Here is a 114,279-nt window from a genome sequence, read left to right as displayed (position 1 = left end):
GGCGCACAGGGCCTCGGCGGGCGAGCCCAGGCGCATGAGCCGCTGCGGCGGCTGGCCCGGTGGGATGGCGTACAGGGCTTGCGCATCGGCCACGTAGACCGTGCCGTCGCGGGCCGCGGCCAGGCGGTAGCTGGTGGGCGAATTGGCCGGCAGCCCCGGCTCGACCACCACGGCGGCAGGGCGCAGCTGGTCCAGGCCCAGCTCGGTGCCCACCCAGAGGTTGCCCTCGCGGTCCTGGAACAGCGCACGCGTCTGGTCGGAGGTCAGGCCGGCGGTGGTGTCGAGCGCGGCCATGCGTGCCGCGCCCGTCAGCCCGGCCGGCAGCGAGCGCCCCGGCGCACGGATGCGCAACACGCCACCATTGCGCGTGGTGGTCCACAAGTCGCCACGGGCATCGAACAGCAGCCGGGTGCCGCCGACCGGGTTCGGATGTGGGAAGGACGTGAGCGGACCGGCGGTAGCCGTCAGCGCGCGAGTGCCCTGGCTGTCGGAGACCCACAGCTGGCCCTGGTCGTCTTCCGTGAGGCTGGCCAGGGCGCTGATGGCCGGCCCCGTGGTGCTGAAGCGCGAATCTCCCGGCCGGCGCAAGGCCAGCGTGCGTGACAGCACCGCCCACACCGTGCCATCGCGCGCCATGTGCAGGCCCCAGACCGGCTGCGCGGGGAGGCCGCTGTCGATACCGAACTCCTGCCATTGCCCCCGGTGCCAGCGCGCCAGGCCCTGCTCGCTGCGGCCGCCTCGCGCGACCCAGAGGCCCCCTTCGGCGTCTTCGCGGATGTCGTTCACCTCACGCGAGGGATTCGGCATGCCGGCATCCACCAGCTGGCCGCCGCGCAGCACAGCCACGCCGCGCCCGCGCGCCAGGCCCACCCAGAGTTCACCGGAGCGCGCCACGTGCAGGCTCGACACCACCAGCCGCTGCGCCTGCGAGCCCGGCATGCGCACCGGCTCGAAGCTCACGCCATCGAAGCGGAACAACCCCTCGACGCTGCCGATCCACAGGAAACCATCCGGCGTCTGCGTGATCGCGTTGATGCGGCTTGGCGCGCCGCGCGACAGCGGCCAAGCTTCATGCTTGAACTCCGACAGCCCCGGTGGCAGACCCGCGGCCCGCGCCGGACTGCCCGCAACCACCCAGAGCAGCACCAGGCATCGCAGGACCCTGGCGCAAAGGGGGAAGGCCATCGGCAGCCGCGCCGTCAGTCGATGGGCGTGAGCTTGGCCACCGACAGCGCCAGCCACTTGGTGCCGTGGCGGCCGAAGTTGACCTGTGCCCGCGCATCCGCGCCGGCGCCTTCCAGCGTCAGCAGCACGCCTTCGCCGAACTTGGTGTGGAACACGCCCTTGCCCACACGCAGGCCGCCGTGCTCTTCCGACACCTTCTGCTTCATGCTCGCGGGCACCGGCGGCTCGACCCAGGCCGCGCGCTGGTCTCGCTGCGGCACACGGCCGGCACCCACCATGCCCTTGAGGCCGCTGCCGCGTTCCCAGGCCTGCTGGTACTCACGCGCAAAGCCCGAGCCGAAGCCCTGGTTGCGCGGCGTGAGCCACTTCAGGCTCTCCTCAGGCAGCTCATCAAAGAAGCGGCTCTTCACGTTGTAGCGCGTCTGGCCGTGCAGCATGCGGGTCTGGCAGAAGCTCAAGGACAGCTTCTTGCGCGCCCGCGTGATGGCCACATACATCAGCCGCCGCTCTTCCTCCAGCCCGTCGTGATCGGACATCGCGTTCTCGTGCGGGAACAGGCCCTCTTCCAAGCCCGTGATGAACACCGCGTCGAACTCCAGCCCCTTGGCCGAGTGCACCGTCATCAGCTGCACCGCGTCCTGCCCGGCCTGGGCCTGGTTGTCGCCGGCCTCCAGCGACGCATGCGTGAGGAAGGCCACCAGCGGCGACATGATCTCGCCCGTCTCGGCGTCGGGCACCGCACCGGGTGCACCGGCGGCGGTCAGCGGCGGCGCGACCTCGTCGACCGGCAGGCCGACCGCGTTCTTGCCAAAGCCCTCCTGCATCACGAAGGCCTCGGCGGCGTTGACGAGTTCGTCCAGGTTCTCCAGCCGCTCGGCGCCGTCCTTGTCGGTGCGGTAGAAGTCGAGCAGTCCCGAGGTCTCCAGCACCTGCTCGATGATCTCGCGCAGCGTCATGCCCTGCGTGAGGTTGCGGGTGGAGTCAATGAGGTTGGTGAAGGCCAGCAGGTTGGCGCCGCCCTTGCCGGCGATCGCACTCACGCTCTGATAGAGGCTGCGGCCACTGGCCTTGGCAGCGTCCTGCAGGTTTTCCAGTGTCTTGGCGCCGATGCCGCGGGTCGGGAAGTTCACCACGCGCAGGAAGCTGGTGTCGTCGTTCGGGTTCTCCAACAGGCGCAGATAGGCCAGCGCATGCTTGACCTCGGCGCGCTCGAAGAAGCGCAGGCCGCCGTACACGCGGTAAGGGATACCCGAGTTGAACAGCGCCGACTCGATCACCCGCGACTGCGCGTTGCTGCGATAGAGCACCGCGATCTCCTGCCGGTCCAGCCCGCCGCGGTGCAGTTGCTGGATCTCCTCGATCAGCCACTGCGCTTCGGCGAAGTCGCTGGGCGCCTCGTTCACGCGGATGGGCTCGCCCTGGCCGGCATCGGTGCGCAGCGTCTTGCCCAGGCGCTGGGTGTTGCGGCTGATCAGCTCGTTGGCGGCATCCAGGATGTGGCCGAAGCTGCGGTAGTTCTGCTCCAGCTTGATGACGCGCTTGACGCGGTACTCCCGCTCGAAGTCGGCCATGTTCCCCACGCGCGCGCCGCGGAAGGCGTAGATGCTCTGGTCATCATCGCCCACGGCCAGCAGGCTCTGCCCCGTGCCGGCACCGGGGGGCGCGAACATCTTCAGCCAGGCGTACTGCAGCTTGTTGGTGTCCTGGAACTCGTCGACCAGGATGTGGCGAAAGCGATGCTGGTAGTGCTCGCGCACGGCCGGGTGGTCGCGCAGCAGTTCGTAGGAGCGCAGCATCAGCTCGGCGAAGTCCACCACGCCCTCGCGCTGGCACTGGTCTTCGTAGTTGGCGTAGATCTCGACGAGCTTTCGGGTCTGCTCGTCGCGCTGCTCCACGTCGCCGGGGCGCAAGGCCTCTTCCTTGCAACCGGCAATGAACCAGCCCACCTGCTTGGGCACGAAGCGCTCCTCGTCGAGGTTCATCGCCTTGATGACCCGCTTGACGGCCGAGGTGGTGTCACTCGCATCCAGGATCTGGAAGGCCTGCGGCAGGTTCGCGAGCTTCCAGTGCGCCCGCAGGAAGCGGTTGCACAGGCCGTGGAAGGTGCCGATCCACATGCCGCGCACATTGAAGGGCAGCATCGTGGACAGCCGCGTCAGCATCTCCTTGGCGGCCTTGTTGGTGAAGGTCACGGCCATCACGCCGCCCGGGCTGACCTGGCCGGTCTGCAGCAGCCACGCGATGCGGGTGGTCAACACCCGGGTCTTGCCGGAGCCGGCGCCGGCGAGGATGAGGGCCGGCTCGGGCGCCGCCGTCACGGCCGCCAGTTGTTCAGGATTGAGGTTCTTGAGGAGGGGACTGTGCTGGGCAGCGACAGCGTCGACATCGGGGGCCGGATTCATCTGCGCATTTTAAGGAGGCCTACCTGCGCCGCATCTTGCCGGCCCGGCCGGCCTTGGACCACTCGTAGACCTCGCCGTCCGGCGTGCGCCCGCCTTCCACCGCCGCGACGCCGGGCCGCCCGATGTGGTCTTCCGGTTCGGTGGAGATGCTCACATGCCGATGCCCGGCGCGCCGCTGTGCCTCGGCACAGGCCAGCGCCTCGCTCAAGGCCTGGCTGCCAAAACTCTCGCACACCGGCACCTGGGCCTCGCCCTCGCCTTCGAGCCAATACACCACGATGCCCACGTGCCGCCTCCTGTGCTGCCAAGGCGACAGGGTAGCGGCATCGACCGCAGCCCGGCATGCCGGGATGGGCTGCCCCGCAGCCCTGGCACGTCACTTGACCGTGATCGCCGGATCCCAGTAGAAGTAGCCATACAGCTGCTGCGACTCCCCGCCCTCCAGGACATAGAGGGCGAAGTAGACGTAGAAGTTCTCCGTCCCGGACTGCTTCACCTTGGAGTCGTAACTGCTGAAGTTCTGCACCACCTGCAGCGGCGGGAGGCCGTTCTTCGTGTTGGGGTCAGGCTGCACGGCAGCGTTGCGCCTCACGAGGTTCGGCACGAACTGGTTGAACACGTTGTCGCCTTTCCAGTACTCGATGCCGTAGACGATCACGGCGTCGTCCGAATTGGCGTAAACGGAGGTGCCCGTGAAAGACACGATGTCGCCGGGCTGTGCACTGAACTGCAGGTCCGCAGTGCCCTGATTCACGATGCCGCCGCGCGGATCGGTGCAGATCATGAACTGGCTGTTGTGGTCGATGCCGGTCGGCCGGGCCGGGTCCTTGCTGGGGTTGGGATAGTGGTCCTTGACGTAGTCCGTATCGATGACAACCAGCACATTGATCTGAAGGTTCGATGCGAGGATGGTCGAAGTTGCGTTCATGGCGAAATCTCCTTGAGCAAGCGATGGGTGCAGCAGGCGGCGCCGCCTGCTGCGATGTCTGCGCCGCGAATCAGCAGCTACCCCACACGACGGTGCTGAAGAGCACGTTGCCGTTGAGGTAGATCGTCACCTTCAGTCCTGTTGGGATGAAGGATCCGCAGGTCTCGCCGCAAGCCCGTAGCTGGGCCCCGGCCGGGATGGGGATGGGCGAGGTCACGCAGAACCTGCCGAAGACCGGCACCGAGAAGCAGATCTGGTTGCCAGCTGCGGTGGAAGCCTCGACACAGAACGACAGGTCCAGCGCCTGGATGCCTTCCAGCTGCACCGGAGCCGCAGCAGCGCCGCGAAAACCAGTGACCGAGAAATCCGGCACGTGGGCCGACGCGTTGGTTTGACAAGTGCAAGTCATGATGAACCTTTCCATGGATGCCGCGATGAAGAAGCCCTGAGCGTGGCGGCGGCTGGAGCGCCAAGGGCCGGTAGCAACGCAGCGGGGCTGCCGCGTCTGGCATCCACTTTGGTGTTCGGCTGCTGAGAAAGCCTTCCGGTGATCTGCCTGCCCCTGGGTCGCAGGCAGACAGCGTCAGAAGGTTTCGGGAAGGCGCCGCCGAAGGGCGTACGGCGGCTTGCGGAGGTCCGTGAAGTTCACTGGCGCAGGCGCTTCCCAGCGGCTGCGCCCCCCCGAAGGCAGGCGTGGTTCGCGTGAACCGGCTTCAGGCCGAAGTGCTGTTCTTGATCTCCGGGTCCGTGCTCGCGACGAGCCCCACCACCTGACCATCGACGATGCGCTCGTAGACCAGGATGACGCCGCGCCGGGTGCCGGGCAGCACCGGGAGCACCACGCGCTGATGGCTGTCGGCAGGAATCACGTTGGGCAAGCTGGTGTTTTCGTACAAGGTCTTGACCACAGCCGCCAGCAGCCGAATGCCATCGAGGGGTCTGCCGTCTGGCGGCTCCACCGCGGGTACAACACCTGCCATGCTCTGCAGGCAGACGAAATCGGTGTTGCAACCCTGCCCCCGGCTGTTCAGGTTGTCTCTGTCGACCGGGTCACCCCTCTGGTTGAGGTAGGTGCATTGCAAGTGATGGCCGGTTTTCAGGTACGGAATGACCTGATAGGTGGAGAGGGCCGGCGGACGGACGTCGGTATCGGACATGGTGTGCCTTTCATGGGCGGTGGGTGGAAATCGAAGAGCTCGCCGGATCACCGCTCGTCGCAAGGCCCCGACCGCCAAAAGCGTCGGACGCGGCCACGCCACCGCAGCGGTGCGCGGCTTGCCAAGCCTCCAGCACGACACCCGCCTGCCCGCTCTCAACGGCGGGGCGCAGCGCAGCGACAGCCTGGGCGCAGGCGAGGGGTGCGCCCAGGTCCGCGCCGCCTGACAGATACAGTCGCAGCAGCACCAGGCGAGCCTGGAACTCATTGAGTTGCCAGTTCTTCGGATGCTCGGCGAGGAGCGCTGACAGCTTTTCCTGCGCCTGGGCCAGGACTGCGACTGCCGCAGACCGGTCCGCACGACGAGCGGCCGCGAACGCCTTCACCGCCAGAAGTCGCGCCTCGGTCTCGCGGCCCAGGGTCTCATCACGTCCCCAGGGCTGCCCGACTGCCTGCCGGGCCAGCGCCGTCCAGAGCGGCAGGTCCAGCGGCCGGCCGGCGTCCAGGTGCATCAGCAATTGCCACGACTGGGCATGCGCCAGCTCCAATCGCCAGCGCTGATTGCCCGGATCGTGGCCCGCAGCCCGTTGAAGCCAGGCGGTAGCGTCGTCCATGGCGTCCGCGGCTGCCACAAGCTTGCCCAGGTCATGCAGCGCCTCGGCACGCCGCACCTGCAGGGCGCCGAGGTCATGCAGGCGAACGAATTCGCCTGGCCGTGAGCGCTGCAGTTCCAGGAGCGTCACGTGTGCCGCATCCAGCAGTTCCAGGGCTCGATGCGGCTCCCCTTGCAAACGGGCGAGCAGACCCAGCCAGGTCTGCGAACTGGCCACTGCATCTTTCAACGACACATCCTGTGGCTGCGCCGCCAGCAGGGCTTGCTTGAGCGCCAGGGCGGCCTGGAAGGACTGCGCCGCCTGCGCCCAATCCGCCCGGCGCAGCGCAATCGAACCCTGGCTGTTCAGCGCGAACCCCAGTTCGGTTCGCGCGTCAGCATCCTGAGGGAGGCGCTGCAGCCATTGCTCACAGGCGAGGCGGTAGCGCGCCATGGCTTCGCCCGCAGCGGCGAGGTCCCCCTGGTCGAACCGGATCTGGCCCTCCCAGAACGCCGCAGCGCCCAGCGTCTTGTAGTAGGCCGCCAGCTCCGGTGCTGCTGCGGCGTCCAGGTTGGCGAGCAACTGCTGAGCCTGCGCCAAGGCTGCTAGCGCGAGTTGTGGCTCGCCCTTCCCTCGGGTGCTCTGGACTTCGCCAATCACGACCAGCGCGCGTGCCCGCTGCAGCACATCAGCCGGCAGCTCGCTGATCAACTGCCCGCTGCCCAGCGCGTCCAGCCCCTGCCGTGCGATGCTCCCCAGCAGATCCAGCCTGCCGATGGGCCGCAGCTGGTCCGCCAGGTCGCCGAGCATGAAGGACGCCAGCCGCTGGCTCTGGCTGGCGCGCTCGGAGGCAATGTGGGCCAGCTGGGCATTGCGAAACGCGGCCAGCACGGTCGCCATCACCAAGGCAGCAGCACCCGCGGCAGCCGCCCAGCGCCAGCGCAGCAGGCGTCGCAGACGCTGTCGCGAACAGGTGATGAAGTCGCAGGCCTGGGGGCCGAACAGACCCGGCTCTGCCGTCACGGAGTCCACCGCCTGCCACAGCAAGGGACTGCGCGGCAACAACAGGGCCGGGGCGCAGCCACCGTCCAGCCAGCGCTGCACCCAGGGTTGCAGTTGCTCCCGCAGCGCCAGGCTGGCTCGGTGCCGTGCCAGCCAGGCCGTGACACGGGGCCAGCTGCGCAGCACGGCCTCGTGAACCACGCGGCAGCCGGGCTGACCATTCATCTGACCCGCCACCAGCAGGCGCGACGCCACGAGCGCCGCCACGACGGCCCGCTCATCCGCGTCGGCCAATGCATCATCGGTCAGCCATCGCGCCACGGGCGGACCGTCCTCGCTGGTCAGGCCGACCAAGCCCGGCAGGAGTCGCGTAAGGGCTGACTGTTGCGCCGGCGGCAAGGCGGCGACCGCGTCTTCCGCACGCTTGCCAATCGCGCCTTCCAGGCCGCCCATCTCCTCATAGGCCGCCCAGCTGAGCTCGTCGCCCGCAGCGCGCTGCAGATAGAGCTCTTGAAGGGTGTACTGCAACAGCGGCAGCGCATCGCGGGTCTGCAGGGCGTCGGCGCAGAGGCGGTCATCCAGGCGATGCAGGCCGGTGGGGTCCGTGCCAAAAACCAGCCCGGCGGCACGCGCGGGCAGGCGAATCATCTGGGCCACCGCACCGAGCGTCGGCGGCTCCAGGTCCATATGCGCGCCGTGGGCCTTGCCCCGCAGCAGCAGTGGATGCTGAGCCAGACGCGCATAGAAGTCATTGCGGCAGATCGCGATCACCATCACCGCGTGCTGGCAGACCCACTGGTCCACGCAGGCCAGGAAACGCGAGACCAGATCGTCGGCGTCCAGCACCAGCAGCGCTTCCAGCCGGTCGAGCACCAGCACCGGTGCAGTGAGCTCACCACATCCCGGCGGCAGTCCGGCCAGCAGCGCAGCCCGGATCTGCCGGCCGACGTCGCCCGGGTCCGCCTGCAGGCGCTCAGCCAGCGCCTCGATGCTCCAGCCTGACAGCAGCGGCGCATCGCCCAGCTCCCAATCGAGCAAGGCGCCCGCCAAGGCCTGCCACAGGCCGAGTTCGTTGTTGGCCCCAAGATCGATGGTGGCCGCGGCCGGGCTGCGCACCCGCCCCGCCGGGCCGGGCGAACCGGCAGGCGCCAGCAGCACCGGCAGCAGGCCCGCCTGCACCAGCGACGTCTTGCCCGAGCCGCTCGGCCCGAGCAGAACGACCTGCGGATGCCCGCGCTGCCATTGGTTGTCCAGCCGCTCGTGCAGGGACTGCACCTGCTCGTCACGCCCGAAGAAGACATCGGCATGCTCGGGCCCGAAGGCCGCCAGGCCCAGGTAGGGTGAGAGTCCGCGGCGGCTGCCTTCCAACCCACGTGCACCATGGTCGGCCAGGGCCCGCACCGGCGCGACCAGCCGGTAGCCCTGCTTGCGCAGTGTCTCGATATAGCGCGGCTGGGTCACGCTGTCGCCAAGCGCGCGACGCAAGCCGGCGATCACCTTGTGCACCGGGTTGTCGCCCAGCACCTCGTTGGGCCAGCAGGCCTGAAGCAGCGACTCGGCGCTCATGACTTCGCCGCAATGACGGCACAGCGCAACCAGCACGGCCATCATGCGCGGCTCCAGGACCACCTCGAGGTCGTCGCGCTCCAGGCGCAGCGTGGCGGGCGTGACCCGCCAGTCGCCGAGCATCCAGCGGCTCGTGCCCGGGATGTCAGCCGTCGGCTGTGGGGCAGGCGGCAGCGCTCGACTGGCCGGCCTCAGTGGCGCGGCTAGGCCTGTGGTCATGGAAACATCTCCCGTGGCATGGACAGCAAACAGCGCCCCGCCCCCATGCAGTCACGGCTCTCTGGCCATCGCCGTGGTTCGTGGATGACCCGGCATTAACTGCTTGTTACAGCGCAGTCTAGGGCGACGCCACCAGGCGGTACAGCCGCACAAGCGCCCGATCGAAGGCTCAGGAAAGTGCGGATTGAACGGCGCCGACTCGGGCATATTCACGGGTATGTCACTCCCTCCCTCTGCGAGCAGGCCGCCCTGCCCCTGCGGCCGCCCTGCCGCCTATGCCGATTGCTGCGGCGCCGTCCACGCCGCATTCGCGCAGGGCCACGGCCTGACCGCGTCAACGCCCGAGGCCCTCATGCGTTCGCGCTACAGCGCCTTCGTGCTCGATCTGCGCGACTACCTGCTGGCCTCGTGGCACCCCAGCACCCGCCCGGTCACCCTGGAGGCACCCGAGCCAGGCCTCAAATGGCTGGGGCTGGAGGTCAAGCGCAGCGCGCAGCAGGACGACGATCACGGCACGGTCGAGTTCGTCGCCCGCAGCAAGCTCGGTGGCCGCGCCTTCCGGCTCCACGAAACCAGCCGCTTCGTGCGCGACCACGGCGCCTGGACCTACCTGGACGGTGACCTGAAAAATTGACTCTGACCCTGATTTACGAGGACGAACACCTCGTCGCCATCGACAAGCCGCCGGGCTTGCTGGTGCACCGCACCCAGTTGGCAGCGGGTGAAGAGCTGGCGGCGCTGCAGTTGCTGCGCGACCAGCTCGGGCGCACGGTGTGGCCGGTGCACCGGCTGGACCGCGGCACGTCGGGCGTGCTGCTGTTCGCGCTGTCGGCCGAGGTCGCCTCTCAACTCGGCGCGCTGTTCGAACAGGGTCAAATGGACAAACGCTACCTCGCGCTGGTCCGAGGCTGGCCGGTGGCCGACGAAGGCCTCATCGACCATCCGCTGGCACGAGACCCGGAACTGCCGTCTGCCGGCCAGACGATGCTCGAAGCGCAGACACGCTACCGCGTCCTGCAGCGCATGACCTGGCCCCTGGTGACCGACGCACGCTTCCCCAGCACCCGCGTCGCGCTGCTGCAAGCCGAGCCCCTGCAAGGCCGCCGACACCAGATCCGCCGCCACCTGAAACACATCGCCCACCCCATCCTGGGCGACGCCACCCACGGCAAGGGGCCGCTGAACCGCGCGGTGGCCGCCCACCTCGGCGTGCAGCGGCTGTGGCTGCATGCGCAGCGGCTGACGCTCACGCATCCGGTCAGCGGTGCATTGCTGCGGCTGGAGGCCGCGCCTGATCCTGGCTGTCCGCTGACTGTCTGATGCATCGCCCGCCGAACAGGCGTGACTTCCTGCGCATGCCCTCCGGGGCGCGACGGGTTGGAGAGCCCTGAGCCCCACCTAGCATCGCGCCCGCAACAACAACCTCATCTCAGGGAGAGATCGCGATGAAGCATCAGCAGGGTCTGATACTGGCCTGCGTGGCGGCGGCCGCCTTGGTGGCCTGTGGCGGCGGCGGAGGGGGCACCACCAGCGCGCCTCCCACCTCGACGCCGGCCAGCACGGGCAGCTTCCTCGATGGCACGGCGGCCTTCGGTGCACCGCTGGCGCAAGCCAAGATCACCATCACCGACGTGAACGGCAAGACGGTCACCGTGACGGCCAATGACGCGGGCAACTACAAGGCCGACGTGACCGGCCTGAAGGCGCCCTTGCTGATCACGGCCACGGCACCGTCGGGCGATGCCCTGCGGGTCTACCACGCGCTGTGGGCCACCGATGTCCCGGCGGGATCGACCAGTCACGCCAACGTCACGCAACTGACCGAGGCCATCGTCGCCCTCGCCTCCAGTGACGGCAGCACGCCGGGCGAGTTCGCCAGTGCCGCCAACCTGAAGGCGCTGGACCCCGCCCGCCTGCAGAAGGCCCAGGACATCGTCAAGGCCCTCGTCAAGGACGTGGCAGCCGCGCTCGGCGCCGCGGGCTACGACCCGCTGACGGTAGGCTTCACCGCCGACAGCATCGGCAGTGCCGACAAGCTGCTGGACCTGCTGAAGGTGAGCCTCGACCAGAACGGCGTCACGCTGCGCCTCGTGGGTGTTTCGGCGCCCGCAAGCGCAGACGGTGCTGCGGCCAACACGGTGGTCACGGTCAAGGACGCCACCGCCGGTGCCCCCACGGCACTGCCCGCGCCCACCATCACCGACAGCCTGACTGCCTTCGACCCCTGGGTGGCCAGCCTGAACAAGTGCCTGGCACTGCCTGCTGCCCAGCGGGTGAACGTCGACGCCAGCGGCGCGCCCACGGCCTTTCTGGGCGACTGCGCCAAGATCAGCGGCTTCACCACCAACTACCTGCGCAACGGCTACACCTTGCTGCAGTACTGGGGCAAGCAACTGCACGACGTCATTCCCGATGCGGCCGTGGTGACCCGGCCGGAAGTGCTGGGCTTCTTCAAGACCGACAGCGGCGATGACACGGCCCTGGTCCGCTTCACCTACAACAGCCCTAAAGGCGGCGGCAGCTACGTCGAGACGGCGCACAAGACGGCGGGCCTGTGGCTGCTTGAAGGCAACCAGCGCAAGTACGACGCCGGCGTCATCATGCGCATGGTGCGGGCCACCGACGCCAGCACCAACCCCTACATCCCGCCCACCGGCCCGGACGCCGGCAAGAGCGTGGGCTGGTTCAACGCCCTCTCCTCGCGCATCCACCTGCAGTTCAACCAGGCCGGCCCGAACGGCGCGTCGGTCTATGCCGTGCGCGTGAAAGGCCCGGGCCTGCCGGCTGCCGGTATCGTGCTGGCGCGTTCTTCGGCCTGTGGCACCAGCGAGTACCTGGCGACCTACTCGAACGACGGCACCGTGCCCACCGCACCGACGGCCGGCACGACCGTGATGCCACTGCCCAGCACGTCCACGAGCAACCGCTACACCTTGGGCGTCGCGCCGATCGGCAACGGCTACACCGGCTCGGACTTCTACAACGAATGGCGCGGCCGCAATTCCGATGGCTCGCCCAGCACGTCCCGCTCCAACATGGTGGCGCCTGCGCCGGGTGTCGATGTGGCGGCCATCCCGCTGCTGGCGCGCTATGTGTTCGAGGTATTCAAGGCCGGCTCCAACGTGCCAGCCGACACCTTCGCGGTACGCGCCGTCACCAAGCCGCTCTCCGCCGCCTTCGCGGCCAAGCTGCCCTGGGCCGACCCCACGGCTGATGCGCTTCAGTACGTCAAGCCGACCAACACCGCACTCGCGGCCTCGCTGGACAGCGCCTCGCTGAGCTGGAGCACGCCCGCCGGCGCGCCCCCGGTCACCTCGGCCTATCTGTATGGCAGCGGCAGCGACGGCAGCACCATGCAGGCCGACGCCAACGTGACCGCACTGGGCGACACCAGCCTCACGGTGAAGGCTGCCGCTGAACGCAATGGCAACGGGCTCACCTGCGCCTCGGCCAAGATTCCCGCGTTCACGGCCACGACCGGCTCACGAGAAATCGGCCTGCGCCAGGCCACGGTGGATGGCTTGGCACTGCAGAGCATCACCCAGCACTTGGCGCGCACCGCAGCGAAGTGATGCGGTGAGTGGGGGGCGCCGCCGTCAGCGCGGCGCCAGCACCTGCAGCTCCAGGGCCGAGGCCTGGCCCGGCGCGCGGTAGAGGCGCTGCGTGGCCGGCTGGAAGTCTTCCGGCCGCGCGCTGCGGATGGGCACGAAGGTCTGCGGGTTGCGGTCGATCAGCGGAAACCAGCTCGCCTGCACCTGCACCATGATGCGGTGGCCGCGCCGGAAGGTGTGGTTCACGTCCTGCAAGGCGACCCGCAGTTCCTCCACCTGGCCAGGCACCATGGCCTCGGGGGCCTCGAAGCTCTTGCGGAACCGCCCGCGCAGCGGGTCGGCACGCACGAGCTGCTGGTAGCCGCCGAGGGGCTCCTCGGGCGCTTCCACATCTTCGGTACGCGGTCGGCGCTTGCGCGGGCCCGGGGGCGCTTCCTCGACATCCGCGGGGTAGACGTCGATCAGCTTGACCACCCAGTCGGCATCCGTGCCGCTGGTGGACCCGAACAGCCGCGCGGTGATCTGGCCGACCACGGTCAGGTCTTCGTCGAGCACCTCGCTGCGGTAGGTCAGCACATCGGGCCGGGAGGCGGCAAAGCGCTGGTCGCTGACCATGTACTCCTGCGGCATGCCCATCGCGGTGTAGCCGATGAAGGGCACGGGCTTGGCGGGGTCGCTGACCCAGCTGTCAAACGCGCTGCTGCCGGCCTGCGGCGGCGTGAAGGTGAGGCGCCCCCCGGCGGCGAAGTACAGCGAACGCGGCTTGGCCTCGCGAGGCGGCCAGGTGTCGTAGCGGCGCCAGACGTTCGTGCCGGTCTCGAAGACCGTGGCCTTGGCGATCGGCGCCTTGGGCGCCACATCGCGCAAGTACTGCTCGAAGAAGGGTAGCAAGACCTCCTTCTGGAACTGCTCGCTGGTGGGCTGGTCGAACTTGACGCGACCCAGGCTGCGCCCCGGGCTGCTCACCCAACCGCCATGCACCCACGGGCCCATGACCAGGCGGTTGTCGGTGGTGGGGCTCTGCTTGCCGATCGCACGGAAGACACCCAGCGGGCCGGCCAGGTCTTCCGCGTCGAACCAGCCCCCCACCGTCAACACCGCGGCGCGGATGTTCTTCAAGTGCGGCAGGATGGCACGCGACTGCCAGAAGCTGTCGTAGCGGTCATGCGTCAGCTGCACGTTGAAGTACTCGTTGGGGCCACCGTCCTGGCCCAGGCGCGCGGCCATGGCGTCGAGGTTGGTGAACTGCAGAAAGAACTCGTAGCCGTCCTTCGTGCCGTAGTCGAACTCCGGCCATTGCCGCGGCGGCAGCACCGGCGTCTGCTGCGGCTTGAAGAAGCTGTAGAAGCCGAAGTTCGCAGCCAGCATGAAGGCGCCACCGTGGTAGCTGTCGTCGCCCATGAAGAGGTCGCCGATGGGCGCCTGGGGCGACGCGGCCTTGATGGCGGGGTGGGAATCGATGATGGACGCCGCCGTGTAGAAGCCCGGGTAGGAAATGCCCCACAGGCCGACCCGGCCGTTGTGGCCGGGCACATGGTCGAGCAGCCATTGCACGCTGTCGTGGGTGTCGCTGCTCTCGTCCACCTCGGCCGGCGTCTTCTTGACCGCGCGGTGCGGCGTCACCTCGATGAAGCTGCCTTCGCTCTGGAAGCGGCCACGCACGTCCTGGCAGACGAAGATGTAGCCGGCCTTGAGGAAGTCCTCGTTGGGCGCCAGCTGCTTCACGCCGTCACGGTCCACGCCGTAGGGGCCGCAGCTGTAGGGCGTGCGCACCATCAGGAAGGGGTAGCGACGGCTCGCATCCTTGGGCACGTACACCGCTGTGAAGAGGCGCTTGCCGTCCCGCATCGGGATGCGGTACTCGTACTTGGTGTAGTGCTCGCGAGGCTGGTAGGCCGGCGGCTTGTCGTCGTCAGGCGCCGCAGTCGCGGGGGCGGCCAGGGCGAAGGACGCCGCCAGGGCGGCCGGGAGGGAGCGCAACAGGAGCATGGGGCGGGCAGCGGAATCGCAAAGAGCCGGAGTCTGACACCGGCCGCGCCCTGCCCCACTCAGGCTTCAACCGAACTTGACGGCGTAGATGGGTGGAAGGTGGGTCGAAACCGTCTGCCAGCTGTCGCCGGCATCACCAGTGGCCCACAGGCCGCCGGTGGTGGACCCCATCATCAACTGCTCGCCACGGTCGTCCACCGCCAGCCCATGCCGGAACACCAGGTCGTAGCAGTGCTGCTGCGGCAGCCCGGTGCGCAGGGCTTCGAAGGTCTGGCCGCCGTCGCGGGTGCGAGTGACGCACAGCGCAGCGTCCACCGGCAGGCGCTGCATGTCCTTGACGGCAGGCACGAACCACGCGGTCTGCGGGTCGTGCGGGTGGGCCGCCACCGCGAAGCCAAAGCTCGACGGCTCGGCCTGCAGCGCCTCCCAATGCGCCCCGTTGTCGGTGGAGCGGAAGATGCCGCAATGGTGCTGGCACCACAGCACGTCCGGCTCGGCCTGGCAGCGCGCGATCAGGTGCGGGTCCTGCGAGTTTTCGTCGCCCGCCAGCTCGGGCGGCATGAAATCGGCGCGCATGCCCTTGGCGCGCAACGCCCAGCTGCGACCGGCATCGGTCGTGCGCCAGGCGCCACCGCACGACACCCCAATCAGCAACTCCTCCGGGCGCTGCGGATGCGGGCAGATGGAATGCAAGGCCGGCGCCGGGTTGCCGCCGCCCATCCACTGCTCGCGGCGCGGGTCGCGCCAGAGCGTCTCGTCGAGCTGCCAGGTTTGGCCCCGGTCCCGGCTCGCGAACAGCCCACCGGGCACGGTGCCGCACCAGATCGTGTCGCCCGAGCGCTCCAGCGCGAACACGTGATCGAGCTTCCAGGGCGGGCCTTCAGCGCCTTCAGGCTGCGGTGGAAAGCTCGGGGCCGCCACCTCGCGCCAGGTCTGGCCGGCGTCGTCGCTGGCGTGCAGCTTCGCGCCGAAGTGGCCGAGGTTCAGGCCGGCGAGCATGTGGCCAGCCGCATCGGGCGGCAGCAGCATGGAGACGGGGTCGGCGGTGAAGCTCAGTCGCTCGATCTGCCACTGCCCGGCGCGGCGGCGAAGTTCGAAGAGCCCTTTGCGGGTCGCGGCCCAGGCACGGTCTTGGTTCATGAATCAGCCTCCGGAAAGGGCTTGCAGGACGTGGACCCGGCTTTGCGGGCCCAGCGGATCGGTCAGCCCGCGCAAGTCGCGCACGCGCCGGCCGTCGATGAAGACCACCACGTTGGCCCGTAGATGGCCTTGGTCGTCCAGGATGTAGCCGCGCAGCCGGGCATTGATGGCGAAGGCGGCCTCCAGACCGTCGCGCAGCACGCGTGCCGGCGTCTCGACGACCGGGGTGTCGACGAAACGGCGCAGTTGCGGGGTGAATTCGATGACGGCCATGATCCCTCGACGATCGATGCAGGTCAGATTCGACGCCGGAGCCCCCACGAATCGCCTCGGGGAAACCCGCAACGACAATGCGGGGGATGAATTCCGGCATCCTCTTCGCCCTCGGCGCCTACCTCAGCTGGGGCCTCTTCCCGCTCTATTTCCGTCAGATCGCCAGCATCCCGGCGCTGCAGATCGTGGCCCACCGGACGCTGTGGTCCCTGGCCTTCGTGGCCGTGGTGCTGATCGTCTCTCGCAATCTCGCCTGGCTGCGCACGGTCAGTGCCGCCACCTGGCGACGGTTCGCACTGTCGGCGCTGCTGATCGCGATCAACTGGCTGACCTATGTCTGGGCCGTGGGCCACGGCCATGTGCTGGATGCGAGCCTGGGCTATTTCATCAACCCGCTGGTCAACGTGGCGCTGGGCTTTGCCGTGCTGCACGAGCGCCCCCGGCGGGTGCAGTGGTTCGCGGTGGGTCTGGCGGCGTTCGGGGTGCTGTGGCTGACCGTGACGGCTGGACGCCTGCCCTGGGTGGCCTTGGTGCTTGCCGTCAGCTTTGGCTTCTACGGCCTGATGCGCAAGACGGCGGCACTCGGCGCCATCGAAGGCCTGACGCTGGAGACGCTCATCCTCGCGCCGTTGGCGGCGGCCGGCCTCATCTGGTGGAGCCAGGACGGCAGCATGGCCGGCCAGACGGCGGTGGACTGGGCCTGGCTGATCGGCACCGGGCCGGTCACGGCGGGCAGCCTGCTGCTGTTCGCGGCCGGCGCACGGCGCATCCCGTTGGCCACGCTGGGCCTGGTGCAGTACGTGTCGCCGTCGCTGCAGTTCCTGCTCGGCGTGTTCCTGTTCAAGGAGCCTATGGACGCCGGGCGGCTGGTGGCCTTCGGCTTCATCTGGAGCGCGCTGGCCGTCTACAGCGCCGAGGGCCTGTGGCAGACGCGCCGCGCGCTGGCGGTGAAGCCGATTTGACGCGCCGTGCCAAGATGAGCGCACCACGTGTCAGCGGATGGACCGGATGTCGCGTTCAAGACCCGCCCCACAAACGGAGTACGCCATGAAGACTTTCGCCCGCACCTTGATCGTCTCGGCCCTCATCACGGCCACGGGGCTGGCCAGCGCCGGGCCGCGCTACTACGGGCCGCCGCCGCACCACCACCATCATCACTACCGTGGGCCGGGGTTGGGTGGTCTCGTGGTTGGCCTGGCCGTGGCCTTGCCCCTGATCGCCCTGGCGCACCAGGCCGAGCGACCGGCCGAGGTGGTCTACGTGCCGCCGCCGGCTCCGCTGCCGCCCCCCGTCGTGGTGGCACCCGCGCCGGTCTATGCCGCGCCCAGCCGCCCGGTGCCGGTCGTCTACCCCCGCAACGGGCAAAGCGCGGCGCAGACGGAGTTCGACCAGCGCGAATGCAACCGCTGGGCCACCAGCCAACCTGCGGCCATGGCCGACAGCGGCGTCTTCAACCGCGCCGTGGACGCCTGCATGGACGGCCGCGGCTACACCTTGCGTTGAGCCGCGCCCGTCCGGGCGCCATCGTCAGCTGCGCATCAGGTGGTCGAAGGCGCCGAGTGCGGCCTTCGCGCCGTCGCCGGCCGCGATGATGATCTGCTTGAACGGCACGGTCGTGACGTCGCCTGCGGCGAACACACCCGGCACCGAGGTCGCACCCTTGGCGTCCACGATGATCTCGCCGTGCTTGGACAGCTCCACGGTGCCACGCAGCCACTCGGTGTTGGGCACCAGGCCGATCTGCACGAAGCAGCCGTCCACCTCGACGCGGCGGGACTCGCCCGACACGCGGTCGGTGTAGTTCAGACCGTCGAGCTTGCCGCCACTGCCGGTGAACTCGGTGGTCTGGGCGTTCTTGAGGATGGTGACGTTGGGCAGGCTTTCCAGCTTCCTCACGAGCACCGCATCCGCGCGCAGCTCCGCGCCGAACTCCAGCAGCGTGACGTGCTTGACGATGCCGGCCAGGTCGATGGCGGCCTCCACGCCCGAGTTGCCGCCGCCGATCACGGCCACCGGCTTGCCCTTGAAGAGCGGGCCGTCACAGTGCGGGCAGTAGGCCACGCCCTTGTTCTTGTACTCGGCTTCGCCAGGCACGCCCACATTGCGCCAGCGCGCGCCGGTGGAGAGGATGACAGTCTTGCCCTTGAGGGTGGCGCCGTTGGCGAGTTGCACCTGGATCAGGCCACCCGGCTCGGTTGCCGGGATGAGCTTCTCGGCACGCTGCAGGTTGTGGATGTCGACCTTGTAGTCCTTCACATGGCCTTCCAGCGCCGCCGCGAACTTCGGGCCGTCGGTCATCGACACCGAGATGTAGTTCTCGATGCCGAGGGTGTCGTTCACCTGGCCACCGAAGCGCTCGGCCGCCACCCCGGTGCGGATGCCCTTGCGGGCCGCGTACACGGCCGCTGCGGCACCGGCGGGGCCGCCGCCGACGATGAGCATGTCGTAGGGCGCTTCGGCGTCGAGCTTCTTGGCGTCACGGGCTGCCGCGCCGGTGTCGAGCTTGGCGACGATCTCTTCCAGGCTCATGCGGCCTGAGGCAAACGGCTGGCCGTTCAGCCACACGGCCGGCACGGCCATGATGTCGCGCGCCTCGACCTCCTGCTGGAACAGGCCGCCGTCGATGACGGTGGTGCGGATGCGCGGATTGACGATGGACATCAGCGACAGCGCCTGGACCACGTCCGGGCAGTTGTGGCAGGTCAGGCTCATGTAGATCTCGAAGTCGAGATCCATGTCCAGGGCCTTCACGGCGTCGATCTGGGCCTGTTCGACCTTGGGCGGGTGGCCGCCGGTCCACAGCAGCGCGAGCACGAGCGACGTGAACTCGTGGCCGAGCGGGATGGCCGCGAAGCGCAGCGATTGCTCGGTGCCGGTGCGGCGCAGCAGGAAGGACGGGGTGCGGGTGTCCACACCGTCGGTGCGCAGCGTGATCTTGTCGTTCATGCTGGCGATCTCATCCAGCAGCTCGCGCATCTCGTCGCTGCTGGCGGACTTGTCCAGCGAAGCAATGATCTCGAAGGGGAGCTTGACGTGGTCCAGGTAGCCCTGGAGTTGTGTCTTGAGTGCGGCGTCCAACATGGTGACTTCCTTTCAGTGAGGCGTGGCGAGGCGGGCCACTGCTGAAAGGGTCCCCGCACCGATGATGGGTTGGAGGCCCTTTCAGCAGAACCTGTGAGGCTCTGCGGAGGGAAGGAGCCCTCCCGGGCTCCTTGCAAAACGCATTTAGATCTTGCCGACGAGGTCCAGGCTCGGGGCGATGGTCTTGGCGCCTTCCTTCCACTTGGCCGGGCAGACCTGGCCGGGGTTGGCGGCGGTGTACTGGGCAGCCTTGAGCTTGCGCAGGGTTTCCGACACGTCGCGGGCGATTTCGTTGGAGTGCACTTCGGCCGTCTTGATGACGCCGTCGGGGTTGATCACGAAGGTGCCGCGCAGCGCCAGGCCTTCTTCGGGGATGTGCACGCCGAAGGCGTTGGTCAGCGTGTGGGTCGGGTCGCCGACCAGCGGGAACTTGGCCTTGCCGACGGCCGGCGAGGTCTCGTGCCACACCTTGTGCGAGAAGTGCGTGTCGGTCGTGACGATGTAGACCTCAGCGCCCAGCTTCTGGAACTCGGCGTAGTTGTCGGCAGCATCTTCGACTTCGGTCGGGCAGTTGAAGGTGAAGGCGGCCGGCATGAAGATCAGCACGGACCACTTGCCCTTCAGGGACTCGTCGGACACGTCGATGAACTTGCCGTTGTGGAAGGCCTGGGTCTTGAACGGCTGGACTTGGGTGTTGATCAGGGACATTCGAACGCTCCGTTGGGGGGCTGGTTGATGGGATAGGCAGAACTATATCGAAAGGCAGTTTTCAGTTGAAAACTTTAATCAAATCGCCGCCATTGAGCAGGCCTATTGGCCCGATTCAGGCTTCGTAGCGCCGGTCGTAGAGCTGGTGCGGGCTCAGCTTGACGCGCAGCACTTGTGCGGGCACCAGGCCGGTGACGGCATGTTCCGGCACCGCGGTGTCGCGCCTGATCGGCGAGCCTAAGGCATCCCCATGACGATTCATCAGCGCGCTGACGATGGGCGTGTTGCCGGATGTACCCCGGCGCACGGCCACCGCCACCTCGCCGCTGGCCAGCTTGACCAGCGTCCCGGGAGGATAGAGCCCGAACTCCTTCACCATCAAGGCCGCGAAGGAATGACCCTGGCTGCCGGTGTAGAGCGATTTGGCCGCCTGGGGCGCGGCCATGCCCGGACGGCCGCCGCGGCTGGCGAGCTTGGCCAGGAAGATGTCCACGAGCCGCAGCAGCTGCGCCGCCTCGCAGGGGTCGGGCAGGTTCTGCGGATAGCCGCCACCGCCGGGTTGCTCGTGATGCTGGGCCACGGCGGCCAGCCATTCGGCGTCGTCCAGGCCGGCGTTGCGCAGCCAGGCCACGGCTTCGTCGGGGTGGCGGTTGATGGCGGCCCGCTGTGGCGGCAGCAGCTTGCCGCCGCGCGAGGCCAGGCGGCCCTGCAGGTCGATGATCGACAGGTTCATCGTCAACGCGGCGCCGACCAGGCTTTTCTGGCGCTCCAGCGGCCAGCCCAGGCGGCGTGACAGCACGGCGCAGATCGCCCCGGTGTGCAGCAGGTGCGCGAGGCCGTAGACCTCGTGGCGGTTGTGGTCGTGCTGGATGACGACGAACAGCAGCTGATCGGCAAAGCGTTCGGCCCAGCCGATCAGCTGCGCGGCGCACTCCTTGACGCGCGGCAGGAACAGCGGCTCCTGGGGCGAGCGCAGCAGCACCGACAGCCGTGTCTGCAGGGCCTCCCATCGGGCGAAGAAGTCCTCGGCCCCCGTCCCGCCGTCGCTGCCACGCGCGGAGGCGTCGCGCAGTTCATCGAGGTCGACGAAGACGCCGCGGTTGAGCAGGGCCTCGCGCATCTGCTCGCTGGGCACCATCTGCCCTTTGGCGAGCAGCAGCTTGCCCTCGGCATCGCGCACGCCGAACGGCAGTGCCGCCCCCGCCTTGATATGACCGCCCACCTGCTGGATCGGGACCAATTTCATGGCCCGGATGATCCCCGCAAATCACGCCCCTGCCCTCAGGAGTGACAGCAGGCTGTCAGACTTCAAGTGCCAACAATTCCTCGACCGTCTGGCGACGGCGGATCAGGCGGCTGCGCTCACCGTCCACCAGCACCTCGGCGGCCAAGGGGCGGCTGTTGTAGTTGCTGGACATGGAGGCGCCATAGGCGCCGGCATCGTGGATGACGAGCAGGTCGCCCACGACCGCGGGCGGCAGTTCGCGGGTCAGCACCTCGCCGCCTGGGCCCTGCGTGAACACATCGCCCGATTCGCACAGCGGGCCGGCGACGACCGTGGCTTGAAGCCCACCCTCTGCGCTGCCGGTGCTGATCAGGCTCATCGCATGGAAGGCGCCATACATCGCCGGGCGCATCAGCTCGTTGAAGCCCGCGTCCACCAGCACGAAACGATTGGCCCCCGCGTTCTTGACCGCACGCACCTCGGCCAGCAGCACCGCACTTTCGGCGACCAGGTAGCGGCCCGGCTCCAGCTCCAGCGTCAGCGCGTGGCCCACCACCGTCTCGGCCTCGCGCCGGGCGGCATCCCACAGGCCGAAGTAGTGGGCCACGTCGATGCGGGCATCCCCCTCACGGTAGGGAATCGACAACCCGCCGCCGGCCGAGATGGCATGCAGGTCATGGCCCGCCGCGACCGTCTCGCGCACCAGCCCCACCATGGCCTGGCCGACCTGCGCGAGGTGCGCGTAGTCCACGCCCGAGCCGATGTGCATGTGCAAGCCCACCAGCTGCAAGCCATGGCGCCGCACGGCCGCCAGCGCCGCACCGAGGTCGGCATGCCAGATGCCATGCTTGCTGTGCTCGCCGCCGGTGTTCGTCTTGTGGCTGTGGCCGTGGCCGAAACCCGGGTTGATGCGCAGCCACACCGCATGGCCGGGCGATGCGGCACCCAGCTGGTCGAGCATGTCGATGGAGCCGGCATTCACCGGGATGCGGTGCTCCACGACCGTGGCGAGCGTGGCGTGGTCCAGCAGGTCGGCCGTGAAGACGATGTCATCCCCGCCGGGCGTGTAGCCCGCGGCCAGCGCCCGCAGGATCTCGCCGCGGGATACCGAGTCGACCTTCACGCCGGCCTCGCGCAGCAGCCGCAGGATGTGGACGTTGGAGCAGGCCTTCTGCGCGAAGCGCACCACGTCGAAACGCTTCAGCGAGGCGGCGCGGTCCCGGATGGTGGCGGCGTCGTACACCCACAGCGGCGTGCCGTACTCGGCAGCGAGTGCCTGCAGGCGGGTGGGGCTCAGGGCGGCGGGAAGGGGCTTGGTCATGCCCGCAGGATGCCTGCATCAGCGCATGCAATCCAATTGCATTTTGTGGCGCGACAATTCAGCACTGATATGGATATCCAGCACCGCCACATTGAAGTCTTCCGGGCCGTCATGACCGCCGGCAGCGTCACGGCTGCGGCCCAGTTGCTGCACACCTCGCAGCCCACGCTGTCGCGCGACCTCGCAAGGCTGGAACAGCTGCTCGGCTATGCCCTGTTCGAGCGCGAGCGCGGACGTCTCAAGGCCACCGCCCGGGCGCGGGCCTTGTTCGAAGAGGTGGAACGTAGCTTCCAGGGCCTGGGCCGCGTCATCGAGCGGGCGCAGGCCCTGGGCCGTGACGAGGACGCCGAGCTGACCGTGCTCAGCCTGCCCGCCCTCAGCCATGCCGTGCTGCCGGACGCGCTGGCGACCCTGTTGGCCAGCCACCCCGGCGCCCGCGTCGACATCACACCGGCCGAGCCGCCCTTGCTGGATGCCTGGATGAGCGAGCAACGCTTTGACCTGGGCTTGGCCGAGCAAGCCACGCCGGTGCCCGGCGTACGCATCGAACCCGTGCTCGAAGCCGACGAGGTGGCGGTGCTGCCCGCCAGCCACCCGCTGGCCGCGCGCGAGCGGTTGGCGCTGGCGGACTTTGCAGGCCAGGACTTCATCAGCCTGGCCACCGAGGACCCCTACCGCCGCGAGATCGACGCGCGCTTTGACGCCGCCCGCGTAGCCCGGCGCCTGCGGGTGCAGACCCACAGCGCGGTCGCGGTGTGCGAGCTGGTGCGGGCTGGCCTGGGGCTGGCCATCGTGAACCCGCTCACGGCGCAGGCCTGCGCGGGCGACGGTCTCGTCGTGCGGCCACTGGGCGTGTCGATCCCCTATCGGGTGTCAGCGCTGATGCCGCTGCACCGCCCGGCGCAGCCCCTGGCGGGCGCTCTGCTTCAAGCCCTGCGCGCACGCGGGTGAGGCGTGCAGGAAACGCTGGCGTCGCGGGCGATCAGCCCGCCGACGCACGCACCACGGCCGGCTTCGCGCCAAAGCGCTTGACGATGCTGGCCTCGATGCCGGCGGCATCCAGGCCGCACAGGCTCATCAGCTTGGCCGGATCGCCGTGCTCGATGAACTCGTCGGGCAGGCCGAGCTGCAACACCGGGATGCTGAGCCCGGCCGCGTTCAGCGCCTCGGTGACGGCGCTGCCGGCACCGCCCATGATGCAGCCGTCCTCGACGGTGACCAGCGCATCGTGGCTGCGCGCCAGCTCCGCCACGAGCTCGGCGTCCAGCGGCTTCACGAAGCGCATGTTGGCCACCGTGGCATTGAGCCGCTCGGCGGCCTCCAGCGCCGGGTAGAGCAGCGTGCCGAAGGCCAGAATGGCCACGCGCTCGCCGCGGCGGCGCACTTCACCCTTGCCCCAGGGTTGAGCCGTCATCTTGGCTTCAGGCACGACGCCAACACCCGCACCGCGCGGGTAGCGCACGGTCACCGGGCCGTCATGCAGGAAGCCGGTGTACAGCGCCTGGCGGCACTCGTTTTCATCGGCCGGTGTCAGCACCGACATGTTGGGGATGCAGCGCGTGTAGGCAATGTCGTAGTTGCCGGCATGCGTGGCACCGTCGGCGCCCACGAGGCCGGCGCGGTCCAGCGCGAACAGAACCGGCAGGTTCTGGATGGCCACGTCGTGCACCAGTTGGTCGTAGGCGCGCTGCAGGAAGGTCGAGTAGATGGCCACCACGGGCTTCACGCCTTCGCAGGCCAGGCCCGCGGCGAAGGTCACCGAATGCTGCTCGGCGATGCCCACGTCGTGATAGCGCTGCGGGAAGCGCTTGTGGAACTCGACCATGCCCGAGCCCTCGCGCATGGCGGGCGTGATGCCCACCAGGCGCGGGTCAGCCTCGGCCATGTCGCACAGCCAGTCGCCGAACACCTGCGTGAACGTGAGCTTGGGCGGCGTGGCCGGCTTGACGAAACCCACTGCCGGGTCGAACTTGCCCGACGCGGCGTGGTACTTGACCGGATCGGCCTCCGCCAGCTTGTAGCCCGCCCCCTTCTTGGTGACGATGTGCAGGAACTGCGGGCCCTTCTTGTCGCGCAGGTTCTCCAGCGTGGGCACGAGGGAGTCCAGGTCGTGGCCGTCGATGGGGCCGACGTAGTTGAAGCCGAACTCTTCGAAGATCGTGCCGGGCACGACCATGCCCTTGGTGTGTTCCTCGAACTTGCGGGCGAACTCGTACAGCGGCGTGTTCTTGAGCACGCTCTTGGCGCCCTCGCGAGCGGCGGCATAGAAGCTGCCGCTCATCAGGCGGGCCAGGTACTTGTTCAGCGCGCCGACCGGCGGGCTGATGGACATGTCGTTGTCGTTCAGGATGACGAGCACGTCGCCCAGCACCCCGCCGTGCGCCACGCCGGCGTTGTTCAGCGCCTCGAAGGCCATGCCCGCCGTCATGGAGCCGTCGCCGATGATGGCCACCGCCTTGCGGTTCTCGCCCTTGAGCTTGGCGGCCATGGCCATGCCGTGGGCCGCCGAGATGCTGGTGGAGGAGTGACCGGTGCCGAAGGTGTCGTACTCGCTCTCGTCGCGCCGCGGGAAGCCGCTGATGCCGCCGAGCTGGCGCAGCCCGCTCATGCGGTCGCGCCGACCGGTCAGGACCTTGTGCGGGTAGGTCTGGTGGCCCACGTCCCACACCAGCCGGTCCTCGGGGGTGTTGAAGACGTAGTGCAGCGCCACCGTCAGCTCGACCGTTCCCAGGTTGGAGCCGAGGTGGCCGCCCGTCTTGGAGACGCTTTCCAGCACATAGGCGCGCAGTTCATCGGCCAGCCGCTTGAGCTCCGTGCGCGGCAGGCGACGGAGGTCGGCGGGGCTGTCGATGGTCTTGAGCAGCGAGTAGTCCATGGCGGCCCTTTGTACTTCGGTTGTTCGGTCGCTGAGCGGCAGGCTCAGTTGTCCCGCTCGACGACGGAGTCTGCCAGCAGGCTGAGGTGGCTCACATCGGCCAGCCCGGTGGCCGCGAGCGCTGCCTTGGCCTCGGCACGCAATTGCTGGGCGAGGGCCCGCGCGGCGCCCAGGCCCAGCACGCTGACGTAGGTGGGCTTGTTGGCGTCCTGGTCCTTGCCGGCGGTCTTGCCCAGCACTTCGGAGGCCTGCGTCACATCCAGGATGTCATCGACCACCTGGAAGGCCAGGCCGAGCGCTGCGCCGTAGTCGGACAACGACTTCGTGGCCTGCGCCGAGGCCGGTCCGCAGGCCGCGCCCATCATCACGCTGGCCTGCAGCAGCACGCCGGTCTTGCGGCGGTGCATGTCACGCAGGGTGCATTCGTCAAGCTGCTTGCCGATGCTGGCCAGGTCGATCGCCTGGCCGCCGGCCATGCCGTCGTGGCCCGCCGAGCGCGCCAGCAAAGAGCACAGCCGCGCCTGCAGAGCCGGCGCAATGCCCGTGTCAGGCGTCAGGACCTCAAAGGCGAGGGCCTGCATCGCGTCACCTGCGAGCATGGCCTGCGCTTCGCCGAAGGCCACATGGGTGGTGGGCTTGCCACGGCGCATGACGTCATCGTCCATGCAGGGCATGTCGTCGTGGACCAGTGAATAGGCATGGATCAACTCCACCGCGCAGGCCGCGCGGATGGCGGCGAAGCGCTCACCGCCCACCGCCGCGCAGCTGGCCAGCACAAGCAACGGGCGCAGCCGCTTGCCACCGCCCAGCACCGCATAGCGCATCGCTTCGCCCAGGCCGGCGGGCGCGTTTGCTGGCACCAGCTCGTCCAGCGCGGCCTCGACGGCCGTCAGGGACTCCGCCGTCCAGCGCTCAAAGTCATGTGCATTCAAGATTCCGGGCCCTCCCAGGCCTTCAGTTCGGCGCCATCCAGCAGCTTGACCTGCTGCTCGACCGCCTCCAGCCGCCCGCGGCACAGCGCGAGCAGCTCGGCGCCGCGCTTGTAGCTCTCCAGCAGCTTGTCCAGCGGCAGTTGCTGGCCTTCCATCGCCGCGACCAGGCGCTCCAGCTCATCGAGCGCCTGCTCGTAGGTGAGGTCTGAGCCGTCGGCAGCGGCCACTTTGGTGCGTGACGAGGTCTTTGTCATTTCAAAACGCGAAACGGCAATTGTAGTCAGCGGGTTTCCCCGGTCTGAGGGGCACAGACGTAACCGTCGGCAGCAGGAGACAGGCATGCGTAGAATCCCGACCCTCTCGCCTGAGCGCGCCCGCGCGCCAGGACTCCCCTTTCCACACCTAGCAACCTGGCCGACTCGGCAACCCCGAGATGCGCCGGAGGGACGCAGCACCCCTACTTCGCCTGAAAGACCCGCCTGGATCATGTCCGACCTGAGCCTTCCCGTCTCGGCGCTGCAGCGCAGCCAGACCCAGCTCCCGGTGAGCGCCTACTTCGATTCCGATCTGTTCCAACGTGAACAGGCGAGCATCTTTCAGCGAGGGCCCCGCTATGTCGGCCATGCACTGGCCGTCCCGGAAATCGGCGACTTCTACGCCCTGCCCCAGGAGGGGGAAGGCCGCGCGCTGGTGCGCTCGCGCCAGGGCGTGGAGCTGATCTCCAATGTCTGCAGGCATCGCCAGGCCATCATGCTGCGCGGGCGCGGCAACACCCAGGCCAACATCGTCTGCCCGCTGCACCGCTGGACGTATTCCCACCAGGGTGAACTCATCGGGGCGCCGCACTTTGCGCAGGACCCCTGCCTCAACCTGAAGCGTTACCCGCTGCGCGAATGGAACGGTCTGCTGTTCGAGGAGAACGGCCACGACGTGGCGGCTGAACTCGCCCACCTCGGCCCGCGCGCGCAGCTGGATTTCTCCGGCTTCGTGCTGGACAAGGTCCAGGTGCATGAGTGCAACTACAACTGGAAGACCTTCATCGAGGTCTACCTCGAGGACTACCACGTCGGCCCCTTCCACCCGGGCCTGAGCGGCTTCGTCACCTGTGACGACCTCGCCTGGGAGTTCGGCCGCCACCACTCCGTGCAGACGGTGGGCGTGCACAAGGGCCTGGAACGGCCGGGCACCCCGGTCTACCAGCGCTGGCACGACCAGCTGATGAAGTACCGCGAGGGCCGCCCCCCGCAGGCCGGCGCCATCTGGCTGACCTACTACCCGCACATCATGGTCGAGTGGTACCCGCACGTGCTGGTGGTGTCGACCCTGCACCCGGTGTCCCCGCACAAGACGGTCAACCTCGTCGAGTTCTACTACCCCGAGGAGATCGCCGCCTTCGAGCGCGAGTTCGTCGAGGCGCACCAGGCGGCCTACATGGAGACCTGCGTCGAGGACGACGAGATCGGCGAGCGCATGGACGCCGGCCGCAAGGCGCTGTTCGACCGGGGCGACAACGAGGTCGGCCCCTACCAGAGCCCGATGGAAGACGGCATGCAGCACTTCCATGAGTGGTATCGCAACGAAATGGGCATGCGCGAAGGCAACGGCGCCTGATGCCCGCGTCGGCGCTCATGATCCTGGCGACCTTCCTGTTCGCCACCATGGGCGTCTGCGTCAAGCTGGCCAGCGAGTTCTACGCGGCCAGCGAGATCGTCATGTACCGGGGCCTGGTGGGCTCGGTCATGATGGCCCTGCTCTCGCATCGCGCCGGCATCAGCCTCAAGACACGTCTGCCGGGCATGCACCTGTGGCGCAGCATCTCCGGCGTCACCTCGCTGTGCCTGTGGTTCTATGCCATCGGCAAGCTGCCCCTGGCCACGGCGATGACGCTGAACTACATGTCCTCCGTCTGGATGGCCCTCTTCCTGCTCGGCGGCGCGGTGCTGATGGGCGCCAAGAAGCTGGACTGGCGGCTGATGGCGGCGGTGCTGCTGGGCTTCGTGGGCGTGGCGCTCATCCTGCGGCCGACGCTGGACCAGCAGCAGCTCTGGCATGGCCTGGCCGGGCTGCTGTCCGGCATGATCGCCGCGATGGCCTACCTGCAGGTGACGGCGCTGGGCCGCGTGGGCGAACCCGAACTGCGGGTGGTCTTCTATTTCTCGGTCGGCGGTTGCGTGGCGGGCGCCGTCATCACCGGCATCACCGAGGGCGGCCTGCACGGCCACACGCTCTGGGGGGCTTGCCTCCTGCTGGCGGTGGGCATCCTGGCCACCACGGCCCAGGTCTGCCTGACGCGCGCCTACGGCACCGGCAAGCCGCTGGTAAACGCCTGCCTGCAGTACCTCGGCATCGTGTTCTCGTTCGGCTACGGCATGCTGCTCTTCAAAGACCCGCTGACATGGCAGGCCACCGTGGGCATGCTGCTGATCATCGGGGCCGGCGTCGGCGCCACACTGCTGCGCAGCAAGGTCGCCCCGCCGCCGAAGGACAGCCAATTCAACCCCGCCGAGTCATGACGCACACCACCCTGATCTCCTGCGCCGAGCTGCGCGCGCTGCACGACCCGCTGATCATCGAGGTCAGCTTCGACCTGGCCGACACCGACGCGGGCGAGCGTGCCTACGGGGCCGGCCACATCCCGGGCGCCTTCTACCTGCACCTGGACCGCGACCTGTGCGGCGACAAGACGGGCCCTGACGGCGCCTTCCGTGGCCGCCATCCCCTGCCCACACGCGACACCTTCGCCGCGCTGCTGCGCCGCCTGGGCCTGACGGCCGGCCGCCAGGTCGTCGCCTACGACCGCCAAGGCGGCCCCTATGCCGCCCACCTGTGGTGGATGTTGCGTTGGATGGGCCATGCCGAGGTCGCCGTGCTGGACGGCGCCTGGGACGGTGAACTCACCCCCGCCCTGCCCACCGCCGCGCCCAGCAACTGGCAGCCGGGCGCGCCCCTGGTCAGCCAGATTGACGCCGCCACTCTCCTGGCCCGCCTCGGCCGGGTGCGCCTCATCGACGCCCGCGCCGCCGAACGTTTTCGCGGCGACGTGGAGCCGCTGGACAAGGCCGCCGGTCACATCCCTGGCGCCAGCAACCGCTTCTTCAAGGACAACCTCGGCCCGGACGGCCGCTTCAAGCCCGCCGAGCAACTGCGGGCCGAGTTCGCCGCCCTGCTCGCCCCCTACGCCGCGGCTGACGTGGTGCACCAATGCGGGTCGGGCGTGACGGCCTGCCACAACCTGCTCGCCATGACCCACGCCGGCCTCGGGGACGGCGTGCTCTACCCCGGCTCCTGGAGCGAATGGTCGTCCGAACCGGCGCGCCCCATTGCAAAGGCTTGATCTCCGACAAACGCCACGGTCGGTGATGGTCCACACTGTGGTCCACCCCAACGACTGGAGGACCGAATGTTCAAGCGCATCCTCGTCCCGACCGACGGCTCCGACATCACCGCCAAGGCGGTGACCACCGCGGTGCAGCTGGCCCAGGTGCACGGCGCCCAGCTGCTCACGCTCAGCGTGATGGAGCCCTTCCCGTACAGCGCGGTGTCGGAGATCCAGCCCGTGCCGCCTCAGGAGTTCATCGACGCGCAGCAGCGCGTGGCCAGTCAGCGGGTCGAGGCCGTCTGCGCCGCCGCGGCTGCGCAAGGCATGGCCTGCAAGGGCCACACCATCGAGGCCTTGCATGCCTGGGAAGCCATCATCGACCACGCCAAGTCCGAGGGCGTCGACCTGATCGTCATGGCCTCCCATGGCCGGCGCGGCGTGGCCGCCCTGTTGCTGGGCAGCGAAACGCAGAAGGTGCTGACCCACACCGAACTGCCGGTGCTCGTGGTGAAGTGATCTTTGGCAGCGCTTGAGGCAGGGCTGGTGACAATCACCGGCCATGCATCTGCTGCTCATCGAAGACGACCTGGACCTCGGCCGCAGCCTGCAGGCCGCTTTGCGCCAGCAGGGCTTCAGCTGTGAATGGCTTCGCCGCGCGCAAGACGCGCCCCGCCAGCTGGCCAGCACACCGGTCGACTGCGTGCTGCTGGATCTCGGCCTCCCGGACGGTTCCGGCTTTGAGCTGCTGGCCCGCTGGCGGCGCGAAGACCAGGCGACGCCCGTCATCATCATCACTGCCCGCACTGCGCTGGAAGACCGCCTGGCGGGGCTGGACGGTGGCGCTGACGACGTGGTGCTCAAACCCTTTGACATCCCGGAGCTGGTGTCGCGCCTGCATGCCGTGGTGCGGCGCAGCGCACGCCAGTCCCATGAAACCTGGCAGTTCGGCGACCTCACGATCGCCCCGCGCGCCCGCACCGCCCACCTGGCCGGCCAACCGCTGCCTCTGACCGCCCGCGAGTTCCAGCTGCTGACCGAGCTCGCGCGCGAGCCGGGTGCGGTCGTGGCCAAGAGCCGGATTGCGCAGCGCCTGTCGCCGCTGGACGAACCCGTGGATGCCGCCACGCTGGAGATGCATGTCAGCAACCTGCGCAAGAAGATCGGCGCGGAGCGCATCCGCACCGTGCGCGGTATCGGCTACCAGCTCCTGACGTGATGCCAGGACTGCGCGCCCTGCTGCGGCCCACCCTGCCGCGCCGGCTGTTCGGCGCGCTGGTGCTGGCCTTCGGCCTCGTGGCCGCCGCCCTGCTGGCGCTGGACTACGCCGAGTTCAAGCACGACATGGCCACCCACCCCGGCGTGCAGACCCTGGCCGACCATCTCGGCGCCACCCTGGCCGATACCGACGAGCCGCGCGACGCCGCACTGGTCACGCAGGCCTCGGCACAGATGCTCAACCGCATGCGGCGCGAGTCGGGACAGTTGCCCGGCACGGTCGAATTCCAGCTGCAGGACGCGAACGGCCAGACCGTCTTCGCCACGCCCGGCGCCACCACCGTCCGCCCGGGCACGCACTGGACGGCCGAAGCCCGCCGAGGCCCCTGGCGGCTCGTCATCGCAGAGCCGCGCGTCAGCGACACGACGGTGCTCGGCTGGTTCGGCCGCGAGCTCGCCGGCTACCTGCTGCTGGCGTTTCCGCTGGTGCTGCTGCCGCTGTGGATCGCCGTGCGGCGGGGCCTGCAGCCCTTGCAACAACTGACCCACACGGTGTCCGTGCGCGAAGCCCATGACCTGTCACCCCTGGGGCTGACACCACGCCATGACGAACTCCGCACCCTGGCCAGTGCCTTTGACGCGCTGCTCGACCGGCTGCGCCAGCAGCGCGACCGCGAGCGCGCCTTCGTGCAGGACGCGGCCCACGAGCTTCGCACACCGATGGCCGTGGTGGCCGCCCAGGCTCACCTGCTCGCCCACGCGGGTAGCGCACCGGAGCGCGAACGCGCCGCAACGGCGCTGAATGCCGCCCTGCAGCGCGCTGCGCACCTGAGCCGCCAGCTGCTGACCCTGGCCACGCTGGACGAGACCCGCAGCGGCGGTACCGACGAGGTGGACCTGACCGACCTCGTCGAACAGACCCTGGCCCAACTCGCCCCCCAGGCCCAGGCGCTCGGGCTCGATCTCTCGCTGGATGCGCCGCCCTCGTTGCGCGTTCGCCTGCCTCGCGCCGCGTTCGAGACCGTGCTGCTCAACCTATTGGACAACGCCCTGCGCTACGTACCCGCCGGCGGACGCGTGGCCGTCACGCTGGAGGCGGGCAGGCACACGCTTTGCCTGCGCGTGGAGGACGATGGGCCGGGTATTCCGCCAGCCGACCGCGAAGCCGCCTTCGAGCGCTTCTGGCGGGGTGCCACCGGCGCCGAGGTGGCCGGCACCGGCCTGGGCCTGGCCATCGTGCGGCGTGCTGCCCTGCGGCTGGGCGGTGGCGTGCGCATCACCGATGGCCTGGACGGGCGCGGCTGCGGGCTGGTGGTGTCGTGGCCGAAAGCGCACTGAGCGGCGTCCCTCAGGCGCCTGCCCCGATGCGGGTCACCGCCACCGGTGTGAACCGTCCCGCGGCTTCGTCCAGATCCCAGCGCTCGACCCGCGCGGGCGCGCCGGTGTGGATGAGGTTCACGGAGTTGCCGATACCGTCCCGCACACGCCGGCTCAGCGCCGTGCCGGCCTGCACGGCCCACATCGGGCGCAGCAACGCCGGCCACCGCGCCTGCAGCGGCAGTACGTAGGGCAGGTGGATGTGCCCCCCCACGACGGCGTCCACACCCGCAGCCGCCCAGGCCTGCACAGCGCGCTCGCAGCCGCGCAGCAGATTGCGCTGGTCTTGCGGCGTGACCGCAGCCACTGGCTGGTGCACCGCCACCAGCTTCAGCTGACCGGGCCTGCCCTGGGCCATGCGGGCCGCGACGCGCTCGATCTGCTCCGGCGACACCTCACCATGCACATGCCGCCAGCGCCGCGTGGTGTTCACGGCGAGCAGCAGCAGGTCGTCACGCTCGACCTCCCCCTCCAGCGGGCGACCGAAGGCCTGCGCATAGCGGCGGTACGGATCGAAGGCGCGCGTGAACACGTCGAACAAGGGGATGTCGTGATTGCCCGGCAGCACCAGGCGCGTCGGCACTGGCAAGGCGTCGAAACAGGCCCTGGCCGCGGCGAACTCACGGGGCCGGGCGCGCTGCGTGATGTCGCCCGTGACCAGCAGCACCTGGGGCCGCTGCGCCTCGCACAAGGCCTGCAACGCCGCGACGGCGACCGGACGCTCGGTGCCGAAGTGCGTGTCCGAGATCTGCAGCACCAGGCTCATGCGCCGGCCTCCGTGGCGGCCTGCGCCTCGCGCCGTTCGGGCGCCAACCCGGGCGGGCGGATGAGCCGCAGCGGGCTGGCGGCCACCTCGAATCGCAAAGGCATGGTCATGGCGGTCAACTCGCCATCGGTGGCGACCTTGATACGGCGCGCGCCGCCGGCACGCACATTCACCGTCAAGCTGCGAAAGGCAAAGTGCACCACCTCGTCCGCCTCGCTCAGCTGACCAAAGGCGCCGCGTGCCAGCAAGGCCAGCAGCGACCACCGCCCCACGGGCTTCAGCATCACGCCGGCCAGGCGCCCGGTGTCGATGGCCTGGGCCTGGGGCAGGCCCACCTGCTCCATCTGCAGCGCGTTGTTGCCGACGAACAGCGTCGGCGTGCGCGCCATCCAGCTGCGATCGGGCAGCTCAGCCGTCAGGCGCAGGCTGCGATGCCCGCGCAGGATGGTCCGCACCCCGGAGGCCAGGGCCACCAGGCGACTCCGGCCGAACTGCTGCTTCCAGCCCTCCCGGTCCTCCAGCGACTGCGCGTACAGGCCCACGCTGGCGTTCACCAGGAAGACGCGGCCGTTGACCTGCCCCACCTGCACCGGCACGGCCTCTTCATGCAGCAGCACCTGCAGCGCGTCGTCCAGTTCCGTCGGGATGCCGTGCGTGCGCGCAAAGTAGTTGAAGGTGCCGCGCGGCAGCACGCCGAAGGCGCAGCCACTGCCCAGGACCGCCTGGGCGACGCCATTGATCGTGCCGTCGCCACCCGCCGCGACGACAACGCCACCCACGTCGACCGCCCGCTGAACCGCCTGACGTGCCACCTCAGGCAACTGCCCGCCCTGCGTCACCGGGAACAACTCGCACGCCCGGCCGACCGCCCGGCACGCCGCCTCGACGGCAGGGCCCACCGCGTCGCGGTCACCTCGGCCCGACGAGCGATTGAAGACGACGAGCAGCGGGGCGTTGCGGCGGGCGGGTTCGGGTGCCATGGCTTGCAAGCGTCGCAGGGTTGGCCGTGCGTGTCTGTCAGACAGCTCCCCGCATACGGGCCACATACGGGCCTCAAGCGCAGGGCCACCGCGCCATCGCCCCTCCGCCGGCAGAATCAGTCACTCGACGGAAAGGACGTGAACGTGAGCCTCACCACCGGCGGCTGCCTCTGCGGACGCATTCGCTTCCAAGTCTCGGGAACACCGCTGCGCGTGGGCATCTGCCACTGCATGGACTGCCGGAAGCACCACGGCGCCGTCTTTCATGCCTCGGCGATCTTCCCGGCCGCAGCGCTCGCCGTCGAAGGCAGTGCCGCGAGCTATGCGGGGCGCAGTTTCTGCCCCACCTGCGGCTCGTCGGTGTTTTCGGCGTCTGGCACCGAGGTCGAGGTTCACCTGGGCTCGCTCGATGCGCCCGACCAGTTCACCCCCACCTACGAACTCTGGACGCTGCGCCGGGAATCCTGGCTGCCGCCGTTCGCAGGCATGAAACGCTTCGAGCAGGACCGCGAGGAGTAGGCTGCCAGCGCATCGCGGGCCAGGCCAAGGTCTGCGCTCAGGCGCATCCGCGAAGGCAGCGAAAATAGGGTGGCCGGCGCCTCCTTGGCCGGCATTGCCCCAGCTCCCACCAGAAGATCATGCCCAAGAACCCTCACAAACCTTTTGTCATCGGCGTTGCGGGGGGCAGCGGCAGCGGCAAGTCCACGGTCACGCGCCAGGTGCTGGCCGCCATCGGGCAGGACAAGGTCGCCGTGGTCATGCAGGACGACTACTACCGCGACCAATCACACATGCCACCGGAAGACCGGCGCAAGCAGAACTACGACCACCCCGACGCCTTCGACTGGCCGCTGATGACCCAGCACCTCGCCGCGCTGCGCAAGGGCGAGGCCATCGAGATGCCGGTGTACGACTTCGCCGCCGACAACCGCTCCACCGAAACCATCACCGTGAAGCCCGCGCCGGTCATCGTGGTGGAGGGCCTGTTCGCGCTCTACGACACCCGGATGCGCAACATGATGTCGCTGAAGATCTATGTCGACACGGCCTCCGACGTGCGCTTCATCCGCCGGCTGCAGCGCGACATCACGGAGCGCGGTCGCAGCACCGAGTCGGTGGTGAACCAATACCTGGACACCGTGCGCCCGATGCACAAGCAGTTCATCGAGCCGACCAAGCGCAATGCCGATGTCATCCTGCCCCACGGCGCCAACGGCCCGGCAGTGGACATCATCACCACCAAGGTGAGGAGCTTGCTGCAGGACTTCGAGCAGACGTGACCTGCCGCCAGGCCTGCGCGCACCCATGATGCATGGGGACGGCGAGGCTGGCCCTCTTTGGCCTGCGTTGAGCTGCCATGCGAAGAATGAACGGCGTCTTCACTCCGACGCCCACTCATGCTGCTTCGACCCTTCAGCCTCGTCCTGGCCCTCATCCTCACCGCTTGCGGCGGGGGCAACCACTCGGCGCCCAGTGCCGTCTCTGTCCTCCAGCAATCTGCCGATGGCGCCGTCAGCCAAGGCCTGGCCGGCGTGGTGCTGGCGCATCTGGACCCTGGCCACATGACACAGGCCCGGGCCGGGCTGCGTGAGCTGGGCGGCACGGTGCCCATCCAGGCGGGCGATGCCTTCCTCATCGGCTCCACCACCAAGGCCATGACCGCCGCGCTGGCGGGGCGGCTCGTCGAGCAGGGGCGAATCGCCTGGACCACAACGCTGGCCGAGGCGCTGCCCGACCTCGCCGCCGGCATGCAACCCGCCTACCGCGCGGTCACGCTGGAACAGTTGCTGAGCCATCGCGGCGGGCTGATGGCCTTCAACAATGGCGACGATGTTGCGCGCTTCGAGGGCTTCCTGCAGAGCACGCCCGGGCCGCTGCCCACCAGCCTGCCGGCCCGCGAGCGCTTCTTTGCCGCCTGGCTGCTGGCCCAGGAGCCGATCGCCACGCCGGGCCAGGGCTTCGCCTACTCCAACGCCGGCTATGCCTTGGCCGCGCTCATGCTGGAAGCCCGCACGGGCCGCGCCTACGTCGAGCTGTTCGAGCAGGAGCTGGCTCGCCCCCTGGGCCTGAGCGTGAGCTGGACCTCCGCGGACACACGCCTCACCGGCCGCCCCATCGGCCATCAGGGGCCGAAGGGCAAGCTCGCCCCGGTCACGCCGGCGGACGCGGACGCCGCCGTCTGGCTTGACGTGCTACGCCCCGGCGGCGAAGGCACGACGACCACGCCCGACAGCTACGCCACCTGGGTCGATTGGCATCTGCGAGCGCTGCGAGGCGAGGCCACACCGCTGGCGGCGGGCTATCTGCAGCGCATCCGGGCGCTGAAACCAGGCGAATACGGCCTGGGCTGGATCGCCACCGATGTCGACGGCCGCGCCGTCATCGCGCACGACGGCGAGTACCGCGGCTTTTGCAGCCTGCTGGTCATCGACGCCCGTGGCCGCAGCGCCAGCTTCGCGTTCACCAACACCGCAGCGGACGACGGCCTCTGGACCCTGACGCTGCTGAACCAGACCTTGCTGGACGTCGAGCGCGCCCTGCCCCCGGCGCCGTAAACGGGTGCCCCCAGGCCGGGGTTCACGGCCCGTCCAGCAGATGCTGCCGGAAGAAGGACACCGTGCGGCCGATCCACAGCGCCGTCATGGCCGGCCGGTCATAACCGGGCGGGTCGCACAGCAGGTCGCATTCCGTGCGGCCCAACTGGCTGGCGGATGGCGCCGGTGCCAGCAGCGCTCCGTGGCCGGCGCCGGGCAGGTCGGCCAGCAGCTCGCAGGTTTCGCAGGCCGCCCGCAGCGGGTCGCTGTGAAACCGCGGCGCCAGCCAGCGGTCGCCCGCGGCGGTGATGAGGCCCAGCGGCACAGGCGGCCGGCGCAGGGTGGCCAGGTCAAAGTCGGCGGCTGCCGGCACGCCCGCCACGACGGCGGCGATGCGCGGGTCGCGGTGGGTTTGCGGCGCGGCGTCACCCCCGAACTTCCAATTCAGCACCCGCTGCGCCACCCATTGCTTGAGGCCATCCAGCGGGCCGCCGGTCAAGCGGGTGGCCAGGCCCACGCAGGCCGGGAAGTCCTCAGCCAGATGCTGCTCGCAATGCGCCCGGAATCGCTCGGGCGACCAGGCGCCACCGGCCAGGCTCAACATCGTGTGCCCCCCCGCCGACATGCCGAAGGCCCCGACGCGGTCCAGCCGCAAGGCGGCAAAGCGCGGGTCGGCGGCGACCCGGTCGATGGCCAGGCTCACCTCGGCGGGGCGCTGCTTCCAGCTCTCGGGGCCGGGCCGGCCGGGGTCGGTCCAGTTGTCGCCGCGGTGCCAGGGCAGCGCCACCGTGAAGCCCGCCTCGACCAGCGCCTGCGCCAGGGCGGTGTGCACCCAGGGCCCGCCGCCCGAACCGTGCGAGATGGCGACCAGCCGCCCGGCGCCCGGCGCAGGTGGCGCGTCGGGCGCCAGCATCACGGTCAGGTCGCCGCGCCGCTCGGGTCGGCCGGCATCGGCGGTGGGATAGAACAGGGTGACCGCCCCACCGGCCTCGTTGGCCGGCAGGGTCGTGGTGCCGACGGTGACGGCGTGAGCCGGCAGGATGAGGACGATGCTCACCCAGCCCAGGCAGGTCCAAAGACGACGCAGCAACATGCGGGGCCTCGATCAAAGTGCAGAGGCCTCCAGCGTGGCAACGGCCGCATGGCGCGTCTGGCCGAAAGCGAAGGCTTGCAGGATTCGGGCGTGGTTTGCAGGGTTCGCGCAGCCGTTTTCAGGATTCGGCCAGGGCCTGCTGGCGGAATTCCGTCGGCGTGAGGCCGGTGTCGGCCTTGAAGGCGCGGTTGAAAGGACCGATGGACCCAAAGCCCACGTCCAGCGCGATGCTGAGCACCGGCAACTGGCGCTGGGCGGGGTCGGCCAGCCGCCGCTTGGCTTCCGCCAGCCGCAGGCCGTTGATGTAGGCATTGAAGTTGCGGTGGCCCAGCCGCTGGTTGATGACGCGGCGCAACCGGTACTCGGGGGTGCCGAGCTGCTCGGCCAGGCCGGCCAGGCTGAGCCCCTCCTGTGCGTAGCCCCGCGACTCGGTCATCAGCGTGGCCAGGGCCAGGGCGACGCGCGCATCCTGCGGGTCGGCGTCAGGCGGCCCCGGCGGCGGCACGGCCGGCGATGCCGCGATGGGTTCGGGCGCTGGCTCACCCCAGAGCGTCTGGGCCCGGGGCACGAGCAGGCGGCGGGCGATCAGCGCGGTCAGCACCAGCAGCAGGCTCACGTCAACGAGCGCTGCCGTGTCGCTCAGCCCGCCACCGCCCGAGCCGGTGCGCAAGGCCACCAGGGCCAGGGCATAGCCCGCGCCGCCGCCCACCACCAGGCCGCGCAGCCGGCGCCGGGCCTCGACCAGGTCCACCCGCCAGGGGCCGACCACCGCGGCCAGGCCGAGCAGCGCGAACGTGACGGGAATGGCCCGCATGAGCACCCATCCCGGCCACCACGCCTGCCATAGGCAGACGCTGGCGCCATACAGTGCCACGGCGGCCCACAGCGCCGCATGCCAGGCGCGCAGGCGAAATCCATCCTGGAACACCGCCCGCGCAAACAGCCAGAACACCACCGACGTCCCTAGCGACACGCCCACGGCCGGGGCCTGAGGCGCACAGGCCAGCTCGCGCTCCACCCAGGTGGACGACGACACCGTCTGCACGATGAGCGACAGGCACAAGGCCACGCCCAAGCGCACGACTTCAGCGTGCCGGGCATGGCGCCACTGGGGCCAGAGCGCCGCGATGACGAGGGCCAGCAGCGCGATCAGCGCGCCGCGCAGCCCCGCGTCAATGAGCGCCATGCAGCATCTGCGACACGCCGAAGGCCACGGCGAGGCCGACGCCCAGCCAGGCCACCTGGGCCAGCGTGTCCCGCCAGGCCAGGCGTTGCTGCAGCTGAGGCAGCAGGTCGGCCACGGAGATGTAGATGAAGCTGCTGGCAGCCAGCACCAGCAGATAGGGCAGCACGCCGTCGAAGCTGCCGATCAGGTAGTAGCCCAGCACGCCGCCCACCACCGAGGCCATGCCGGAGATGGCGTTGAACAGCAGCGCCTTGGCGCGCGACAGGCCGGCATTGAGCAGCACGATGAAGTCGCCCACCTCCTGCGGGATCTCGTGGGCCACGATGGCCAGCGCGGTGGCAAAGCCCAGGCGCGTATCGGCCAGGAAGGCGGCCGCGATGATGGCGCCGTCGCAGAAGTTGTGGATGCTGTCGCCCACCAGCACGGTCAGCCCGCCGCGCCCCGCCTGCTCGGCGTCGAAATGGTGGTGATGGTGGTGGCCGTCGTCCTCATGGTGGTGGGTGTGGCGGTAGAGCTCCACCTTTTCGAGCAGCCAGAAGAACAGCAGCCCGCCCAGCAACACGGCGAACAGGGTCTGCGGATGCGCCGAATGGCTCTCGAAGGCCTCGGGCAGCACGTTCAGTAGCGAGGTGCCCAGCAGGATGCCGGCCGACAGGCTGACCAGGCTTTTCACCAGCCGCGTCAGCACGCCGACCGTCAGGCTGGCCGCCACCAGCACCGATAGCAGCCCGCCCGCGAAGGTGGCGAGCACAATGTAGAGAAGGGTCATCCCGCCATTGTCAAGGAAGGCGCGCCACTGGCGCGCCGACACCTCCAGCGACGGCCGCAGCGCCGGCTTTGCCGGGCAGCTGGCCGTGCCCCCTTGAAGGGGGCGCGCGAAGCGCGCAGGGGGTGAGTCAGATCACGCCGTTCTTCTTGAACCAGGCCAGGGCGCGGGCCCAGCCATCATCGGCCGCGGCCTTGCGGTAGCTGGGCCGGTAGTCGGCATAGAAGGCGTGCGGCGTGTCGGGATAGACAACGAACTCGGACTTCGTGTTGCCGGCCGCTTTGAGCGCGGCTTCGAGCTGAGTGAGCGTCTCCACCGGGATGCCGGTGTCGGCCGCACCATACAGGCCCAACACCGGCGCCTTGATGCTGGCCGCACGGTCCACCACCGACTTGTCACCCGCAAAGTAGCTGCGCGCCACCGGGCCATACCAGGCCACGCCCGCCGTCACCTTGGGGTTGTGCGCGATGTAGGACCAGGTGGTACGGCCGCCCCAGCAAAAGCCCGTGATGCCCAGGCGCGTGGTGTCGCCGCCGTTGGCCGCGGCCCAGGCGACGGTGGCGTCCAGGTCGCCATTGACCTGGGCGTCGGAGGCCTTGCTGACCACCTCCGCGATGAGCTTCGGGATGTCGGTGTAGGCGGCGGCGTTGCCCTGGCGCACGAAGAGGTCGGGCGCGATGGCGAGGTAGCCCTGCTTGGCCAGGCGCCGGCAGACGTCGGCGATGTGCTCATGCACGCCGAAGATCTCGCTGGCCACCAGGATGACCGGCAGGTTCTTCTTGCCGGCCGGCTGGGCCCGGTAGGCGGGCATCTTGAAGTCGCCCACCGGGATGGTGACCGAGCCGGCCTCCAGGCCCGTGGTGTCGGTCGTGATGGTCTGGGCCGCCACCGGCAGCACCGCGGCGGCGAAACCGCTGCCCACCGTGGTCTGCACGAAGCCGCGGCGGCTGAAATCACGTCCGGGGGCGAGGCTGTCGACTTCTTCCTTGAGCATGGGCAACTCCAGCGAGGGTGCGGTTACGAAGAAGCATCAAATTTTGCCCGGACAATCATTCCCCATGACGACACGCACCCTTTCCAGCAGCCAGCCCTGGGCGGCCATCGACATCGGTTCGAACAGCTTCCGGCTGGAACTGGCGCGCCTGAGTGGCGAACGCTACCAGCGCATCAGCTACATCAAGGAAAGCGTGCGGCTGGGCGCCGGGCTGGACGCCAACGGCATGCTGACCGAGGCCGCCATGCAGCGCGGCCTGGACTGCCTCAAGGGCTTCGGCGAGCAGCTGACCGGCATCCCGCCCGAGCGCGTGCGCGCGGTGGCCACGCAGACCCTGCGGGAAGCCCGCAACCGCAACGCCTTCCTGGAGCGCGCGCAGGCCGTGCTCGGTCACCCCATCGAGGTGATCGCTGGCCGTGAAGAGGCACGTCTGATCTTTGCCGGCGTGGCCCGGCTGCAGCCGTCCGACAAGCCGCGCCTCGTGATCGACATCGGTGGCCGCTCCACCGAGATGATCCTCGGCCGTGGCCGCAAGCCCGTGCTGGCCGAGTCGTTTGGCGTGGGCAGCGTGGGCCTGTCGATGCGGTTTTTTGCCGACGGCCGCTTCACGCCCGAGGCCTTCCGTGCGGCGCAGGTCGCCGCGGGCGCCGAGCTGGAAGAAGGTCTGACGCTGTTCCGGCGCGAGCTGTGGCAGGAGGCGCTGGGTTCGTCCGGCACGGTGGGTGCGGTGTCGCAGGTGCTGGCCGCCACCGGCGTGACTGACGGCCGCGTGACGCCGGCCGCGCTGCGCTGGTGCATCGAGCGCTGCATCGAGGCCGGCTCGCAGGACAAGCTGCAGCTGGCCGGCCTGAAGGACGACCGCCGCCCGGTGGTGGCCGGCGGCCTGAGCATCCTCTACACCCTGCTGGTGCAGTTCGGCATCGACGAGTTGCTGCCCACCAAGGGCGCGCTGCGCCAGGGCGTCATCTTCGACCTCGCCGAGCGCCTGCAGCCCAGCGCCGCCCGAGACCCGCGCGCCGCTTCGGTGGCCGAACTGCAAAGCCGCTTCAAGGTCGACACCGAGCAGGCCGACCGCGTCGCTGCACAGGCCGAAAAGCTCTATCGCCAGCTCAACCCCGAGCCGCTGCCCGAACTGCTGCGCGAGCTGCGCTGGGCCGCGGCGCTGCATGAGACCGGCATGCTGGTGTCCCACCACGACCACCACCGCCACAGCGCCTACCTCATCGGTCATGCGGACGCGGCCGGTTTCTCCAACAACCAGCTGCAACGCCTGGCGACGCTCGCGCTCGGCCAGCGCGGCCGCCTGCGCAAGGTGGAAGCCCAACTCAGCGACGCCGCGGTGCTCGACCAGATCATTGCCCTGCGCCTGGCCGTCATCCTCTGCCACGCCCGCCGCCTGCCCGCCGGCAGCCCCAAGCTTGTGCGCCAGGGCCGGCAACTCACCCTCCACTGCCCCAAGGCCTGGGCGTCCGAGCAGGCGCGCACCCGCTTCCTGCTGAAGGAAGAAGCCGAAGCCTGGGGTCGCAGCGGCGTGCTGGAACTGATGGTGGTGTGAGCCCCGGCCAGGCGGCGTGTCCCGCCCGGCCTGGCAAAGACCTCGGGTCAGGCCCGATCTTCAGAGGGCATCCGGCCCCTGCACCGCATGCAGCGTGACCTCAGGCTCACCGTCGCGCTGGCGCCAGCGCAGCCACCAGACAGCGCCCTTCTTGACGGCCCAGTCCTGCTCCACGCCGGACAGCAGATGGGCGGCCACCTGGCCGAGGGTGGGCTGGTGGCCGCAGATCAGCACCGGTTCGCTGGCCTTGGGCCAGCGGGCGGCTTCGATCAGGGCGGCGAAGGGGGCGTCCGGCGCGATGCTCGGCACGATGCGGTTCTCGCGCCCCAGGGCTTCTGCGGTCTGGCGGCAGCGCAGCGCCGGGCTCACCAGCACGCGGGTCGTGGCGGGCAGGCGTTGGTTCAGCCAGGCGGCCATGCGCCGGGCCTGGCGCTCGCCCTTGTGGGTCAGGGCACGCTGCAGGTCGTCCTGGCCGGGCGCGGCCACTTCGGCTTCGGCATGACGCCAGAGGATCAGGTCCATGATGCAGCCTCGCGGGCAAAGGGCATGCCGATGATCCTCACGAATACAGCCCCATCAAGGCCTGCTGCGCACTGACCCCGGTGCTGCTGATGCGCACCGAGCGCCCGTCCGGGCCCAGCTGCCAGGCGTCCATGGTGTCATGCAGATAGGGCTGCAGGGCTTCGTCGATCACGCGCTGGCGCAGCCGGGCATCCAGCACCGGCCAGGCCACTTCAATGCGGCGGAACATGTTGCGGCTCATCCAGTCGGCGCTGGACAGGTACAGCGCCGTCTCTTCCTCGCCCTCCCCCCAGCGGAAGTACAGCACCCGCGTGTGCTCCAGGAAGCGGCCGACCACGGAGCGCACCACGATGTTGTCGCTCACGCCCGGCAGGCCAGGGGGCAGCATGCAGGCGCCGCGCACGATCAGGTCCACCTTGGCGCCGGCCTGGGCCGCGCGCAACAGGCCGTGGATGAGTTCGGCGTCGGTCAGCGCGTTGATCTTGACCACCACGCGTGCGCCCTTGTAGCCGCCCAGCGCCGCCTTCTCCACCAGGCCCAGCAGCTCCAGCAGCCGCGCATGCAGGTTGAAGGGCGCGAGCAGCATGCGGCGCGGCGCCTTGAACTTGCCGAGCGAGGCGAGCTGGCGGAACACCGAGTCGGCGTCAGAGGTCAGCTCGGCATCGGCCGTCAGCAGGCCGAGGTCGGTGTAGAGCCGCGCCGTCTTGGGGTTGTAGTTGCCGGTGGAGATGTGGGCATAACGGCGCAGCTTGCCGTTCTCGCGCCGGGTGATCATCAATAGCTTGGCATGGGTCTTGTAGCCGACGATGCCGTACACCACTTGCGCGCCCACAGCCTCCAGGCGCTCGGCCCAGTTGATGTTGGCCTCTTCGTCGAAGCGCGCCTTCAGCTCCACGACCGCCATCACTTCCTTGCCCCGGCGTGCGGCTTCGATGAGCAGGTCCATCAGCTCGCTCTTGGCGCCGGTGCGGTAGATGGTCTGCTTGATGGCGAGCACATCCGGGTCGGTCACGGCCTCGCGCAGCATCTGCACGACGGGCTCGAAGCTCTCGAAGGGATGGTGCAGCAGCACGTCCGCCTTCTTCAGGCGCTCGAAGATGGACTTGTGCCGCGGCAGCCGCCGCGTCGGCCAGGCCGGCTCGAAGGGCTGGAAGCGCAACTGCGGTGCATCGGTCTGGTCGATCAGCTCGTTCAGACGCACCAGGTTGACCGGCCCGTTGACGCGGTACAGCGCCGCCGCCGGCAGCGCGAACTGCTCCAGCAGGAACTCCGACAGCTCCGCCGGGCAGGTGTTGACCACCTCCAGCCGCACCGCCCGGCCGAAATGACGCGTGGTCAGGCCCGAGCGCAGTGCATGGCGCAGGTTGGCAATCTCCTCCTCGTCCACCTCCAGGTCGGAGTCACGCGTCACGCGGAACTGCGAGAAGGCCTCGACCTTGCGGCCGGGGAAGAGCTCCTCCAGGTGCGCGCGGATGACGCTCGTGAGCAGCACGAAAGCCTGGCGCCCCTCACTGACGGCCGCCGGCAGCTTGATGACGCGCGGCAGCACCCGCGGCACCTTGACGATGGCGATGCGGGTGTCGCGCCCGAAGGCGTCCTTGCCCGACAGCCGCGCGATGAAGTGCAGCGACTTGTTGGCCACCTGCGGGAAGGGGTGGGCCGGGTCCAGGCCCACCGGCACCAGCAGCGGGCGCACCTCGCGCTCGAAGAACTTCTGCACCCAGGCGCGCTGGGCCTCGTCGCGGTCGGCGTGGTTCAGGATCACGATGCGCTGCGCGCGAAGCAACGGCGTCAGCTGCTCATTGAAGACGTGGTACTGCTCGTCGATCAGCGTGTGGGCGGCGCGGCCGACACGCTCGACATCGGCACCGCTGACCGGGCTCAGCGGGTCGCGCGCGGCGTCCAGCATGTCGGCGAAGCGCACCTCGAAGAACTCGTCCAGGTTGCTCGACACGATGCACACGTAGCGCAGCCGCTCCAGCAAGGGCACGTCCTCGCGCTGGGCCTGGGCCAGCACCCGGCGGTTGAATTCGAGGATGGCCTGTTCGCGGTTGAGGAGCTTCAGCGGAGTCGGGTCGGTCATGGCGAAAAGTGTATGAAGCTTGTGTGACAACGCCTTGAATGCCCCTCGGGATAATCCGCCCCCATGCACCTGTTGATTCCCCATGCCGGCGCGCTGGACGACGCCGCGCGGCATGCCTTTTCCGGCCTCGCGCTGCCCAACCTCGCGGCGCAGCTGGCCCGCCTCAGCCCGGCCGAGACCTGGGGCGGCGACGAATACTCGCCCCAGCCACCTCACCATGTGGCGCTCGCCGCCCTGCGCGGCCAGGCTGCCCCGAGTGCGGCGGCCTGGGCGGTGGACGCCGACGCCAGGCTGACCTGGGCACTGATGACGCCGGTGCACCTGTCGGTCGGCACCGATGGGGTCGACGTGCTGCCACCGGATGCGCTGGCGCTGTCGGAGTCTGACGCAGCCCGCTTCGCGGCAGTGCTGAAGGAACTCTGGCCGGAGGCCGAGGGCTGGCAATGGCGCCTGCTCTCGCCCACGCGCTGGGCCATCGGCCACGCGAGTGCACTGGACGGGCTGCAGGCGGCCAGCATCGAGCGCGCCGCCGGCCGGCCGATCGAGCCCTGGCTGCCCGACAGCCGCATACTGCGCCGCTGGCAGAACGAGGCCCAGATGCTGCTCCACGGGCACGCGCTGAACCTCGAACGCGAGGCCCGCGGCGCGCATGCGGTCAATTCGGTCTGGATCGGCGACATCGGCCGCGCCGGCCCCGCGGCGCTGGACGTGACGGTGGACGACCGCCTCACCGCCCCGCTGCTGGCTGGCGACCTCGCCGCCTGGGCCGAGGCCTGGCAACGCCTGGACGCCGGTCCGCTGGCCCAGCCGCTGACAAGCCTGACGCTGTGCGGCGAGCGGCATGCGCGCCGTTTCACGCAGCAGCCGTTGTCCTTCTTCGACAAGCTCAAGCGGCGCTGGCAGGCGCCGGACCTGGCCGCCGTGATGGAGTCGCTGTGAACGCACCGCGGCTGATTGAACGCGAGGTGCCCCCGCGCACCGCCTGGGCGCTGGAACAGGCCGGCGTCGCGCCGCTGCTGGCCCGGCTGCTGGCCGCACGCGGCGTGCGCGAGGCCGCGGAGCTGGACGACAGCCTCGCCCAGTTGCTGCCGCCCAGCGGCCTCAAGGGCCTGCCCGAAGCGGCCACGCTGCTGGCCGACAGCCTGCAGCGCGGCGAGCGCATCGTCATCGTGGCTGACTACGACTGCGATGGCGCCACCGCCTGCGCCGTCATGCTGCGCGGCCTGCGCCTGCTGGGCGCGCAGCCGGGCCACCTCGGCTACGTGGTGCCCGACCGCGCGGTGCACGGCTACGGCCTCACGCCCACCATCGTCGACCTCGCGCTGGAGCAGCAGCCCGCGCTGCTGGTGACCGTGGACAACGGCATCGCCAGCCTGGCCGGCGTCGCCCACGCCCGCGCCCATGGCCTGAAGGTGCTGGTGACCGACCACCACCTGCCGGCCGTGCTGGACGGCGCCGTCGTCGTGCCCGAGGCGGATGCCATCGTCAACCCCAACCAGCCGGGGTGCGGGTTCGCCAGCAAGTCGCTGGCCGGCGTGGGCGTGGCGTTTTATGTGCTGATGGGCCTGAGGGCCGAGCTGCGCGCCCGCGGCGCCTTCGCCGAGGTGCCACGGCTGGACGGCCTGCTCGACCTCGTGGCCCTGGGCACCGTGGCCGACGTGGTGAAGCTCGACGCCAACAACCGCCGCCTCGTGGCCCAAGGCCTGAAGCGCATGCGCGCCGGTCGCGCCCAGCCGGGCGTCATGGCCCTGTTCTCTGCCGCCAAGCGCGACGCGAGCAAGGCGCAGGGCTTCGACCTCGGCTTCGCCCTGGGCCCGCGCATCAACGCCGCCGGCCGCCTGGCCGACATGACGCTGGGCATCGAGACCCTGACCACCGACGACCCGGAGCGCGCCCTGGCCCTGGCCACGCAACTCGACACCATCAACCGCGAGCGCCGCGACATCGAGGCCGGCATGCGCGAGATGGCCGAGGCGCGGCTGGACGGCCTGATCGAAGCGCTGGCCGGCGCGCTCCCGCCCGCCGTAGCGCTCTTCGATGCCGACTTCCATGAAGGCGTGGTCGGCATCGTGGCCTCGCGCATCAAGGACCGCGTGCACCGCCCGACCTTCGTGTTCGCGCGTGGCGCGGATGGCCACCTCAAGGGCTCGGGGCGCTCGATTCCCGGCTTTCACCTGCGGGATGCGCTCGACCTCGTCAGCAAGCGCGAGCCCGACCTGCTGGCCAAGTTCGGCGGCCATGCCATGGCGGCCGGCGCCACGCTGGCGGTGGACGACGTGAACCGCTTTGCCATGGCGCTGGCGCGCGTGGCGGATGAATGGCTCAATGAACAGGACCTGACCCGCACGCTGCGCCACGATGGCGCCCTGCCGCCCGAGGCCGCCACGCCCGACACCGCGCGGCTGCTGGACGGCCAGGTCTGGGGCCAGGGCTTCGAGCCGCCAGTGTTCTGCGACCGCTTCGAGCTCATCTCCCAGCGCCTGGTGGGCGAGAAGCACCTCAAGCTGCGGCTGCGCCAGGCGGGCCGGTTGGTGGACGCGATCTGGTTCAACCACATCGAGATGCTCCCCGAGCGTGCCACGCTGGCCTACCGCCTGAGCCTGGACGAATGGCAGGGCCAGCAGCGGGTGCAGTACGTGATCGAGGCCGCGCAGGTGTGACGCTTTTCTCGGTCCGCAGGGCGCGCCCAGGCGGCGACACCGGACTGTCACAACTCGTTTCAAGAATGCCGGACGGCAGCGCGCGGGGATGTCTCTCGCACGCTCGCCGCCCGGAGTTCACCTCATGCGCGAGACCGCGCCCGACCCGCTTGCCACCGCGCTGGACCGGCTGATCCGCCAGCGCAGCTTCGACATCCACTTCCAGCCCCTGGTCGCCATCGACCGGGCCGAGATCTACGCCTTCGAGGCCCTGACCCGCGCACCCGCCGACGGGCCGCTGCATTCGCCGCTGGTGCTGTTCGACGCGGCCGCGCGCTGTGGCCGCCTGATCGAGCTGGAGCAGCTCATCGTGCGCCGCGCCGCCGAGCGCTTCAAGGCCCTTGGCCTGCCGGGTCAGCTCTTCATCAACGTCACCGCCGACACCTTGCTGGCCGCGCGCGAGCATGTCGGCACCCTGGCGCAGGAGCTGCGTGAGCTGGGGCTGCCCACCTCGCGCATCGTCATTGAGCTGACCGAGACCCGGCCCATCGATGACCTGGCTCAGCTGGGCGGCACGCTGGCCGCGCTGCGGGCGCATGGCTTTCGGATCGCGCTGGACGACCTCGGCGAAGGCTTCGCCTCGCTGCGGCGCTGGATGGAAATGCGGCCCGACTTCGTCAAGATCGATCGCCACTTCATCGACGGCATCGCCCAGGAGCCCCTGAAGCAGCAGTTCGTGCGCTCCATCGTCGAAATGGCGGCCACCAGCGGCGGCGAGGTCGTGGCCGAAGGCCTGGAGCAGGAGCCCGACCTGGAGGTGCTGCGCCGCCTGGGCATCAGCCTGTGCCAGGGCTACCTCTTCGCCCGCCCGAGCGCCACGCCGCGCGCCCGGCTGGGTGCGCAATGGAGCGGACGGCTCGCGGCCGCCGCCCAGCCCCGGCTGCTGCAGAACGACCTCGCCCTGCCGCTCGAACAGGGCGCCATCACGACCGCCGCGCAGCTCGCTCGCCGCGCCCTGACGACCACGCCTGACGCCACGTGCCGCCAGATCGTGGAGCTGTTCCAGAAAGACGAGCAGCTGCTGGCCGTGCCGGTACTGGACGATCAGCAGCGTCCGGTCGGCCTGCTGCGCTCCCTGCAGGTGCTCAAGCGCAGCACGGAGCGTTACTTCATGGACATCTTCGCCAAGCGCAGCTGCGTGGAGGTGATGGACACGCACCCGCTAGTGTTCGACGTCAGCACGCCGCTGCGCGCGATGAGCGATGCTGTGGCCAACCTCGACGAGCGGCTGCTGACCGACGGCTTCATCGTCACCCGCGACGGCGCCTACTTCGGCTCCGGCCGATGCTCGGACCTGCTCAAGGCGGTGTCCGACCTGCAGGTCCATGCGGCGCGCTATGCCAACCCGCTGACGCTGCTGCCGGGCAACGTGCCCATCGACCACCACCTCGACCGCCTCATCGAAGGCGGCGAGACCTTCCTGGCCGCGGTCTGGGACATCGACCATTTCAAGCCCTTCAATGATGTCTACGGCTACCGCGTGGGCGACGACATCATCCGCCTCGCCGCCCAGGCACTGACCCGGGCGGCCGACCCGCAGATCGACTTCGTCGGCCACATCGGCGGTGACGACTTCGTCATGGTGCTGCGCAGCGCCGACTGGGAAGACCGGCTGGACCGCGTCTGCGCGGCCTTCGACGCGGGGGTGCGCAGCTTCTTCTCGGCCGAGCACCTGGCCGCTGGCGGCTATGTGACGCTCAACCGCCAGAACCAGCCCAGCTTCCACCCGCTGCCCACGATCTCCTGCGGCGCGCTGCTACACCAGCCGGGCAGTTTCGACAGTGCCCGCGCGCTGGCCGCCGCCCTGGCCGAACCCAAGCGCGTGGCCAAAGGCCGCGCCGGCGGCAGCCGCTTCTTCGTGGACCGCCGCCAGCGGTCCATCCATGCCCTCACGACCGTGGAAGATCATGTCCCTGCTGAAGTTCTCTGAGCACTGGAGCCTGCGCACCCGGCTCGCGCTGGTGGCCGTGCTGTCCTTGCTGATGGGCCTGCTGCCCAGCGGCATGCTGTTGCGGCACTACGCCAGTCAACTGAGCGTCGTGGCTGACGAGCAAAGCGGCCTGCCCGCCAACCGGGCCTGGCAGCAGGTGCTGTCAGCCCTGCAGCAGCAGCGCGTGCTGGGCGCCGAGGCCTTGAGCACCCGGCCGGACGCCAAACCCCAGGCGCTCGCCGCGGCAGACAAGGCCCGCCAGGCGCTGGACGCCCTGGAAGCCCTGCTGGCCGAGCCCACGCTCGATCCAGCACTCGCCGCACGGCAGCGCGATCTGATCAAGCCGCTGCGCGAGCAGCAGGCCGCCTTGCTGAAGGCCTTGACCGACGGCCCGCTGGATGCGCCCAAGCTGCTGACCGCGCAGGCGCGCCTGGCCCATGCCGCGTTCGATGGCATCACGCAGCTCAATGCCGGCACCGGGCTGCTGCTGGACCCGGAAGCCGCGTCCTACTTCGCCATCGTGGCCGGCCTGCAGTCGGCCCCGCGGGTGCAGGACGCGCTGTCGGAGCTGACCGCCCTCGCCCGCGCCGCCGCGGTGGACGACCTTGCCAGCATGGCCGCTGCCCACACCCGCTACCGCGAGCATGCGGCGCAGATGCTGGCCCATCTCCAGCTCGCGCTGGAAGCGGGCGACGCCGGCCTGAAGGAGAAGCTGCAACCCTTGGCCGACGCGGCCCGCAGCCAGCGCCAGCAAGTGGACGACACGCTGGAAGCCGCCGCCAAGGACGTGAACTTCCCACTCGACCAGCTCGCCACCCGGCTGAGCGACGCAGGCGCCGTGCAGGCGCGGCTGAGCGAGCAGGTGATGGCGGTACTGGATACCGTGCTTGAGGCCCGCGCCGAGGCGGCCCAGTGGCGCCGCAATCTCGTGCTGGCCCTGCTGCCGGCGGCCCTGGCCTTGATGATCTTCATCATGATCCGCTCCATCCGCCAACTGCTCGGGCCGGTGCGTCAGATGGTGGACGTGACGGAGCGCATTGCCGCTGGCGACCTCAGCCAGCCGGTGCCCGTGGGTCGCCACGACGAACTCGGCCGGGTGCTCACCGCGCTCGACCACATGCAGCAGCGACTGCGCGCGCTGGTGGAACGCATCCACGCGGACGCCGGCGGCATCCGGCATGCGGTGCAGGAAATCGCCGCCGGCAACCAGGACCTGGCCGACCGCACCGAGCAGGCCGCCGCACGGCTGCAGCAAACGGCGTCCAACGTGCAGTCGCTCACCGCGGCCGTGCAACACAGCCGCGACTCCGCCCGGGATGCTGAAGTGCTGGCGCAGGAGGCCGCCAGCGTGGCCTCGGAGGGCGGCCGCGTGGTGCAGGCGGTGGTGGGCACGATGCAGGGCATCGACGACGCGAGCCGCCACATCGCCGACATCACGGGCCTGATCGACGGCATTGCCTTCCAGACCAACATCCTCGCGCTGAACGCTGCCGTGGAAGCCGCCCGCGCGGGCGATGCCGGGCGGGGCTTTGCGGTGGTGGCGTCTGAAGTGCGGGCCCTGGCCCAGCGCAGCGCCACCGCGGCGCGGGAGATCAAGAGCCTGATTGCGCAGTCCGTCGAACGCGTGGAAACCGGCACTTCGCAGGCGGCCGCTGCCGGTGAGGCCGTGCAGGCCATCCTCGGCAAGGTGCAGCACATGAGCGGCCTCATCCACGCCATGGCCGAGCAGACCCGCGCCGAAGCCCAGCAAACGGCGGAAGTGGGCGACGCCGTCCAGGCCATCGACGCCATGACCCAGCAGAACGCCGCCCTGGTGGAAGAAGCCGCCGCCGCCGCCGACAGCCTGCGTGCCCAGGCCCAGGGCATGGACGAAACCGTCAACGCCTTCCGGCTTTAGCCGCGCTGACACAATCGGGGGGTGATGCTCGAAACCACCCTGAACGCCGATCTGCACTGCCATTCCGTCGTGTCGGACGGCACGCTGACGCCCGAGGCCCTGGCGGCCCGGGCCAAGGCGGCCGGCGTGCAGCTGTGGTCGCTGACCGACCATGACGAGATCGGCGGCCAGCAGCGCGCCATCGACGCCGCCCGGGCGCTTGGCCTGCCCTACCTGACCGGCACCGAGATCTCGGTGACCTTCGCCGGCCGCGTGGTGCACATCGTCGGCCTGGGGTTCGACCACACCTCCACCGAGATGGCCGAGGGCCTGCGTGCCACCCGCGGCGGCCGCGAGGCCCGCGCCCGCGAGATGGCCGAGGGCCTGGCCCAGGTCGGCATCCGCGGCGCCTTCGAGGGCGCGCTGAAGTACGTGGGCAACCCGGAGCTGATCTCGCGCACCCATTTCGCCCGCTTCCTGGTCGACGCCGGCCACTGCGCGGATGTGCCCGAGGTCTTTCGCCGCTTCCTGACCGAAGGCAAGCCCGGCTTCGTGCCGCACCGGTGGGCGGCGCTGAAGGACGCGGTCGGCTGGATCACCCGCGCCGGCGGCATTGCCGTCATCGCCCACCCGGGCCGCTACGACTTCACACCCACCGAGGAATACGCCCTCATCACCGAGTTCATCGGCCACGGCGGCCGGGGCATCGAGGTGGTGACCGGCAGCCACACCGCGGCCGAATTCCAGGAATACGCCGAAACGGCCCAGGAGTTCGGCCTGCTGGCCTCACGCGGCTCGGACTTCCACAGCCCCGAGGAAAGCCGCGTCGACCTCGGCGCCCTGCCGCCGCTGGCGGCCAGTCTGCAGCCGGTGTGGGCGGCGCTGGCTGAGCGCATTCACTGACACGCCCCGTCGCGCCGGTGGGTTTAACCTAGCGGCATGGCCCAGCTCTTCGAAGTTCACCCCGACAACCCGCAACCGCGCTTCCTGCGGCAGTGCGTGCAGATGCTGCAGTCCGGCGGGCTGGGTGCGGTGCCGACCGATTCCAGCTATGCGCTCGTCTGCCACCTGAACGACAAAGCCGCGGCCGAGGCGCTGCGGCGGGTGCGCGGGGTGGACGACAAGCACCACCTGACGCTGCTGTGCCGCGACCTCTCGGAGCTGGCCACCTACGCCATGGTGGACAACCGGCAGTACCGGCTGCTCAAGCTCGCCACGCCCGGCCCATACACCTTCATCCTGCCGGCCACCAAGGAAGTGCCGCGGCGGCTCTCCCACCCGAGCCGGCGCACCATCGGGCTGCGCGTGCCCGAGCACCGCGTGATGCAGGATCTGCTCGCGCTCTTCGGCGAGCCGCTGCTGTCCACCACGCTGATCCCGCCGGGCGACACCGAACCGATGAACGACGCCGCGGACGTCTGCGACCGGCTGGACCGGCAGCTTCAGTTCGTGCTGGATGCCGGCGCCTGCCCGGCCCAGCCCACCACCGTGCTGGACCTCAGCCAGGGCGACGAGCCCATCCTGGTGCGCCAGGGCCGCGGCGAGGTGGGCCGCCTGGGCTTGCAGCTCGACTGAACACGGCAGGCAGGCCGGCGCGGCCCTGGCCCGGCCGCAGTTCATCCACGGCTTTTGCAGTTCATCCAGCGCGGCTGGCGCTTGATCGCAGCCGCCTGGAAGGGCCGATGGGCATTGACGAAACTGACTCCATCGAACAAGCAATCACGCGGTTCGAAACCCACCGAAACGGAGTCCATCATGAGCCTGAACATCACCCTCACCGCCGCCGTCCTGAGCCTTGCCGCCGTTGCCGCGCAGGCCGCCCCGCAAGCCACGGTCAAGCTGGAACGCGTCGTCATCACCGGCAAGGCCGTGCGCGCCGACGCCCCCGTCGTGGCCCAACTGCCGCGTGTCGTGGTGACCGGCTACGCCCAGCGCGACGAATCGCCGGTGGTCGCTCAACTGCCCCGCGTCGTGGTGGTGGGCTACAGCGAAGCCACGCTGCTGCGCCAGACCCTGGCCGCTGCCAAGACCACCACCAAGCGCGGCTGAGCGAGGCGTCGTCCCCATGCACATGACGCCTTTTTCCACCGTTGCAGAGCCGAGTCGCCAGCGCTGCTGAGCAGCGTTGCCGACTCGGCTCTGCCCTTTTTCCTTTTTTCTTGCGCAGGGACGCGGCCCGGCGGCTCAACCGCCCGGGGCGCGCGGCGCCGCCAGCGCCTGGGCGATGGCCTCTCGGTCGAAGCCGATGATGGGTTGCCCGCGCACCACCAGCGTTGGCGTGCCTTGGCTGCCCAGCGCCTCGTAGTCCGACAGGCAGCGCGCCTCACGCTCGATGAAGCACTCCTCGAACGGCAGCCCCTGCTCCGTCATCCAGCGGCGCGCGGCCGTGCACCAGCCACAGGTCTCCGACGAGATCATGCGGATGTCGCCGGCCTGCACCATCGCCGCCAGCCGTTCGCCGTCGGCTTCCTCGACATGGGCGCGCCAAGCCCAGGAGGCGAGGGCGGCGAGAACGATCACGATGAGCAGCGAGCGGGGCATGGGGCCATCCTAGGGCTTTCCCGAGACCCCTTCCAAAGCGGGGTGGCGGCGCCATCTGACCGTTTCCGCTGACCACCTCCCCACCCCATGAAGCTCTCCACCTGGATTCCGCCACTGGTGCTCGCCTTGACGCTGGGGCTGGGCCACTTCAGCGCACAGTCGCAAGCGCAAACTCACGGCCAAGCCACGACTCTCATCGATGACGCGGCCAGCGACTTCCGGCAGCACATGAAACCGCCGCCGGACCAGTTCAGGCGCGTGCGGCTCGGGCAACTGACCGCCCCTGACGGCCAGACGCGGCAAGTGCTCTGTGGTGAGTTCCGTGTGGGAGCAGCCGGCCCGTGGACTGCCTTTGCGACCGTTCGAACGTCAGGCTATGAGCAGTGGCTGGGCGGCGGCGCCCAAGGGTTCTGCCAGGCACCCGGCTTCAAGCCCGATGCAGGCGGCGACCGGTCTGCCGCGCTGACGCGCGCAGTCCTGGCGCCCTCTGCCCAGGTCAGTAGCGCTCCGGCACGATGATCTCCGCCGGCACCGGGTGGCGGATGTAGTCCTCCCGGCGCTGGCGGGCCGGCAGTTCGATGTCGGCGTGCGGCACTTCTTCGTACGGCATCTGCGACAGCAGGTGATGGATGCAGTTCAGGCGTGCGCGCTTCTTGTCGTCAGCCGGCACCACCCACCAGGGCGACTCGGGGATGTGGGTGCGTTCCAGCATCACTTCCTTGGCCGTGGTGTAGGCCTCCCAGCGGCGGCGTGACTCCAGGTCCATGGGGCTGAGCTTCCATTGCTTGAGCGGGTCATGGATACGGCCCAGGAAGCGCACCCGCTGCTCGTCGTCGCTGATGGAGAACCAGTACTTGATGAGCTGGATGCCCGAGCGCACCAGCATGCGCTCGAACTCGGGCGCCGAGCGGAAGAACTCTTCGTATTGCTCGTCGGTGCAGAAGCCCATCACGCGCTCGACACCGGCGCGGTTGTACCAACTGCGGTCGAACAGCACGATCTCGCCGGCCGCCGGCAGGTACGACACATAGCGCTGGAAGTACCACTGCGTGCGCTCGCGGTCGTTGGGCGCTGGCAGCGCGGCCACGCGGCACACGCGCGGGTTCAGGCGCTGCGTGATGCGCTTGATGACGCCGCCCTTGCCAGCCGCATCCCGGCCCTCGAACAGGATGACCACCTTGTGGCCGGTGTGCACCACCCAGTCCTGCAGCTTCACCAGTTCGCTTTGCAGCCGGATGAGCTCGCGGAAGTAGCGCTGGCGGGCGCTGCGCTCATCGGGCGGCGTGTCGCTGGGCAGGTCGCCGTAGTCGCGGTCTTCGAGCTCGAGCTCCAGCTCCTCGTCGAAGTCGTCCTGCAGGTCACGGTGAATGCGCTTCACCAGGGCTTCATCGATGGGGCTCACGTGTCGTTCTCCGGCCGCAACTGCGGCTTTGCCGCGAGCCTAACGGCGCGCCAAGTCGGCCACATGACAACCCGCTTGACGACTTCGTTTACACACGTAATCATTGATCATCGTTTACAGGCGTAATCCATGAAGAAACCCCCGCCTCCCATCAGCGACGCTGAAGCCCAGGTCATGCGCCAGCTCTGGCAGCGTGCGCCACAGGCTGCCGACGAAATTGCCGCGGCGCTGAGTCCGCAGCAGGGCTGGGCCCTGGCCACAGTCAAGACGCTGCTGAACCGCCTGCTCAAGAAGGGCGCTGTAACCGCCGAGCGCGATGGCCGGCGCTTCCTGTACGCGCCCGCCATTCCCGAAGACGCCTGGGTGGCCGATACCGGCCTGTCCCTCATCGACCGCCTCTTCGGTGGCCGGCTGGCGCCGTTGGTGGCGCAGTTCGCCTCCGAGCGCAAGCTGGGTGACGACGACATCGCCGCGCTGAAGGCGCTGCTGAAGAAGCAAGGCCATGACTGATCTGCTGCTCGCCATGCTGACCCGTCAGGCCCTGGCCTTCAGCGCCGCCGTGCTGCTGCTGGCCCTGCTCAGGCCCCTGCTGCGCCGTGGCGGCGCCGGTGCCCTTTACCTGGGCTGGCTGCTGGTGCCGGCCCTGGTCCTGACGCCTGCCCTGCCCCGCCCGGCGGCCGAGCCGCTGCAACTGGCGCTGCAGGCCGCGGGTGCGCCAGGCCTGCCCACCGTGCCGGCGCTGCCGGCGCGCACCGGCGACCCGGCCTTGCCGCTGCTGCTGCTGTGGCTCGGCGGCACGGCGGTGGTGCTGCTGGCGCAGGCGCGGCGGCAGTGGCGGCTCAGCCGCCTGGTGGGCACCCAGGGCCGGCTGCCGGCCGGCAGCAGCCCGGCCCTCATCGGCCTGTGGCGCCCGCGCGTGGCCCTGCCGGCGGACTTCGAACACCGCTTCCCGCCCGCCCAGCGCGAACTCATCCTGGCCCATGAGCAGGTGCACCGCGAGCGGCTCGACAACCTCTGGAACCTGCTGGCCTGCGGACTGACCGCCTTGCACTGGTGGAACCCACTGGCCTGGTGGGCGGCTCGCCGCTGGCGGGTCGACCAGGAACTCGCCTGCGACGCCGCGGTGCTCGCCTCACGCCCCGAGGCCCGGGCCGACTACACCCGCGCCCTGCTCGCCGCCCACGACCTTCATCACCTCGGCGCGCCGCTGGCCAGCCGCTGGGGCACGACTCACCCCTTGATCGAAAGGATCGCCATGTTGAACCACGCTCGTCGCCTGTCTCGCCTTCGTGTCGCCGCCCTGGGCGGCAGCCTGCTGGCGCTGGCCGGCCTGGCTTATGCCGTACAGACGGAGACCCCCAAGTACGACACCCCGCTCGTGGAGCTGAAGGTCGAGCTGAGCTACCGGACCGGCAAGACGCCAGAGTTCAAGACCGAATCGGCCAACACCACGATGCGTGTTCACCTGGGCGAACGCGCCCTGCTGATGCTCCACGGCCGCCCGGACGCGCCGACCGCGGACCAGGTGGCCGTCGCCATCGTGGCCAGCGACCTCGGGGACAACAAGATCGACCTGCGCACCGAGGTCAGCAAGGGCAATCCGCTGAGCGTGGTGGCACGCCCGCGCCTGATCACGGCCAATGGCGTGAAGGCCCGCATCGAGCAGGGCCGCAACGACCCGGCGGACACGGAGATGCTGTCACTCACGATCACGCCGACCCTGATGGCCACGGCCAAGCCTTGAGCGCACACTTTGGGAGGAACGACCCGTGAACGCTGAACTCCTGCTCACCGCGCTGCTGCGCCTCACACTGCTGGCCAGCGCCGCCTTGCTGCTGCTGGGCGCCGGGCGCCCGGTGCTGCGCCGTGCCCTCGGCGCACGCGCCACCTATGCCGCCTGGCTGCTCGTGCCGCTGCTGATCGCCAGCCCCTGGTTGCCCCGCACGTCGCTGCCTGCGCCCGCCGCACTGGCGCTGCCCGCAGCGCTGCCGCTCGCTCCCGTCGATACGGAACCGGTGAACGCTGCCGTCGCGGCCCGCCCTGCCTCGCACTGGCCGATGGCGCTGCTGCTCACGTGGATGCTCGGCGCCGCCACGCTGGCCGCTGCGCAATGGCGGGCGCAACGCCGCTACGAAGCCGGCCTCTGGCGCGATGCCAACGGCCAGTGGCGCGCGCCGGCCGGACACAGCCCGGCCGTCGTGGGCCTGTGGCCGGGCCGGCTGGTGCTGCCCGCCGACTTCGCATGCCGCTTTGACGCGCCGACCCGCCAGTTGATGCTGGCCCATGAGGCCGTTCACCTGCGCCGCCAGGACAACGCCTGGAACCTGCTCGCCCTGCTGCTGCTGTGCCTGCAGTGGTTCAACCCGCTGGCCTGGTGGGGCCGGTGCGCGCTGCGCGACGACCAGGAGCTGGCCTGCGACGAGGCCGTGCTGGATGCCGCCACCGACCCCGCCGCCCGCGCCCGCTACGCGAGCGCCCTGCTGGCGGCGCACCAGGGGCCGGGCCACCCGGCACTGGCCAGCGGCTGGACGAGCTCGCACCCGCTGGTGCAGCGCGTGCAGTGGCTGTCGCGCTGGCGCCGTACCTCGCGGGTGCGTCGCCTTGCCGCGGCAGCCCTGGTGGCCGGCCTGGGTGCGGCGGCAGGGCTGGTGGCCCGGGCTGCCCAGGAGCCCACGGTGCCGGCACCGGCACCGGCGCCGACGTCTGCGGGCGCACAGGGCCTGGTGTTCGAGGTCGCCTCGCAGGTGGGCCGCCGGGACTGGCATCACGCCGACATGACCTTGCCACTGAACCGGCCACTGCTGGGCGGGCCCGCGGGCGTGATGCTGCAGTCGATGCTGCCGGGCTGGTGCCTGTACGTGTCGCTCTACACCTTCGCCGACGGCAGCGTGCGCCCCACCGCCCAACCGATGGACGAAACCTGCCAGCGCCCCCTCGCCGACTGGCAGGAGCTGCCCACCAACGGCCGGGTAGCGCAGTTCGTCGCGCAGACGGCGCAGGGGCCCTTGCAGGCCCAGGTGTCGGCGCGCTGGACGCTGCCGCAGCATCCCGCGGTGCCATCACTGAACCGGGCCGAGACAGCGGCGCTGCCGCAACTCTCGGCCGCCCAGCAGGCCGAGATCACCCGCCAGCGCGAGCACATCGCCCAGATCCGCCGCGACATGGACGCACAGGACCGCGCCTGGCGCGCCGCCCGCGAGGCTCAGCCCGGCACGCGGTAATTCGCCTCGCCGAACAGGTCCACCCCGCAGGCCAGCTGCTCGACCCAGTCGATGAACTCCCGCACCGCAGCGCCCACCATCGGCGCGCCGTGCTGGGGCGCAATCATGTCGATGTCGAGTTGCCGCACCATGGCCGCCCACAGCCGCAGGATCTTGTTGCTGACCATGTAGCGGCGGTGAAAGCCTTCCATCCGCGGGATGTGGCTCGCCAGTGACGTGACCGGCTTTTCAGGGTTGAGGCTGGTGCCGAGCGAGGCGCCCAGATCGCCCGAGAACAGGATGCGGCTGACCGGGTCGTAGAACTGGAAATTGCCTTCCGCATGCAGGAAGTGCGCCGGCAGGGCCCACAGCTCGAACCGATCCCGCCCGGCACCCAGCTGCAGCCGCTGGCCTTCGTCGGGCAGGCCCACCACGCGACCCACGGTCTTGCCCGGCTTGCAGAAGTGCGGCGCAAACCGCTCCCACAGCCGCGAGATGTAGACCGGCGCTTCGGTGGCCGTCATCCAGCGGTCCAGCGAGGCAATGATGTCGGGGTCGGCATGCGAGGCCAGGATGGCCGCCAGCTTGTGCGGCGGGAAGAAGGCCGACATGCCCAGGTAGAGCTCGTTGTACGCAATGTTGCCGCCCGGGTCGAGGATGGCCCCGGTATCGCCGTTGACCAGCAGGAACTGGTTGGACTGCACCGCGTCGCCGCCCTCGTCACCCAGGCGCGAGAACATCACGCAGACATGGCGGTCCTGACGGAACAACTCGATGGACATGGCAAGACTCGGGCAGTGGGGTTGGGGCCGGAGGCTAACGCTGGTTGACCGCGCAGGTGTTGTCCGAGGTCAAGGCTTGTGCAGGTGAGGCGACCGCGTCATGCGGTGGCCCGTGCTGACGGCCGATTGACCGCCGGGCCACGCCGTTTCGCGGCTGCACTTACAGTCGCGCCCTTTTCAAGTTGTTCCCCGCCCATGAGCCTGGCCGACGTCCGCGCGGCATTGAGTGCCGAGCTGTCGGCCACGCCCGAGTATTACGACTTCAAGGTGCTGCACGCCGAGCGTGACGGCGCGCTGTGGCGTGTCACGCTGGAACCGGGTTATGTGTTTGCCGAAGGCCAGCGCCCCGGCGCCGCCTCGGCCCAGGCCCTGCTGGACGACAGCCTGGATGGCGCCTCGGCCTGGTGGGGCGCGCCGGCCAAAGGGGGCGCCAGCGTGCTGGCCGTGGTGGCGGAGGAAGACCTGCTGGTGCTGCAGAACGCCAGCAGCACGCCGCCGCCGGCCGGCCACCTCATCCGGCTCTACCCCACGCGCTTCCTCAATGCCGTGGCCGATGCCTGGTGGGACACACCCTGGGCGGAATCGGCGCTGGCCTGCCTGCCGGATCTGTCATCGCCGCGCCCGCTGCGCGGCGGCACACCACTGACGGGCGAACCCTTTCGCTGGCTGCGACCGGCCCAGCGCGCGGCCCTGGCGCTGGTCGGCCACAGCAGCGGCTTCTTGTGGGGCCCGCCCGGCACCGGCAAGACCACGACGCTCGGCGTGCTGCTGGCCGAGTACCTCGACCGCCACCCGGCGGCGCGCGTGCTGCTGCTGTCCACCACCAACCAGGCCGTGGACCAAGCCACGCTCGCGGTCGACAAGGCCCTGCACAAAGGCCGGCGCGAGGCCCTGCGTGCCAGCGTGCAGCGCTTGGGCACCCGCTTCGATGCGGCCGCCTACGAAGGCCGCGAGCACCTCATCCCGACGCAGGACCGCGACCTCATCGCCAGGCTGGCCCGCGCCGAGGCCGCCCGCCCCACGGCGCGTGATGCCCAGGCGCTCAAGGCCTGGGCCGACCGCGTCGCCAGCCTGCGCGACGAGCTGCGCAGCGCGTCGCTCAAGGTGCTGCAACGCTGCCGCCTGGCCTGCATGACGACCACGCGCGCCGCGTTCACCTTGAAGACGCTGCGCGACCTGGCCAGCGACGGCGAGCCGCCGTTCGATCTGGTGGTGTTCGACGAAGCCAGCCAGGTGAGCCTGGCACATGCGCTGGTGCTGATGCCACTCGGCCGGGCACGCCTGTTTGCGGGCGATCCGCAGCAGCTGTCGCCCGTGCAGCGGGCGGATGACCGCGGCGCGCGGCGATGGCTCGGGCGCTCGCCTTTTGCTGAAATGCCGCCGCGTAGCCCGGCGGTGGCGCTGCTGGACGAACAGTCGCGCATGGCGCCGCCGATTGGCGAACTGGTCAGCGAGCTGTTCTACGACGGCGCCCTGCGCGTGGCCGCCGACGCGCTGACCTCCCCCGACTGGCGCGCGGCACGCGAGCGCGCGCTCGGCGACATCCGGCCCGAGGTGCACGTGCAGCTGCAGCGCATGACCACCGATGGCGGCTGGGTGGCGCAGGAGCGCGGCCCGGTGCGGCGCGAGTCGGCCGAGGCCATTGCGGCGCTGCTGAGCGATGCCCTCGGCAGCGGCGACTGGCAGCCTGACGAGTTGATCGTGCTGACCCCGTTCCGCGCGCAGCGGGCGCTGATCCGCCAGCAATTGCGGGCCCGCGGTCTGCCGGAGGCGATCCGCGTGAGCACCGTGCACCGCGCCCAGGGCAGTGAAGCACCGGTGGTGCTGTTCGACCCGGCGGATGGCGCGCAGCCTTTTCTGCACGGCGAGGCCGCGCAGCGCCTGCTGAACGTGGCGCTGAGCCGGGCGCAGGCCAAGCTGGTGCTGTTCGTCTCCGCGGCCGATGCGGCCAGCCCGCTGCTTGCACCGTTGGTGCGGCGCTTGCGGCTGGCCGGGGATGCGCGCCCGGTGACGCCCTTGCTGGCACTGGCGCGGGAGCCAGGCTTCCCGGCCAATGCGCTGGGCCAGCGCGTCAGCGCCGGGCGGCATGAAGGCGAGGTAGTGAGGCTGAGCCCGGACGGGCGTCAGTTCTGGCTGGTCAATGCGCGCACCGGCGCCGAGCAGCTGATCGACGTGGACTTCTGGCGCCGGCGCGCGCAGGGCGCCACCGGCTGAACCCGGCTCAGACCGCGGCGGTGATGAGCATCTCGACCTTCCACTCCGGGCGGGCAAGACCGGCGATGACGGTCGCGCGCGGCGGCGTATGGCCGGCCGGCACCCAGGCCTCCCAGGCGGTGTTCATGCCGGCGAAGTCGGCCCGGTCGGCCAGGAAGATCTCGGCGCGCAGGATGCGGGTCTTGTCAGTGCCGGCGCGCGCCAGCAGCTTGTCGATGGCGGCCAGCACCTGGGCCGTCTGGCCGACGATGTCGGCGCTGGTGTCTTCGGGCACTTGGCCGGCGAGGTAGGCCACGCCGTTGTGCACGGCCATCTCGGACATGCGGGGGCCGACGTCGAAACGTTCGACCGGGAAGGAGGGGGAGGTGGTGGTCATGATTTCTTCCGGGGTTTGGAGGACTTGGCAGCGGGGGCAGCGGCAGCGCCAGCCTTTTGGCCGATCTTGCTCTCGGTGCCTGCCAGCAGCTTCTTGATGTTGGCCTGGTGGCGCCACACCAGCAGCAGGCCCATGATGATCAGGCACAGCGCCGTGGGGCCGGCTTCCCAAATCAGCAACTGATATATCGGCGCGAAGGCCGCCGACACGATGGCCGCGAGCGACGAGTAGCGGCTGAAGAACGCGATGATGAGCCACGTAGCGAGCGTGGCCACGCCCAGCATCGGATTCAGGCCGAAGATGACGCCAGCCGCGGTGGCCACGCCCTTGCCGCCCTGGAAGCGGAAGAACACCGGCCACAGATGCCCCAGGAAGGCGCCGAGGCCCACGAGCGCCGCGGTGCCTTCGCCCAGGTCATAGCGTGGGCCCCAGACCGCTACCGCCAGCACCGGCAAATAGCCCTTGAGGGCATCGAACACGAGCGTCAGGATGGCCGCAGCCTTGTTGCCGGAGCGCAGGACATTTGTGGCGCCGGGATTGCCGGAGCCATAGGAGCGCGGGTCGGACAGGCCCATGGCCCGGCTGACGATGACGGCAAACGAAAGCGAGCCGATCAGGTAGCCGACGACGGCGGCAAGCAGAGGGAGGACGGTTTGCATGGGGCGGCATTGTCATGCAGCCGCCGCGGGCGATTGGAGCGGGCTATCGCCAATTCGCCGCCCGGCCGTTCATGTGCGGTCCCGCCCCAGCAAGCGCGGCAGCACCACCAGCACGGCCAGGGCCAGCAGCGTACTCAGGAGCGCGGTTGATTCGCGCCCCAGGCCGCAGGCCACGCCGATGGCCGCCGTCATCCAGATACCGGCGGCCGTGGTGAGGCCCTGCACGTCCTCCTCGCTGCGGTGCTTGATGATGGCGCCAGCACCCAGAAAGCCCACGCCGGTCACGACGCCCTGGATCACCCGGCTCATGTCGGCCACCGCCATGCCGCCCAGCGCCGGCACCAGCACGAACAGCGCTGCTCCCATGGCCACCAGCATGTGCGTGCGCACGCCGGCCGCCTTGCCACGGCTTTCGCGCTCATAGCCCAGCACGCCTCCCAGCACGCCGGCGAGGAGCAGCCGCGTGAGGATGCGTGTCACCTGCTCCGCGTCAGGCGCGTCGGAGAACTCGGACTGCAAGGTCTGCAGCACCGTCTGGGCCAGGCTGGTGGTCATCCCGCAGCTCCGGCAAGCGACGTGCCTGCCGCCGCAACGTTCAGTTCGCGCAGCTCACTGCCCGGGCTCCGAGCAACTCTGTCAGTACGCGCGGCTCGATGCCGACGAGATAACCACGCCGCCCGCCGTTGATGCAGATGCGGGGCAGATCCAGGATGCTCGCTTCCACGAACACCGGCATGGCCTTGCGCACGCCGAAGGGCGACGTGCCGCCGACCTGGTAACCGCTGTGCCGCTGCGCCACCTCAGGCTTGCAGGGCTCCACCTTCTTGCACGGAATCTGCCGGGCCAGCTCCTTCAGGCTCACCGTGCGGTCGCCATGCATCAGCACGATCAGCGGCTCGGCCTTCTCGTCCTGCATGACCAGGGTCTTGACCACGGCGTGCTCATCCACGCCCAACTGCTTGGACGACTCCGCAGTGCCGCCATGCTCGACGTAGTCGTACACATGCTCGGTGAAGGGAACACCGGCGCGCTTCAGGGCCTGGGTGGCCGGGGTCTCGCTGACATGGCTGCTCTTCTTGCTCATGCACGCATTTTCGGGGACGTGAGGAATTCCGTTAGGCGGTCGCGAATTATTGTTTTACAGTAAGTTTTTCTTGTTTTACGAAGCACTCCATGCCGGACTCCTTCTCTGCCGACGGCCTGCGCCGCATCCGACGCCTGGCCTGGATCGTGCGGCTGCTGTGCCTGATGGGGCTGGTGGTCATCGGCACCCTGCCCTTCATCTTCTGGGCGCAGCCGGAGTGGGTGGCCGAGATCGGCGCCAGCACCTGGAAGCTGGAGAAGCTCCAACTGGACAACGGATCGCGGCTGTGGGGCCTGGCCGCCACGCTGCTGCCCACCACCGTGAGCCTGTTCGCGCTGTGGCAGATGTGGGCGCTGTTCGGCTGCTTCGCCGAAGGCGAGCTGCTGGCGCTGCGCCCGGCCCAGCATCTGCGTCGCCTCGGACTGGGGCTGTGCGCACTGGCAGCGGCCCAGCCGCTCGGGCACACGCTGGCCATCCTGGCGCTGACCTGGGGCAACCCCAAGGGGGAGCGGCAGCTGTCGTTCACGGTGTCGTCCGACCATTACCTGGCGCTGCTGTTCGGGCTGCTGCTGCTGGCGCTGTCGCTCGTGCTCAGCGAGGCCGCGCGCGTGGCCGACGAGAACGCCGAGTTCATCTGAACCCCGCGTCACTGACATGCCCATCATCGTCACCCTCGACGTCATGCTCGCCCGCCGCAAGATGCGCTCGCGCGAGCTGGCTGAGCGCGTGGGCATCACCGAGGCCAACCTGTCGCTGCTCAAGAGCGGCAAGGTGCGCGGCGTGCGATTCGACACCCTGTCGCGCATCTGCGAGGCCCTGCAATGCCAGCCCGGCGACCTGCTGACCTGGGTGCCCGGGCCGGAGAGCGGCGAACCCGGTGGGGACGACGATGCGACTTGAGCGACGGCACGCGCTGTGGCTGCCCATCGGGTTGCTGCATGCGCTGTTGTTGCTGGCCTACCTGCCCAGGCCGCCTGCGGCAGCGGGCCCACCCGGCCGCTCCGTCGTCGTGCAATTGCTGCCAGCACCGCGCCCCGGCACGCTCGCACCGAAGACGCAGGCCGTGACCCTGCCCGCACGCGCCCGAGCTCCAGCGACATCCGCGCCGCGCCCGCCTGTCGAGGTCAGCGCACCGGAGGCGCCTGCGGGCGAATTGCCCAGCTCACCCCTGCCCTCTGCCGAACCCGCCACGCCCGGACCTGCACCCCTGCCACTGCTGCAGACCGACGCGACCCGCAAGGCCATCCGACTGGCGGCACGCGCGCCCCTGCTGTCGGAGCGCGCCGCCTCCGCCAGCGACGCGCCAGCCCGCGAAACCGCCCAGCAGCGCTTCGGCCGCGAGGTGGCGCGCACCGCCCACGGCAATTGCCTGAAGGGTGAGTTCCCCGGCGCTGGGGCCCGCCTGCTGAGCCTGCCCATGTTCCTCATCGCCGAAGCCAGCGGCCGCTGCCAGAAGTGATGCACCTCCTTCACAACGCCTCGAACGCCATGCACTCGAAAGCCCTCTTCCACGCTGCCGCGCTCGTCGCGCTGACCCTGGCCGGCGCCGCCCACGCGCAGACGCCGGAGCCCACCAAGCTCGCCCCGGTCACCACCGAACTCAAGCGCAACAAGGACGCCCTGCCCTACAAGCAGATCAACGAGTTCCTCACCAAGCTCGACCGCTACGGCGAGGGCTTGTTCCGCATGGACTTCAAGATCGACACCACTCGCACCACGATGCCCCTGGAGCAGTTGCGCATGGTGGTGCGCAGCGACGAGGCGGATCACCCGATCAAGCTCGACCCCAAGGGCGGCTTCCAGCTGCCGATGCTGCCCGAGGCCGAGGCCAAGACGGCGGATCTCGCCACCAATGCGCTGGCGGAGCAGAAGGTGTCCATCGCCGGCTCGCTGGAACTCAACACCAAGCCCAACGAACTGGACATGGCCAAGGTGCGCCAGATCGTGCGCGTGGGCTTCAAGCTGCGCGACGAACTGCTGCCCTGGTACCTGCGCTGGCTCTTCCCGCGCATCGAGGGCGTGCGGGTGTGCGCCGCCACCCCGGCCTTCGAGCTGGAGTGGCGCGAGAACGGCCAGCTGCTCGGCCTGCCCCTGCCCGTGGGCGAACGCGACCCCAAGGCCAAGAAAGGCAGCACCGGCCGCGCCTGCGCCCTCATCACCGGGCAGGAGCGCTGGCCTGATGCGGCCCGCCTGCTGGCGCCCGCCGATGCCGAGCTGAGCGTCAAGCTGCAAGGGCAATGACCTTCCACCAGGGCAGCCGCTGGCCGGCGCGCGTCGCCGTCGTGGGGCTGCACCTGGCCGTGGGGGCCTGGCTGTGGCAGCACCGCCCGCCGGCCCTGCCAACGGCGGGCGAACGCCGCGTCGTGACCTTGCGGCTGCTGCCTCCGCCGCAGCACCAGGCCGCGCCGCGCGCCAAGGCCCTGACGCCCCCCGCGCCGCCGCAGCGGGTGCCGCCGCCCCTGGCCCCCGTGATGCCGCCGCCCTTCTCCGCAGCCCCCGCGCCCGCGCCGCTGCCCGAACCGGCGCTCGCCCCGCCGCCCGCACCCGCGGAGCCGCCCCGCACCACGCTGCGCCTCACCTTGCCGCCCGGCTACGCCGCTTCATCCGCCGCCGCCCGCAACCCGGCGCTGAGCGACCCACGCAGCAACACCGCCCGCCCCACGCTGGAAGATCGCATCGGCGACGCGACCGGCGGGGCAGGTGCTTGGGTGGAAGAGCGCACCAGCGACTACGCCTCACAGGCCGTCGGCGCCCTCGGCGACCGCCGCACCGTGCTGCGCCGCGGCGACACCTGCGTGGAAGTGCACCGCTCGCGCATCGCCGACTCCGACCCCTTCAACGGCAGCGTCGCCCCGCGCACGGCACCGATGGTGGGCAAGCCGTACAAGTGCAAGTGAAGCACGCGCGCTGCGGTGCTGCGCTGGTCCGGGACGGCGGGAGCGGATGCGGAGCCTTGCCTGTCTCTATGGCCCGATGAGTCCGCGCGATGTCAATGTCTTGAACCGTCAGTTGCTCACCGCCTCTGGCCGTGAGGCGGGGGAACTTGATCAGTGGATGCTTCGCAGCGGTTTCAGTCCCTGGCTTCCTCGATCTCGGTGCCCGAGAGCTGTCGTTCAACGCCGAGGCTCAGCGCACGGTGGAGCCATCCGCTGCAGCGATGGGTTGAACCGGATAGGCGAGCGTTGGCGATCAGTTCGCCGGTGCGGTGTGGCGAGCCTTCGCCTCGCGATAGCAGACGATGCACACGATGGCCACGCCGTTGAATGCTCTGAATGCATCTGTCATACCCCCTTCTTGCTCAAACTTCTCTTCGCACCAATGAAACCAAGCTTGTAGGTCGTGCGGGTCACTGCTGTTTTCGATGAACCCTGCCAGCGCGCCAGCCGAGTCCTGCAGGTGCTTGCAAACAACAGCCGAAACGCGCTTGCCGTGCGAGCCGCAGTTGATAAGCATCGGGTCAGTCATATTTCGCATGCGGTTCAACGTTCGACGCGAGCCGACGACGCAAGCGCGCAACGCGCTTGCATCGTCGGCTCGATGGATGGACTAGGTCGCACCCCGGATGCGCCCCTTGCTCACGGCCAGAACCCTCTCAGCTACTGCGCCGTACAGCTTGATGCGAGACCAGTGGTTTGCCGGCTGTACGACAACGTGCTGAACGAAGAGGAACCGCCCCTCCTTGACACTGGCGATCTGCGACCAGGGAATGAAGAGCGGTGGGCACATGAACCTGAACAAAAACAGCAAAGACAGCCCAAGCCCTTGTTCAGACACGGTGACCGTGAGGCAGTTGCCGTAGCCCACAGGAAAGAACCGCATTCCAATCGACCCTGACCTCATACGAAACCGATCACCTTTCGGCTCTGCCAATGCACGCCACTCACTGGCAAAGCTCGCCCAGCCCGAGAGCACGGCGAGCAGACCACAGGCTCCAAACCACATCGCGGCAAAAAACGCCAGAAACCACGGCGAGCTTGGGTCCGGTGGGAACGACATGACGTGCCGCGATGTGTGCGGCCTAACGTTTGACATGGGAGGCGCTAAGCGGCACTAGGCCGGAAAGCGTCCTCTCGATGGAAGGGTTGGGCCTCATTGGTTCGGAAGAGCCAAGTAGAAGCTGGCCGCACCGATGACACCAAACACTCCCGCGGCGCCAATGCCAAGGAGATCGGATACGAGCCCCGAACTGGAACCTGACCAGACAACCATCGCTCCAACGGGAGCTGCACCAATAGCCGCGCCGACCAGAACGAGTGGGATGAAACTGAGGCGACCAGCCTTGTATAGCAGGAGGCTTGCTGGCACCCCGAGGATCAACACATGCGCAGCTGACACTACGAACGCGCACATGAAGAAGAAGCCCAGATCCCTGGCGCCTGTGCTGACTGCGCAATACAACGCGAAAGCCGCAGCTGGGGCTGCCGATGCTGCAGCTATAGCCGGGAAAGCTGCTCCGAATGACTTCATGACGTCCAACCTGTTCTCGGAAGACAGCCGACGCCGCCTACGCAGGCCCCGTGCGCCCTGGATCGGCGCGCCCGGGCACTGGTAAGACATTGATAGCTCATCAAAATCCCTCGCTTGACTGTGTCTCTACACAGCACCGAATTCAGCCGCGGCACGCGTTTGCAAACCTTCGGTGAGGGTACGGTGACCGCCAGGGTGCGCACATGATGCCAGCCCTGTTTCCCGATCCGGCACGACCGCACCGGCTCGGAGGCTTCTTGGGTCAGTCAATCAACACGCTGATGTCAGCCCCCAGCCCGCGGCAACAGCGCCGCAATCTTGCGCACCGTCGCCCAGTTGCGCGTCGTGACACCGCGCCCGGCCTTGCCCAGCATCGCCTCGCCCACCGCACTTTCGAGCAGGCCGCCCGGGCAGTGCAAGTAGGCCGCCTGCGGCGTGATCATCAGGCGCTCGCCAGCGGTAGCCAGCGGCACAAGCGGCTGCAGGGCCTGCAGGGCGGCCTCGTCAGGGCCGAACGCGACCAGGAAGCGCGAATGATCGCCGTCAGGGGGGTCGCACGGCACACCGTCGACGATGCGGGCGAACTCGGCGGCCGACTTCACGACGACCGGCGTCACCACGCCCAGGCGGCTGGCCAGCGCCTCGGCAATCGCCGCCGCCAGCCGCGGGCCCGAGCGTGCCGGGCTGCTGAACACCGCGTTGCCGCTGTTGAGCAGGGTCTTGACCTCGGTCGCGCCGAGGTCCTCCAGCACCTGCTTGAACTCGGCCATCGGCACGCGATTGCCCTTGCCCACATTGACGCCACGCAGCAGGGCGACGAAGCGGGGCATGGCGTCAGGCGGCGCGCGCCGCCCGCTCCGCTTCGCGCAGGCGCAGCACCCGCCGTTGCACCTTGCCGGTGGTGGTCATGGGCAGCGCGTCGATGAACTCGATCTCCTTGGGGTACTCGTAGGGCGCCAGGCGCGCTTTCACGTGCGCCTGCAGGGCCTCCACCAGCGCGGTGTCGCCGGCGTGTCCGTCGGCCAGCACCACATAGGCCTTGACCAGCGCGCCGCGCTCGGGGTCGGGCTTGGGCACGACGGCGGCGTTGGCGACGGCCGGGTGCTTGAGCAGGCAGTTCTCGATCTCGCCCGGCCCGATGCGGTAGCCGGCGCTCTTGAAGACGTCATCGGCACGGCCTTCGTACCAGAGCGTGCCGTCGGCGTCCATGCGCGCCAGGTCGCCGGTGCGACACCAGCTGTCGGCCGGGTCGCCGGTGAACTTGGCGCGGGTGGCGGCGTCGTTGTTCCAGTAGCCGAGGAAGAACACCGGGTCGGGGGCGCCATGCCGGTCACGCGCATGCACGGCCACCTCGCCCACGCTGCCCGGTGGGCATTCGCGTCCCTCGTCGTCGATGACGGCGACGCGGTGACCAGGGTAGGCGCGGCCCATGCTGCCCGGCCGCGCGGGCCACAGGGCCTGGCAATTGCCCACCACATAGTTCATCTCGGTCTGGCCGAACATCTCGTTCACGGGCACGCCCAGGGCATCTCGGCACCAGGCAAACACGGCGTCGCCCACCGCCTCGCCGGCGCTCATCAGCGCGCGCAGCTTCAAGCCATGGCGCCGGGGACGCGGCTCGGCCTTCATCATGGCCTTGAGCGCCGTGGGGAAGAGGAAGCTGTGCGTCACGCCATAGGTGGCCATCAGCTCGAAGGCTTTGGCAGCCGAGAAGCGCCCCTGCCAGGCCACGATGGGCCGGCCGAAGTAGAGCGTGGGCAGCAGCGCATCCATCAGGCCCCCGGTCCAGGCCCAGTCGGCCGGGCTCCAGAAGACGGCATCACTCGGCCGACTCGCATCGAAGGGATCGAAGCCGAACCAGTTCTGGCTGGCGATGAAGCCGGTCAGGTTGCCAATCAGGGCCCGGTGCGGGATCAGCGCGCCTTTGGGGTTGCCGGTGGTGCCGCTGGTGTAGATGAGGATGGCCGGGTCGTCCGCGCGGGTGGCCACGGGCTTGAAGCGGGCTTCCTCGGCCTGCAGGGCTTCCATCCAGTGCAGCTCGTCCCCCTCGGCGGGGCAGTCACCGACGACCAGCACACGCCGCAGCGCCGGGCATTGCGCCTTGACCTCGCGCAACGCGGGCAGCGCCTCGCAGGCCGCAATCGCCAGCACCGCGCCGCTGTCCTGCAGCCGGTAGGCCAAGGCCTCGGCGCCGAACAGCATGGACAGCGGCATGGCCACCGCCCCGATCTGCTGCAACGCGATATGGGCCACCGCCGTCTCGAACCGCTGCGGCAGGACGATGGCCACGCGGTGGCCGCGGCGCACGCCCTGGTTCAGCAGCGCGTTGGACAAGCGGTTGGCGGCACGCTGCAGTTGCGCGTAGCTGTACTGGGCGCGGCAGCCGCTCTCGCTGTCGAAATAGATGGCCGTGGCGTTGGGCGTCTCGCGCGCCCAGCGGCCGCAGCAGGCTTCGGCGATGTTGAAGTCCGGCGGCACCTGCCAGCGAAAGGCGGCGTGCAGTTGCTCGTAACGGTCTTCCACCATGCGTCACCGCGCTCCCGGGTCAAGGAGGCGGATGCTAGCCAGCCGCCCGACCGACGGCCTCATGGATTGCCCGGGGCAGCCGGGCCCGGTCGATCAAAGCCCCAGCCAGGCCGAGGGCGACCACAGGCTCGGGCGGTCGCCGTCGGCATAGCGCTCCAGCGCTTCGCCGGTGAGGCGGCAGATGCGCCACTCGGGCATGACCTCGGCGCCGAGCTTCTCGTAGAAGCGGATGGCGTCTTCGTTCCAGTCCAGCACCGTCCAGTCGAAGCGGCCGTAGCCACGTTCGCAGGCCAGTTGCGCGAGCTCGATCAGCAGCGCCTTGCCCAGGCCGCTGCGGCGGTGAGCGGGGCGCACGTAAAGGTCTTCGAGGTACAGGCCGGGCTTGGCGAGGAAGGTGGAGAAGTTGGTGAAGTACAGCGCAAAGGCCACGACTTCGCCCTGAACCTCGCCCACCAGGCATTCGGCGACTGGGTTGTCGCCGAAAAGATGGGGCTCCAGCTTGGCCGGCGTGACTTCGAGCAGATGGGTGAGCTGCTCGAACTCGGCCAGCTCGCTGATGAGTTGAACGATGGCGTGCAGGTCACGCGGCTCGGCGGGGCGGATGTCGTGGCGGGGTGGCATAGGTGACATTCTCCGCGGCCTGTCGTCGCCTAAAGTGCGGATATGCCCGATGTCTACACCCCGCGCCGCCTTCATCGAGACGAGTTCGTGACCCTGCGTGGCCTGCGCCACCACCTGCTGCGCTGGGGTCAGCCCTTGCCTGGCCAGCCCCCGCTGGTGATGCTGCACGGCTGGATGGACGTGGGCGCGTCGTTCCAGTTCGTGGTCGATGCACTGGCCACGGAGCGCGAGGTGATCGCCATGGACTGGCGCGGCTTTGGCCTGAGCGAGGCCTCGGGCGCGGACTGCTACTGGTTCCCCGACTACCTCGGCGACCTCGACGCCCTGCTCGACCTCGTCAGCCCCGGGGCGCCCGTGGACCTGCTGGGGCACAGCATGGGTGGCAACGTGGTCATGACCTACGCGGGGGTTCGCCCAGACCGCATACGTCGCCTCGTGAATCTCGAAGGCTTCGGCATGCCTGATGTGGCGCCTGCGGCAGCGCCCGAGCGGTTGGCCAAATGGCTGGATGAGCTGAAGGAGCCGCCGAGCCTGCGGCCCTACGCCACCCAGGCTGACGTCGCCGAGCGACTGCGCAAGACCAACCCCCGCCTGCCCGCCGACAAGGCCGCCTGGCTGGCCGGGCACTGGGCCCGCGAGACGCCCGAGGGTTACCGGCTCAATGCCGACCCCGCGCACAAGCTGCCCAACCCGGTGCTCTACCGCAAGGCCGAGGCACTGGCCTGCTGGCAGCGCATCAGCGCGCCCACGCTCTGGGTGGAAGGCAGCGACGACCAGCTCACGCGCTTCTGGGGCACCCGCTTCCCGCGCGAGGAGTTCGAGGCCCGCCTGGCGGTGGTGCCCAAGCTGGAGCGCAGCGTGCTCCAGGACGCCGGCCACATGCTGCACCACGACCAACCCGAGGCCTTGGCCGAGCGCCTGCACGTTTTTTTGGCGTAAGCCGCGTCGGCCAGAATCGGCCGCGATGCCTACGTCATCCGATCTCCCTCGACAGCGACGCTCACGCCGGTGGTGGCTGGGCCTGGCCTTCAGCCTCCTGTGTGGCGGCGCGCTGGCGCAAGCCCGCTGCGGCCGGCCGCTGGTGGTGGCGGTGTCTGACCTGGGGCTGGGCGCCTACCAGGAGCAGGGCGAACTGCGCGGCATCATCCCCGACCTCATCCGCGAGTTGCAGGCCCGCAGCGGCTGTGCACTCAACCTCGTGATGATGCCGCGCGCCCGGGCGCTGCTGGCCTTCGACCGCGGCGAGGTGGACGTCATCACCTCGGTCATGCGCACCCCCGAGCGCGACCGGGTCGGTGCCTTCCTGCCCTATGGCTACACCAAGCACGACCTGCTGGTGCTGCCGGAGTACGCCGCCGGCATTGGCAGCCTGGCGGACGTGGTGCGCCGGCCTGAGATGACCGTGGGCGTGGTGCGGGGCATTCGCACCAACAGCCGGGTCGATGCGCAGATCGAGCAGCTGTTGGTCATTCGTCGGGCGGAGTATTCGACCGATTACGCCGGCCTGAGCGCCAAGCTCAGCGCCCGGCGCATCCAGGCGGCCATCGTGCCCAATGCCATGCATGTGAAGCTGCGCCGGGACGGCCTGGTGCCGGCTGACGCGGCGCTGGTGGACGTCCCCGAGGCGACGCCGCAGCAGCTCGGCCTGTACGTGAACCGCCAGCGGGTCACCGCGCCCATGATCGTGCAGCTGGAGCGTCCGCTGGCCGTCATGGTCAGCAGCGGCTGGGTGCGCCAGACCTATGTGCGGCACATGGGCGAGGCCGAGACCCGGCGCATGTACCAGGCCCTGGACAAACGCTGACGCCTCAGCCCTCCTGCTCGGGCGGCGCCTCGGCTTCCAGCCGGTTCATCCAGCGTGCGTACAGGATGACGATGGCGCAGAACCCCAGCAGCGCGCCCTGCGACGCCAGCCAGAAGCCCAGCGGCCAGCCAAACACCTCCACCGTCAGCTCGCGGGCAAAGAACACCGGCCCGAACGCCACCACAGCCCAGGCCAGCAGCAGCCCGACCGTGATGCGCCGGGTGCGGCGCCAGTAGGCCTCACTCATTCAGCAAGCCCCACTGCTGGAGCATGAAGGCGTAGGTGCGCGCCGTCTCGCGCAGCGCGTCGAAGCGGCCGGAGGCGCCGCCGTGGCCGGCGGTCATGTTGATGTCGAACAGCACCGGGTTGCGGCTGGTGTTGACGGTGCGCAGCTTGGCCACGTACTTGGCGGCCTCCCAGTACGGCACCTGGCTGTCGTTGATGGCCGTCTTGGCCAGCACCGCCGGGTAGGCGCCCGGCCTGAGGTTGTCGTAGGGGCTGTAGGCGCGCATCCAGGCGTACTCGGCCGGGGTGTTGGGGTTGCCCCACTCGATGTACTCCTCGGTGGTGAGCGGCAGAGTGGCGTCGAGCATGGTGTTGATGACGTCCACGAAGGGCACCTGCGCCACCACGGCCTTGAACAGGTCGGGCCGCAGGTTAGTGACGGCGCCCATCAGCAGGCCGCCGGCGCTGCCGCCGTTGATGATGAGCTGGCTGGGCTGGGTGTAGCCGCGGTCCACCAGGCCCTGGGCGCAGGCGACGAAGTCGGTGAAGGTGTTCATCTTCTTGCCGAGCTTGCCGTCCAGGTACCACTGGCGGCCCAGGTCGCCGCCGCCACGGATGTGGGCGATGGCGAAGATGACGCCGCGGTCCAGCAGCGACAACCGGCTGCTGGCAAAGCGGGGGTCCATCGGGATGCCATAGCTGCCGTAGCCGTAGAGGAGCAAAGGCTGCGGGCCTGGCTTGCGCTTGTCCTTGCGGTAGACCAGGCTGATGGGCACGCGCGTGCCGTCGGCAGCGCTCACCCACAGGCGCTCGCTGGCATACAGGCTGGCGTCGTACCCGCCTTGCACCGGCTGCACCTTCAGCAGCGCCAGCTTGCCGGTGGCGAGCTCCGCCTCGTAGGTGCTGGGCGGCGTGGTGAGCGAGTTGTAGGCGAAGCGCACCCTCGGCGCATCGAACTCGCGCTGCTCGCCGAGCACGGCGCTGTAGGCCAGCTCCTGGAAGACGATGTCGCGCGGCTTGCCCCCCGCAAGCGGGAACAGGCGCAGCTTGACCGAGCCACCCTCACGCACCTGGGCCACGGCATGCGTCTTGAACGCGGCCACCTGTTCGATCATCGCGTTGGCGCGGTGCGGGATCAGTTCCTTGGCGGCCTTCAGCGCCGCTGCGGTCACGACCGGGCCGGTGCCCGGCTTCATCGGCAGGCGCAGCAGCCGGAAGTTGACGCCGCGATCGTTGATGCGCAGCAGCAGCTCGCGACCGACCGGCGTGATGCCGTATTCGACACCGGCCCGGCGCGGCAGCACCTCGCGCCAGCGGCCCTCGGGCTGGTCCGCGGGCAGCACCCGCCAGTCCTGGGTGTCCTTGGCCATGGAACCCAGCATCAGCGTGCGGCCGTCGAGCGACTTGGTCAGCATCAGGTTGAACAGCTCATCCGGCTCCTCGTGCACCAGCACGTCGGGCCCCGCGGCGCCGATCTGGTGGCGCCAGAGTTGGTGCGAGCGTCGCGCCTCGTTGTGGCGGATGTAGAACAGCGTGCGGCTGTCGGCGGCCCAGACGTAGGCATCGGCATGCGGCGTGGTGGTCAGCACCCGGTCCTCGCCCGTGGCGATGTCGCGCAGGTGCAGCTCGAAGTCGCGCGCGCCGGTGGCGTCCACGCCGTAGGCCAGCAGTCGGTCGTCCGGGCTGACGGCCAGGCCGTTGAGGTTGACGAACTTGCGCGTCTTGGCGAGTTCGTTCATGTCCACAAGGATCTGCTCCGGCGCCTTGGGGTCGAGCTGGCGGTCGGGGCCGGCAGCGGGGGTGCGGAAGAAGACCGGGTACTGCTGCCCCACGTCGATGCGCGAGCTGTACCACCAGGCGCCGCGGCGCTGCGGCGCCGCGCTGTCGCGCTGCTGGATGCGGCCCTTCATCTCCTCGAAGAGCTTGTCCGTCGCGGCGGCATAGGGCTGGTACCAGGCTTCGGCGTAGGCGGCCTCGGCCTTCAGGTGGGCCTGCACCTCGGGGTCGTCCTTCTCGCGCAGCCAGAAGTAGTCATCGACGCGCCGGTCGCCATGGACGCTGACGTCCTTGGGCTTCTTCGCCGCCACGGGCGGCTGGGGCGCGTCGGCCTGCGCGGGCCACACGGCCAAGAGCGGGGCCGCCAGGGCCACCGAGCGGGCCACGGCCCGCCAGCAGGACAGCAGATGCATGCAATCGTCTCCCACCGGACGCCGCCCACACGGCAGCCCGCACTCCGGCGGGGGCGAGTGTGCCTGCAGTTGGCGGGGGCATGCAAAAATCCGCCCCTTTGCAAGTTCCGCCGGAAACCGTCATGGACACCGAACACATCAACCAAATCGGCAACAGCCTGGCCGACCTCTCAGCGCGCACCGACGCGCTAAGGGGGTATCTTTGACTTCGACCGCAAAGCCCTGCGCCTGAACGAAGTCAACGCGTCGCTCGAGAACCCCAACGTCTGGAACGACCCCAAGCGCGCCCAGGAACTGGGCAAGGAAAAGCGCACGCTCGAAGCCGTGGTCGACACGATCACGCACCTGACCTCCTCCCTGGCCGACAACACCGAGTTGTTCGAGATGAGCCGCGAGGAAGGTGACGAAGCCGGCATGCTCGCCATCGAGGAAGACGTCGAGAAGCTGCGCAAGACGGTCGAGGAACTCGAGTTCCGCCGCATGTTCAACAACCCGGCCGACCCGAGCAACTGCTTCATCGACATCCAGGCCGGCGCCGGTGGCACCGAGGCCTGCGACTGGGCCGGCATGCTGCTGCGCCAGTACCTGAAGTACTGCGAGCGCAAGGGCTTCAAGGCCACGCTGGAAGATGAAACCCCCGGCGACGTGGCCGGCATCAAGAGCGCCACGATCAAGGTGGAGGGCGAGTACGCCTTCGGCCTGCTGCGCACCGAGACCGGCGTGCACCGCCTGGTGCGCAAGAGCCCGTTCGACTCGTCCGGCGGCCGGCACACCTCGTTCGCGTCGCTGTTCGTCTACCCGGAAGTCGACGACTCCATCGAGATCGACATCAACCCGGCCGACGTGCGCACCGACACCTTCCGCGCCAGCGGCGCCGGCGGCCAGCACATCAACAAGACCGACTCGGCGGTGCGCCTGACGCACATCCCGACCGGCATCGTCGTGCAATGCCAGGACGGCCGCAGCCAGCACAGCAACCGCGACGTCGCCTGGCGCCGCCTGCGCTCGCGCCTGTACGACCATGAGATGAAGAAGCGCATGGAAGAGCAGCAGAAGCTGGAAGACACCAAGACCGACGTCGGCTGGGGTCACCAGATCCGCTCCTACGTGCTGGACCAGAGCCGCATCAAGGACCTGCGCACCAACTACGAGACCTCGGCTACGCAGAAGGTGCTCGACGGCGACCTGGACCAATTCATCACCGAGTCGCTCAAACAAGGCATCTGATGCCCCAACCGGCCGCTGCGGCGGCCGTTTTTTCGCCCTGAACCCCTCCTCACCTCAAGGAAGCCCCTCATGCGTGAAGGCACCGCTCCCCTGATCCAACGCCTGGACTACCAGCAACCGGCGTTCTGGATCCGCAAGGTCGACCTGAGCTTCGACCTTGACCCGGCCAAGACCCTGGTCACGAGCAAGATGCAGATCGAGCGCAACGCCACGGTGCCGCACGGCCCGCTGCGCCTGCATGGCGAAGAACTCAATGTGCTGCGCGTGCTGATCGACGGCAGCAGCGTGTCCTTCCGCCAGGAAGGCCATGAGCTGATCATCGACAACGCGCCCGATGCCGACTTCGCGCTCGAGATCCGCAACACCTGCTGCCCCGAGAAGAACACGGCGCTGTCGGGCCTGTACACCTCGGGCGGCAGCTTCTTCACGCAGTGCGAGGCCGAGGGCTTCCGCCGCATCACCTACTTCCTGGACCGGCCGGACGTGATGGCCGTCTACACGGTCACACTGCGCGCCGACGAGGCCAAGTACCCGATCCTGCTGTCCAACGGCAACCTGGTGGACAGCGGCAAGCTCGACAACGGCCGCCACTTCGCCGTCTGGCACGACCCCTTCCCCAAGCCCAGCTACCTGTTCGCCGTGGTGGCGGGTGACCTGGTCGCGCGCGAGCAGCGCATCCGCACCCGCGCCGGCAAGGATCACCTGCTGCAGGTGTATGTGCGCCGCGGCGACCTGGAGAAGACCGAGCACGCGATGAACAGCCTCATCGCCTCCATCGTCTGGGACGAGGCCCGCTTCGGCCTGCCGTTGGACCTGGAGCGCTTCATGGTGGTCGGCGTGTCCGACTTCAACATGGGCGCGATGGAGAACAAGGGCCTGAACATCTTCAACACCAGCGCCCTGCTCGCCTCGCCTGCTACCGCAACGGACGTGGACTTCGCCCGCATCGAGTCCATCGTCGCGCACGAGTACTTCCACAACTGGACCGGCAACCGGGTCACCTGCCGCGACTGGTTCCAGCTGTCGCTGAAAGAAGGCCTCACGGTCTTCCGCGACCAGGAGTTCAGCATGGACATGGCGGGCAGCCCATCGGCCCGGGCGGTCTGCCGCATCCAGGACGTGCGCCAGCTGCGCGCGCTGCAGTTCCCCGAGGACAGCGGCGCCATGGCGCACCCGGTGCGCCCGGACAGCTACAGCGAGATCAACAACTTCTACACCGCCACCGTCTACGAGAAGGGCTCGGAGGTGGTGCGCATGTACCAGACGCTGGTCGGCCGCAAGGGCTTCGAGGCCGGCATGAAGCTCTACTTCGAGCGCCATGACGGCCAGGCCGTCACCTGCGACGACTTTGCGCAGGCGATCGCCGACGCCAACCCCGGCTCGCCGCTGGCCACGCGCCTGGACGCCTTCAAGCGCTGGTACGCCCAGGCCGGCACGCCGCGGGTGACCGCCCATGGCGAGCACGATGCCGCGGCCCGCACCTACACCCTGCGCTTCACGCAGACCACGCCGGCCACGCCCGGCCAGGCTGACAAGCAGCCCCAGGTCATCCCGGTCGTCATGGGCCTGCTGGACCGCCACGGCAACGCACTGGCGCTGAATGCCGCAGGCGACACCGAGACCGTGCTGGTGCTGGACCAGGCCGAGCAGACGTTCACGTTCGAGAACATCGACAGCGAGCCCGTACCCTCGCTGCTGCGCGGCTTCTCCGCCCCGGTGGTGCTGGACGACGGCCTGTCCGACGCCGCCCTGCTGGTGCTGATGCGCCATGACACAGACCCCTTCAACCGCTGGGAAGCTGGCCAGCGGCTCGCGCTCAACCGCATCCTCGCGGCCCTGCGCGCCGGCCAGCCGCTGGTGCTGAGCAATGCCTTCATCGAAGCGATGCGCGGCGTGCTGAACCACCCCGAGCTCGACCCTGCCTTCAAGGAACTGGCGCTCACGCTGCCGGGCGAGAGCTACATCGCCGAGCAGCTGGACGTGGTCGACCCGCAGGCCATCCACGCCGCCGTGATGGCTGCCCAGACCCAGCTCGCCAGCGCCCTGCGCGACGATTGGGCCGCCGCCTTCGAGGCACATCAGGTCCAGGGCGGCTACACGCCCGACCCGGTGTCCGCCGGCAAGCGCGCCCTGGCCAACCTGGCGCTGTCCATGCTCGTGCTGGACGCCCAGGCCACCGGCGACACCGTCTGGCCGGGCAAGGCCTACCAGCGCTTCAAGGACGCGTCCAACATGACGGACCGCATGGGCGCGTTGTCGGCCCTGGTCAATGCGCATGCCGAACTGGCCGCACCGGCGCTGGAGCGCTTCCATGCGCTGTTCAAGGACGACGCCCTGGTGGTGGACAAGTGGTTTGCGCTGCAGGCCCGCGCGCCGGAAGCGGAAGGCCGTGTGTTCGCCCGCGCCAAGGCGCTGACAAAGCACGCCGACTTCACCCTCAAGAACCCCAACCGCGCCCGCAGCCTGCTGGCGTCGCTGTGCATGTTCAACCCGGCCGCCTTCCACCGCGCCGATGCGGCCGGCTATGTGTTCTGGGCCGAGCAGGTGTTGGCGATCGACGCCATCAACCCGCAGCTCGCGAGCCGCGTCGCCCGCGCGATGGACCGCTGGGCCGTGCTGGCCGAGCCCTACCGCAGCGCCGCCCGCGAAGCCGTGGCCCGTGTGGCCGCCAAGCCCGACCTCTCGCCGGACGTGCGCGAGATCGTCGAACGCGCGCTCGCCTCGGGGAGCTGAACCATGTCCCGCCAGACCAGCCTGACCCAGTACCTCGTCGAGCAGCAGCGTGAGCACGGCCACATCCCGCAGGAGCTGCGCCTGCTGATCGAGGTGGTCGCGCGCGCCTGCAAGCGCATCGCCATCGCCGTCAACAAAGGCGCCCTGGGTGACGTGCTCGGCACCGCCGGCAGCGAAAACGTGCAGGGCGAAGTGCAGAAGAAGCTCGACATCATCGCCAACGAGGTGCTGATCGAGGCCAACGAATGGGGCGGCCACCTCGCCGCGATGGCCAGCGAGGAGATGGACGGCATCTACGTGGTGCCCAACCGCTACCCGCAGGGTGAATACCTGCTGCTGTTCGACCCGCTGGACGGCTCGTCCAACATCGACGTCAACGTTAGCATCGGCACCATCTTCAGCGTGCTGCGCAAGGTGGGCCATTCGCGCGGCGTCAGCGAAGACGACTTCCTGCAGCCCGGCAAGCAGCAGGCCGCCGCCGGCTACTGCGTCTACGGCCCGCAGAGCATGCTGGTGCTGACCGTGGGCGATGGCGTCGCGGTCTTCACCCTCGACCGCGAGACCGGCTCCTGGGTGCTGACGCAGGACCAGGTCAAGATTCCCGAGGACACGAAGGAATTCGCGATCAACATGTCCAACATGCGCCACTGGGCACCGCCCGTGAAGCGCTACATCGACGAATGCCTGGCCGGCAGCACCGGCCCGCGGGGCAAGGACTTCAACATGCGCTGGGTGGCCAGCATGGTGGCCGACGTGCACCGCATCCTCACGCGCGGCGGCGTCTTCATGTACCCCTGGGACCAGCGCGAACCCGAAAAGCCCGGCAAGCTGCGCCTGATGTACGAGGCCAACCCGATGGCCTTCATCGTCGAACAGGCCGGCGGCGCCGCCACCAACGGCACCGAACGCATCATGGCCCTCAACCCCACCAAGCTGCACGAACGCGTCGCCGTGGTGCTGGGTTCCAAGAACGAGGTGGAACGCTTCACGGCCTACCACTTGGAAGCCGCTCAAAAATAGTGGCTATAATGGCGGGCTTCGGCAGTTGCGGGTGACCGCAGCTTGTTGAGAAGGCCGGCATAGCTCAGTTGGTAGAGCAGCGCATTCGTAATGCGAAGGTCGGGGGTTCGACTCCTCTTGCCGGCACCAGAATCCCAAAAACAAAGCCCATCCAATCGGATGGGCTTTGTCGTTTCTGGGCTGGCCGCGGCCGGTGACAGGCCTCGCGGCGTTTGCGTCACCTTCCGCGCATACGCGCTGCGTGTGCCGGCGAAGACCACTCAGCGCGCGCAGTACCTCACTCGCCACGCTCGTTCTGCGGGTTGCGCTTGCGCAGCGCAGCGGCACTGGCCAGCAGGCCCAGCAGCCACAACGGTGATGCCGTACCGCCTCCGGCGCCTGTGCTCGGCGCAGGTGCAGGCGGCGGAGGCGCGGGGGGAGGCGGAGGAGGCGGAGTAGGCGGAGGAGGCGGAGGCGGAGTCAGGGGAATGGGAGTGCTGCCCTGCGCCTGGCCGCAACGGTTCAGGTTGGTGCTTTGCAAGCCCAGCGAGGCACGAACCGGCGCCGTGTAGCCCGTCGGGTTCAGTGCGTACTTCACCGCCTCGGCGGCGTCCAGCAGGCCTGCACCGCCGGTGGCGGCCTGCAGTGTGCAGCGGCTGTTGTTGGTCGACGCGCAGTAGCCCAGCGCGTAGGCCGTCACGTGCGGCCGTGCGCTGGCCTTGAGGCCGGCCTCGACCTGCGCGAGCGTGAGTCCCGGGTTCGCGGCCCACATCAGTGCAGCGGCACCCGCCACCTGGGGCGCCGCGAAGCTCGTGCCGCTGACCGCCCCATAGCCAGCGGTGGAGGGCGCCGTGCGACCGGTGTTGATGGTGGAGACCACGCCGCTGTCGGCCAGTTCGGTGTCGCAGGTGCGGCCATAGTCGGCATCGCCGCCTGGCGCGGCGAGCTGCACCTCGGGGCCGAAGTTGGCGTAGAACGCCTTGAAGCCCTGGCGGTTGGCCGCCGTCACGCCAAATACGCCACTGCAGTTGGCCGGGCGGCCCACGCTGCCGCGCAGATTCCCGGCTGCCGCCACGATCAGCACGCCCTTGGCGCGGAGTTCAGCAATCGCGTCCTGGTAGAGCTTCGCAGCCGCCGCCACATCGGGGTTGCTGTCGGTCGTACTGCAGGACGTGACCCCCGCAAACCCGATGACAAGGATCTTGGCCGGGTTGGCGTTGGTGGGCACGCCCGCCACAGGTAGGCCGGCCGACCAGCGCATGCCGTCAACCATGTCGGCCACCGAAGCACCGCATTTGCCCGACACCCGCACCGGCAGGATGCGCGCATTCCAGTTCATGCCGGCCACGCCGCCGGCGTTGTTGGTGACTGCACCCAACTGGCCGGCGACCAGCGTGCCATGCCAGCTGCTGGTCGCATTCACGAGGCAACCATCCCACAGCGCCAGGTTGCCATCGTGCTCGGCCTGACTCAGGGCGTCGCCCGGATCGGTGGCCCCGGCACTGCGGCCAGTGCCGCCGTTGTTGGCGTACTCGGGCTTGCTGACGAAGTTGTAGCCGGGCAGAAGGTTGGCATTGAGGTCACCGTGGGCCGTGATGCCGGAATCAAGCACTGCGACAACGGTCGCCGCTGAGCCGGTGGTGGTGTCCCAGGCTTTGGTGAAGCCGGCCGCACCGGCGTTGCTGGTGTCGTTCTGGTCGTCCAGCCACCACTGGCTGGCGGTGGGGTCACTGCTGCGGAACAACGGGTCGTTAGGGACTGCGGCCCGCTGTTCGTGCAGGTCGGGCATGGCGTGCGCGACGCGCGGGTCGGCCCGCAGCGCAGCCAGCCAGGCAGCCCTGGCGTCGGCGTCCAGCAATCGATCAGCCTGCAGGCGCCACCAGCCGGCACCCAGCGGCCGGCTGGCCTTCAACGCGAGGCCGGTCTCGGCCAGCACGCGGCCCAACACGGCTTGCTGCTGCGTGCTGCTGTGTCCAGCTTCGGCAAGCTTGACGATCAGCGTGCTGCCATGGCCGGCCGTGGCAGCGAGCACGGGCCTCGCGTGCCAGCTCACGCCCACGGCCGTGGCCGCCAGTGAAGCCACAGCAGCAGCGGCCATCAGCCGGTTGAGACGGGGCGCGCTGGAAACGGGCCGGGGCGGTCGGGGGATGGGTGGGGTCTTCACGGGCCGGGACCATAGGGACGCCGGGTGAACGAGGCATGACATGAGCCGATCGGCGCATGGATGACGTCTTATGGTCTTCATTCACGCCGCGGTCATTGCGCCTTCCTAATCTGCGCCGCCCTGACCCGTTCGGACCATGACAACCTGCGCACTTCCTCTCCGCCCACGCGGCTTCACCCTGCTGGAGCTGCTTGTCGTCATGGTCATCATCGGCCTGCTGGCCGGCTATGTGGGGCCCAAGTTCTTCGGGCAGATCGGCAAAAGCGAGGTCAAGGCCGCGCGCGCCCAGATTGATGCATTCACCAAGGCACTCGACCAGTACCGTCTGGACACCGGCCGCTACCCTAGCACCGAGCAGGGCCTGCAGGCCTTGATGACGCGCCCGGCTGATGAACCCAAATGGGCCGGCCCCTACCTCAGCAAGACCCTGCCCAAGGACCCCTGGGGCCACGATTACCAATACCGCTCGCCCGGCGAGCATGGCGAGTACGACCTGCTGAGCTGGGGCAAGGATGGCCGCCCAGGCGGCGACGGCGAAGACGCCGACATCACCAGTTGGTGAGGCCGACCATGCCGGAGTTCGACGTCCGCTACCTCGACGCCACACGCCGCCCGGCGCGTGCCCGCGTGCAGGCCGCGGACGCAGGCAGCGTCGCACGGGCGCTCGGGCTGCCCGCGGCGTCGCTGCTGGCCATCGAACCTGTCAAGACCGCACCTCTGGCCGCACGCGGTGGCCGCTTCCCGCGGCGCCAGTTCGCGCAGCAGTTGGCCGTGCTGCTGCGGGCCGGCATCCCGCTGCTGGAAGCCCTGCAGACCCTGCGCGCGCAGGACAACCCGCCGCCGGTCAACGCGGCGCTCGGCGGCATCATCGAGCGCGTCCAACTCGGCGAATCATTCTCGGCAGCGCTGCGATCGCAGCCCCAGGCCTTCGACGCGCTCTTCGTCGCAGTGGTGGAGGCCAGCGAGCGCAGCGGTCAGATCGAGCAGGCCCTTTTCGAGCAGGCGAGCTACCTGGCCTGGGTCGAGCAGCTGCGTGGCAAGCTCGTCGCTGCCGCCATCTACCCGGCCATGCTCATCGTGGCGGGCACAGCCGTGGTGCTGTTCCTGCTGGTCTTCGTGGTGCCGCGCTTCGCCGGGCTGCTGGAAGGCGTGGGCGGCGAGCTGCCCTTGGCCTCGCGTGCCCTGATCGCTGTGGGCGCCTTCAGCGGTGCACACCCCACCGCCCTGCTGCTGATCACCGCAGCCCTTGTCGCCGTGCCAGTGTGGGCATGGACGCAGGGCCTGCGCGAGGCGCTGCTGGCCCAGCTCTGGCGCCTGCCGCTGATCGGCCCTCGCCTGCACCTGCTGTCGCTGGCCCAGCTCTACCGTTGCCTGGCGATGCTGCTGCTGGCCGGCGTTCCCGTGGTGCCGGCGCTATCGAACGCACGCGGTGTCGCCGCGCCGCATCTGCGCGCAGCCCTGGACCGCGCCACCGAGGCCGTGCGTGTGGGCGAGCGGCTGTCCAGCAGCCTGCAGCGCGAGGGCCTCACCACGCCGGTGTCGCTGCGCATGCTGATCGTCGGCGAGCACAGCGGCGAGCTGGGTGCGATGCTGGCCCAGGCCGCGGGCTTCTACGACGAAGAGCTGTCGCGGCTGTCCGACCTGGTCACGCGGCTCGTCAACCCGGCGCTGATGCTGGTGATGGGGTTGGTCATCGGCACGGTGGTCGTGCTGATGTACCTGCCCATCTTCCAGCTGGTGGATCAGGTGCAATGAACGCACGGCTGCAACCCGCACCCGACGTGCTGGCCCGCCTGCCGGCCTCCGATGCCCCATGGGCGCTCACCTTCGAACCCTGGCCGCAGGCCGAGGCCCAGCGCTGGCGGGCCGTCATGGCACAGTCGGCGCGCGGCCGCCTGGCCTTGCTGGCCGACCGGCCGCTGGAGCCACTGTTGCGGCTGCGTGTGGAATCCCAACTGCACAAGCCGGTGCTGTGGTGGCCCTGTGAGCCGGCCGAGCTGGATGGGCTGCTGGAAGCCGGCGAGGCCGACTACCGGGCGCTGGGCAGCCTGGCCGAAACCTTCGGCGACAGGCCCGATGCCGAGGCGGCGCAGGAGCTGTCGGCCCTGCATCTGGCCCAGCAGGCCAGCCCGGTGGTGCGCCTCCTCGACGCCACGCTGTATGACGCGTTGCAGGACGGCGCGAGCGACATTCACTTCGAATGCCAGCCACGCGGCATGCGGATCCGCAGCCGCGTGGACGGCGTGATGCTGGACGTGCGCAGCATCGAGGGCATGCAGGCGGCCGAACAGCTGGTCTCGCGCCTGAAAGTCATGGCCGAGCTCGACATCGGCGAGCGACGGCTCCCGCAGGACGGGCGCTTCAAGCTGCGGGTGCAAGGGCGCGAGGTGGATTTTCGCCTGTCCATCATGCCGAGCGTATTCGGCGAGGATGCCGTGGTGCGCGTGCTGGACCGCGCGCAGGTGGAGTCGCAGGGCGCGCTGACGCTCGATGCCCTGGGCTTCGACACCGAGGCACGGGCGCAGATCCGCGCCCTGGCCCGCCAGCCGCACGGCATGCTGCTCGTCACCGGCCCGACCGGCTCGGGCAAGACCACCACGCTTTACGCCGCCATCAGCGAGGTGAACACAGGCCGCGACAAGATCATCACCATCGAAGACCCGGTGGAGTACCAGCTCCCGGGCGTGGTGCAGATCCCGGTCAACGAGAAGAAAGGCCTGACCTTCGCACGCGGGCTGCGCTCCGTGCTGCGGCATGACCCCGACCGCGTGATGGTGGGCGAAATCCGCGACGCCGAGACTGCGCAGATCGCGGTGCAGGCGGCGCTGACCGGTCACCTCGTCTTCAGCACGGTGCACGCCAACCATGCGCTCGACGTGGTCGGGCGCTTCATGCACATGGGGCTGGACCTGTACAACGTGGTGTCGGCGCTGAACGGCGTGCTGGCGCAGCGGCTGATGCGCATCAACTGCCCGCACTGCCTGGTCGCCATGCCTGCCACGCCAGCCCAGCTGCGCGCGCTCGGCCTGCCCGAGGACGTCGGCCTGCTGCACGGCCAGGGGTGCCCACAGTGCCGCGGCACCGGCTACCGCGGCCGCCGCGCCGTGAGCGAGCTGCTGTGGCTGGACGACGAGCTGCGCGACCTCATCGCGGGGCGCGCACCACTGTCGCGCATCAAGGAGGCTGCGCGCGCCCGCGGCATGCGCTCGCTGCGCGACGCCGCCCTCGGGCTGGTGCTGCGCGGCGAATCGACGCTGGAGGAACTCGAACGTGTCACGCTTGCGGACTGAGCGCCTCCTGCTCACGGCCGACGGCCTCATCGATGCCGCGGGCCGGGCCTGGCCTGACTTTGCAGCCTGGTGCACCGCGCACGCGGGTGCGCGCGCCGTGCTGTATGCCGGCCCGCGACAGATGCACACCTTGCGGGTGCCGGACGACCTGCCGCTGGACGACGATGAGGCCAGGCTGGGCTACGGGCGCCTGCAGTTCACGCACTACTTCGGCCCAGCGGCGCAGGCCTGGCCCTTGGCGGCCTGGCCCGCGGGGGTGTGCGCCCTCGTGCACGGTGACCTGCCCGGGCTGCAAGCCGCGGCCGCCCGCCACCGGGTCAAGCTCGCCGGCCTGCGGCCGAGCTGGACCCTCGCGCCGGTGCGCGATGGCCACGTGGCGGTGCGCGACGGTGACCTGATCACCTGGCTGCTTCACGAGAACGGCCGCCTGGCGGATCTGCAACAGCGCCACGCAGACGACGAGGACACGGCTGGCGGCGCGGAGGTGCTCGACGCGGCTGCGCTGCTGCCCACTGGCGGCGGGCAACCGGGGCCGGACTTCATCGCGCCGCCCGCCCGTGGCCGCGCCCTCGCCTGGGCCTGGGCCGCCGCCGCGAGCGCGGCTTGCGCCCTGGTCGCCGTACAGGCGCTGGACCAACGCCAGGAAGCGCAGCGCCTCGCCGACCAGGCCGGCGTGCTGGCCCGCATGGCCGCCCCGCGCCCTGGCGCCACCGCGCCCGCCGCGCAGCGTGCCAAGGTCTGGGCTGCCGCGCGCCAGCTCGACCTCGACTGGGCCGGCCGCTGGACCGAACTGGAACAGGCCTGGCCGCCCGACGTGCAACTCGCGGCCCTGGACATGGATGGCAGCAGCCTGCGCCTCGAAGGTCAGACACAGGCGGCCGACGCCGTCACCCAGCTGGTCGACCGGCTGGCGCTGCGCGCGGCCGCCGGCGAGGAAGTCGTGCTTACCCGCCTGCAACGCCCCGAAGCGGCCGCGGGCGCTGACCTGCTTCGCTTCGAGCTGATCTGGCGCAAGGCAGGAGGGCTGCGGTGAACAAGGCGCTCCGACGTTGGCTGCCCGCAGCAAGACGGCTGGGCTGGCCGGCCGCCCTCGCCACCGTGCTGACGTTGGCTGCTGTGGCGGGCGCGCTGTGGCTGCCGCTAGGACAGGCCCGCCTGGATGCGCGCCGCCAGTCTCTGGGGGCACAGCGGCTCGCGGTGCAGCAGTCGGCCAGCCCCGCCCAGGTGGACGCCGGCAGCTTCATTCGCAGCCTGCCGGCCGATGGTGAACGCCAGGCGCGCACCGCTGCACTGCTCGCCTTGGCGACTGAGCAGGGTCTCCCCTGGCCGCGCAGTGAGTTCCGCTACCAGGCCGATGCCGAGTCGGGCCTGGCCCAGTACCGCGTGGCCATGAGTCTGAGCGGACGCTACGCTGCGCTGAGAGCCTATGTGGCCGAAGCCTTGCAGCGCGACCCGGCGCTGGCCCTGGAGGCGGTGCGCCTGCGCCGCGACGCCAGCGGCGAGCTCAAGGCTGACCTGACCTGGGTGCTTCACATGCAGGCCGCGCGATGAAGATCGCTGACTTGGCGTTACGCCCCTCGCGTCGGCAGCTGATCCTGTTCGGCGCCCTGGGTCTGAGCCTGGCCGCCACCGCCTGGGTGGCCAGCCGCGAGGACGAGGCGCCTGTCCTCCCCGCACCGCGGCGAAGCGCAGCGGCCGGACGGCCCACGGCAGCCGCCACGGACTGGCCTGCACCGCTGTCTGCCGCGCGGCGCGCCTGGCCAGCGCTGCCGCCACAGGCCCGCGCGGCCTGGGGTGACAAGCCGTCGGCCGCACCCACCGTGGTCACCACCGAGACCGGCGCCAGCACGAGCGCCGAGGCGGAGGCGCCGCCGCCACCGGCCTTCCCCTACCAACTGGTCGGCCGCATGACCGACACCCGTGCGCGCGTGGTACTCCACGGGCCACAGCGCAGCCTGGTGCTCGGTGTCGGCGAAGTCGTCGATGGCCAGTGGCGCATCGAGGCCATCGAACCCGCCGGCTTGCGGGTGCAGCCCCTGCCTGACGGCCCTTCGCAGTTCATTGCCTTCTCGCCCTCATGAAACTCGCCCTGCCGCTGATCTGCACCGCCCTGCTGCTGGCCGGATGCGTCCACCCTGCCCTGCGCGACGCCGACGCACTGGCGCGCCGCGGTGACCACGAGGCGGCGCTGCGCCTGCTCGACGAGGCCACGCGCCAGGCCCCGGGGGACCTGGCCCTGCGCAGCGAACTCGCCCGGCAACGCGAACGCACGCTGCTGACACTGGCCAGCCAGGCAGAGACCGCCCGTGCGCTGGGCCAGATTGACGCTTTGGCACCGCTGCTGCAGCGCATGCAGGCCGTCGATGCCGACGCGCCTCGCACCCGCGGCCTGGCGCTGGCCCTGAGCCGCGCGCGGGCGCACGAGAGCAAGCTGCGCGAGGCCCAGGCGCAGCTCCAGGCCGGCCAGCTCGATGCCGCGCGTGCCGGGATGCAACAGGTGCTGGCGGAGGACCCTGGCCAGCCGCAGGCCCTTGCGCTGCAGCAGCAGCTGCGCCAGCGCTACAGCCCGCCACCGGTGCCCTCGGCGCTGGCAGCGGCCTACCAGAAGCCGGTGAGCCTGGAGTTCCGGGATGCGCCACTGCGCACGGTGTTCGAGGCCATGGGCCGCGGTGCCGGCGTGAACTTCGTGTTCGACAAGGAGGTGCGTGGCGACGCCAAGGTCACCCTGTACCTGAAGGACGTGACCCTTGATGAAGCGATGCGGGTCATCCTGGCGACGCAGCAGCTGGAGCGCAAGTTGCTGAACGACCGCTCGGTGCTCATCTACCCGGCCACGGCAGCCAAGCAGCGCGAGCACCAGGAGCTGGTCACGCGCAGCTTCTACCTCAACAACGCCGATGTGAAGCAGGCCCAAGCGCTGGTGCGCATGATGGCCAAGACCCGCGACGTGTTCATCGATGAACGACTCAACCTGCTGGTGGCGCGCGATACCCCGGAGGTCATCGCGATGGTGGAGCAGCTGATCGCCGGCCTGGACCTGCCCGAGCCCGAGGTGATGCTGGATGTGGAGGTGCTGGAGGTCAGCACCGACCGCACCGCCGAACTCGGCCTGCAGCCCGCCAGCGACGCGCAATACGCCCAGCCTGGCGCGCCCGCGCTGGTGCCGTGGAGCAGCCGCGGCAGCTTCACTACGCTGGTCACCAACCCCATCGTCACCGCCCGGCTCAAGGGCAGCGCCGGCGCCTCCAACACGCTGGCCAGCCCCAAGCTGCGGGCGCGAAACCGGGAGAAGGCCCGGGTACAGATCGGCGACAAGGTGCCGGTCTTCACCAGCACCTCCACGGCCAACGTGGGCGTGTCCACCGCCGTGACCTACCTGGACGTGGGCATCAAGCTGGAGGTCGAACCCACCGTGCAGCTGGACAACGAGGTGGTCATGAAGGTCAACCTCGAGGTCTCGACGCTTGGCACCAAGGAAAGCTCCGGTGGCCCGCAGCCGGCCACGGCCTACCGCATCGGATCGCGCAACGCCAGCACCTCCCTGCGCCTGCGGGATGGCGAGACGCAGGTGCTGGCCGGCCTCATCAAGGCGGAAGACGGCAAGGGCATCAGCGGCGTGCCCTATCTGTCTGAAGCGCCCTTGCTCGGCCGTCTGTTCGGCGTGCACACCGACAACCGCAGCAAGACCGAGATCGTGCTGCTGATCACACCGCACGTGCTGCGCAATCTGAGCCTGCCAGACGCCAGCCGCAGCATCCTCGCCTCGGGTGTGGACGCCAACCCCGGCGCGGAAGGTGCCCGGCTGCGGCCCGCGGCGCAGGTAGCGGTGCCGATGGCGGGGGGTGGCTTGGCGACGCCAGGCAGCTCGGCGCCCCGGCCGGCGGCGTCCCTCAACGACGCGCTGCGGCTGTCAGCCACCGGTGAGGTCGTCGTGGGCGACATCGTCTCGGTCACGATCATCAACCCGACGCCCTATGCCGCCGAGGGCGAACTGACCTACGACCCGTCACTCTTCGCAGCGGCCCAGGCCGGCACGAGCAGCGCAGGCCGGCTGAGCTTCAAGCTGGGACCGCGGGGCGGGCAGCAGGTGTTCGCCCTGCGCGCCCTGCCGGCGGCCGGCGGACGGACGGCAGAGATCATCCTCGCCAGCGCCGTGGGTCGCGACGAACAGGGCAGCAGCATGCCGCTGCGCATCGAAGGCCAGGCCCGTGTGCTCATCGAGAAATAGCCGCCTGCGCGGCTTCACGTTGGTCGAGATGCTGACGGTCGTGGTGATCGTTGGCGTGCTGGCGTCTGCAGCGCAACCGCTGCTGCTGTGGACCCACAAGCGCGAGAAGGAGTACGAGCTGCGGCTGGCCCTTCGCACCCTGCGCACCGCACTGGATGACTATCACCAGGCGGTCAAGCAAGGCCGCATCGCGGTGCAGGCGGGCGACAACGGCTACCCACGCGAGCTGCGGCAGCTGGTGGATGGTGTGCCGCTGGCGGGCCAGCCCGACACCGGCAAGCGGGTGTACTTCCTGCGCCGCCTGCCGCGAGATCCGCTTGCCGACCCGCAACTGCCGCCCGAGCTCACCTGGGGTCTGCGCAGCTACGACAGCCCGCCGCAGGACCCGCGCCCGGGCAAGGACGTGTTCGACGTCTACTCGCGCTCGGAGGCGCGCGCCATCGACGGCTCACGCTACCGCGACTGGTGATGCCATGAAGTACGTGCGCGGCTTCACCCTGATCGAACTCATCGTGGTCATGGCCATCGTGGCGCTGCTGGCGGGCATCGCGGCGCCCCGCTACTTTCACAGCTTGGAGCGGGCCCGCGAGAACAGCCTGCGCAGCTCGCTGCGGGTGATGCGTGACGCCATCGACCATTTCGCGGCTGACCGGGGGCGCTACCCCGACAGCCTCGACGAACTGGTCCGGACCCGCTATCTGCGATCGCTGCCGGAGGACCCGCTGACCGGCGAGCGCAGCAGCTGGGTGGTGCTGACGCCCCCCGCCGATGCCGATCTCGGCGGCCAGGTCTTCGATGTGCGCAGCGGCAGCGCCGAACGCGCGCCAGACGGCAGCCTGTATGCCGACTGGTGACTGGCGCCTGCGGTCGCGGTCGCGCCAGACCTGCCCACGGTGGCAGCACCGCGGCTTCACCTACTTGCTGTTGCTGTTCGCCCTGGCACTTGGCGGCGTCGGGCTGGCAGCCCTGGGGGAGCAGGCCCGCCATCGCGCTCTGCGGGAGCAGGAGGCCGAACTGGCCTTTCGTGGAGCGGAGATTGCCCGCGCGATGGCGAGCTATGTCGAGGCAAGCCCAGCCGGTAGCCGAACCTTGCCGCGAACGGTCGACGACCTGCTCGAAGACCGGCGGTCGGGCCGCATCGTGCGACATCTGCGGCAGCTGCGCGACGACCCATTGGGCGCTGGCTGGGTCTGGCTGGCACCGAACGAGGGAGGGTGCTCTCGTTCGCGCTCCCCGGGCGCTCGGGGGTCGGGCCTGGCAGGTGTTCGCAGCGCCAGCCAACGCCCCCTGATCAAGCGTCAGGGCGACGAGCCGCTGGCGGCGTGCGACCTCGTCTTCCGCCACGAGACGTTCCGGCCTCGGCCGGCCCCAGCCGCCAGCGCGCCCCCGGTTTCGCCCTAGTCCGAACGGCACATGCCGTTGCGGAACCTTCAACGCAGGGTCACGGGGGCGGCCTAGCCTCGCGAGCTTCGCATACACGCTATCGCACAAGAACGCCAAGTGCTCCCTTCCAGGACGTAAAGCTTTGTCTCCCTTCATGACCCGACTTCCTTCTGATCCGGCACAGACGACGCTCGTGTTGACTGACAGCCAGGTCGAAGCCATCGTCAGCTCGGCGGAGGCAGGGCTGGATGTGCGGCGGCGCTATCAGTTCTTCGTCTGGATCCAGGGCAGCCTGCAGGTGCTGCTGCCGCACCAGCTGACCGTCTGCGGCGCTTATGCGCGCACCCGGCATGAACTGCAGTTCGAGACGTTCAACTCCGTACCCGTGGACGCCGAGTTGCTGTCCGGCTTCACCGACAGCCGCAGCCCGCTGCTGACGCAGCTCCAGGAGATGTGGCTGCGCGCCCGATGCAAGCCAGTGACGCTGAACTTCGAGATCCCGCCGCAGGGCAACGAGTCAGCACTGCAGGAACTGCTGCGATCGGCCGGCTTCAAGGAGCTGCTGGCCCATGGCGTGTCTCGGCCTCAGCGCCCCAACGAGATCGAAACCTTCTTCGTGCTGGCCAGCCAGACGGCGCCCTTCACGCCCCGGCAGCGCCTGTGCCTGGAGCTGCTGCTGCCGCACATGCACAGCACCTGGCAGCGTGTCCAGGTGGTCGAGCGCGAGTTGCGCGAGCTGCCGCCGCCCCAGATGGCCCGACCGGCCTCAGCCTCTCAGATCACCGAGCGCGAGCGCCAGATCCTCAGCTGGCTGCGCGAGGGCTGCAGCAACCCGCAGATCGGCGAGACCCTGGGCATCAGCGCGCTGACGGTGAAGAACCACGTGCAGAAGATCCTGCGCAAGCTGGGCGCAGCCAATCGCGCCCAGGCGGTAGCGATCGCGATCAGCCTGAACCTGTTGAGCAGCTCGGCCCGCCCAGGCGAGCTCACGCCAACGCGGCGCTGACCATCCCACGGTTGAAGTGCCGCGGGACGCCTGGATTCACGCCCGCCACCCCGCACCGTAGTCCGATCGGGCTCTGCCGGACACCGTGACATCTGCACGCATGTCACCGCCGCGCGCCACAGTGGCACTTGTCGCAGGACGACACATCGTTCTTTGAAACCGGGCCAGCCCCAGGCACCCAGACAGACCGCCGGACGCCACAAGCGCTGAGCTGTCTGCTCCAGGTGCCCCAGTCAGCAAACGCGGCGCGGTAAGCACACCGGCGCCAACCAAGACAGACAGACCCCCCAATCAGGAGAGACTGCAATGAAGTTCATCAAGACCCTCGCCGCTGCTGCGGTTCTGGCCGCCGTCAGCCTGCCGTCGCAGGCTTACGTCACCCAAGCCAACAACGGCTCCACCGAACTGTTCCTCGTCATCGGTGACGAGAACGGTTCCTTCCTGCTGGACACCGGCGTCACCGTCGCCAGCGTGCTGAATTCGCCCGCCTCCTTCACGCGCGCCGTGGCCAGCGCTGCCTGGACGGCCTACACCGCCGCCGACACCAATCTGTTCGACGGCGCCTCCAACCGCACCACCGGCACCCGCTGGGCGCTCTTCGCCTACGACGGCGCCACCCTGGCCGACTACTCGGCCCAGAACGTCATCACGACCGCCGGCAAGGGCCTGACCGCCGCCAGCTTCGCCTTCGACGCTGGCACGATGGTGCAGTCCAACAGCGCCATGGGCAGCGTGGCCCAGCAAGCCAACGGCACCGGCACCCACCCGACGCAAGCCAACGGCACCAGCTACAACCTGAAGGGCACCACGTCCTACTTCGGCACCAACTTCTTCAAGTTCTTCGCCGGCAACACCTTCATCGGCAACACCGTGGGCGACACCTCCAGCCTCTACCTGTTGAAGGGCGACGCCGATCTGTCCGACGACCCGCTCGCGCCCATCATCGCCACCAAGCTGGGCCTGACAGCCAACTTCGACGGCACGACGCTGACCGTCTCGGCCGTGCCGGAGCCCGAGTCCATCGCCCTGATGGCCGCGGGCCTGGCCGCCATCGGCTTCGTCGTCCGCCGCCGCCGCGCCGACTAAGCCCCACCGGGGCGGCCCGCACCGCCCCCAATCGACGCCTTGCCTTCGCACCGCTGCTGCGGTGCGAGGGATTCAATCGCCCCTGCACAGGACTCATCATCATGAAACTGCGTCTTCTTGCTCTCGCCACCAGCCTCGCCTTCGCCTCGGGCGCCCACGCCCTGACCCCGGCCGAGATCGAATCAGCCCGCACTGCCGGCAGCCTCAAGGAGATCTACTTCTCCGGCGCCTCGGCCCTGCGCCTGTCCTTCGCCGCCTACATGGCTGAGGTCTGCGACACCGCCACGCTGCACGTGTTCTTCGACAGTGCCGCCGGCTCGGCGCACCGCGCCTACGGCTGCACCCTGGCCAAGGCGGTCGGCAACTACGGCATCGGCACCCAGGTCGTTGTCTACAAGCGCGACGCCGGCGGTTCCGGCCAGGGTGTGAACCCGGTCGCCACGGCAACGGCCATCGACCACATGAACATCACGAGCGCGGGCTGCTCGGCCGTGGCCAGCAATCCCAACTTCACCGATATCCAGTCCCCCAACTACCTCTGCGGCGGCACGGTCAAGAAGGTCTCCGACGCCGGCATCTCCGACGTCGAGCCGGACATGCTCAACCAAGCCCCCAACCTGCCGGACGGCGCATCGCCCGCCGACCTGTCCTCGCTGTCCGTGAAGCCCTTCGTCCAGGGCATCTTCGGTGTCGCGGTCAACAAGCAGGCTTACCTCGCCCTGCAGAAGACCCAGGGTCTGGACAACGCTGGCGCGATCGACGAATCTGACGCAAAGCGCCCGAGCCTTCCCACCACCTTCGTTCGCGCCATGCTGACCGGCGGCCTGTCCGCGACGACCACCACCAAGCGCGGCTGGGGCCAGGTCATCAGCGAGGCGGTCGATGCAAGTGTCAACACCAAGCAGTTCAACGTCTGCCGCCGCGCTCCGGGCTCGGGCACCCAAGCCGCGTCGAACATCTACTTCGCGCAAAACCCCTGCGCCGGTGACAGCAAGATCGAACCGCTGCGCACGCAGGGCACCATCGCCGCCAGCGGCTCCGGCCCGTACGCCGTCGTCGAAGGCGCCGGCACCGGCAACGTCGAGACCTGCCTGGGCACGACGGTCAACGGCATCTCGGGTGCGTACGGCATCGCCGTCCTCGGCCGCGAGAACAACCCGCTGGCCAACGGTGGCGACAAGGGCTATCGCTATGTGAAGCTGGACGGTGCTGAGCCGGTCCGCTGGAACGCCACGACTCAGAAGGGCGCGACGACGGGCGACTACGACTTCGTATTCGAGTCCACGATCCAGTACAACACCAACTACCTGACAGATGCCGACAAGGTGGCCTTCGTGACCGCCATCGGTACCAACGTGCCGAAGCCGGCTGCGCTGGCGGCTGCCGATGCCGACACGCAGCAAGGCGTCATGTCGCCGTCGGGCGCCTGGGCCAGCCTGGGCCAATACCCGGCGCTGACTGCCGCTGCCAAGCCCTTCGCTTCGCGAGTGGCACGCACCGCCGCCCAGAGCTGCACCGTCCTGAAGCTGGTGCGCTGATCGACCACGCGCGGCCCCCGCATCACGGGGCTTCGCATCAAGGGCTGGCCCGACAGGGTCAGCCCTTTTCTTCTGGTCGTTTCCGCTCATCCATCCATTCGGCAGCGACTGCCCTGGGATCCATGCGCCGAACGGATCACACCCGGCTTCGTCGGCCCTTCACCCGAAATCAGCACACTCCCGCCATTGCTTCGCCAACCTCACACCCACGCCCATGAGCCCGCTCCACACCCGCCTGCGCAACATCGGACTGGCCGGCCTGTTCGTCACCCTGCAGGCCACGGCCCATGCGGCCATCCTCGGCGCTGCCTTGAACAGTGACGGCACCAACCAGTCGCCGGAGCTCTTCCTGGTCCTCTTTGACCAGACCACCTCCAAAACCAGCTACACCCTCAATCTGGGTATCGATGCGGCGAACTTCTGGGTACAGGGTCAGCAGGACACTGGCGCCAGCCTGTTCCGGACCCTCGACCCGGCCACCGACAGCGCGTTCAACACCTTCATCAGCGGCGCCAATCTGAGCAACGTGCGTTGGCTGATCACAGGTGGCACCTTCGACGGCCGTGCAGAAGCCGACCGCGTCATCTACACGACACAGACCAACAACAACAGCCTGGCCGACCAGCGGGCCTTTTACGACCGCAGTCACAACGTGACCTCAAGTGACATGACCACGGCCCTCAGCTCCATGGGGACCTACGTCAAGACCCTCAATGGCGCACGCCCCGGCATCGACATCGTGCAGTCGACCATCGGCACCACCAGCCGTGGCGGCAGCGCCTTTGCCAGCAAGCCTGCCGGCAATACGGTCACCTACACAGACGCCACGACGGGCTTCAAGGGCCTCGCCACCGGCTCCGACGGCAGTTGCATCTACCAGGCCTTCTTCTGCGCGGGCAATCCGCTGGGCGTGTCCTCGTGGTTCTACAAGGTGATGCCGTCGCTGCTGGACGGCGAGGTCGATCAGGCTGCGCTCGTCGTGATCGACGAGTTCGACAACGTCACCGCCGACGGTTACTGGGGTCTCATCAAGGACCCGAACTCGTCCAAGTACGTGCTGAGCTATACCCTTGCTGGCGCGAATCCCAAGACGCTCGTCAGCACGGATGACGGCCGCACCCGGTTGTCTTTCGTCGACTACAGCGCCCAGAGCGGCATCGCCCGCCTGATCGGCGTCGCGGCTGATGACGTGGCCCTGCAAGCCTCGGTGAGCGCCGTCCCCGAACCTGGCCAATGGGGCCTGATGCTCGGCGGCTTCAGCCTGCTGGCGGCACTGCGCCGCCGCACGGTCACGCGCGGTTCCCTCTGACATGGCACTGACTACCACCATGCTTCACTCCATCCGCCACCGCACCAGGACCTGGCTGGTTGCCGCCACCTTGGCAACCTTTGCGCTGCAGGCCCACGCACTCATCCGCTCCGACAACGCTCCCGACCTGGTGTTCGTGCTCTGGGATCCCGTGGCCCAGGTGTCCTACACCCGCGACCTCGGCCTGAATGCCAATGACTTCTGGGCCTACGCCCAACAGGACAAGGGCTACAGCTATGACTACAAACTCGACCCGACCGACGCCGCCCTCGTGGCGTTTCGCGCTGCGTCCACCACACTCGCCAATCAGCGCTGGGCCGTGTTCGCATTCGATTCGGGCCCCACGTTGAACCCAGGCGACGCCAAGGCCTACACCACGCTCACCCAAGGCCCTGACGACGGCAGTACCAATCCGAACTGGCTCGACATGACGAAGTCGCTCACGGGCGACATCCTGTTCGCAGCGCAGGAGATGCCCAACCGGCTCTACTTCGGCCTGAACTTCGCTGGCGTCGATCCGACCCAATACGTTCGCACTTCGGGTGACAACGCGACCAGTTTCGACAAGGTTGGCTCTGCGGGCTATTTCGCTGGCAACACAGGTTTCTCAGCGAAGGGCGGCGGCGGCAAGGGGAGTTTTCTCGCGGGCTCGTACAACGTGGCCAACGAGGTCAACAAGTCCTCTTGGTTCTACTACTTGACCAATGCCGCAGGCTCTTCAACGGTGGTCGTCGACGAGTTCGACAACCTCAGCAGCAACGGCTACTGGGGTCTGGCCTACGGCAGCGACAACCGTTACCGGCTGACATTCACGCAAGCTGCCGCGACGAGTGGCGCCAACAGTGCCAGCACCGACATCGGCGTGGTGCGTGCCTCGTCGATCGACTACATCGCGCAGACCGGCCCTGCCCGCCTGCTCGAACTCGATGCAACGGTGGTCACCAGCGTGCCGGAGCCCGGCACCTGGGCGCTCTTCGGCACCGGCCTGCTGACCCTGCTTACGCGCAAGCGTCGTCGCTGAGCCGTACGGCCCGGCGTGATCCGTTCGGCTCACGCCACTTCATTGCCGGTTCACTGCGGACCGGAACACTGAACCCCTATTTGCCAGAGAGCCGACCCGCATGGCTGCGGGTCGGGCGCCGCCGTGTTCTACCGAGGTTTGTTCGCACTGTCGATGGCGCTCGCGCCCATGCTGTCCGGAGCGCAGGCCGCCCCGGAGGCCGCGCCGCGCTTTGACATCCTTGAGTTCGAAGTCGAGGGCAACACGGTGCTGCCGGCCGTCGTCATCGAACGGGCCGTCGTGCCCTTCATGGGCCCGCAACGGAACCTTGACGACGCGGAGGCCGCACGCGCCGCGCTCGAGAAGGCCTACCAGTCCGCCGGCTACCTCACGGTCTTCGTCGACCTGCCCGAGCAGCTCATCACCGGCGGAGTGCTGCGCCTGAAGGTGCTCGAAGGCCGGGTCGAGACACTGTATGTGACCGGATCGCGCTATTTCGACCAAGGCCAGATCAGGCAGCGGGTGCCCGAGCTGGCACCGGGCAAGGTGCCTGACTTCAATGAGGTTCAGCGCCAACTCGGTAGCGTCAACGGCAGCGAAGACCGCCGCGTGCAGCCCATCCTGCGCCCCGGCCGCCAGCCCGGCACGGTGGAAGCCGAGCTGCAGGTCAAGGACCGACTGCCGCTCGCCGGATCCATTGAGGCGAGCAACGCCAACAACGCCAACACGACCGCCGAACGCGTGAGCGCCAACCTGCGCTACGACAACCTCTGGCAGCGCGGCCACAGCCTCGCCTTGACGCTGACCACCGCGCCCAGCCAGCCCTCCGACACCACGGTGGCGGTGCTGACCTACGGCATGCCGCTGGACGGTGGTGACACCCTGAGCCTTTACGCCGTGCATTCCAACAGCAATGTGGACGTGCTTGGCGGCACGCGCGTGCTGGGCAAGGGCGACACCGTCGGTGTGCGCTACGTCATCAACCTCGGCGCCTCTGAGCGCGGCTACCAGAGCCTCTCCCTCGGCGCTGACTACCGCGATGTGCAGGAGCAGATCCGCTTCGGTGACCTGTCCCTCACCAAGCCCGTGCGCTACCTGCCGCTACAGGCCACCTACACCGGCGGCCTGATCGAGACTGCCCGCCAACTGCAGCTCAGCCTCACGCTCTCCGCTGGCCTGCGCCCACTGCTGGCACGCCGCATCGACGGCTGCGAACTGGAAGACGGCAGCATCGGCAACGACGATCAATTCCGCTGCAAGCGCAAGGGTGCTGATGGCGGCTTCGCGACGCTGCGCTGGGACCTGCGCCACACCGAGGTCTTCAGCAACTTCAGCATCGCCGGGCGGCTGGCTGGCCAGCTCGCCTCGCAGCAACTCACCAGCGCCGAGCAGTTCTCGCTGGGCGGGGTCGACACCGTGCGTGGCTACTACGAGGGCGCCGCCGCAGGCGACCACGGCCTGCTAGCCTCGATCGAGCTGCGCAGCGCCAATCTTGCCGGCTGGCTGCAACGCCACCACCCCGGCCCCGCCTTCGAGGATCTGGGCGAACTGAGCCTGCTGGCCTTCATGGACGCCGGGCGGCTGCAGACCATCAACCCCGACCCCGGCCAGAACCGCCGCCAGCCTCTGCTCGGCGCCGGGCTCGGCGTGCGCTTCGCCAGCCGCAGCGGCGTGAACCTGGATTTCCAGGTGGCCGATGCGCACAAGGCCGTGGTCGGCGCCCCCCGCCTGAGTCGTCGCGTGCATGCACGCATGGCCGTGAAGTTCTGATGCCATGACCCGCCGCCATCCTCTTCCCTTGACCCTGCAACCGCTGCTGGTGGCCCTGGCCGCCGCCTGGCCCTGGCAGGCCGGTGCACAGACCAAACCCGCGGTCAATGCTGTGCCCACCCTGCCCACCAGCGGCTGGCGGGTTTACGGCAACGCTCTCGCGCCGGTCACGACGGGCAATGCACGCGGCGGGCAGGACATGCTGGTGCAGCAGACCACGCAGCGCGCCATCTACAACTGGGCCACCTTCAACATCGGCGAAGCCAGTTCGGTCACCTTCGACATGCCAGCGGGCGGCGCCAGCGCCCTCAACCGCATTCACGACAGCAACCCGAGCCTCATCTTCGGCAACCTGAAGGCCACCAACGGCGGCGAGCTCATCCTCTACAACCGCAACGGCATCCTGTTCGGCAACGGCGCCCAGGTGAATGTCGGCAGCTTGATCGCCACGACGCTGAGCCCGCGCGACGACGACTTCAAGAACGGCTTTGCCGGCAACGTGCTCGGCCCCGACCCGGCCTTCCGCTACAGCTTCGACCCCGAGAACAACGCCAGCCTGTTCGCCAACAGCTTTGTGCGGCTCGATGCGGGCGCCCGGCTGACCAGCGCCGAGGGTGGTCGAATCTTCCTGTTCGCCAGGCAGGTGGACAACGCCGGCAAGATCAGCACGCCCGGCGGCCAGACGGTCTTGGCCGCCGGTGCGGAAGCCTACCTGCGCCTGCCCACCGACGCGCCCGTCGATCAGAAGGTCTATGCGTCCGAGTCCAACCCGGCCGTGCCCGCACTGCGCGGCCTGCTGGTAGAGGTGGGCCGCGCCGACCTCAGCAGTGCAGGCGACGGCCGTGTCACCAATGCAGCCGGCGGCGAGATTGTCACGCCGCGCGGCAACACCACGCTGGTGGGCATGGCGGTCAACCAGGAAGGCCGCATCTCCGCCACGACGAGCGTGTCGCAGAACGGCTCGGTGCTGTTGCTGGCCCAGGGAGCGGCAACCGGTGAGCTCACGCCATCGGACCCGCAGTACAAGCGCGCCAGGATCGGTGGTGAGCTTGTGCTCGGTCACGGCAGCATCACGACCATCCTGCCGGACAACCAGGGCGCCGATGGCAAGCCGTTGACCTCCGACGACAACGCCAGTTTCGTGGCGTCTCGCCTGGCCTTTTCGGGGGCCAACATCAGCATTCGGGGCGAGATCACCGCCCCCGGGGCCCAGGCCACGCTGCGCGCAACCGCCACGCCCAACTACAGCACGCAGCCGGGTGGCGAACAGGGCTTCCAGCCCGACGGCGCGGGTGTCATAAGCATCGACAACGGCGCCCGCATTGATCTCGCCGGCACCCGGGACACCTCGGTGAGCGCATCGCGCTACTTCGTCACCACCGAGCTGCTGGGCAGCAACGACCTCAAGGATGCGCCGCTGCAGAAGACCGGCCTGCTGTACCGCAACAAGGTCACGCTGGACGTGCGCGGCAGCTCCGACATCCTCGGCGACCTCGCCACCTATCGCGCCGGCCTGCAGCGCAGCGCCAGCGAGCGCCTGTCCAGCGGCGGGTCGCTGAACCTGCTGGCCGGCGGGGCCGTGCTGATGGGCTCCAGCGCCCGCATCGATGTCAGCGGTGGACAGGTCACCGTGGCGGAGGCCACCGTCAGCCCGACCCGCCTGACCGCGGCTGATGGCCAGGTTTACACCGTGAACACTGCGCCCAAGGACCAGATCTACGTCGGCATCGACAACGCGTTCGCCAACCGCAACGCCTGGGACCGCAATGGTGCCAACGTGGCTTATGGCCTCAGCGGCAGCTCTCGTATCGAGGCGGGCTACGTCGACGGCCGCAATGCCGGGTCGATCAACATCGTGGCACCCGTGGTGGCGCTGTCGGGCCAGCTCTCCGGCAGCAGTACGCTGGGCCGCCGCCAGGTGGCGGGCCTCGACGCCCGCCCGGTGCTGGGCCGGCTCGCGCTGGGCAGCGCAGTCAACAACAGCGCCTTCGGTACCACTGGCTATGCCGGAGCCGTGCTCAAGAGCCTGGCACTGACCGAGCGCACCCAAGCCCTCGACCCGTCGGGCACGCAGTCCCAGCTGTCGCTGGAACAGGTGCGGCAAGGCGGCTTCGGTCGCGTCGAGATCAGCACGGTCTCAGACCTGACCCTGCCCGCTGGCACCACACTGACACTGCCGACGCTGGGCAGCCTGCAACTGAACTCGGAGCGAGGCAACGTGCGCCTGGGCAGCGCCATTCGCCTGCCCGGTGGCAGCCTCGTGGCCCGCAGCCTCGAGGGTGGCGACGTCATCGTCGACCCCGGTGTGACCCTCGATGTCTCCGGCGCCTGGACCAATGCCCTCCTTGACGGCCAGGGCAGCAGTGCGGGCACCGACGGTGGCACGCTGATCTTGGCATCGCGGCGTGGCGTGCAGACGGGCGGTGGCTCGGTGCTGGACGTGTCCGGCGGGGCGCTGGTCGACGCGGCCGGCACCATCCGCGGCGGGGCGGGCGGCCGGCTGGCCCTCGGGCAGGACCCGTCCGCACCGCAAAGCGTGCGCGACACCAACCCCGTGAGCCTGCGGCTGGATGGCGAACTGCGCGGCTACAGCATGCAAAAGGGCGCCAGCCTTGCGCTGACGACCGCCAGCCTCGTGATCGGCACCGGGGGGCGTGCGGCCAGCCTTTCGCTGGACGCCGAGTTCTTCAGCCGGGGTGGGTTCTCCGGCTTCAGCCTGGACGGCCGGGACTTCCTGGATGTGACGGCCAACACCCGCATCGCACCGGTCGCCACCACCTGGACACCGACGGCCGAAGCGCGCAGCGCCGCCACGGGCAGCCTGGCCTCGGCGTTCATGCGGGCCGGCTCGTCGGCCGCCAGCCTGCCTCAGGTGGTCAACATCGACCTCGCCTCCAGCGGGATCGGCAAGGGCGCCCTGACGGTCGCCTCAGGCGCGAGCCTGACACTGCGGCCCCAGGCGACGCTCAACCTCACATCGACCGCCCGGCTGCAGTTTGACGGCCGTGTGATCGCGCCCGGCGGCAAGGTCAACCTGAGCCTGAACCGTTCAGAAATTGCGGGCTACACCACACCGCAGTACCTCTGGCTCGGCCAGGACAGCCTGATCGACGTGGCCGGCACGACACTGATCACGCCGAGCAGCGACGGCCTGCTACGCGGCCAGGTGCTGCCCGGTGGCGATGTGAAGCTCAGCGCCGCCAGCGGCCCGGCAGGCAGCCTGGTCTGGCAGGCAGGCGCCCGCATCGCCGTCGACGGTGCCCAGGGCAAGCTCGACGTGACCCTGCGCAACGCCGGTAGCAACACCACCCAGCGCCTGGATGTGGCCAGTGCCGGTGGCAGCGTGGCCATCAGCGGCAACGGCGCCCTCATCCTCGAAGGCAGCCTCAGCGCCAAGGGCGGCGACCTGACCCAGGCGGGGGGGCGGCTCAGCGTTGCGCTGACCTCCGGGAGAAGCAGCCAGGCCACCCAACTGCCGCCGTTGCGCCAGTTGACCCTGACCCCCATGGCCAGCAACGCCAGCCGCGACCTGCGCACCAGCGATCTGCCCGCACCGTCTGCGCTGGGCTTGGGGAACGCCTCGATCTCAGCCGCACAGATCGCGGCATCAGGCGTCGCAGACCTGACGCTGGCTGCGCAGGATGGCCTGGTCATCAGCGATGGCGTCAATCTCGCCCTCGCCCGCAATCTCACGCTGGACACCCCGCGCCTGAGCCTGGCCGCCGGCGCCCAGGCGCGACTGCAGGCCGTGGAACTCGCCTGGGGCAACCGGCAGGCCCGCGTCTCCGACCTGCAAGGCAATCCCGCCTCGCTGCCGGCCCCCACCTCAGGCAACGCCCAACTTACGCTGCAGGCGTCGCGCAACCTGGTCGTCAGCGAGCGGGTCGTCACGCAGGGCCTGGGCGAGCTCACCTTGAACGCCGCCCAGGATCTCCGACTGCAGAGTCTCAGCACCGAGGCGCCCACCGCCCAGGGGGCCATCGCGGGCGCCCTGCTGACCCAGGCCGATGTTCACCTCACGGCCGCGCAGATCTACCCGGCCACCGACACCGCCTTCACCCTCGATGCCACCGGTCACCGCGTGAGCATCAGCCGCAGCCTGGACGCGCAGGACCAGCCCGCCAGCGCCGCCGGACAGCTCACCATCCTGGCCCAGGACATCGTCCAGGGCGGCACGCTGCGGGCGCCGGGCGGAAGCATCCAGTTGCGGGCCAGCCAGTCGCTGACCCTCGATCCCGGCAGTGAGACCTCGGTCAGCCTGCGTGGCCAGACTCTGCTGCTCGGCGGCAGCGACGGCGTCAGCTGGACGCGCCCGGCCACCGGCCTGGTGCTGGAGACGCCGCTGGCCAAGACGGTCACGCTGGACGCGCCCCGCCTGGACCTGCAGGCCGGCGCAACGGTTGACCTCAGTGGCGGCGGTGAGCTCAAAGGCTGGCAGTTCGTGCCTGGCCCCGGTGGCTCCAAGGACGTATTCACCGGCAGCGACGGCGCGTTCGCGCTACTGCCCGGCCGCAGGCTGCAAGGCCTGTGGGACCCGTCACTGGCCGCAAGCACGCCCAGCCTCGGGCGAGAAGTCATCATTGGCGAGGGCGCCGCGATTCCCGCCGGCCGCTACACGCTGCTGCCGGCTCGCTACGCGGTGCTTGACGGCGCCTACCTGATCCGCCCGAGCAGCGGCACGCCGATGGCCCTGGGCACGGCCGTGAGCCAGGCCGACGGCAGCCAGGTCATCGGTGCGCAGCTGGCCGATGCCGGCACCGGCTTCCAGGCCGCCCTGCCCGGCAGCTGGACGCTCGAAACCTCGGCCCAGGCGCGCAAGCGCTCCGAGATCCGCCTGACCGACTTCGATGCCCAGTTTGCTGCGGCCGCAGCCAAGGCTGGCCGCCTGGTGCCCGCGGGCGCCCGGGATGCAGGGCGCCTTGTGCTGACCGGCCAGCAGATGAACCTCAACGCGACGCTGCAAGCAGCCGTGGGCAGCCTGCAGCAAGGCGCCGCTGCCGCGGTGCCGGGACGCGGCGCAGAGGTCTACATCGCGGCCGCCCAGATGCAGGTGGGCGGCCAACGCGCGCCTGGCGATGCCTCCACGCTGTTGCTTGATGCCGCCCAGCTCAGCGGGCTGAATGCCCAGAGCCTGGTACTGGGCGCGCGCCCTGCCGAGCCCAGCGGCACGGCCGACGCCTTGGCCCTGGACGTGCAGGCCCGCGAGTTGAGCGTCGCCTCGGGCACCACGCTGAGCGGGCAGGACCTCACCTTGGTGGCGCGCGAAACCGTCCGCATCGGCAACGACAGCGCGCTGCTGGCGACGACACCGGCGACCTCGCTGACGTCCACCACCGTCCGGCAGTACCGGACCACGGGCGATGGTGCGGGCGTGCGGCTCAGTGGCGACGCCGGCGCACAGCTGCTGCGCAGCACGCCGCAGGCCTTCAACGGCCAGCTCATCATTGGCAACCAGGTGCGCCTGTCTGCCGGCACCGGCGCGCTGGCGCTCGACAGCTCCGGCGCGGCCAGCCTCGGCGCCGATCTCGCGCTGACCGCTGGCTCGCTGGCCCTGGGCGCCGGCGGCCTGAGCCTCGGCGCGCCAGGCTTCAGCCCCAACACGCTGCAAGTGAACGAGCGCTGGCTGACCAGCCTTGGTGCCGGCGCCGACCTCACGCTGCGCAGCTACTCCAGCATCAGCTTCGCTGCAGGCAGCAGCCTGGGTGGCTTCAAGCCCCGCACCCTGACGCTGGATGCGCCGGTGCTGCGCGCGCCCTCGCTGGGTGCGGCGCAGGTAGCGGCCTCGTCCCTGGTGCTGACCCACCGCAGTGGCCTCACGCCCACCATGACCGCCGCGGCCACCGCGGGCGAGCTGCTGCTGCAGGCGGACGGCAAGCTCACCCTGGCCAGCGGCAGCCAGGTGCTGGCGGCGAGCGAGACGCGCATGCAGGCCGGCCAGGCCGTGGCACTGCAGGACAGTGGCAACTTCACCGCCCAGGGTCGGCTGACGGTGGCGGCACCCGTGCTCGGCAATGCCGGCAGTGCCGACACCCAGCTTCAGGTCGCAGGGGCGTTCGCCCTGAACAGCATCGGCAGCAGCACCGGCACTGGCCCATCCGAGACCGGCGGTCGACTGGCGGTGCAGGCGCAGCGCATCGACCTGGCCGGTCGCATCGACCTCCGAGGGGGCCAGGTGCAGCTGGCCAGCAGCGGTGACCTACACGTGTCCGCGACCGGTGCCATCGACGTATCTGGCCGCAGCGTGAAAGTCGCCGGCCAGGACATCGCGCTGGCTGCGGGCAACATCACGCTGCAAAGCAGCGGCGGCGACCTGGTGACCGACGCTGGCTCGCTGCTGGATGTATCCGGGGGCTCAGCACGCGGTGGCAACCTCAGCCTGTCGGCCGCCCAGGGCCGGGTCGACATCAGCGGCAACTTACGAGGCATCGCGGCCATCGGCCAGGGCGCCAGCCTGCAGGTCGACAGCCGCACCGCCGTGGACCTGGGCGCGCTGGCGGCCCGCATCGGGCCCGGCGAGTTCAACCGCCTCATCAGCGTGCGCAACCGCGAGGGCGATCAGCAGTTGGCTGCGGGCACGCGGCTGGCCGCACAGGACATCCAGCTCACCAGCGATGCCGGCCAGCTCAACATCGCTGGCGTGCTCGATGCCAGCAGCGCCAGCACCGACGCAGGCAGCATCACACTCGCGGCTGGCCAGGGCCTGAGCCTGCAAGCCGGCGCCAAGCTGCTGGCCAATGCCAGCGCCGGGCGTGGTGGTGATGTCGAGCTGATGAGCGCCGGCGGCGCCATCGACCTGGCCGCCAACAGCAGCGTCGACACCTCGGGCCGCAGCCCGGCCGACAACGGCGTCCTGCTGCTGCGCGCCAGCCGTGAGGGCCTGGCCAGCGACGGCTCTGGTGTCGGCACCGACGTGCGCATCAAGCCCATCGAAACCACGCTGACCGGTCTTTCACTGCTCGAGATTGAAGCGGTCAAGGTCTACCGTGACGTCACCGAGATCGGCGTCGGCACCGCGCCAGCTCCGACGCCCACGCCTGCCCCTGCGCCGACACCGGCTCCTACACCGACACCGTCCCCGTCGCCCAGCCCGTCCCCGACGCCGCCCGGCCAGAACGACAGCACCCGCGACGGCCTGCCGCCGCCGCCTCCCCTGCCCAAGGTCGGCGCCAGCGGCCTTGCCAAAGCCACGGCCGACGACACCCAGCCCTCGAGCGGCAATGGCAACACCACCCGCGACCAGCTGCCGCCTGGTTCCACAGGAGGCCCAGCGCCAAGCCCTGCACCGACGCCGACGCCGACGCCGCCCGCCCCTGCGCCGACACCGACGCCCACACCAGCACGCTTCGGGACAGCCCTGGTCGATAGCGAGAGCCGCGCCTTCTTGAACGCGCATGCTGAAGAGACCTCGCAGCGCCTGGCCTCGAAGCAGCCAGGCCTGCAGCCGCGCATGCGCGTCCATGCCGGTGCTGAACTGCAATCCAGCGGCGACATGCGCCTGGCTGCAGACTGGAACCTGCCGCTGCTCACCCAGGCCGACCGCGCTGCCCTGCCGCACGCCGGCGAAACCTCCATCACGCTGCGGGCCGCAGGCAACCTCGTCATCGACCACGGACTGAGCTCGGGCTTTCAGGCACCGGCTGCCAGCAGCGCCACCACACTGGACGACTGGGTGGCCGTCAGCGCTCGCGCCGGCACGCTGCGCCTCGTGGCGGGTGCGGACCTCACCTCGGCCAACCTGATGTCCACGCGTCAGGGCGCCAGCGACCGCCAGCTGGTCATCGGTCGCAGCCCGATCGGCAGCGAGGTCGCCCCAACGGTGCCGGTACGCACGACCACCGGCAACATCCGCATCGCCTCCGCGGGCGATGTCGTCCTGAGCAACACTGGCGCCAAGATCTACACCACCGGCCACCCCGCTCTCAGCCAGGAGTCGGCCGACCTCGACGCCCCGCCCAGCCCGCCGCGGCCGCCGGCGCCAAGCCCCTCGCCCGCGCCTAACCCACCGCCGCCTTCCCCGGCCCCAGCGCCTTCGGGCCCGCCACCGATCGATACCGGCAACGCCAACCCGCCGCTGCCGCCAGGTGCACCAACACCTCCGCCACCGCCGCCCGCGCCACCCGCGCCAACCCCGATCCCATTGCCGCCCGGGCCGCCCACCAACGCGCCCACGCAGCCCTCCAAGGGCAACGGCAGCGATACCGGCACGGTGAACCCGCCCTCGCCGCCGGGTGTGCCTGCGCCGTCTCCGTCACCCACCCCAACGCCATCGCCATCGCCAGCGCCGACGCCAGCGCCAACACCGGCTCCGACGCCGGCGCCGTCTCCCCTGCCCGGCCCGCCAAGCAATCCGCCCACCCAACCGTCCACCGGCAATGGATCGAACACGGGCAACGTGAATCCGCCGCTGCCGCCCGGCGCGCCGGCGCCTGGCCCCACGCCCACACCGGCACCATCGCCCACGCCGGTGCCGCCGCCCCCGGGCCCGCCCAGCGCCCCGCCTGGCCAGCCCTCACCCGGCAACGGCGCTGACACCGGCAACAAGAACCCACCGCTGCCGCCGGGCGCGCCACCGCCGATGTCCACGGGCAACGGCGACGGAACCACGCGTGACCAGCTTCCCCCGGTGCCACCGACCAAGCCGGGTGAGAAGCCTGTGCCCGCCCCTTCCCCGGCTCCGACGCCTGCCCCCACGCCGACGCCCACGCCGTCACCCTCGCCATCGCCTTCGCCGTCACCAGCCCCGGTGCCCGCCCCCTCGCCCACGCCCGTGCCCGGGCTGCCGTCTGCCGGCAATGGCAACCAGAGCACGCGCGACCAGTTGCCACCGACACCGCCGCTGGTGATCACCGTGCCGCCGCCTTCACCGGTGCCGGCGCCCTCCGTGCCGTCGGGCGGCAACGGCAACGACAGCACCCGCGATCAGTTGCCACCCACACCGCCGCTTGTCGCCCCGGCTCCGCAGACGTCCCCGGTGCCCTCCCCCGTGCCGGCCACCGAGCCCTCAGCCGGCAACGGCAACGACAGTACGCGCGACCGCCTGCCCCCGCTACCGTTGACGCAGACTGTGCGCAGCACGCTTTCATCCCCAGCGCGCCCGGACAGCCGCGCCCGCACGACCGACATCGCCACCAGCAGCAAGGAGGAGGAGCGCGAGCAGACGGCTGCCGCCAATGGCGACAGCAGCACCCGTGACCAACTGCCGCCCAAGCCACCGACCCAGCCCGGCGAGGACCCGGTACCTGCACCCAACCCTGTGCCCGCACCGCCGCCACCCGCTGTACCGGTGCCACCGCCCCCTCCACCGGCACCTGCTGGTCCCGACGCACTGCCCGGGCCGGCTCAGCTCGGCATGGATCTGACACTGTTGGCGCCGGACCTGCAGGTGGCTGGCCTGAGTCCCTTCCTCACACGCGGTGGAGACATTCGCATCACAGCCGGCCGCGACCTCAAGGGCGCCGCGCTGGGCCGCACCCAGGACGACGTCAGCCAGTGGTGGTGGCGCTCGGGCGTTGACGGACTCTCGCCGACGGCGTGGTGGTCACGCTACGACCAGTTCGGCCAGGGCATCGCCACCTTTGGCGGCGGCAACGTCACGCTCAGCGCCGGCCGTGATGCGGTGCAGGTGCACGCCTCGGCCGCCAGCAGCGGCTGGCGTGGCAAACCCACCAACGACGCAGCAGCGACACAGACGCATCTCTACCAGACCGGCGGCGGCAACGTCGCCCTGGAGACGGGGCGAGACGTGCTGGGCGGCCGCCTGTTTGCCACCGGCCCGAGGCTGGACGTGACGGCTGGCGGCGCTGTGGCACGCGACCCCGCCGCCACACAGGTCACCGTGGATGCCGGCCTGCAGTTGCTGCATCTGGCCACGCAGGTACAGGTGCGCGGTGCCACCGGTGTCGACCTGGGCGCCGTGCGTGATGCGGGCATGACCACGCCCGACGCGGCCAACACGCTTGGCCAGGGCAGCGTGCTGGCCGGTCTCACCAGCGGCGCCGCACTGGATGTCCTCAGCGGCACCGGCACCGTGCGGCTGCGCGGCGAGGCCGCGCGCGTCAACGGCCAGCCAGGCTCGCGAGACGCGGTGCAGACCCTGTTACCCGAACGACTGCAGCTGGTGGCACCCGCCGGTGACTTGACGCTGGATGGCGGCTTCAACCAGCTGCCCCAGCATGATGGCAGCACGGTCCTGCTGGCGTCGGGCAACCTGACCGTCTCCGGCATGACGGTGGCCGCCCAGACCACGCTGCTGGAGCCCGGTCTCTACAACCGCAGCCGCCTCAACGACGCGCTGGCGCAACCGCTGTCTGGCATCCGGCCGAGCCGCTATCCGGACGAAGAAGCCGGCACCAGTCCCGACACCCTGCCGCAGCTCGACCTCGGCAGCCGCAATCCGGTGCGCCTCGTGGCAGGCGCTGACGTACAGGTCAACAACAACCTGGTGTCGGCGCGGCCGGTGCACATGGAGGCCGGGCGGGACATCGTGTTCGCCCAGGGCAAGCTGCTCACCGTCCAGCAACAGGACCGCGCCTACAACAGCGACGGTACCCCCTTGCCAGTTCGCGAGTTCAGCTGGCTGCAGGCCGCGCGCGACCAGCGCAACGTGGCGGTGGAAGTCGCCGGTCCCGGCGACCTGCTGGTGGTGGCAGGCAGGGACATCGACCTGGGCAGCAACAGCGGCCTGGTCGCGCTGGGTGGCACACGCAACAGCACCCTGCTGCCGGCAACAGGCAGCGATATCACCGTGCTGGCCGGCCTGCGGGCCGACGGTCAGGACTATGCGCAGGCCGTGCGCCAGGGATTTGCCCTCTTCGGCAGCAGCGGCTGGACGCCGCAACGTCTGGGCGCGCTCTACACGGCGCTTGGCGGTACGCGTAGCAGCTTCAGCCAGCTCGCTGCAGGTGAGCAACTGACGGCGCTGCGCGAGCTGCTCGGCAATGCCGCCGTGGACGCCGGCATTGCCAGCCATGTGCGCGGCCTGCCCGCACGAGCCGACGCCACGGAGCAACGGTTGCGCATTGGTGCGCTGCTCGGCGTGGACCCTGCAGACGCTGCTGTCACGGCCTACGCCGCCCGGCTGACGGGCCACCAGCTGCCCGCCTGGAGCGAGCTCAGTCCGGCGCAGGCCCTGGCGGTGTTTGCCAAGCTGCCGCAGGCGCAGCGCGACGCCGTCACCTTGCCGCTGCTGACCCAGCGCCTGGCAAGCCTGCCTGTCGACGCCCGTCAGGCGCTGCTTGCGCGGCTGACCACGCCTGCCGAAGCACGGGCCTTGGGCGACTATGTGCGCAGCCTGCACCTGGGCGCCGGCACGGTCAGCGACGCCGAAGCGCTTGCGGTGTTCGAAGGCCTGCCGCCGATGCAGCAGATTCCCTGGCTGAACCGTCAGCTCGTTGGTGAGCTGCAATCCGCCGGCAGCGCCGCCGCCGCCCTGGCCGATGACGACCGCTGGCGCGCCTACGCGCCTGGCTATGCCGCCATCAACATGCTGTTCCCGCTCGACGGGCTGGCCAGCCGACCCAGCGGCGACGTGCGGCTGCCGACCAGCCAGATCAAGACCCTGCAGCAGGCCGGCATCACGCTGATAGCCCCGGGCGGCGGTGCCAACGCCGGCGAGATCGTTGCCAGCGGCAGCCCCAAATCGCCGACCGACCTCGGGCTGGTGACGGTCAATGGCGGCGCCATTGCCGCTGCCGTGCGCGACGATTTCGCGGTCAACCAGTCGCGCGTTTTCACGCTCGCCAAGGGCGACCTCCTGCTGTGGGCCTCGGCCGGCAACATCGACGCCGGTCGCGGCGCCAAGACCGTGACGGGCGCACCGGCACCCGTGCTGCGGCTGGACGATCAGGGCAACCTCGTGTTCGACACCTCGGGCTCGTTCAGCGGCTCGGGCATCGCGGTGCTGAACGCCGATAGCAACCTCTTCTTGTTCGCTCCGGCTGGCGAGATCAATGCCGGTGAGGCGGGCATCCGCTCACGCGGCAATGCCACGCTGGCCGCTGAGCGCCTGGTCAACGCCATCGACATCCAGGTCGTCGGCAAGACCACCGGCGGCGGCAAAGCCGAGCCACCCGCAGCCACGCTCTCGGCCCCCGCCAACGCCATACAGACCCCCACCAGCGCCGGGCCCGCCAGCGCCGATGGCGAGGACGACGACAAAAAGAAGCGCCGCCGCCGCCGCAACCTGCTGCTGGAGTTCCTCGGCTTCGGCGGCGGCCAGTAATCGACGAAGGACCTTCCATGCGCAAAGCTCTCACCGCCCTCTTGTTCGCCGCCTCCATTCCCGCCACAGCCCACGCGTGGTGGAACGGCGATTGGAGCGAACGCACCAAGATCACCCTGAACACGTCGTCCCAAGGTCTGGAGACTCGGGAAGCCGTCAACGGCGTGACCGTCGCGGTGCGGCTGCATTCCGGCAACTTCGACTTCGCTGCCGCCAAGGAAGACGGCAGCGACCTGCGCGTGGTGGCAGGCGACGACAAGACGCCGCTGAAATTCAGCGTCGAGCGCTTCGACGGCATCAACGAACTGGCCGTGCTGTGGGTGCAACTCCCAACGGTCCTGCCCGGCAGCGACAAGAACGTGTTCTATGTCTACGGCGGCAATCCCAAGGCGGCGGCCGAGGCGAGCGACGCGACGGGCTTTGATGCCGCCACGGTCATCGCGCTGCACTTCAGCGACAAGCCCGCCGGCGCCGACCAGCTCGGTGCGGTCAAGCCGCAAGGCAGCCTGAGTACCGAGCCCAACGGGCTGCTGGCGGCCAGCGCCCGCCTGACTGGCGAGCCCATCACCTACGCACTGTCTGACAAACCGGTGGTGGACGCTGGCAGTCAGCTGACCGCCGGGCTGTGGGTCAAGCTCGACGATGTGCAGCGCGCCACACTGCTGAACTGGGGTGGCCTGACGCTGAATCTCAGCGGCGGCAAGCTGGTGCTGCGCGGCGACCGTGGCGACGTCAGCGGTGGCGATATCGCCGCGGGCCGCTGGACGCATGTGGCATTGCGGCTGGGCCTGGGCAAGGCGACGCTCTTCGTCGACGGCACCCAGGTCGCTCAGGGTGACCTCGCGACACCGGCGCTCGGCAGCAACCTGCGCCTGGGCGAAGGGGCACGCGGCCTGATGGATGAAGTGCAGGTGGCCGCCGCCCTGCGCAGCGCCGACTGGCTGGCCGTGGCCGTGGGCACCCAGGGCGCGCAGGGCAAGCTCGTGAGCACCGGCCGCGAAGGCAAGGACAACGCCGGCGGCGACGGCGAGAGCCACGGCTACATGGGCATTCTGGTCAAGAACCTGACGGTGGATGCCTGGGTGGTCATCATCATCCTGGCTGTGATGTTCGCCATCGCGGCCTGGGTCATGGTCAGCAAGGGCCTGCTGGTCAACCGCGTGGCCAAGGCCAACCGCAGCTTCGTGCTGCGCTTCCGAGAGGCGAGCGACAACCTGCTGCACCTGGAGCAGCAGGCCCCGCATCCGCAGTCGCCCATCTACCGCCTCTATCAGGCGGGCGTGCGCGAACTGGCCAAGCGCAAGGTCGGCGAGGCTGGCGCCAAGCCGCTGTCGGGCGCATCGCTGGATGCGGTCAAGGCTTCGGTGGATGCCGACTATGTGCGCGAGAACGCCCAGCTCAACTCGGGCATGGTGCTGCTGACGATCGCCATCTCCGGCGGCCCCTTCCTCGGCCTGCTGGGCACAGTGGTGGGCGTGATGATCACCTTCGCTGCGATCGCTGCCGCGGGCGACGTCAACGTGAACGCCATCGCACCGGGCATCGCCGCAGCGCTGCTGGCCACCGTCGCGGGCCTGGGCGTCGCGATACCGGCGCTGTTTGGCTACAACTACCTCGCCGCGCAGATCAAGAACGCGACCTCGGACATGCAGATCTTCATCGACGAGTTCATCACCCGCGTGGCCGAGTTGTACGGCTCGCATTGACGCCATGTCTGCCGACATCAAGGGCGACAACCAGCCCTACGACGACATCAACATCACGCCGATGCTGGACCTGGCCTACGTGCTGCTGGTGACGTTCATCATCCTCACGACGGCCTCGGTGCAGGGCGTGAAGGTCAACTCACCCACCACGCAGGCCGCCAACAACCTCGCCAAGCCGCAGACGCGCGCCATCACCATCACCGCAGACGGCGGCGTCTACCTGGATGCCTACCCGGTCGATCTGGAACAGCTGCGCTCGACCCTGGCCCAGTACAAGGCCGCCAATCCCGCGCTGCCCGTGGTGCTGAAGGCCGACGCGGCCGCGCAGTACGAGAAGGTCATGCAGGTGCTGGAGGTGGCCAAGCAGCTGGACATCACCGAGATCGGCCTGGTCACCAAGCGGGCCACGGGGGACTGAGGCCATGCAAGTCAACACCGACGCCAAGCCCTACGACACCATCAACGTCACGCCGATGCTGGACCTGGCCTATGTGCTGCTCGTCGTCTTCATCCTGATGACGACCGCCTCGGTGCAGGGCCTCAACATCAGCATGCCCAAGCCGAGCAACAAGCCGAGCACCGAGAAGCACGAGCTCAAGATCGTGCAGGTCATGCCCGACGGCGGCGTGCTGCTGAACGGCGTGGGCGTCAGCCTGGCCGAACTGGAGACGCAGCTCAGCGCCGCCAAGGCTCGGGATGCGCAGATGTCGGTAGCGATCAAGGGCGACGCCCGCACGCAGTACGCCAGCGTCGTGGCTGTCATCGACCTCTGCAACAAGCTGGGTGTCAACATGGGCTTGGTGACAAGCCGGATCGGGACGTGATGAAGGCCCAACACGCCAAGGCCCTGGTTGCTGCCGCCTGCCTGCTGATCGGGCTGGCGGTGTGGTGGGCGGTCCAGGGCATCAAGCCCGAAGGCCCCAAGCGCCAGGTCGCCAAGATCGCCATCCTGCCCGACACACCGCCCCCACCCCCTCCGCCACCCAAAGACGAGAAGAAACCCGAGCCGCCCAAAGACGAGCCCAAGCAGGTGTTGCGTGAAGAGCAGATCAAGCAGCCCGAGGCACCCAAGCCGGCGGAGAGCCTGAAGATGGAAGGCGCCGCCGGCGACGGCCCCAGCGCCTTCTCGGCGGGCAGCGTCTCGCGCGACTACGCGGGCGGAGCCGCGACCACCGCGGGCGGCAGCGCAGGCCCCGCCGGTACCGCCGCCGACCGGGCGCAGGAGCGCTTCTATGCCAACACGGCCCGTCAGTTGCTGCAAAGCGAGATCGAGAAACATCTCAAGTCCGACGCTGACGCGCTGACGGCCACCTTTTCGGTCTGGCTGACCAGCGACGGCGGCATTCAACGCTTCGAACTCGTCTCCAGCGGCAACGACGCCCATGACGCCGCGCTGCGCGCCGCCCTCGACGAAACGCGCCGCCTCTTCAAGCTGCCGCCACCGCCGGCGCTGGCGCTGTCTCAGCCCATGCGATTTCGGCTCAGCGTG

Annotated in this window: 99 protein-coding genes and 1 tRNA gene (2 of these 100 cut by a window edge); 60 read left to right on the top strand and 40 right to left on the bottom strand. The window is 69.5% G+C overall.

The features are described 5' to 3' along the window. The 7 genes from CDO81_RS14790 to CDO81_RS14760 form a co-directional block, all read right to left on the bottom strand. Nucleotides 1–1,185: the 5' end (the start) of a sensor histidine kinase gene (locus CDO81_RS14790; RefSeq protein WP_088483983.1), read on the bottom strand. The gene continues 1,791 nt to the left of window position 1, outside the view; the window shows 1,185 of its 2,976 coding nt (coding positions 1–1,185); its start codon is at nt 1,183–1,185; its stop codon lies beyond the left edge, outside the window. A gap of 14 nt (nt 1,186–1,199) precedes the next feature. Next, complete coding sequence (locus CDO81_RS14785; RefSeq protein WP_088483982.1) at nt 1,200–3,587, bottom strand: UvrD-helicase domain-containing protein; 2,388 nt, start codon at nt 3,585–3,587, stop codon at nt 1,200–1,202. 19 nt (nt 3,588–3,606) lie between these two features. Further along, nucleotides 3,607–3,873, bottom strand: a complete 267-nt coding sequence (locus tag CDO81_RS14780; RefSeq protein ID WP_088483981.1) for a hypothetical protein — start codon at nt 3,871–3,873, stop codon at nt 3,607–3,609. 90 nt (nt 3,874–3,963) lie between these two features. Then, nucleotides 3,964–4,515 carry an inclusion body family protein gene (locus CDO81_RS14775; RefSeq protein WP_088483980.1) on the bottom strand — a complete coding sequence of 184 codons (552 nt, stop codon included), beginning with the start codon at nt 4,513–4,515 and terminating at the stop codon, nt 3,964–3,966. A gap of 70 nt (nt 4,516–4,585) precedes the next feature. Then, nucleotides 4,586–4,924, bottom strand: a complete 339-nt coding sequence (locus CDO81_RS14770) for a hypothetical protein (protein WP_088484059.1) — start codon at nt 4,922–4,924, stop codon at nt 4,586–4,588. Nucleotides 4,925–5,228: 304 nt separating this feature from the next. After that, nucleotides 5,229–5,672 carry a hypothetical protein gene (locus CDO81_RS14765; protein WP_088483979.1) on the bottom strand — a complete coding sequence of 148 codons (444 nt, stop codon included), beginning with the start codon at nt 5,670–5,672 and terminating at the stop codon, nt 5,229–5,231. A 10-nt stretch (nt 5,673–5,682) separates the two neighbouring features. Continuing rightward, entirely contained in the window at nt 5,683–9,051 is a 3,369-nt protein-coding gene (locus tag CDO81_RS14760) for an nSTAND1 domain-containing NTPase (protein ID WP_088483978.1), read from the bottom strand. 217 nt (nt 9,052–9,268) lie between these two features. Between CDO81_RS14760 and CDO81_RS14755 the strand changes: the two genes are divergently transcribed. From CDO81_RS14755 to CDO81_RS14745, 3 genes are all read left to right on the top strand, one after another. After that, nucleotides 9,269–9,685, top strand: coding sequence for a YchJ family protein (locus CDO81_RS14755; RefSeq protein ID WP_088483977.1), 417 nt, complete (start codon nt 9,269–9,271; stop codon nt 9,683–9,685). Next, complete coding sequence (locus CDO81_RS14750) at nt 9,682–10,371, top strand: pseudouridine synthase (RefSeq protein ID WP_338139975.1); 690 nt, start codon at nt 9,682–9,684, stop codon at nt 10,369–10,371. Before CDO81_RS14755 ends, CDO81_RS14750 begins: the two co-directional genes overlap by 4 nt. A 125-nt stretch (nt 10,372–10,496) precedes the next feature. Then, on the top strand, nt 10,497–12,623 hold the full coding sequence (locus tag CDO81_RS14745) for a hypothetical protein (protein ID WP_088483976.1): 2,127 nt from the start codon (nt 10,497–10,499) through the stop codon (nt 12,621–12,623). A 24-nt stretch (nt 12,624–12,647) separates the two neighbouring features. Here the strand turns inward: CDO81_RS14745 and CDO81_RS14740 are convergent, their stop codons facing one another. The 3 genes from CDO81_RS14740 to CDO81_RS14730 form a co-directional block, all read right to left on the bottom strand. Then, on the bottom strand, nt 12,648–14,591 hold the full coding sequence (locus tag CDO81_RS14740) for a CocE/NonD family hydrolase (RefSeq protein WP_088483975.1): 1,944 nt from the start codon (nt 14,589–14,591) through the stop codon (nt 12,648–12,650). Between the two features lie 66 nt (nt 14,592–14,657). After that, nucleotides 14,658–15,731 (bottom strand): WD40/YVTN/BNR-like repeat-containing protein, encoded by a 1,074-nt coding sequence (locus tag CDO81_RS14735; RefSeq protein WP_088483974.1) that lies wholly within the window; start codon nt 15,729–15,731, stop codon nt 14,658–14,660. 3 nt (nt 15,732–15,734) lie between these two features. After that, complete coding sequence (locus tag CDO81_RS14730) at nt 15,735–16,004, bottom strand: MoaD/ThiS family protein (protein ID WP_088483973.1); 270 nt, start codon at nt 16,002–16,004, stop codon at nt 15,735–15,737. Between the two features lie 86 nt (nt 16,005–16,090). Here CDO81_RS14730 and rarD point away from each other — a divergent pair, with 86 nt between their 5' ends. Both rarD and CDO81_RS14720 read left to right on the top strand, forming a co-directional pair. Continuing rightward, complete coding sequence (gene rarD, locus CDO81_RS14725) at nt 16,091–16,966, top strand: EamA family transporter RarD (RefSeq protein ID WP_088483972.1); 876 nt, start codon at nt 16,091–16,093, stop codon at nt 16,964–16,966. A gap of 85 nt (nt 16,967–17,051) precedes the next feature. Then, a complete protein-coding gene (locus CDO81_RS14720) occupies nt 17,052–17,507 on the top strand; it encodes a hypothetical protein (protein ID WP_088483971.1) in 456 nt (151 codons plus the stop codon). A gap of 24 nt (nt 17,508–17,531) precedes the next feature. Here the strand turns inward: CDO81_RS14720 and ahpF are convergent, their stop codons facing one another. From ahpF to lysA, 4 genes are all read right to left on the bottom strand, one after another. Next, nucleotides 17,532–19,085 (bottom strand): alkyl hydroperoxide reductase subunit F, encoded by a 1,554-nt coding sequence (ahpF, locus tag CDO81_RS14715; RefSeq protein ID WP_088483970.1) that lies wholly within the window; start codon nt 19,083–19,085, stop codon nt 17,532–17,534. Nucleotides 19,086–19,229: 144 nt separating this feature from the next. After that, nucleotides 19,230–19,793, bottom strand: coding sequence for an alkyl hydroperoxide reductase subunit C (gene ahpC / locus CDO81_RS14710; RefSeq protein ID WP_088483969.1), 564 nt, complete (start codon nt 19,791–19,793; stop codon nt 19,230–19,232). A 115-nt stretch (nt 19,794–19,908) separates the two neighbouring features. Then, nucleotides 19,909–21,039, bottom strand: a complete 1,131-nt coding sequence (locus CDO81_RS14705) for an HD-GYP domain-containing protein (protein WP_088483968.1) — start codon at nt 21,037–21,039, stop codon at nt 19,909–19,911. A 55-nt stretch (nt 21,040–21,094) separates the two neighbouring features. Continuing rightward, on the bottom strand, nt 21,095–22,339 hold the full coding sequence (lysA, locus tag CDO81_RS14700; protein ID WP_088483967.1) for a diaminopimelate decarboxylase: 1,245 nt from the start codon (nt 22,337–22,339) through the stop codon (nt 21,095–21,097). Between the two features lie 69 nt (nt 22,340–22,408). On the opposite strand from lysA, the gene CDO81_RS14695 reads away from it, so the two are divergent. Next, a complete protein-coding gene (locus CDO81_RS14695; RefSeq protein WP_088483966.1) occupies nt 22,409–23,290 on the top strand; it encodes a LysR family transcriptional regulator in 882 nt (293 codons plus the stop codon). Nucleotides 23,291–23,321: 31 nt separating this feature from the next. Here the strand turns inward: CDO81_RS14695 and dxs are convergent, their stop codons facing one another. From dxs to xseB, 3 genes are read right to left on the bottom strand one after another with little or no spacing between them, the layout of a single operon-like run. Further along, on the bottom strand, nt 23,322–25,214 hold the full coding sequence (dxs, locus tag CDO81_RS14690) for a 1-deoxy-D-xylulose-5-phosphate synthase (RefSeq protein WP_088483965.1): 1,893 nt from the start codon (nt 25,212–25,214) through the stop codon (nt 23,322–23,324). 44 nt (nt 25,215–25,258) lie between these two features. Continuing rightward, nucleotides 25,259–26,146, bottom strand: a complete 888-nt coding sequence (locus tag CDO81_RS14685) for a polyprenyl synthetase family protein (protein WP_241517009.1) — start codon at nt 26,144–26,146, stop codon at nt 25,259–25,261. Then, on the bottom strand, nt 26,143–26,400 hold the full coding sequence (gene xseB / locus CDO81_RS14680) for an exodeoxyribonuclease VII small subunit (protein WP_088483964.1): 258 nt from the start codon (nt 26,398–26,400) through the stop codon (nt 26,143–26,145). Before xseB ends, CDO81_RS14685 begins: the two co-directional genes overlap by 4 nt. A 232-nt stretch (nt 26,401–26,632) precedes the next feature. Between xseB and CDO81_RS14675 the strand changes: the two genes are divergently transcribed. The 6 genes from CDO81_RS14675 to CDO81_RS14650 all read left to right on the top strand — a co-directional run bounded on the left by CDO81_RS14675 (nt 26,633) and on the right by CDO81_RS14650 (nt 32,018). Then, the gene (locus tag CDO81_RS14675) at nt 26,633–27,757 is read left to right on the top strand and encodes an aromatic ring-hydroxylating oxygenase subunit alpha (RefSeq protein WP_088483963.1); all 1,125 of its coding nucleotides are present in this window, start codon (nt 26,633–26,635) and stop codon (nt 27,755–27,757) included. A 17-nt stretch (nt 27,758–27,774) separates the two neighbouring features. After that, a complete protein-coding gene (locus CDO81_RS14670; RefSeq protein WP_088484056.1) occupies nt 27,775–28,659 on the top strand; it encodes a DMT family transporter in 885 nt (294 codons plus the stop codon). Next, a complete protein-coding gene (locus tag CDO81_RS14665; protein WP_088483962.1) occupies nt 28,656–29,480 on the top strand; it encodes a sulfurtransferase in 825 nt (274 codons plus the stop codon). Before CDO81_RS14670 ends, CDO81_RS14665 begins: the two co-directional genes overlap by 4 nt. A gap of 66 nt (nt 29,481–29,546) precedes the next feature. Further along, the gene (locus CDO81_RS14660; RefSeq protein ID WP_088483961.1) at nt 29,547–29,981 is read left to right on the top strand and encodes a universal stress protein; all 435 of its coding nucleotides are present in this window, start codon (nt 29,547–29,549) and stop codon (nt 29,979–29,981) included. A 43-nt stretch (nt 29,982–30,024) separates the two neighbouring features. Next, nucleotides 30,025–30,681, top strand: a complete 657-nt coding sequence (locus CDO81_RS14655) for a response regulator transcription factor (RefSeq protein ID WP_088483960.1) — start codon at nt 30,025–30,027, stop codon at nt 30,679–30,681. Then, a complete protein-coding gene (locus tag CDO81_RS14650; RefSeq protein WP_088483959.1) occupies nt 30,681–32,018 on the top strand; it encodes a sensor histidine kinase in 1,338 nt (445 codons plus the stop codon). Before CDO81_RS14655 ends, CDO81_RS14650 begins: the two co-directional genes overlap by 1 nt. A gap of 10 nt (nt 32,019–32,028) precedes the next feature. Here the strand turns inward: CDO81_RS14650 and CDO81_RS14645 are convergent, their stop codons facing one another. Next, a complete protein-coding gene (locus CDO81_RS14645; RefSeq protein WP_088483958.1) occupies nt 32,029–32,823 on the bottom strand; it encodes a metallophosphoesterase family protein in 795 nt (264 codons plus the stop codon). Further along, nucleotides 32,820–33,803, bottom strand: a complete 984-nt coding sequence (locus tag CDO81_RS14640) for a diacylglycerol/lipid kinase family protein (protein WP_088483957.1) — start codon at nt 33,801–33,803, stop codon at nt 32,820–32,822. Before CDO81_RS14640 ends, CDO81_RS14645 begins: the two co-directional genes overlap by 4 nt. Before the next feature lie 144 nt (nt 33,804–33,947). Here CDO81_RS14640 and CDO81_RS14635 point away from each other — a divergent pair, with 144 nt between their 5' ends. From CDO81_RS14635 to CDO81_RS14625, 3 genes are all read left to right on the top strand, one after another. Next, the gene (locus CDO81_RS14635) at nt 33,948–34,322 is read left to right on the top strand and encodes a GFA family protein (protein ID WP_088484055.1); all 375 of its coding nucleotides are present in this window, start codon (nt 33,948–33,950) and stop codon (nt 34,320–34,322) included. 119 nt (nt 34,323–34,441) lie between these two features. Beyond that, nucleotides 34,442–35,083, top strand: coding sequence for a uridine kinase (udk, locus tag CDO81_RS14630; protein ID WP_088483956.1), 642 nt, complete (start codon nt 34,442–34,444; stop codon nt 35,081–35,083). 117 nt (nt 35,084–35,200) lie between these two features. Further along, nucleotides 35,201–36,358 carry a serine hydrolase domain-containing protein gene (locus CDO81_RS14625; RefSeq protein ID WP_088483955.1) on the top strand — a complete coding sequence of 386 codons (1,158 nt, stop codon included), beginning with the start codon at nt 35,201–35,203 and terminating at the stop codon, nt 36,356–36,358. 22 nt (nt 36,359–36,380) lie between these two features. On the opposite strand, the gene CDO81_RS14620 is transcribed toward CDO81_RS14625, so the two are convergent. The 4 genes from CDO81_RS14620 to CDO81_RS14605 all read right to left on the bottom strand — a co-directional run bounded on the left by CDO81_RS14620 (nt 36,381) and on the right by CDO81_RS14605 (nt 40,376). Next, nucleotides 36,381–37,430 carry an alpha/beta hydrolase family protein gene (locus CDO81_RS14620; RefSeq protein ID WP_088483954.1) on the bottom strand — a complete coding sequence of 350 codons (1,050 nt, stop codon included), beginning with the start codon at nt 37,428–37,430 and terminating at the stop codon, nt 36,381–36,383. A gap of 118 nt (nt 37,431–37,548) precedes the next feature. After that, on the bottom strand, nt 37,549–38,616 hold the full coding sequence (locus CDO81_RS14615) for a helix-turn-helix domain-containing protein (protein ID WP_088483953.1): 1,068 nt from the start codon (nt 38,614–38,616) through the stop codon (nt 37,549–37,551). Next, nucleotides 38,603–39,385, bottom strand: coding sequence for a ZIP family metal transporter (locus tag CDO81_RS14610; protein ID WP_088483952.1), 783 nt, complete (start codon nt 39,383–39,385; stop codon nt 38,603–38,605). The genes CDO81_RS14615 and CDO81_RS14610 overlap by 14 nt, the downstream gene beginning before the upstream one ends. 127 nt (nt 39,386–39,512) lie before the next feature. Continuing rightward, complete coding sequence (locus tag CDO81_RS14605; RefSeq protein WP_088483951.1) at nt 39,513–40,376, bottom strand: dienelactone hydrolase family protein; 864 nt, start codon at nt 40,374–40,376, stop codon at nt 39,513–39,515. Nucleotides 40,377–40,440: 64 nt separating this feature from the next. Here CDO81_RS14605 and CDO81_RS14600 point away from each other — a divergent pair, with 64 nt between their 5' ends. Further along, nucleotides 40,441–41,931: a Ppx/GppA phosphatase family protein gene (locus CDO81_RS14600; protein WP_088483950.1), complete on the top strand. Its 1,491-nt coding sequence runs from the start codon at nt 40,441–40,443 to the stop codon at nt 41,929–41,931. A gap of 60 nt (nt 41,932–41,991) precedes the next feature. Here the strand turns inward: CDO81_RS14600 and sixA are convergent, their stop codons facing one another. Both sixA and ppk1 read right to left on the bottom strand, forming a co-directional pair. Further along, nucleotides 41,992–42,453 carry a phosphohistidine phosphatase SixA gene (gene sixA / locus CDO81_RS14595; protein WP_088483949.1) on the bottom strand — a complete coding sequence of 154 codons (462 nt, stop codon included), beginning with the start codon at nt 42,451–42,453 and terminating at the stop codon, nt 41,992–41,994. Nucleotides 42,454–42,490: 37 nt separating this feature from the next. Beyond that, nucleotides 42,491–44,536 carry a polyphosphate kinase 1 gene (gene ppk1 / locus CDO81_RS14590; RefSeq protein WP_088483948.1) on the bottom strand — a complete coding sequence of 682 codons (2,046 nt, stop codon included), beginning with the start codon at nt 44,534–44,536 and terminating at the stop codon, nt 42,491–42,493. 63 nt (nt 44,537–44,599) lie between these two features. Here ppk1 and CDO81_RS28840 point away from each other — a divergent pair, with 63 nt between their 5' ends. From CDO81_RS28840 to CDO81_RS14555, 7 genes are all read left to right on the top strand, one after another. After that, the gene (locus CDO81_RS28840; RefSeq protein WP_241517007.1) at nt 44,600–45,475 is read left to right on the top strand and encodes a hypothetical protein; all 876 of its coding nucleotides are present in this window, start codon (nt 44,600–44,602) and stop codon (nt 45,473–45,475) included. After that, nucleotides 45,472–47,196 carry a single-stranded-DNA-specific exonuclease RecJ gene (gene recJ, locus CDO81_RS14580; protein ID WP_241517006.1) on the top strand — a complete coding sequence of 575 codons (1,725 nt, stop codon included), beginning with the start codon at nt 45,472–45,474 and terminating at the stop codon, nt 47,194–47,196. The genes CDO81_RS28840 and recJ overlap by 4 nt, the downstream gene beginning before the upstream one ends. Nucleotides 47,197–47,320: 124 nt before the next feature. Next, the gene (locus CDO81_RS14575; protein WP_158218290.1) at nt 47,321–49,165 is read left to right on the top strand and encodes a bifunctional diguanylate cyclase/phosphodiesterase; all 1,845 of its coding nucleotides are present in this window, start codon (nt 47,321–47,323) and stop codon (nt 49,163–49,165) included. Then, a complete protein-coding gene (locus tag CDO81_RS14570) occupies nt 49,143–51,062 on the top strand; it encodes a methyl-accepting chemotaxis protein (RefSeq protein WP_144397259.1) in 1,920 nt (639 codons plus the stop codon). The genes CDO81_RS14575 and CDO81_RS14570 overlap by 23 nt, the downstream gene beginning before the upstream one ends. 24 nt (nt 51,063–51,086) lie before the next feature. Then, nucleotides 51,087–51,944: a 3',5'-nucleoside bisphosphate phosphatase gene (locus CDO81_RS14565; RefSeq protein ID WP_088483943.1), complete on the top strand. Its 858-nt coding sequence runs from the start codon at nt 51,087–51,089 to the stop codon at nt 51,942–51,944. A 36-nt stretch (nt 51,945–51,980) separates the two neighbouring features. Beyond that, the gene (locus CDO81_RS14560; protein ID WP_088483942.1) at nt 51,981–52,616 is read left to right on the top strand and encodes an L-threonylcarbamoyladenylate synthase; all 636 of its coding nucleotides are present in this window, start codon (nt 51,981–51,983) and stop codon (nt 52,614–52,616) included. Nucleotides 52,617–52,796: 180 nt separating this feature from the next. Next, nucleotides 52,797–53,090, top strand: a complete 294-nt coding sequence (locus CDO81_RS14555; RefSeq protein ID WP_088483941.1) for a hypothetical protein — start codon at nt 52,797–52,799, stop codon at nt 53,088–53,090. Nucleotides 53,091–53,225: 135 nt separating this feature from the next. Here CDO81_RS14555 and CDO81_RS14550 read toward each other — a convergent pair whose 3' ends face one another. Continuing rightward, on the bottom strand, nt 53,226–53,582 hold the full coding sequence (locus tag CDO81_RS14550; protein WP_088483940.1) for a glutaredoxin family protein: 357 nt from the start codon (nt 53,580–53,582) through the stop codon (nt 53,226–53,228). An 87-nt stretch (nt 53,583–53,669) separates the two neighbouring features. Between CDO81_RS14550 and CDO81_RS14545 the strand changes: the two genes are divergently transcribed. Beyond that, nucleotides 53,670–54,101: a hypothetical protein gene (locus tag CDO81_RS14545; protein ID WP_088483939.1), complete on the top strand. Its 432-nt coding sequence runs from the start codon at nt 53,670–53,672 to the stop codon at nt 54,099–54,101. On the opposite strand, the gene ppk2 is transcribed toward CDO81_RS14545, so the two are convergent. Then, on the bottom strand, nt 54,079–54,984 hold the full coding sequence (gene ppk2, locus CDO81_RS14540; protein WP_088483938.1) for a polyphosphate kinase 2: 906 nt from the start codon (nt 54,982–54,984) through the stop codon (nt 54,079–54,081). The genes CDO81_RS14545 and ppk2 overlap by 23 nt on opposite strands. A gap of 129 nt (nt 54,985–55,113) precedes the next feature. Between ppk2 and CDO81_RS14535 the strand changes: the two genes are divergently transcribed. Genes CDO81_RS14535 through CDO81_RS29150 form a run of 3 tightly spaced genes read left to right on the top strand, consistent with a single transcriptional unit; the run spans nt 55,114 to nt 58,205 of the window. After that, a complete protein-coding gene (locus tag CDO81_RS14535) occupies nt 55,114–55,494 on the top strand; it encodes a BlaI/MecI/CopY family transcriptional regulator (protein ID WP_088483937.1) in 381 nt (126 codons plus the stop codon). Then, nucleotides 55,487–56,728, top strand: coding sequence for a M56 family metallopeptidase (locus CDO81_RS14530; RefSeq protein ID WP_088483936.1), 1,242 nt, complete (start codon nt 55,487–55,489; stop codon nt 56,726–56,728). The genes CDO81_RS14535 and CDO81_RS14530 overlap by 8 nt, the downstream gene beginning before the upstream one ends. A 25-nt stretch (nt 56,729–56,753) precedes the next feature. After that, nucleotides 56,754–58,205: a M56 family metallopeptidase gene (locus CDO81_RS29150; protein WP_088483935.1), complete on the top strand. Its 1,452-nt coding sequence runs from the start codon at nt 56,754–56,756 to the stop codon at nt 58,203–58,205. Here the strand turns inward: CDO81_RS29150 and CDO81_RS14520 are convergent. Then, nucleotides 58,187–58,966 carry an oxygen-binding di-iron domain-containing protein gene (locus CDO81_RS14520; protein ID WP_088483934.1) on the bottom strand — a complete coding sequence of 260 codons (780 nt, stop codon included), beginning with the start codon at nt 58,964–58,966 and terminating at the stop codon, nt 58,187–58,189. The genes CDO81_RS29150 and CDO81_RS14520 overlap by 19 nt on opposite strands. Nucleotides 58,967–59,161: 195 nt before the next feature. On the opposite strand from CDO81_RS14520, the gene CDO81_RS14515 reads away from it, so the two are divergent. After that, nucleotides 59,162–61,180 (top strand): DEAD/DEAH box helicase, encoded by a 2,019-nt coding sequence (locus CDO81_RS14515; protein ID WP_088483933.1) that lies wholly within the window; start codon nt 59,162–59,164, stop codon nt 61,178–61,180. Nucleotides 61,181–61,187: 7 nt separating this feature from the next. Here the strand turns inward: CDO81_RS14515 and CDO81_RS14510 are convergent, their stop codons facing one another. The 4 genes from CDO81_RS14510 to ybaK all read right to left on the bottom strand — a co-directional run bounded on the left by CDO81_RS14510 (nt 61,188) and on the right by ybaK (nt 63,299). After that, complete coding sequence (locus CDO81_RS14510) at nt 61,188–61,556, bottom strand: RidA family protein (RefSeq protein ID WP_088483932.1); 369 nt, start codon at nt 61,554–61,556, stop codon at nt 61,188–61,190. After that, a complete protein-coding gene (plsY, locus tag CDO81_RS14505) occupies nt 61,553–62,215 on the bottom strand; it encodes a glycerol-3-phosphate 1-O-acyltransferase PlsY (protein ID WP_088483931.1) in 663 nt (220 codons plus the stop codon). Before plsY ends, CDO81_RS14510 begins: the two co-directional genes overlap by 4 nt. A gap of 69 nt (nt 62,216–62,284) precedes the next feature. Beyond that, complete coding sequence (locus CDO81_RS14500) at nt 62,285–62,770, bottom strand: MgtC/SapB family protein (RefSeq protein ID WP_088483930.1); 486 nt, start codon at nt 62,768–62,770, stop codon at nt 62,285–62,287. Nucleotides 62,771–62,810: 40 nt separating this feature from the next. Then, a complete protein-coding gene (ybaK, locus tag CDO81_RS14495; protein ID WP_088483929.1) occupies nt 62,811–63,299 on the bottom strand; it encodes a Cys-tRNA(Pro) deacylase in 489 nt (162 codons plus the stop codon). An 89-nt stretch (nt 63,300–63,388) separates the two neighbouring features. Here ybaK and CDO81_RS14490 point away from each other — a divergent pair, with 89 nt between their 5' ends. From CDO81_RS14490 to CDO81_RS14470, 5 genes are read left to right on the top strand one after another with little or no spacing between them, the layout of a single operon-like run. Then, complete coding sequence (locus CDO81_RS14490) at nt 63,389–63,937, top strand: DUF2975 domain-containing protein (RefSeq protein WP_088483928.1); 549 nt, start codon at nt 63,389–63,391, stop codon at nt 63,935–63,937. A 16-nt stretch (nt 63,938–63,953) separates the two neighbouring features. Next, nucleotides 63,954–64,199: a helix-turn-helix domain-containing protein gene (locus CDO81_RS14485; protein ID WP_088483927.1), complete on the top strand. Its 246-nt coding sequence runs from the start codon at nt 63,954–63,956 to the stop codon at nt 64,197–64,199. Continuing rightward, the gene (locus tag CDO81_RS14480; RefSeq protein ID WP_144397258.1) at nt 64,189–64,758 is read left to right on the top strand and encodes a hypothetical protein; all 570 of its coding nucleotides are present in this window, start codon (nt 64,189–64,191) and stop codon (nt 64,756–64,758) included. Before CDO81_RS14485 ends, CDO81_RS14480 begins: the two co-directional genes overlap by 11 nt. Nucleotides 64,759–64,787: 29 nt before the next feature. Then, the gene (locus CDO81_RS14475) at nt 64,788–65,540 is read left to right on the top strand and encodes a hypothetical protein (protein WP_144397257.1); all 753 of its coding nucleotides are present in this window, start codon (nt 64,788–64,790) and stop codon (nt 65,538–65,540) included. After that, nucleotides 65,537–66,196 carry a hypothetical protein gene (locus tag CDO81_RS14470; RefSeq protein ID WP_088483924.1) on the top strand — a complete coding sequence of 220 codons (660 nt, stop codon included), beginning with the start codon at nt 65,537–65,539 and terminating at the stop codon, nt 66,194–66,196. The genes CDO81_RS14475 and CDO81_RS14470 overlap by 4 nt, the downstream gene beginning before the upstream one ends. A gap of 292 nt (nt 66,197–66,488) precedes the next feature. Here the strand turns inward: CDO81_RS14470 and CDO81_RS14465 are convergent, their stop codons facing one another. The 5 genes from CDO81_RS14465 to CDO81_RS14445 all read right to left on the bottom strand — a co-directional run bounded on the left by CDO81_RS14465 (nt 66,489) and on the right by CDO81_RS14445 (nt 70,913). Continuing rightward, nucleotides 66,489–66,764, bottom strand: coding sequence for a hypothetical protein (locus tag CDO81_RS14465; protein WP_206602106.1), 276 nt, complete (start codon nt 66,762–66,764; stop codon nt 66,489–66,491). A gap of 81 nt (nt 66,765–66,845) precedes the next feature. Next, the gene (locus tag CDO81_RS27640) at nt 66,846–67,295 is read right to left on the bottom strand and encodes a hypothetical protein (RefSeq protein ID WP_144397256.1); all 450 of its coding nucleotides are present in this window, start codon (nt 67,293–67,295) and stop codon (nt 66,846–66,848) included. Between the two features lie 755 nt (nt 67,296–68,050). Continuing rightward, a complete protein-coding gene (locus tag CDO81_RS14455) occupies nt 68,051–68,596 on the bottom strand; it encodes a DUF1697 domain-containing protein (protein WP_088483921.1) in 546 nt (181 codons plus the stop codon). A 4-nt stretch (nt 68,597–68,600) separates the two neighbouring features. Beyond that, nucleotides 68,601–70,292 (bottom strand): acetate--CoA ligase, encoded by a 1,692-nt coding sequence (locus CDO81_RS14450; RefSeq protein WP_088483920.1) that lies wholly within the window; start codon nt 70,290–70,292, stop codon nt 68,601–68,603. 93 nt (nt 70,293–70,385) lie between these two features. Beyond that, on the bottom strand, nt 70,386–70,913 hold the full coding sequence (locus tag CDO81_RS14445; RefSeq protein WP_088483919.1) for a GNAT family N-acetyltransferase: 528 nt from the start codon (nt 70,911–70,913) through the stop codon (nt 70,386–70,388). A gap of 42 nt (nt 70,914–70,955) precedes the next feature. On the opposite strand from CDO81_RS14445, the gene CDO81_RS14440 reads away from it, so the two are divergent. Both CDO81_RS14440 and CDO81_RS14435 read left to right on the top strand, forming a co-directional pair. Next, nucleotides 70,956–71,852 (top strand): alpha/beta fold hydrolase, encoded by an 897-nt coding sequence (locus CDO81_RS14440; protein ID WP_088483918.1) that lies wholly within the window; start codon nt 70,956–70,958, stop codon nt 71,850–71,852. A 25-nt stretch (nt 71,853–71,877) separates the two neighbouring features. After that, nucleotides 71,878–72,717 (top strand): substrate-binding periplasmic protein, encoded by an 840-nt coding sequence (locus CDO81_RS14435; protein ID WP_088483917.1) that lies wholly within the window; start codon nt 71,878–71,880, stop codon nt 72,715–72,717. 4 nt (nt 72,718–72,721) lie between these two features. On the opposite strand, the gene CDO81_RS14430 is transcribed toward CDO81_RS14435, so the two are convergent. Both CDO81_RS14430 and CDO81_RS14425 read right to left on the bottom strand, forming a co-directional pair. Further along, complete coding sequence (locus tag CDO81_RS14430) at nt 72,722–72,964, bottom strand: DUF4212 domain-containing protein (RefSeq protein ID WP_088483916.1); 243 nt, start codon at nt 72,962–72,964, stop codon at nt 72,722–72,724. Then, nucleotides 72,957–75,131 (bottom strand): S9 family peptidase, encoded by a 2,175-nt coding sequence (locus CDO81_RS14425; RefSeq protein ID WP_088483915.1) that lies wholly within the window; start codon nt 75,129–75,131, stop codon nt 72,957–72,959. Before CDO81_RS14425 ends, CDO81_RS14430 begins: the two co-directional genes overlap by 8 nt. Before the next feature lie 122 nt (nt 75,132–75,253). On the opposite strand from CDO81_RS14425, the gene prfB reads away from it, so the two are divergent. From prfB to CDO81_RS14405, 4 genes are all read left to right on the top strand, one after another. After that, nucleotides 75,254–76,358 (top strand): peptide chain release factor 2 gene (gene prfB / locus CDO81_RS14420; protein ID WP_144397255.1). Its coding sequence is split into 2 segments (ribosomal slippage): nt 75,254–75,334 and nt 75,336–76,358, totalling 1,104 coding nucleotides; the frame shifts between segments, so codons are not numbered across the junction. A 69-nt stretch (nt 76,359–76,427) separates the two neighbouring features. Next, a complete protein-coding gene (gene pepN / locus CDO81_RS14415; protein ID WP_088483914.1) occupies nt 76,428–79,091 on the top strand; it encodes an aminopeptidase N in 2,664 nt (887 codons plus the stop codon). A 3-nt stretch (nt 79,092–79,094) separates the two neighbouring features. Beyond that, nucleotides 79,095–80,111, top strand: coding sequence for a class 1 fructose-bisphosphatase (locus CDO81_RS14410; protein ID WP_088483913.1), 1,017 nt, complete (start codon nt 79,095–79,097; stop codon nt 80,109–80,111). 53 nt (nt 80,112–80,164) lie between these two features. Further along, a tRNA-Thr gene (locus tag CDO81_RS14405) sits at nt 80,165–80,240 on the top strand. A gap of 148 nt (nt 80,241–80,388) precedes the next feature. Here the strand turns inward: CDO81_RS14405 and CDO81_RS14400 are convergent. Continuing rightward, on the bottom strand, nt 80,389–82,188 hold the full coding sequence (locus CDO81_RS14400) for a S8 family serine peptidase (RefSeq protein WP_158218289.1): 1,800 nt from the start codon (nt 82,186–82,188) through the stop codon (nt 80,389–80,391). Nucleotides 82,189–82,390: 202 nt separating this feature from the next. On the opposite strand from CDO81_RS14400, the gene gspG reads away from it, so the two are divergent. The 21 genes from gspG to CDO81_RS14295 form a co-directional block, all read left to right on the top strand. Next, complete coding sequence (gene gspG, locus CDO81_RS14395) at nt 82,391–82,816, top strand: type II secretion system major pseudopilin GspG (protein WP_088483911.1); 426 nt, start codon at nt 82,391–82,393, stop codon at nt 82,814–82,816. 8 nt (nt 82,817–82,824) lie between these two features. Then, on the top strand, nt 82,825–84,009 hold the full coding sequence (locus CDO81_RS14390) for a type II secretion system F family protein (RefSeq protein ID WP_088483910.1): 1,185 nt from the start codon (nt 82,825–82,827) through the stop codon (nt 84,007–84,009). Further along, entirely contained in the window at nt 84,006–85,544 is a 1,539-nt protein-coding gene (locus CDO81_RS14385) for a GspE/PulE family protein (protein WP_088483909.1), read from the top strand. Before CDO81_RS14390 ends, CDO81_RS14385 begins: the two co-directional genes overlap by 4 nt. Next, nucleotides 85,525–86,577, top strand: a complete 1,053-nt coding sequence (locus CDO81_RS14380) for a PilN domain-containing protein (protein WP_144397254.1) — start codon at nt 85,525–85,527, stop codon at nt 86,575–86,577. Before CDO81_RS14385 ends, CDO81_RS14380 begins: the two co-directional genes overlap by 20 nt. Then, a complete protein-coding gene (locus CDO81_RS14375; protein WP_088483907.1) occupies nt 86,574–87,095 on the top strand; it encodes a hypothetical protein in 522 nt (173 codons plus the stop codon). Before CDO81_RS14380 ends, CDO81_RS14375 begins: the two co-directional genes overlap by 4 nt. Continuing rightward, a complete protein-coding gene (locus CDO81_RS14370; RefSeq protein WP_088483906.1) occupies nt 87,092–87,625 on the top strand; it encodes a hypothetical protein in 534 nt (177 codons plus the stop codon). The genes CDO81_RS14375 and CDO81_RS14370 overlap by 4 nt, the downstream gene beginning before the upstream one ends. Beyond that, on the top strand, nt 87,622–89,772 hold the full coding sequence (locus tag CDO81_RS14365) for a secretin N-terminal domain-containing protein (RefSeq protein WP_088483905.1): 2,151 nt from the start codon (nt 87,622–87,624) through the stop codon (nt 89,770–89,772). Before CDO81_RS14370 ends, CDO81_RS14365 begins: the two co-directional genes overlap by 4 nt. After that, on the top strand, nt 89,753–90,241 hold the full coding sequence (locus CDO81_RS14360; protein WP_277596149.1) for a type II secretion system protein: 489 nt from the start codon (nt 89,753–89,755) through the stop codon (nt 90,239–90,241). Before CDO81_RS14365 ends, CDO81_RS14360 begins: the two co-directional genes overlap by 20 nt. A 4-nt stretch (nt 90,242–90,245) precedes the next feature. After that, the gene (locus tag CDO81_RS14355) at nt 90,246–90,626 is read left to right on the top strand and encodes a type II secretion system protein (protein WP_088483903.1); all 381 of its coding nucleotides are present in this window, start codon (nt 90,246–90,248) and stop codon (nt 90,624–90,626) included. A 64-nt stretch (nt 90,627–90,690) separates the two neighbouring features. Then, nucleotides 90,691–91,173, top strand: a complete 483-nt coding sequence (locus CDO81_RS14350; protein ID WP_144397253.1) for a hypothetical protein — start codon at nt 90,691–90,693, stop codon at nt 91,171–91,173. Nucleotides 91,174–91,309: 136 nt separating this feature from the next. Beyond that, entirely contained in the window at nt 91,310–92,161 is an 852-nt protein-coding gene (epsA, locus tag CDO81_RS14345) for an XrtB/PEP-CTERM-associated transcriptional regulator EpsA (RefSeq protein WP_088483901.1), read from the top strand. Nucleotides 92,162–92,467: 306 nt separating this feature from the next. Continuing rightward, complete coding sequence (locus CDO81_RS29145; RefSeq protein WP_088483900.1) at nt 92,468–93,247, top strand: PEP-CTERM sorting domain-containing protein; 780 nt, start codon at nt 92,468–92,470, stop codon at nt 93,245–93,247. 101 nt (nt 93,248–93,348) lie between these two features. Continuing rightward, nucleotides 93,349–94,785: a hypothetical protein gene (locus tag CDO81_RS28105; protein WP_088483899.1), complete on the top strand. Its 1,437-nt coding sequence runs from the start codon at nt 93,349–93,351 to the stop codon at nt 94,783–94,785. 214 nt (nt 94,786–94,999) lie between these two features. After that, entirely contained in the window at nt 95,000–96,094 is a 1,095-nt protein-coding gene (locus tag CDO81_RS14330) for a PEP-CTERM sorting domain-containing protein (protein WP_088483898.1), read from the top strand. Between the two features lies 1 nt (nt 96,095). Beyond that, nucleotides 96,096–97,115, top strand: coding sequence for a PEP-CTERM sorting domain-containing protein (locus tag CDO81_RS14325; RefSeq protein ID WP_088483897.1), 1,020 nt, complete (start codon nt 96,096–96,098; stop codon nt 97,113–97,115). A 153-nt stretch (nt 97,116–97,268) separates the two neighbouring features. Further along, the gene (locus CDO81_RS14320; protein ID WP_158218288.1) at nt 97,269–98,864 is read left to right on the top strand and encodes a ShlB/FhaC/HecB family hemolysin secretion/activation protein; all 1,596 of its coding nucleotides are present in this window, start codon (nt 97,269–97,271) and stop codon (nt 98,862–98,864) included. A 28-nt stretch (nt 98,865–98,892) separates the two neighbouring features. Next, nucleotides 98,893–111,084 (top strand): filamentous haemagglutinin family protein, encoded by a 12,192-nt coding sequence (locus CDO81_RS14315; RefSeq protein ID WP_158218287.1) that lies wholly within the window; start codon nt 98,893–98,895, stop codon nt 111,082–111,084. 17 nt (nt 111,085–111,101) lie between these two features. Next, entirely contained in the window at nt 111,102–112,790 is a 1,689-nt protein-coding gene (locus CDO81_RS14310; RefSeq protein WP_088483894.1) for a DUF2341 domain-containing protein, read from the top strand. Nucleotides 112,791–112,794: 4 nt separating this feature from the next. Continuing rightward, nucleotides 112,795–113,208, top strand: coding sequence for an ExbD/TolR family protein (locus CDO81_RS14305; RefSeq protein WP_088483893.1), 414 nt, complete (start codon nt 112,795–112,797; stop codon nt 113,206–113,208). A gap of 4 nt (nt 113,209–113,212) precedes the next feature. Further along, a complete protein-coding gene (locus CDO81_RS14300; RefSeq protein WP_088483892.1) occupies nt 113,213–113,614 on the top strand; it encodes an ExbD/TolR family protein in 402 nt (133 codons plus the stop codon). Next, nucleotides 113,614–114,279: the 5' portion of a TonB C-terminal domain-containing protein gene (locus CDO81_RS14295; RefSeq protein ID WP_088483891.1), read on the top strand. It continues 15 nt past the right edge of the window; 666 of the gene's 681 nt are visible here — the first part of the coding sequence; the start codon lies at nt 113,614–113,616; its stop codon lies beyond the right edge, outside the window. Before CDO81_RS14300 ends, CDO81_RS14295 begins: the two co-directional genes overlap by 1 nt.

Origin of the sequence: Roseateles puraquae, from assembly GCF_002205845.1 — a bacterium.
Taxonomy (GTDB): domain Bacteria; phylum Pseudomonadota; class Gammaproteobacteria; order Burkholderiales; family Burkholderiaceae_C; genus Pelomonas; species Pelomonas puraquae.
Note: the sequence above shows the minus strand (reverse complement) of the source record. Positions and strands in the feature narration are given on the sequence as shown.

Bases quoted from the DNA above. Each gene is read 5' to 3' on its own strand.
- CDO81_RS14785 (WP_088483982.1), bottom strand. From the start codon at position 3,587: ATGAATCCGGCCCCCGATGTCGACGCTGTCGCTGCCCAGCACAGTCCC.
- CDO81_RS14775 (WP_088483980.1), bottom strand. From the start codon at position 4,515: ATGAACGCAACTTCGACCATCCTCGCATCGAACCTTCAGATCAATGTG.
- CDO81_RS14770 (WP_088484059.1), bottom strand. From the start codon at position 4,924: ATGACTTGCACTTGTCAAACCAACGCGTCGGCCCACGTGCCGGATTTC.
- CDO81_RS14765 (WP_088483979.1), bottom strand. From the start codon at position 5,672: ATGTCCGATACCGACGTCCGTCCGCCGGCCCTCTCCACCTATCAGGTC.
- CDO81_RS14760 (WP_088483978.1), bottom strand. From the start codon at position 9,051: ATGACCACAGGCCTAGCCGCGCCACTGAGGCCGGCCAGTCGAGCGCTG.
- CDO81_RS14755 (WP_088483977.1), top strand. From the start codon at position 9,269: ATGTCACTCCCTCCCTCTGCGAGCAGGCCGCCCTGCCCCTGCGGCCGC.
- CDO81_RS14745 (WP_088483976.1), top strand. From the start codon at position 10,497: ATGAAGCATCAGCAGGGTCTGATACTGGCCTGCGTGGCGGCGGCCGCC.
- CDO81_RS14740 (WP_088483975.1), bottom strand. From the start codon at position 14,591: ATGCTCCTGTTGCGCTCCCTCCCGGCCGCCCTGGCGGCGTCCTTCGCC.
- CDO81_RS14735 (WP_088483974.1), bottom strand. From the start codon at position 15,731: ATGAACCAAGACCGTGCCTGGGCCGCGACCCGCAAAGGGCTCTTCGAA.
- CDO81_RS14730 (WP_088483973.1), bottom strand. From the start codon at position 16,004: ATGGCCGTCATCGAATTCACCCCGCAACTGCGCCGTTTCGTCGACACC.
- rarD (WP_088483972.1), top strand. From the start codon at position 16,091: ATGAATTCCGGCATCCTCTTCGCCCTCGGCGCCTACCTCAGCTGGGGC.
- CDO81_RS14720 (WP_088483971.1), top strand. From the start codon at position 17,052: ATGAAGACTTTCGCCCGCACCTTGATCGTCTCGGCCCTCATCACGGCC.
- ahpF (WP_088483970.1), bottom strand. From the start codon at position 19,085: ATGTTGGACGCCGCACTCAAGACACAACTCCAGGGCTACCTGGACCAC.
- ahpC (WP_088483969.1), bottom strand. From the start codon at position 19,793: ATGTCCCTGATCAACACCCAAGTCCAGCCGTTCAAGACCCAGGCCTTC.
- CDO81_RS14705 (WP_088483968.1), bottom strand. From the start codon at position 21,039: ATGAAATTGGTCCCGATCCAGCAGGTGGGCGGTCATATCAAGGCGGGG.
- lysA (WP_088483967.1), bottom strand. From the start codon at position 22,339: ATGACCAAGCCCCTTCCCGCCGCCCTGAGCCCCACCCGCCTGCAGGCA.
- CDO81_RS14695 (WP_088483966.1), top strand. From the start codon at position 22,409: ATGGATATCCAGCACCGCCACATTGAAGTCTTCCGGGCCGTCATGACC.
- dxs (WP_088483965.1), bottom strand. From the start codon at position 25,214: ATGGACTACTCGCTGCTCAAGACCATCGACAGCCCCGCCGACCTCCGT.
- xseB (WP_088483964.1), bottom strand. From the start codon at position 26,400: ATGACAAAGACCTCGTCACGCACCAAAGTGGCCGCTGCCGACGGCTCA.
- CDO81_RS14675 (WP_088483963.1), top strand. From the start codon at position 26,633: ATGTCCGACCTGAGCCTTCCCGTCTCGGCGCTGCAGCGCAGCCAGACC.
- CDO81_RS14670 (WP_088484056.1), top strand. From the start codon at position 27,775: ATGATCCTGGCGACCTTCCTGTTCGCCACCATGGGCGTCTGCGTCAAG.
- CDO81_RS14665 (WP_088483962.1), top strand. From the start codon at position 28,656: ATGACGCACACCACCCTGATCTCCTGCGCCGAGCTGCGCGCGCTGCAC.
- CDO81_RS14660 (WP_088483961.1), top strand. From the start codon at position 29,547: ATGTTCAAGCGCATCCTCGTCCCGACCGACGGCTCCGACATCACCGCC.
- CDO81_RS14655 (WP_088483960.1), top strand. From the start codon at position 30,025: ATGCATCTGCTGCTCATCGAAGACGACCTGGACCTCGGCCGCAGCCTG.
- CDO81_RS14650 (WP_088483959.1), top strand. From the start codon at position 30,681: ATGCCAGGACTGCGCGCCCTGCTGCGGCCCACCCTGCCGCGCCGGCTG.
- CDO81_RS14645 (WP_088483958.1), bottom strand. From the start codon at position 32,823: ATGAGCCTGGTGCTGCAGATCTCGGACACGCACTTCGGCACCGAGCGT.
- CDO81_RS14640 (WP_088483957.1), bottom strand. From the start codon at position 33,803: ATGGCACCCGAACCCGCCCGCCGCAACGCCCCGCTGCTCGTCGTCTTC.
- udk (WP_088483956.1), top strand. From the start codon at position 34,442: ATGCCCAAGAACCCTCACAAACCTTTTGTCATCGGCGTTGCGGGGGGC.
- CDO81_RS14625 (WP_088483955.1), top strand. From the start codon at position 35,201: ATGCTGCTTCGACCCTTCAGCCTCGTCCTGGCCCTCATCCTCACCGCT.
- CDO81_RS14620 (WP_088483954.1), bottom strand. From the start codon at position 37,430: ATGTTGCTGCGTCGTCTTTGGACCTGCCTGGGCTGGGTGAGCATCGTC.
- CDO81_RS14615 (WP_088483953.1), bottom strand. From the start codon at position 38,616: ATGGCGCTCATTGACGCGGGGCTGCGCGGCGCGCTGATCGCGCTGCTG.
- CDO81_RS14610 (WP_088483952.1), bottom strand. From the start codon at position 39,385: ATGACCCTTCTCTACATTGTGCTCGCCACCTTCGCGGGCGGGCTGCTA.
- CDO81_RS14605 (WP_088483951.1), bottom strand. From the start codon at position 40,376: ATGCTCAAGGAAGAAGTCGACAGCCTCGCCCCCGGACGTGATTTCAGC.
- CDO81_RS14600 (WP_088483950.1), top strand. From the start codon at position 40,441: ATGACGACACGCACCCTTTCCAGCAGCCAGCCCTGGGCGGCCATCGAC.
- sixA (WP_088483949.1), bottom strand. From the start codon at position 42,453: ATGGACCTGATCCTCTGGCGTCATGCCGAAGCCGAAGTGGCCGCGCCC.
- ppk1 (WP_088483948.1), bottom strand. From the start codon at position 44,536: ATGACCGACCCGACTCCGCTGAAGCTCCTCAACCGCGAACAGGCCATC.
- CDO81_RS28840 (WP_241517007.1), top strand. From the start codon at position 44,600: ATGCACCTGTTGATTCCCCATGCCGGCGCGCTGGACGACGCCGCGCGG.
- CDO81_RS14575 (WP_158218290.1), top strand. From the start codon at position 47,321: ATGCGCGAGACCGCGCCCGACCCGCTTGCCACCGCGCTGGACCGGCTG.
- CDO81_RS14570 (WP_144397259.1), top strand. From the start codon at position 49,143: ATGTCCCTGCTGAAGTTCTCTGAGCACTGGAGCCTGCGCACCCGGCTC.
- CDO81_RS14565 (WP_088483943.1), top strand. From the start codon at position 51,087: ATGCTCGAAACCACCCTGAACGCCGATCTGCACTGCCATTCCGTCGTG.
- CDO81_RS14560 (WP_088483942.1), top strand. From the start codon at position 51,981: ATGGCCCAGCTCTTCGAAGTTCACCCCGACAACCCGCAACCGCGCTTC.
- CDO81_RS14555 (WP_088483941.1), top strand. From the start codon at position 52,797: ATGAGCCTGAACATCACCCTCACCGCCGCCGTCCTGAGCCTTGCCGCC.
- CDO81_RS14550 (WP_088483940.1), bottom strand. From the start codon at position 53,582: ATGCCCCGCTCGCTGCTCATCGTGATCGTTCTCGCCGCCCTCGCCTCC.
- CDO81_RS14545 (WP_088483939.1), top strand. From the start codon at position 53,670: ATGAAGCTCTCCACCTGGATTCCGCCACTGGTGCTCGCCTTGACGCTG.
- CDO81_RS14535 (WP_088483937.1), top strand. From the start codon at position 55,114: ATGAAGAAACCCCCGCCTCCCATCAGCGACGCTGAAGCCCAGGTCATG.
- CDO81_RS14530 (WP_088483936.1), top strand. From the start codon at position 55,487: ATGACTGATCTGCTGCTCGCCATGCTGACCCGTCAGGCCCTGGCCTTC.
- CDO81_RS14520 (WP_088483934.1), bottom strand. From the start codon at position 58,966: ATGTCCATCGAGTTGTTCCGTCAGGACCGCCATGTCTGCGTGATGTTC.
- CDO81_RS14515 (WP_088483933.1), top strand. From the start codon at position 59,162: ATGAGCCTGGCCGACGTCCGCGCGGCATTGAGTGCCGAGCTGTCGGCC.
- CDO81_RS14510 (WP_088483932.1), bottom strand. From the start codon at position 61,556: ATGACCACCACCTCCCCCTCCTTCCCGGTCGAACGTTTCGACGTCGGC.
- plsY (WP_088483931.1), bottom strand. From the start codon at position 62,215: ATGCAAACCGTCCTCCCTCTGCTTGCCGCCGTCGTCGGCTACCTGATC.
- CDO81_RS14500 (WP_088483930.1), bottom strand. From the start codon at position 62,770: ATGACCACCAGCCTGGCCCAGACGGTGCTGCAGACCTTGCAGTCCGAG.
- ybaK (WP_088483929.1), bottom strand. From the start codon at position 63,299: ATGAGCAAGAAGAGCAGCCATGTCAGCGAGACCCCGGCCACCCAGGCC.
- CDO81_RS14490 (WP_088483928.1), top strand. From the start codon at position 63,389: ATGCCGGACTCCTTCTCTGCCGACGGCCTGCGCCGCATCCGACGCCTG.
- CDO81_RS14485 (WP_088483927.1), top strand. From the start codon at position 63,954: ATGCCCATCATCGTCACCCTCGACGTCATGCTCGCCCGCCGCAAGATG.
- CDO81_RS14480 (WP_144397258.1), top strand. From the start codon at position 64,189: ATGCGACTTGAGCGACGGCACGCGCTGTGGCTGCCCATCGGGTTGCTG.
- CDO81_RS14475 (WP_144397257.1), top strand. From the start codon at position 64,788: ATGCACTCGAAAGCCCTCTTCCACGCTGCCGCGCTCGTCGCGCTGACC.
- CDO81_RS14470 (WP_088483924.1), top strand. From the start codon at position 65,537: ATGACCTTCCACCAGGGCAGCCGCTGGCCGGCGCGCGTCGCCGTCGTG.
- CDO81_RS14465 (WP_206602106.1), bottom strand. From the start codon at position 66,764: ATGACTGACCCGATGCTTATCAACTGCGGCTCGCACGGCAAGCGCGTT.
- CDO81_RS27640 (WP_144397256.1), bottom strand. From the start codon at position 67,295: ATGTCGTTCCCACCGGACCCAAGCTCGCCGTGGTTTCTGGCGTTTTTT.
- CDO81_RS14455 (WP_088483921.1), bottom strand. From the start codon at position 68,596: ATGCCCCGCTTCGTCGCCCTGCTGCGTGGCGTCAATGTGGGCAAGGGC.
- CDO81_RS14450 (WP_088483920.1), bottom strand. From the start codon at position 70,292: ATGGTGGAAGACCGTTACGAGCAACTGCACGCCGCCTTTCGCTGGCAG.
- CDO81_RS14445 (WP_088483919.1), bottom strand. From the start codon at position 70,913: ATGCCACCCCGCCACGACATCCGCCCCGCCGAGCCGCGTGACCTGCAC.
- CDO81_RS14440 (WP_088483918.1), top strand. From the start codon at position 70,956: ATGCCCGATGTCTACACCCCGCGCCGCCTTCATCGAGACGAGTTCGTG.
- CDO81_RS14435 (WP_088483917.1), top strand. From the start codon at position 71,878: ATGCCTACGTCATCCGATCTCCCTCGACAGCGACGCTCACGCCGGTGG.
- CDO81_RS14430 (WP_088483916.1), bottom strand. From the start codon at position 72,964: ATGAGTGAGGCCTACTGGCGCCGCACCCGGCGCATCACGGTCGGGCTG.
- CDO81_RS14425 (WP_088483915.1), bottom strand. From the start codon at position 75,131: ATGCATCTGCTGTCCTGCTGGCGGGCCGTGGCCCGCTCGGTGGCCCTG.
- pepN (WP_088483914.1), top strand. From the start codon at position 76,428: ATGCGTGAAGGCACCGCTCCCCTGATCCAACGCCTGGACTACCAGCAA.
- CDO81_RS14410 (WP_088483913.1), top strand. From the start codon at position 79,095: ATGTCCCGCCAGACCAGCCTGACCCAGTACCTCGTCGAGCAGCAGCGT.
- CDO81_RS14400 (WP_158218289.1), bottom strand. From the start codon at position 82,188: ATGGCCGCTGCTGCTGTGGCTTCACTGGCGGCCACGGCCGTGGGCGTG.
- gspG (WP_088483911.1), top strand. From the start codon at position 82,391: ATGACAACCTGCGCACTTCCTCTCCGCCCACGCGGCTTCACCCTGCTG.
- CDO81_RS14390 (WP_088483910.1), top strand. From the start codon at position 82,825: ATGCCGGAGTTCGACGTCCGCTACCTCGACGCCACACGCCGCCCGGCG.
- CDO81_RS14385 (WP_088483909.1), top strand. From the start codon at position 84,006: ATGAACGCACGGCTGCAACCCGCACCCGACGTGCTGGCCCGCCTGCCG.
- CDO81_RS14370 (WP_088483906.1), top strand. From the start codon at position 87,092: ATGAAGATCGCTGACTTGGCGTTACGCCCCTCGCGTCGGCAGCTGATC.
- CDO81_RS14365 (WP_088483905.1), top strand. From the start codon at position 87,622: ATGAAACTCGCCCTGCCGCTGATCTGCACCGCCCTGCTGCTGGCCGGA.
- CDO81_RS14355 (WP_088483903.1), top strand. From the start codon at position 90,246: ATGAAGTACGTGCGCGGCTTCACCCTGATCGAACTCATCGTGGTCATG.
- epsA (WP_088483901.1), top strand. From the start codon at position 91,310: ATGACCCGACTTCCTTCTGATCCGGCACAGACGACGCTCGTGTTGACT.
- CDO81_RS29145 (WP_088483900.1), top strand. From the start codon at position 92,468: ATGAAGTTCATCAAGACCCTCGCCGCTGCTGCGGTTCTGGCCGCCGTC.
- CDO81_RS28105 (WP_088483899.1), top strand. From the start codon at position 93,349: ATGAAACTGCGTCTTCTTGCTCTCGCCACCAGCCTCGCCTTCGCCTCG.
- CDO81_RS14330 (WP_088483898.1), top strand. From the start codon at position 95,000: ATGAGCCCGCTCCACACCCGCCTGCGCAACATCGGACTGGCCGGCCTG.
- CDO81_RS14325 (WP_088483897.1), top strand. From the start codon at position 96,096: ATGGCACTGACTACCACCATGCTTCACTCCATCCGCCACCGCACCAGG.
- CDO81_RS14320 (WP_158218288.1), top strand. From the start codon at position 97,269: ATGGCGCTCGCGCCCATGCTGTCCGGAGCGCAGGCCGCCCCGGAGGCC.
- CDO81_RS14310 (WP_088483894.1), top strand. From the start codon at position 111,102: ATGCGCAAAGCTCTCACCGCCCTCTTGTTCGCCGCCTCCATTCCCGCC.
- CDO81_RS14305 (WP_088483893.1), top strand. From the start codon at position 112,795: ATGTCTGCCGACATCAAGGGCGACAACCAGCCCTACGACGACATCAAC.
- CDO81_RS14300 (WP_088483892.1), top strand. From the start codon at position 113,213: ATGCAAGTCAACACCGACGCCAAGCCCTACGACACCATCAACGTCACG.